The organism is Vibrio sp. SCSIO 43097 (assembly GCF_023650755.1).
GTDB lineage: Bacteria > Pseudomonadota > Gammaproteobacteria > Enterobacterales > Vibrionaceae > Vibrio > Vibrio alginolyticus.
This window is the reverse complement of the sequence record NZ_CP071840.1, coordinates 173,015-288,357: the sequence shown is the minus strand read 5'-3', so window position 1 is coordinate 288,357 and position 115,343 is coordinate 173,015. Positions and strand designations below refer to the sequence as shown.

Sequence of the window (115,343 nt, the reverse complement as noted above, 5' to 3'; positions counted from 1 at the left end):
CGTGGCATATTTGACAAGTCAACTCGAGCCACGACTCGAAAATGAGAGTGACTCTCGAAATATTAAGCAGTTTGACGTTTAACTGTGTAGATTGCTAACCGCATCTTCTAATAACAGTAGCTGCTCTAAGCCCTGCTCAGTTGCTAATGGCTTAACGACATTAAGCATCTGCAACATCCCTTGCTTCACCATTTGCTCGGTAATGTTGGTTTTTGAAGCCATCGCGGATTGATACGCCAACCAACTACACGCAATCAAGTGCAATGTACATACCAATGACTTCAACTGTTGTTGATCGACTTTCAACAGCTTCATCGTTACGAACTCTTGCATAATAGCAATGAGGTTCGCTTGCAGCTTCTCTTGCACATCGATGTACTGTTCGTGTAGCTGTTCATCTCGTGACAGGATTTCTGGTAAGTTTGCGTAGAAAAAGCGGTATTTCCACATCAAGGTAAAAATAGAGTCTAGGTAGCTCTTCAGCATAGTAAGGCTCTCTTGCGAACCTTGAATAGGGGTAAATCTTTCTAAAAGTTCTGCTGAATAAAGCGCAAAGATCTCACGAACGATTTCTTGCTTATTGCGGAAGTGGTAATACAGATTACCAGGGCTAATTTCGATGTGATCGGCAATGTGATTGGTGGTGATGTTGCGCTCACCATGTTGGTTGAACAACTCCAGTGCCGCGTAGACGATTTTGTCGCGCGTTTTCATTGTTATCGTGTTCCCTCTTCATTAACGAATCGAGTATAGCGACTTCACCAACCTAGGTCGATAGAGGCTCCAAATACGGTAACATAACAGACCAGTTAAGATGCCAGTTGAGTTGGCGACAAGGTCTAACCAAGAAGTTTGTCGCCCTACATACCCTTGCAACCACTCAATAACGGCGCTGAATAGCAAAATACTAATCGCCACCGCCCAACGTTGACGCCAACGCCACACACAAAAACAACCTAAAAACGCAAAGCCGCTATACGCCATAGCGTGCTGCATTTTGTCGAGATACGCGATATTGCCCCAGTCTTGCAGTTCACCTGAACTCAGAGATAAAAAAGCGATCAATATGGCGTAGCTAAAGATGACGAAACGTGCAGCCGTCAGGTTCATTGGACGTCCTTATGCAATTGGAAATGGAAAGGCCGTCACTTGATCAATGTGGTCACAGCCTAGCGCCAGCATGATCAAACGATCGATACCCAACGCGACCCCTGCACAATCTGGCAACCCTGCTTCCAGTGCAGAGATCAGATGATAATCGATCGGCTGTGGTTTTAAACCCATTTCGATACGCTTTGCGTTATCTTGTTCAAAGCGCGCTAATTGCTCTTTCGGGTTATCCAGTTCATGAAATCCGTTCGCCAGCTCTATCCCCTTAAAGTACACTTCAAAACGATCCGCGACGCGATGATCTTGAGGATTGATTTTCGCAAGCGCCGACTGTGATGCAGGGAAGTCGTACACAAAAGCCGGCACGTCCTGACCAATTTTGTTTTCTACTCCCACGCTAAATAGTAGTTGCAGCAGCGTATCGCGATCTTCTTCTGGCTCAGCAATGTCACTCAAACCCAGCTTGCTTGCCGCCGCTTTCAGCTCAGTCATCGAGCCTTCCAGTGGACACACACCCAACACATCAATGAAGGCTTGCTGATACGTCATGCGCTGCGCTGCGCCACACTTCAATACCAGCTGCAACAGGTCATCCATTTCATCCATCAATTTATGATGGTCAAAGCCAACGCGATACCACTCCAACATCGTGAATTCAGGGTTGTGGTAGCGACCATTCTCTTCATTACGAAATGCTTTGTTGATTTGATAAATACAACCGCTGCCCGCAGCCAAAAGGCGCTTCATATGGAATTCTGGGCTGGTCATAAAAAACAGCTTACTGCCATCGGCATAGCCTGGGCCAACAAACTCGGTTTGGAAAGTATGCAAATGGATGTCAGTCACGGTTGCGTGACTCATGGCTGGCGTATCGACTTCCATCACCTGTCGGTCAGCGAAGAATTGTCGAATCGACGCGATTAACGTCGCACGTTGACGAAGTTGGTCAATGGAAGCAGTAGGTTGCCAGTTGGTTTGCATAACAAGTCTCTCAAACTTTAATTCAGCGAGGAAAGTCTCATTCTACATGCTTTTTACTCTTCAAGAAGAGAGGAATATCCCTTCTTCTTTTTACTAATGTGCTCGCAAATTTGAGGCAAGCATTACTCGTGCCGCAGAACAAAAAACACTCAGTTAAAATCCTATTATCCATGCGGTTAATGTCACGCAACACGGGTTTAACATCCCTAATGTTAATGCTTGAGGGCCAAAACCTCGATGCCGTGATAGCAGTCACATAACCTATAAATTCTATGCCCTTAAGTGCATTACCGAAGCAAAAACCCAATTACATCAATTTTTCTGCCATGTGGCTCATCTACACTAACCCTACTACTTTTGGGGAGTTCTTTTTAAGGAGCGCCTCGTAATGACAATAACAAGCGGATTTCCGCAATCACACACTGGAGGATAACTGTGCAAATTATCACCACAGATATCGCAGTCATCGGCGCAGGCGGCGCTGGTCTTCGTACTGCTATTGCAGCGGCTGAAGCAAACCCAGACTTAGAAGTCGCTCTGATTTCTAAAGTTTATCCAATGCGCTCCCACACGGTCGCTGCAGAGGGTGGCTCAGCAGCAGTTATCAAGGATGAAGATAGCTTAGACAACCACTTCAACGACACTGTTGGCGGTGGTGACTGGCTATGTGAACAGGATGTTGTTGAATACTTTGTAGAGAACGCGACTCGCGAAATGATCCAAATGGAGCAATGGGGTTGCCCATGGAGTCGTAAAGAGAACGGTGAAGTCAACGTACGCCGCTTTGGTGGTATGAAGGTTGAACGTACTTGGTTCGCTGCAGACAAAACTGGCTTCCACATGCTTCATACGCTATTCCAGACATCAATGAAGTACAGCAACATCAAACGTTTTGATGAGTACTTTGTGGTGGATCTGCTTGTTGATGAAGGTGAAGTTCAAGGTCTGATTGCTATTCACATGTCTGAAGGCGAGCTTGTTACTATCAAAGCAAAATCTGTTGTTCTAGCAACAGGTGGCGCGGGCCGTGTTTACCACTGTAACACCAACGGCGGTATCGTAACGGGCGATGGTATGGCAATGGCTTACCGTCACGGCGTTCCTCTACGTGATATGGAATTCGTTCAATACCACCCAACCGGTCTTCCAGGCACAGGTATCCTGATGACGGAAGGTTGTCGTGGTGAAGGCGGTATCATCGTTAACAAGAATGGCTACCGTTACCTACAAGATTACGGCATGGGCCCTGAAACTCCAGTTGGCCAACCGAAGAACAAATACATGGAACTGGGTCCTCGTGACAAAGTTTCTCAAGCTTTCTGGCACGAACAACAGAAAGGCAACACCATCAAACACCCACTGGGTGACGTGGTGCACCTAGACCTTCGCCACCTTGGTGAAGAGTACCTACAAGAACGTCTACCGTTCATCTGTGAGCTAGCAAAAGCTTATGTAAACGTGGACCCTGCAAAAGAGCCAATTCCAATTCGTCCAACCGTTCACTACACGATGGGTGGTATTGAAACGGACGGCGGTTGTGAAACTCGCATTAAAGGCCTATTCGCGGTGGGTGAATGTGCGTCTGTTGGTCTTCACGGTGCAAACCGTCTAGGTTCTAACTCACTGGCTGAATTCGTAGTATTTGGCCGCGTAGCTGGTGAAAACGCAGTGAAACGTGCGGCAGAATTCAAAGGCTGGAACGACGCGGCAATTGACGCGCAAGTCAAAGCCGTTGAAGAACGCATCGCAAAACTGATGAACCAAGAAGGCGACGAAAACTGGGCAGAGATCCGCACAGAAATGGGTCACACCATGGAAGCGGGCTGTGGTATCTACCGCCAAGAAGATTTGATGCAAGCGACTATCGACAAAATCACTGAGTTGAAAGAACGCTACAAACGCATCAGCATCAAAGACAAAGGTAAAGTGTTCAACACAGACCTTCTATATGCAATCGAAGTGGGTTACGGCCTAGAAGTCGCAGAAGCGATGGTTCACTCTGCGATTCTACGTAAAGAATCTCGCGGCGCGCACCAACGTCTAGACGATGGTTGTACAGAGCGTGATGACGTGAACTTCCTAAAACACTCACTTGCTTTCTACAAGCCAGAGTCAGCACCAAGTATCGATTACAGCAATGTGACCATCACTAAGTCACAACCAAAAGCTCGTCTATACGGTGAAGCAGCAGAAAAAGCAGCGGCTGAAGAGAAGAACGCAGAGGAGCAAGCATAATGTCAGCAAATCGCATTCAAAAAGTAGACATCCTGCGTTACGACCCAGAAAAAGATGCAGAACCATACAAGCAAACATTCGAAGTACCATTCGATGAAACCATGTCTGTGCTTGACGCACTTGGCTACATCAAAGATCACCTAGACAAAGATCTGTCTTACCGTTGGTCTTGCCGTATGGCGATCTGTGGTTCTTGCGGCATCATGGTGAACAACGTACCGAAACTTGCTTGTAAGAGCTTCCTACGTGACTACCCAGACGGTGTGACTATCGAGCCTCTAGCGAACTTCCCAATCGAGAAAGACTTGATTGTTGATATGACGCCATTCATCGAGCGCCTAGAAGCAATCAAACCATACATCATTGGTAACGATCGTAAACCAGAAGACGGTACGAACTTGCAAACGCCAGAACAGATGGCGAAATACAAGCAATTCGCTGGCTGTATCAACTGTGGTCTGTGCTATGCAGCATGTCCTCAGTTTGGTCTTAACCCAGAGTTCATCGGTCCTGCTGCACTAACGCTAGCCCACCGCTACAACCTAGACAGCCGTGACAACGGTAAAGATGAGCGCATGAAGCTTATCAACGGTGAAAACGGTGCTTGGGGTTGTACGTTTGTTGGTTACTGTTCTGAAGTTTGTCCGAAGAACGTTGACCCAGCAGCGGCAGTAAACCAAGGCAAAGTGGAGTCTTCTATGGACTTCGTGATTGCTATGTTGAAACCTGATGGTTCACCAAAGAAAGTGGAGGCATAAGGATGAGCAATCGTAAACCTTACGTTCGTGAAGTAAAACGCACTTGGTGGAAGAACCATCCTTTCTACCGCTTCTACATGCTACGCGAAGCTACGGTGCTTCCGTTAATCCTATTCACTCTGTTCCTAACTTTCGGTTTAGGTTGCTTGGTGAAAGGTCCTGAAGCATGGCAAGGTTGGTTGGCATTCATGGCGAACCCAATCGTAGTCGCAATCAACATCGTTGCACTACTCGGTAGCCTATTCCACGCTCAAACTTTCTTCAGCATGATGCCACAAGTAATGCCAATTCGTTTGAAAGGCAAACCAGTGGACAAGAAGATCATCGTATTGACTCAGTGGGCCGCTGTTGCGTTTATCTCACTGATCGTTCTCATCGTGGTGTAAGGAGCTGAGCAATGAAACCGAATTATAGTGTAAACACATCACCAAAACGTTCTGATGAGCCAATCTGGTGGGGTCTGTTTGGCGCAGGTGGTACTTGGTTCGCGATGATCACGCCAATCACGGTATTGGTGCTGGGCATCTTGGTCCCACTAGGCGTGATTGATGCAGAAGCGATGAGCTACGAGCGTGTCTCCGCATTCGCAACCAGCATCATCGGTGCGCTATTCATCATTGGCACGCTAGCATTGCCAATGTGGCATGCAATGCACCGTGTACACCACGGCATGCACGACCTTAAGTTCCACACTGGTGTGATTGGTAAAATTGCATGCTATGCATTTGCAGGCCTCATCACTGCACTAGCAGTTATCTTTATCTTCATGATTTAAGAGACTGACCAAAAAAGAAAAAGCTGGCTAAATGCCAGCTTTTTTATTGCTTTGGGTTACCTATGATCTTTTTGCTTTTTAAGCTTTTGACCACCCATGATCTTATTGCTGTGTGACCTTCTTTGTCTGGTCCATAAGACCCAGAGCACCAAAGCCAGTAATCACATCTAGGTTTGTTTTCAAGCCCGTTTCGTCACTTCCACCAATGTAATTTTGTGGCATCTGAACTTGGAAGTTTTGCAAATTGTTGTACAGCGAGTTCGCTACGTCTCGATTCAATTCTGCCAAGTAAACTTCACGGTTTGCTCCTAACGCCGCATACTTACCTTTAAGGACTTCAGATTCTGCGCGACCTTTCGCTAATATCGCTTTCGCTTCAAACTCAGCAGAAAGTGCGTTCGCTTTTTGAATCGCTAAGTTAGCCTCTGCGATAGCTAGCTCTTTCTCCTTCTCGACTTCAGCAAGTCGTTTGGTTTTTTCCACTTCAACGATTTCACGCTCTGCAATCTGACGTGCAACTTCCACTTCTTTTTGCTGAGCAATAATTGCGAGTTCTTTACCACGCTGAGCGTCTTGCACCTCACGTGTTCGTTGAATCTCTTTGCGTAACTGCTCGGTCTCTGCCTGTGCTTTCGACGTTTCTTGTTCCTGAATCGCGCGAATACGATCCGCCACTAAACGCTTTTTATCTGCCAATAGCTGATCTAATTGCTTTTCTGGCTGCGGGTCACCAATGGTCACCTGCGTCACTTGAATACCGTATTGTTGTAACGGATTGTCTTGACGAATCGGTTGCCCGGTTTTGTCTACGACAGGTACGGTTTTCCAAACCAGTTGATTGGTGCGCTGTAATTGGTTCGGATTAGCTTGATTCGCCCCAACAGGCGCAAGATCCAACTCTTCCACTTCAACCTGACGTCGCTCTGTTAGATAAATCCCCTCTCGTAACTGATCGCCAAGTTTCGATTTGAACTGGTTCAAACCACCTTGGAAAAACTCTTCACCCGTGTATTGGGTTGCGGTAATCACCGTTACGTTACGTGCGTTCTTTACAAGCAGCGCATCGATCAAGTTACTGTTGTTGCGGAACTCTTTATGCATCTTCTTCACCGCTTCAGGGTCATTACTGAGCTTAAAGCGGAATGTTACGGGGATCTGACCAATATAGGTGTCGGCAAATCGAACCTGAATCGCATCAAGACGTTGATAAAAATCTTCGCCCTTGCTGTTACCGAATGACACGGTGATCACTTGGTCATACTTGGTGATTTTGGACAGAAATGGCATGCGAAAATGAATGCCAGGTTCAGTAAACACATCCAACTCACCAGTAATATTATTCTGATGCACGTAGCTGTAACCCGCATCGGTCATCAGCACCGAGCTATTAATCGTTAAGCCTATTGCCAACAGCGGTACGCCAAATACGGCTGCTTTTAATCCTTTATGTAGTAACTGACGTCTTTCTTCCACCTTTAAACCCCTTCCTAAACCTCTGCTTTCCATTTTGTTCTCCTTTTTGGATTGTTACTGAGTTAAATCGATAAAAATCAGATTGCTATGCAACTCAGCGACAAGTACTAATGTATCAAAATGTTACATTAAGGAATAATCGACAGATTCATGGAATAAATAAGATTTTTACGAATAATACAAAATCATCAAAAATTTGCGGAGGATATCGATGTTTTACGCAGAGGGATTAAAAGAGAAGAATCACAGGCAATAAAAAAGGCCGCCGAAGCGACCTTTCTAACAATCATATAAAGTGCTTACTTCACACGACCTACGTATTCAGCAGTACGAGTATCTACGCGAATCACTTCACCAATTGAGATGAACAGAGGAACACGAACAACAGCGCCAGTTGATAGCGTCGCTGGTTTACCGCCAGTACCTTGAGTATCACCTTTCAGGCCTGGGTCTGTGTCTACAACTTCTAGCTCAACGAAGTTTGGTGGAGTAACAGTAATTGGGTTACCGTTCCAAAGAGTGATCATACAAGTGTTGTTTTCTACCAACCACTTAGCGTTTTCACCTACCGCTTTTGCATCCGCTGCGATCTGTTCAAACGTTTCACTGTTCATAAAGTGGTAGAATTCGCCGTCTGAATATAGATAATCTAGGTCGATATCCATTACGTCTGCCACTTCACAAGTGTCACCAGACTTGAATGTTTTCTCTAGCACTTTACCAGAAAGAAGTTTACGAATTTTAACACGGTTGAACGCTTGGCCTTTACCTGGTTTAACGTATTCGTTTTCCAGAATTACACAAGGCTCGTTATCAAGCATTAACTTAAGACCGCCTTTAAATTCATTGGTGCTAACTGTAGCCATTTTTTCCTCTTACATTCTTAGAGCTAAATTCAATGCCGCACATAATAACCCGAAAAGTCGAATCTGTTGAGCAAAACTGGCTCAAACAGTTGGCGAATGGGATCTCTGATCCTGCAAAATTGCTCGAAATACTGGAAATTGATCCTTCACCGTGGCAAGACGGGTTTGCCGCGCGCAAGCTGTTTGCACAGCGTGTACCGCAAAGTTTTGTCGATAGGATGGAGAAAGGCAACCCTAAAGACCCTCTTTTACGTCAGGTTTTACCACTGAGCGACGAATTTGAGGTGCATCCGGGTTACTCCAATGATCCATTGGAAGAGCAGGACAATGAAGTCCCTGGCCTGCTACACAAGTATCGCAACCGCGCCCTGATGATTGTCAAAGGTGGCTGCGCGGTAAATTGCCGTTACTGTTTTCGTCGTCACTTCCCTTATCAAGAGAACAAAAGCGGGAAACAAGCCTGGACCAAGTGCTTAGAGTACATGGCACAACAACCAGAGTTGAACGAAGTCATCTTCTCAGGTGGTGATCCATTAATGGCAAAAGACGATGAGATTCATTGGCTTTTAGAGCACATTGCTCACATTCCTCACATCAAACGTCTGCGTATTCATAGCCGTTTACCTGTGGTGATTCCTGCTCGAGTCACTGATGAACTATGCCAACTTCTGCAAGCATCAAGGTTACAAATCATCCTCGTCACTCACATCAACCATGCCAACGAAATCAATGACGAATTTGCTGAACAGATGTTCAAGCTCAAAAGAGCGGGCGTTACGCTTCTAAACCAAGGCGTTCTGCTGAAAGGCGTGAATGATTCGGTAGAAGCTCAAGTGGCGTTAAGTGAGGCCTTATTTGACGCGGGTATCTTGCCTTATTACCTCCACGTTCTTGATAAGGTGCAAGGCGCAGCGCACTACTTTATTTCGGACGAAGAAGCGAAAGCTATTATGCGCGGACTCATCACGCGTGTATCGGGTTATCTGGTACCAAAACTCACACGAGAAATTGGTGGTAGGCCAAGTAAAACGCCGTTGGATTTGCATTTAGAATAAGCTCTGACGCTCAATTAAATTTGTCGTCTAGATTGATTATTTTTGTTCGCTTTGCACGGTAAGTCTATGCATACTCCGCACTTTTGGAGGTCAAGATGCATACAGCATTCGAACAAATTTTCGATCTTGGCCCATTCAGTTGGCCTGCCCTACTATGCTGCGCCATTAATGGGCTCATGATCGGTATAGAGCGCCAAACTCATGGTAAACCGGTTGGCATTCGCACAGCAATATTAATTATTTCAGGCACCTACCTGTTTATGTCGATGGCAGTGTCGTTATCGCCAAATACACTTGATCAAGCACGAGTGCTTGGTCAAATCATTACTGGCGTCGGCTTCTTAGGCGCTGGCGTTATGATGACACTTGATGGAAAAATCCATGGCGTAACATCCGCGGCTGTAATATGGGTGCTAGCAGGTTTAGGTTTGATGATAGGTTTGGGTTATTTAACGCAGTCGGTGGTTATTACTCTCCTGACATTAACCGTGTTGTTAGGTGTGGATAAAGCAGAAAACCACATCAAAGCATTACGCCGCGGTGTTCATCAAAGAATTCAACAACGCAAAACTTCATCACGATTAATTAAATAGTTAACGCTCCGAGAAACTCGCTTCATCTCATCAGCAATTAAAGAGCCCTCGACGAACATCGAGGGCTTTCTGTATATAAAGATTCTGACTTTCTCAGGGATTACTTAGCAAAGTTGATGAGTGGGAAACACTTGAAGAAACCGTTATCCGCACAGTTCAGAAGACCAATTTGCACACCATCGATTTGATCGGTCATGTTGAAGAAACCAAACTGGAAATTAGACTTCTTAGAGATACTCGCTAAGCCCACATCCGCCATGGTGTAGCCTTCAGAATAGTTCACCGCGCTCCAGTTCAAGCCTTTTACGTTGTTCGTAATGTTAACAGCACCCAAGTTAACACCCGTCGTCTGACCTTGGTTCCAGTTAACTAAGCCTAAAGACGCGCCTTTCATTTCTTGATTTACTTTTGCTGCGCCAAAAAACAGACCGAAGTTCACACCTGTCGTACGATCCGTTTCTGACATACCAAGCAGTGAAAAGTCGACACCTTTAACCTCATTTACCTGCCCATGCAACACAGCTAAACGAACGCCACCTACTGAAGAATTAGAGGGTGCGTTTGTGTTATCGATAGTAGAGAACATCACAGGTGTACTGTCGGCAAAAGCAACAGGTGATGCGATAGCGGCTGCAACCGCCAATGACGTCATAAGCTTTTTCATTTTCATCTCCATGATGGGAAGCAACAATTTACAACATAGTGTAATGTTCAGATTTTGCTCTGTCCCCGTTCAAAAAGTGTTAGCAATAGGTCAGATTTAACCATCTGACTCAAAAGAAAAAATATTTCTCTTCGATTTTTTGCTTCTGAAATGGCGCTTTTTACGCTCAGAAATCTCATGATAAGCCACTCCAGAACGTCATGTTTCTCAGGTGACACGCATAAAAAAAGTCGAGGCATCTGCCTCGACTTTTAAAGGTTTGGTCGGTTATCTTTCCGCTATAAGGGCTCCCTTAGAGCGATGAGATAAGCTGGCTTACATCATGCCGCCCATACCGCCCATGCCACCCATGCCGCCCATGTCAGGCATCGCTGGCGCGTCTTTTTGCGGTAGGTCAGTAACCATCGCTTCAGTTGTGATCATCAGACCTGCAACCGATGCTGCGAATTGTAGTGCAGAACGAGTAACTTTAGTTGGATCTAGGATACCCATTTCTAGCATGTCGCCGTATTCGCCTGTTGCCGCGTTGTAGCCGTAGCTACCTTCACCCGCTTTCACGTTGTTCGCAACAACTGAGTCTTCCTCACCTGCGTTCTTCGTGATTTGACGGATTGGCGCTTCCATTGCACGTAGTGCAACGCGGATACCAACGTTTTGTTCTTCGTTGTCACCCGTTAGGTGAGCAATCTTAGATGCCGCGCGGATAAGTGCAACACCACCACCAGCAACAACACCTTCTTCAACCGCTGCGCGAGTTGCGGCTAGCGCATCTTCTACACGGTCTTTCTTCTCTTTCATTTCAACTTCAGTCGCAGCACCAACTTTGATTACTGCAACACCGCCAGCCAGTTTAGCAACGCGCTCTTGTAGTTTCTCTTTGTCGTAGTCTGAAGTTGCGTCTTCGATTTGTTGACGAATCTGAGCAACACGGCCAGAAATCATCTCTTCTTCACCGATACCATCGATGATAGTCGTGTTTTCTTTCGTGATAGAAACACGCTTCGCTTGACCTAGGTCTTCTAGTGCAACTTTTTCTAGCTCTAGACCGATCTCTTCAGAAATCACAGTACCGCCAGTTAGGATAGCGATGTCTTGTAGCATTGCTTTACGGCGGTCACCGAAGCCAGGTGCTTTTACAGCTGCAACTTTTACGATGCCACGCATGTTGTTCACAACCAATGTTGCTAGCGCTTCGCCTTCTACATCTTCTGCAATGATAAGCAGTGGACGAGATGCTTTCGCAACAGCTTCTAGCGTTGGAAGAAGCTCACGAATGTTTGAGATCTTCTTATCAACAAGAAGAATGAATGGGTTTTCTAGATCAACACTGCCTGATTCTTGGTTGTTGATGAAGTAAGGAGACAGGTAACCGCGGTCGAACTGCATACCTTCTACTACGTCTAACTCGTCTTGTAGCGCCTGACCTTCTTCAACCGTGATAACGCCATCACGACCCACACGCTCCATTGCTTCTGCAATGATATTACCTACGCTTGCGTCTGAGTTTGCAGAGATAGTACCAACCTGCGCGATCGCTTTTGTGTCGTTACATTCAACAGAAAGCTCTTTTAGTTGCTCAACTGCCGCTGCAACAGCTTTGTCGATACCGCGCTTAAGATCCATTGGGTTCATGCCCGCTGCGACTGCTTTTAGACCTTCGTTAACGATAGATTGCGCTAGTACCGTTGCTGTTGTTGTACCGTCACCCGCTGCGTCGTTTGCTTTAGACGCAACTTCTTTAACCATTTGTGCGCCCATGTTCTGGAATTTATCTTCCAGCTCGATTTCACGCGCTACTGATACACCATCTTTAGTGATAGTTGGTGCACCAAAAGATTTGTCTAGAACGACATTACGTCCTTTAGGACCCAGTGTTACTTTTACTGCGTCAGCCAGAACGTTTACACCTTCCAGCATTTTAACTCGTGCGTCATTACCAAATTTAACGTCTTTAGCAGCCATCTTTGATTTCCTTTCTAAAATTCTTTGTGTGTAATTTCGTAATTGAATCTGAGCAAAAAATTACTCAATGATTGCTATTATTCAACGATCGCCATGATGTCGTTTTCAGACATGACAAGCACTTCTTTACCGTCGATTTTTTCAGTTTTTGTACCGTAACCTTCAGCGAAGATAACGGTATCACCGACTTTAACGTCTAGTGGCAGTACGGTGCCGTTTTCTAGGATGCGGCCTTTACCCACAGCTAGAACAACACCGCGAGTCGATTTTTCTGCAGCAGAACCAGTCAGAACGATGCCACCAGCAGACTTAGATTCAACTTCTTTACGTTCAACGATAACTCGGTCATGTAATGGACGAATGTTCATCGGTCGTCTCTCCTGAAAATTTCCATGTTTATTTGATAATTGTCCTTAGGGACTGTAGCCCCAGACACGTGATCCCTATATAAGGGGTCGAAGCAGCGATCCCAAGGGGGTGGCACAAAATTTTTGTGACTTAGTTAAAATAACGAACAACTAGGCAACGGTTTGCGTTAGAAATGCTCACTCGCTCGGCATCTCGCTTTCTTGTATCCTTGCATTTTGCTCACCAGATAGTTGTCACACATGCAGGAAAATAACAAGCTGGAACCCCAAGCGACCGATAAGCATGGTTTGTTGACCGCACCCATTCCTGAAACGCTGCGGAAAATGACCGTACCCATGACCATGGGCATGATCGCAATTTTGATGTTTAACTTGGTGGACACGTTTTTCATCTCGTTGCTTGGCACTCAAGCGCTAGCAGCTATCAGCTATACCTTCCCTGTCACCTTTGCGGTTAACTGCATTACGATGGGGATTGGGATGGGACTATCGACCAATATTGGTCGCTTGCTTGGGCAAGGTCATGCACCACAAGCTGCACGGTTCACCACCCACGGTTTGTTATTAGCCGTGTTACTTGTGGCTATCGCGTCTTCTATTGGCTTTACCACCATTTCGCCATTGTTTCGTTTTCTTGGTGCGTCTGATGATCTCATCCCTCTTATTGAGCAGTATATGCAGGTCTGGTATCTCACCATTCCTCTGCTAGTGATCCCAATGGCGGGCAACAGTGCTATCCGAGCTACTGGCGACACAAAAACACCAGCAAAAGTAATGATGTTGGCTGGTTTGATTAATGGCATGCTCGATCCATTGTTGATTTTCGGTTATGGCCCTTTTCCGGAACTTGGCATTCAAGGCGCAGCCATAGCAAGTGCCTTTAGCTGGTTAGGTGCTTTGTGTGGCTCATTCTATGTGCTAATTAAACGGGAAAAATTGCTTGCTCAACCCCAATGGGCTTTGCTGAAACAAGACTGGCAACAGACACTAAAAATTGGTACCCCTGCAGCGCTATCAAACGCGATGAATCCGTTGTCCGGTGCCATTCTGATGATGCTGTTATCCAACCACGGTACAGCGGCGGTTGCTGCTTACGGCGCAGCGCAGCGTATTGAGTCTATATTGATTTTAGTATTGATGTCGCTGACCTCTGCCCTCACACCGTTTATGGCACAAAATTTAGGAGCCAAACAACCGCAACGAGCCTTTTCCGGTTTATTTATTAGCATGCGTTTTGCAGTGGTATTCCAAGGGTTTATCTTCTTGATGATGGTGCCACTGAGCATTCCTCTGGCTGCGCTGTTTTCTCAGGAAGATGCGGTGAAAAACCTGCTTTGGCATTATTTACTGGTGGTGCCATTTAGTTATGGCTTCCAAGGCATAGTGATGATGTTAGTCAGTGGTTTGAATGCGATGCACAAGCCATTGCGTGCATTCCAGTGGAGCTTTATGCGGCTGTTCATTTTTACCTTGCCATCGGCGTGGATCGGGAGCCAAATCTACAGTATTGAAGGCTTGTTTATCGGTATCGCGGTTGGGAATACGTTGGGTGGGCTACTGGGCTACTTGTTTGCGCTGCGCGAGCGAAAATTAACGCTCATAGAGCAGAGCAGCGTGTCTTAACACTCGTCTATCGCTAGTTTCTTTTTGTTGATTCTCAAATACAAAAAAACCGCGGAAAGCCGCGGTTTTGTTTATCTATTTCAAACTTGCTTAGAACAACTCTTCAGCAACTTTGTATAGATCGTTGCGTACTGGACGCTTCATGTTCTCGATTGCATCGATGATATCGTGGTGAACAAGTTGCTCTTTCACGATACCTACACAACGACCACCATGACCTTCGATCAATAGGTGAACAGCGTAGTTACCCATACGAGATGCTAGTACGCGGTCAAATGCAGTTGGACGACCACCACGTTGGATGTGACCAAGTACTGTTGCACGAGTTTCACGACCTGTCGCGGCTTCGATGTCACGTGCTAGTTCATTAGCATCCATCATTAGCTCAGTAAGCGCGATGATCGCGTGTTTCTTACCTTTAGCGATACCATCTTGGATGTTGCTGATCAGCTTGTCTTTGTCTAGACCAGTTTCCGGAGTGATGATGTATTCACAACCGCCCGCAATTGCAGACATCAGAGTCAAATCACCACAGTGACGGCCCATGATTTCTACAATTGAAATGCGTTGGTGAGATGAAGAAGTATCACGTAAACGGTCGATTGCATCGATAACGGTGTTTAGTGCACTTAGGTAGCCCACAGTGTAATCCGTACCTGCGATATCGTTGTCGATTGTGCCCGGAAGACCGATACATGGGTAACCCATTTCAGTCAGTTTCTTCGCACCCATGTACGAACCATCACCACCGATTACCACTAGTGCATCGATACCATGTTTTTTCAGGTTCTCAATCGCTTTTTCACGAACTTCCACTTGTTTAAATTCAGGGAAACGTGCAGAACCTAGGAACGTACCACCTTTGTTGATCACATCTGAAACGCTAGAACGATCTAGCTTCTCGATGCGGCCTTCGTATAGGCCTAGGTAGCCGTCGTACACACCGAATACTTCCAATCCTTCGGATAGTGCTGTACGTACTACGCCGCGTATCGCAGCGTTCATACCAGGTGCGTCACCGCCACTTGTTAAAACACCGATCTTCTTAATCATGCTCACCCTCGATCTTTGGCAATCAATTATTTAATTTTCTTTTAGGCCCCTTGTTACCAAGCAACCTGCATAATCCAGAACTGTGCGTTATGTTACATTTCCTCTACAGGATTACCAATGAAAACGCACTTTTTTATGTAACTTTTCTACTTATGTAAGAGTATTACAGTTTCTCTATGAAACTTTGTTGATTCATATCAGGATCACGAATCTTAATAAGTATTGATGGAAAGATAGTCAATAAGTACCTTTTTGTCGTCGGGCACTGATGGATTTTTCAAGCCTACCAATCTTGCGCTTTCTGCTCTTTCTCAGGTCCGAAAACGACAGACAATGGATCTTGATGGATCAATACGTCCGCATCAGGAAACAGAGCCAATAAATTATCTTCCACTTTATCAGCGATGTAATGCGCCTCAATTAATCGTAAGTTATCGTCTAGCTCTAAATGCAACTGTATAAAGCGCGTCGGTCCGGACATTCGCGTGCGTAACTGATGCACGCCCAATACCCCTTTTACGCTCAAACAAGCTTGGTTAATTTGCTCAAGTTCTTCATCGGGCAACTTTCTATCAAGTAAGGTTTGAATCGCTTCGCTGACCATTTTGAAAGCGCTATAAAGAATGAAGACACCAATACCAATCGCAAACACAGCATCCGCTTGAGTCACTCCAAAATAACTGAGCCCCAGAGCAACCATGATCGCAGCATTCATATACAAGTCAGTCTGATAATGCAGAGAATCCGCCGCTATTGCTTGGCTCCCCGTCACGCGAACCACATGTTTTTGGAACATCACCAAGCCAAGTGTGACCACAATCGCAAACAGCGATACATACACACCTAACTCCGGTGCGTGTAAAGCATGCGGGCGGAAAAATCGGTCAATCCCGTTAAGAATCAAAAATACTGCCGAGCCCGAAATAAACATTGCTTGGGCTAGGGCCGCTAAGGACTCAGCTTTACCATGTCCAAACGCATGTTCGCGGTCTGCCGGTTGTAAGGCGTAACGAACCACCACAAGATTCACAACCGAAGCCGCGATATCTAACATGGAGTCAATCAATGACGCCAATAAGCTCACTGAGCCGGTTACCCACCACGTGATGACTTTTACTATCAGAAGAAGCGTCGCCACAATGGTTGCAGTCCAAGCGGCGGTCGTAACTAAACGTGCGTATTGCTGTTTCATAATCAAAGAGTTAACTAAAACCATACGTTGAGTATATTGAATGACCATGAAATAACCAGATCAAAAAGAGGCAACCAATGGCTGCCTCTTTATATAACATCAATTCATGACTTAATTATTGCGCGACTTTTCCATGCGCTTGTGCATTCTGTCGCCACACTCTTGCATACGTTCATTTTGTAGCTCAACAAATTTCGCTTTCTGCTCAGGTGTTAATACGCTAAGCATTTGGTGCTTTCTTTCTAGCATTTGCACGCGACGTTCCGTTTGGCGCTCAACCATCTCTTTTGCTAATTCGCTAGCTTGAGCTTCATCAAAGTTATCCGCCAGCAAAAGCGATTGTACTTTTGCGTGATGCGCTTGACGCTCAGCCATACGTGCTTCTTTGCCATCAGCGAATTTTGCTTTCATTTCTGCTTTGTTTGCTTCACGCATTTCTTTTAGCTGATCTTTTTGTGCATCAGTCAGGTCTAGTTGACGCATGACACCTCGGTCCATACCCATGCCGCATTCGTCACGAGGGCCTTTATGATGGTTTTTACCACCGTAAGCGAATGCGCTTGCGGCGCCAAGAGTAAGAGGTAGAACAACAGCAGCTAACACAAGTTTTTTTGCAGACTTCATAATACGATTCCTTACACAGGTGAGTGGTTCTTCTGAGCTGTTCTCACAGCGCTTGAGTATAGAATACGACCCGCTAGGTAAAGCGACGTATAGGGAGCGTAAAGAATCGTAAAGAGTGATTTTTCTCCTCTTCGTTGCGCATCATTCCAATGTAATATTAGGCTATCGGTAACTTACTATAGGTGCCCCCATGGCAAACATTCTTTTAATCGATGACGATATCGAGCTAACTAGCTTATTAAAAGAAGTACTCAGTTTCGAAGGGTTTGACGTCAGCGAAGCAAATGACGGTGAAGCCGGCTTAGCCGCGATCAATGATAAGATTGATTTGATTTTGTTGGATGTCATGATGCCAAAACTCAATGGCATGGAAACGCTGAAACGCTTACGTGAAAATTGGGAAACTCCCGTCTTGATGCTGACCGCTAAAGGGGAAGAAATTGATCGCGTGATCGGCTTGGAACTGGGCGCGGATGATTATTTACCAAAACCTTTTAGTGACCGAGAGCTGCTAGCGCGAATCCGCGCGATTTTACGCCGCACTAGCAGCACACAAAAAAATACCAAAAACAGCGATTGCATTGAGTATCAAGAAATCCGCCTCTATCCCGGTAAGCAAGAAGCGTATTGTGAGCAACAGTTACTCGATCTCACAGCAACCGAGTTTGCGCTACTCACCCACTTCGTACAAAACCCAGGACAAGTGCTGACCAAAGAGACACTGAGCTTAGATGTGCTTGGTAAACGACTCGCTGCTTTTGATCGCGCTATCGATATGCATGTCTCGAACTTACGTAAAAAATTACCAGATCAAAGCAATGGCAAGCCGCGAATTAAAACCCTGCGTGGTCGTGGCTACATGCTGCTTGAGGAGGATTAATGCACCTATCACGCATCAAACTGCCAAACATCAATAGCCTGTATGGACGCATCTTTGCCATTTTTTGGTTCACCATGTTATTAGTATTGATAGCCGTGCTATCACTGCCACATTTGGACCCACGCAAAGCTCGCGATATTCCAGAAGAACACTACAAACGTATGGTAGAAACGCGTGACTCAATCCAACAAAAATACAGCCAGCAAACTGATTTAGGCCGCATACTTTTTCGTATCGAGGGCAACCGCCACGGCAAGCACGACCCTCGCCCACGAGTCTTTTTTTCTGACTACAGCGGTAATGTTCTTACGACAGAAAAACGCAGCAATTTTCAATTGCGTGCCATGCAAAACTTTGTCACCAGTATCGAAGATTACAATAATCCAAAGCAGAAGCTGTATGGTCGATACATGATTGCGGGCCCAATTCCTATCACTTTGGCAGGTTCCGATATCTTGATGTACGTGGGCTTCAAGTGGAATGAGCCACCACCTCTACTCCTGCGTCTGTTTGATCACCCATTCCAGCTCTTGCTTGCGGTCATGCTGGTTAGTACACCATTGCTGTTATGGCTTGCTTGGGCTTTGAGTCAGCCTGCACGTCGTCTTGAAGCCGCTGCTCAACGTGTGGCGAAAGGTGAATTTGTCACAGACCCAAATTTAGAAAAAGGTACGGCGGAATTTCGTCAAGCAGGCAGCAGCTTCAACCAGATGGTCGAAGCGGTTAATCAAATGATTTCAGGACAACAACGTTTGCTATCCGATATCTCTCACGAGCTGCGCTCACCTTTAACTCGTCTGCGCATGGCAAGCGCATTAGCGACGCGTAAACAAGGCGAAAGCCCAGAACTGACTCGTATCGATACCGAAGCGCAGCGCTTGGAACAGATGATCAGCGAACTATTAGAGCTTTCTCGCATGCAGGCGAACAGTCATATGACTCGCGAAACACAGCCACTAGAAAGTTTATGGGAAGAAATCATTAAAGATGCGCAGTTTGAAGCAGAGCAAATGGGCAAACAGCTACACTATTCAGAATTACCTAAGCGCAATATTTCCGGTAACCCTAAACTGCTGATGAGTGCGGTGGAAAATATCGTTCGTAACGCCATTTACTACGGAAAAGATGAGGTACAAATCGACATCAAAGCCGATGACGATACGCTTCGTATCACGGTTGACGATAATGGAGAAGGTGTACCAGAAGAGGAACTGGCCGCGATTTTTCGCCCGTTCTATCGCGTTTCCACGGCACGCGATCGCCACTCTGGCGGCACAGGTCTCGGCCTAACCATTACCGAAAGTGCCATTCGCCAGCACAGTGGCACGATCGCAGCCAGCCGAAGTCCTTTAGGCGGATTGCGTATGAGTATCACCTTACCGATCAATTGTTAGTCTCAATTTGATGAACTAACAATAATTCGCACCATATTTCTAGAGTGAGTGATTCACAGCCCCACCCTCACTTTAGAAATTGGTGAGGCTTCTTAGAATACCCTTACAAAGATCAAAGTTGATAATAATTATCGTTAGCATTAAAGTAAATTTTCCAATTAAGGAGGATTTACTATGTCACATACATTTCCCGCTCTGCCTTACCCGTACGATTCACTAGAGCCGTACATCGACGCGAAAACCATGGAAGTGCATTACAGCAAACACCACAAGACGTACTTTGATAAGTTTGTAAATGCCGTTGAAGGGAGCGAGCTCGAAACTCAGTCATTAGACGAGATCTTTGACAATATCTCTAAGCTCAGTCCAGCAGTACGTAATAATGGTGGCGGCTATTACAACCACATCATTTATTGGAATTGCATGTCACCAAACGGTGGCGGAGAGCCTCAAGGCGCGCTTGCTCAAGCAATTAACGATAAATTTGGTAGCTTTGCGCAATTTAAAGAGGCGTTTGCCCAAGCTGCCATCAATACCTTTGGGTCTGGCTTTGCATGGCTGATCGTAAAAGATGGTGAGATTCACATTACGTCCACCAGTAATCAAGACAACCCTCTGATGGATGTAGTGGATGTGCGCGGTGAACCAATCCTCGCATTAGACGTGTGGGAGCACGCGTATTACATCAGCTACCAAAACCGTCGCCCAGAATATATTGATGCGTGGTGGAACGTCGTCAACTGGCGAGCAGTTGAAGAAAACTATGCTCACGCTCTCTTATAAAGAGCATCGCTACTTACGGTATTAACATCCGCGCTAATGCCTGCTTTCATACCCAGGTCAATCTTGCTGAATCTCGCATATTTCGGTGACTTGGGTATATACTGCCCCTCTCTTTGACCAACTCTATTTCAATACCATGTTTGATATCGCTTTATACGAACCAGAAATCGCGCCGAACACCGGCAACATCATTCGACTATGCGCCAACTGCGGTGCAAACCTTCACTTAATTGAACCTCTGGGTTTCGATCTTGAAGAGAAAAAAGTCCGCCGCGCTGGTTTGGATTACCATGATTTAGCTCGCGTAACGCGTCATAAAAACTATCAAGCGTTCTTAGAATATTTAGAGAAAGAGAAGCAAGGTAACTACCGATTGTTTGCCTGCACCACCAAAACCACAGGTCACCACGTTGATGCACAATACCAAACGGGTGATGTTTTGATGTTTGGTCCAGAAACTCGTGGTTTGCCTGCTGAAATCATCGATAGCTTGCCAATGGAGCAGCGTATTCGCATTCCAATGATGCCAGATGCGCGCAGCCTAAACCTTTCGAATGCCGTTGCGATCATTGCTTTTGAAGCATGGCGTCAAATGGGCTTTGAAGGCGCATTGTAAGCAGCACGAATTCCAAATACAGAAAAGGGCGCTTGGTGCACCCTTTTATTTTCTTTACTGTCTAACTCAATCAGTTGAGCTTGTTGCGATCATCATCGTCTTTACGCTCGTATTCCCCTTCGAAGGTATTGCCATTATCTGACTGGGAATCAAATGGGTCACGACGGAACGGGTCTTGCTCAAATGGCCCCTGGTTAGAGAAACCACCTTGGAAGCCACCGCCATGCATGGTTTTCACCACCATTTTGCTCATCAAGTATTTAGCTATCGCGGCGCGTGGCGCAGGAAGCAACACCAACATACCAAGGGCATCGGTCATAAAGCCCGGGGTTAACAGTAGCACGCCAGCCACCGCTAGCATTACGCCTTCAAAAATTTGCTGGGCTGAAATTTCACCTTGTTCAAGACGCCCCTGTACTGACATCAGTGTTTGTATACCTTGGCTACGAACCAACGATGCACCAACAAATGCCGTGATTAAGACTAGTGCAATGGTCGGCCATAAACCTAAAAAGCCGCCCACCTGAATAAATAAGCCGATTTCAATGATCGGAACAAAAATAAACGCTAATAATAAGATAGGAAACACACGCCCTCCTTTGTTTAATTCAGTGTAATGGTAAAAGCAGACTAAGCTCAAACGAATCGTTGTAAAAAAGCGTGTTCATACTGGTCTCCTTCTCTTTTAGACAAAGTAGCGGGAGCGCGTTTCATTCAATTGCATACCGATTTTTTCGTGCTTTTAAAGTGCTAATTTCGAACTCTAAAAACTCATGTTTGTCGAGGAAAATCGAGTACCCATAAAGGGTTATTAATAACCCGTTCATACTTTGCAAATTATTGACTCATGAAAAACGAAAAAGGTGATCTAGTTACTATTTTTATGCGCTAGGTGCAGTATCATGTGCCACATAAGTCAGGACGGATTTTCCAGCCAAAAATTCTGATGAATGGATTCTAGATTGCAGAAATGGCTAATAAATAACTTTATTATCAGAATTATCATCTAAGGATCCTGCTATGGCTACCCTATCTGATGCTCCAAAAACAGCAAACCCAGCCACTCGTATTGAAGAAGATCTATTAGGTCAACGTCATGTCCCTGCAGATGCGTACTACGGTATTCATACGCTACGTGCGATCGAGAACTTCAACATCTCCAATATGACCATCTCTGACGTACCAGAATTTGTACGCGGCATGGTAATGACCAAAAAAGCAGCAGCGTTAGCAAACAAAGAACTTGGCGCTATTCCAAAAGACGTTGCAAACTACATCATCGAAGCGTGTGATTTGATCCTAGAAACTGGCAAGTGTATGGATCAGTTCCCATCAGACGTATTCCAAGGCGGTGCAGGCACTTCAGTTAACATGAACACGAACGAAGTGATCGCAAACGTCGCGCTTGAGTTGATGGGTAAAGAGAAAGGCCAATACGAATTTGTTAACCCAAATGACCATGTAAACAAGAGCCAATCAACCAACTGTGCGTACCCAACAGGTTTCCGTATTGCGGTATACAACAGCGTACACAAGCTAATGGAAGCAATTGAGTACCTAAAAGGCGCATTCGAACTTAAAGCCGTTGAGTTTAAAGATGTACTGAAAATGGGCCGTACTCAGCTTCAAGACGCGGTACCAATGACAGTTGGTCAAGAGTTCCATGCGTGGGCGGTAACACTAAACGAAGAGATTCGTGCTCTAGATTACACATCTAAACTCCTCCTAGAAATCAACCTAGGCGCAACCGCAATCGGTACTGGTCTAAATACACCAACTGGCTACCAAGCGCTTGCAGTAAAACACCTAGCGGAAGTAACAGGCCTTGATGTTGTTGCAGCAGAAGACCTGATCGAAGCAACGTCTGACTGTGGCGCATACGTAATGACTCACGGCGCGCTAAAACGCCTAGCAGTGAAACTATCGAAGATCTGTAACGACCTTCGTCTACTTTCTTCTGGTCCTCGTGCGGGTCTAAATGAATTGAACCTACCTGAAATGCAAGCAGGCTCTTCAATCATGCCAGCTAAAGTAAACCCAGTTATCCCAGAAGTAGTAAACCAAGTTTGCTTCAAAGTTCTCGGTAACGACAACACGGTTTCTTTCGCAGCAGAAGGCGGTCAGCTACAGCTAAACGTAATGGAACCTGTGATCGCACAAAGTGTGTTTGAGTCTATCTCTCTACTACACAATGCGTGTGTGAACCTACGCGATAAATGTATCGACGGCATCACTGTGAACAAAGAAGTTTGCGAAAACTACGTTTACAACTCTATCGGTATCGTCACTTACCTAAACCCATACATCGGCCACCACGAAGGTGACATCGTAGGTAAGATTTGTGCAGAAACTGGCAAGAGTGTTCGTGAAGTCGTGCTAGAGCGCGGTCTGCTTACAGCAGAGGAGCTTGATGAAATCTTGTCAGTAGAAAACTTCATGCATCCTACTTACAAAGCAAAACGTTACGAGTAATAACGAATCCGAAGGGGGCCACTCAGGCCCCTTTTTTAGGCTCTCATACGGTTAACCACATTTTTTATATGCTTTTATTGCCGCTAAGCCACTAGGTTCTCATTCTCTGAGCATTTACTCCTGTTCCTGAGTGTTCAAAAAATCAGAATCAAATAAAAAACTAAAGAGGTATCAATATGGTCATGGTCGAACTCTTCGTGGTTCTGCTCTTCATCTATTTGGGGGCAAGAATCGGTGGTATCGGCATTGGTTTTGCCGGTGGTGCTGGGGTCATTGCGTTGTCTTTGATCTTGGGCGTACCAACAAGCCAAGCTTACATTCCCGTTGACGTAATTTTGATCATCATGTCTGTAATCACCGCTATCGCAGCAATGCAAGTAGCTGGTGGTTTAGACTGGATGGTGCAAGTTGCTGAAAACTTTTTGCGCAAGCATCCTGAGCGCATCACCTTTTATGCGCCTATCGTAACTTACCTAATGACATTAATGGCGGGTACTGGCCACACGGCATTCTCTACTTTGCCAGTGATTGCAGAAGTAGCGAAAGGCCAAGGCGTGCGCCCTTCTCGTCCACTGTCTATCGCGGTCGTGGCATCGCAAATCGCTATCACCGCATCACCAATCTCAGCGGCTGTTGTAGCGTTCGCGGCAATGCTGCACCCATTTGGCGTTGACTACCTAACACTACTAGCAATCTGTATCCCAACGACGTTCATCGCGTGCATGATCGGTGCGTTCGTGGCGAACTTCATGGGCTGTGAGCTAAAAGACGATGCTGAATACCAAGAGCGTCTAGAAAAAGGCTTAATCAAGCTAAATACAGAAGCAAAACGCGAAATCCTACCAACAGCGAAGAAAGCGACATTCATCTTCCTAGGCGCAATCGCATTTGTCGTGTGTTACGCAGCAGCAATTTCTGGCTCTGTTGGCCTTATCGAGAACCCTGCTCTAGGTCGTAACGAAGCTATCATGACGGTAATGCTAGCAGCTGCGGCAGCTATCGTAATGAGCTGTAAAATCGATGCTGGCAAAATCCCAGCCGCAGCAACATTCCGCTCTGGTATGACAGCGTGTGTGTGTGTTCTTGGTGTGGCATGGCTAGGTTCTACGTTCGTTAACGCGCACGTTGACGGCATCAAAGAAGTTGCGGGTGCGCTACTAGCAGACTACCCATGGATGCTAGCACTCGTTCTATTCTTCGCTTCAATGCTGCTTTACTCTCAAGGTGCAACCACGGTTGCGCTAATGCCAGCAGCACTTGCTATCGGTGTGGCACCACTTACCGCAGTTGCATCTTTCGCAGCAGTAAGTGCGCTATTCGTACTGCCAACTTACCCAACGCTACTTGCCGCGGTTGAGATGGACGACACGGGTTCAACTCGTATCGGTAAGTACGTATTCAACCACCCATTCTTTGTACCTGGTGTGGTAACCATCGCTTCTGCGGTAGCACTTGGCTTCGCATTCGGTGGTCTACTGATCTAGTAGAAACAGAGTCTTACTCGGGGAGCTTCGGCTCCCTTTTTTATTGCCTGTTGTCTTGATTTATGCTCAATAAATCTTCATTTTCATGAAACTTATTGACTCGCCTCCGGGTCTGATTGAGTTACACTAACGGCAATTATCTAAGATGAATTGACTCTTTTATGCGCGCATTACTTTCCGTTTTACTCTTAGGGCTCATTACCTTTTCCACTCCGTCTTTAGCTTTATTTGGCAAAGACCAGTTTAACAGTAGCCAGAACAACAGTTTTGGTAGCAGCAGCGACAGCTTTGTTCCGGTTGATCAGGCGTTTCCATTTAACTTCTACCAGCAAGATGACAAATTGATGCTCGATTGGCAGGTACGTGACGGGTACTACCTATATCAAGAGCGCTTGTCTGTAGCTGGTGAGAAAGTATCGCTAGGCGAACTGCAAATGGAAGACGGCACACCGCATAAAGATGAATTCTTTGGTGACGTGCATATCTATACTCAACCTCTCTTCGTTAATGTACCAATGCATGATTGGCAAGACGGTGCGCGCGTGGTGGTGCAATACCAAGGTTGTGCGAAAGCAGGCTTCTGTTACCCGCCAGAAACTCGCGTGATTCCTATCAACGCGTTTACTTCGTCGAACTCAGATTCAACAACGGCGACAACTGCATCAAAAGCAGAACAGGCACCAACAGCAACGCCACCAGCGGCGCAATCATCTACGTCTGGTGACACACCATCAGCGCCAGTAACACAGCAAGATAGCCTTGCAGCCAACCTTGCTGATAACTGGTGGACACCACTTCTGTTCTTGGCGCTTGGTGTGGGCTTGGCGTTTACACCTTGTGTGCTGCCGATGTACCCAATTCTGACCAGCATAGTGCTTGGCAGTGGCAAACTAAGCCAACGCCGCGCGCTAGGCTTGTCATTCGTCTACGTGCAAGGCATGGCGCTGACTTACACCCTACTCGGCCTTGTGGTGGCATCTGCAGGTATGCAGTTCCAAGCGGCAATGCAACACCCTTATGTGCTGATTGGTTTGAGCGTACTGTTCATCGCACTCGCTTTGTCTATGTTTGGTCTGTACTCATTGCAGCTACCAAGCAGCGTTCAAACGTGGTTAAACAACCTCAGCAACAAACAGCAAGGCGGCAGCAGTGCTGGCGTGTTTGCAATGGGGGCAATATCTGGCTTGGTGTGCTCACCATGTACCACGGCACCTCTATCTGGTGCGCTACTTTACGTGGCACAAAGCGGCGATTTGCTTACCGGTGGTATCGCGTTATACGCGCTGGCGATGGGCATGGGTATTCCGCTGATTCTTGTTGCGGTCTTCGGCAACAAACTGCTACCAAAAGCAGGTGGTTGGATGGACCGAGTGAAAACACTCTTCGGCTTTATTCTGCTTGCCGCACCTATCTTCTTACTAGAACGTATCATGCCAGAAATGTGGTCAACGATTCTGTGGTCAGCACTGGGTATTGCTGCTTTTGGTTGGCTATACCACATCAAAAACAGTCTAGAGTTTGGTGGCTGGAAACAAAGTGCCGTGGGCATAATCGCCGTCTTAGGTTTGCTAGCCTCAGCACAACCTATCTTAAATTACTGGTTTGGCAACAGCACAACACAAACTCAGCAAGCCACTGTTAGCTTTACTCGCATTGCTAACGTGGCGGAGCTTGAAGAACAACTGGCACTTGCGAAAGCGGCAGGTAAACCCGTCATGCTCGATTTCTACGCCGATTGGTGTGTAGCATGTAAAGAGTTTGAAAAGTACACCTTCCATGACCCAAGCGTCGAAGCCAAACTACAAGACTTCGTTCTTCTGCAAGCGGACGTGACCAAAAACCAAGTGCAAGACATCGAACTACTGAAGCACATGAGTGTGCTTGGTTTACCAACAATTGAGTTTTGGGATGCCAGTGGTGAACACGTTTCAAACGCTCGTTTGACGGGCTTTATGCAAGCCGAGCCTTTCTTAGAGCATATCAAGCAGTTCTGATAACCAGATATTCAAACGCCAGTGATGTCCACTGGCGTTTTTTATTGCTCAGATTTGAATAAGAACATTGCGTTTATATGCAATTTTCCTAATAAAAGTCGATTTGGTTCAGACTTTTAGCGAATAAATATTGTCCACTCTCTCAAAGCTGGACAATAATAAATTTAACGAAATAGTCAAAAGTGTTTAACGTCATGGATTCGACCTACACCATCATTATTGCAGATGATCACCCACTCTTCCGGAATGCCTTGTTTCAATCTATCCACATGGCTATTAGTGGTGCAAATTTGCTGGAAGCGGACTCACTCGACGCACTTCTGGCTTTGTTAGAACGAGAGGAAGAGCCAGATTTAGTGCTATTGGACCTCAAAATGCCAGGAGCAAATGGTATGTCTGGCTTGATTCATTTGCGAGCAGAGCATCCAGATTTACCTATCGTCGTCGTTTCAGCGAGTGAAGAGCCGGCGATCGTGACGCAGGTGAAAAGCCATGGTGCATTTGGTTTTATTCCCAAGTCCAGCGACATGCGCGAATTAGTGAACGCGCTCAATCAAGTGCTGAATGGCGACCCATACTTCCCTGAAGGGTTGATCACCAATAACGCGGCATGTAATGACTTAGCGGAAAAGATTGCTGCGCTAACACCGCAGCAATATAAAGTGTTGGGAATGTTGTCCGATGGCTTGCTGAACAAGCAAATCGCTTACGAATTGAATGTTTCAGAAGCCACCATAAAAGCGCACATGACAGCCATTTTCCGTAAGCTCGGTGTAAAGAACCGCACGCAAGCCGTGATTATGCTGACGGAAATGAGCGACTAGATTGACGTCTTATCGTCAGACTTACTTTTTTCGTTTGGCAATCGGATACCGACTTTAGTGACCTGCTGATCAACAACATCAGCGACGATCCAATGCAAACCTTGCCACTCGAAATGGTCTCCCAATACTGGCGTGCTACCTAATTGCTCTTCGACAAGGTTTCTCAAACTTTTATCCAGCGGTTCATCCCCCAGATTCAAACCATACATCACGGCAATATCGGCAAGCTTCACTTCAATATCGAGGAAGAAGTCACCGAAGAATCGCGCTAGCGACGCTTTCTCTGGGGCTTCACTAAACAGTAAGCTCAGTGCATCTAAATCCTTTTCTTGTGCTAATACACACAAGGTATCATCTTCCTCAAGACGCGTACTGCCGGATGGGTGCAATAGCTCTTTACTGCGAAATACAGCGGCGATACGCGTTCCTTCCGGCATCGAAAGACTACGTAATGGCTCACCAATGCACCATTTATCTGCTTTAAGTCTATAGATAAACAGCTCCCACTCACTGGTCGGGTAAATCTCTACACCCGTACGCGAAATTGGCTCAGGCTTAGAAGGTAGCTCGACCTTTGCAAGAGACATCGCCTTAGTCAACGTGCCCCCTTGTACTATCAAAGACACCATTACTACAAAGAATGCCAAATTGAAGTACAGTTGAGCATCTGGCAACCCTGCCATCATCGGAAATACCGCGAGGATGATAGGTACAGCGCCACGCAATCCTACCCAAGAGACAAACCACTTTTCACGTGGCGTGAAACTTTTGAATGGCAGTAAACCAATCCAAACTGAGATTGGTCGGGCAAACAAAATCATCCCGAAAGCAAGCGCAAGACCTGGCAACGCAATAGAGAGTAAATTGGATGGTGTAACCAACAAACCAAGCACCAAGAACATACCAATTTGAGCTAGCCACGTCATACCATCTAAAACATGAAGAATAGAATGGCGGCTGCGTGTTGGACGGTTACCTAATAAAAGACCAACAAGGTAAATCGACAAAATACCACTGCCACCCAAAGTGTTAGATAAAGCAAAAATAAGCAAGCCACCACTGACCGTTAAAATAGAATACAGCCCATCTGGTAATTGATTGCGATTGATAACTTTCCATAAGATCCAGCCACCAGCGAAGCCAAGTAACGCGCCGATACCAAACTGCTTAAGAAAACTGAACGCCAAAAAGCCCGCACTTAAATCTGCGCCAGGGTTCGCTAAAATAGCAATCAGAGTTACGGTCAGAAACACCGCCATTGGGTCATTGGTGCCGGATTCAATTTCCAGCGTTGAACCAACACGTTCGTTCAGGCTACGACCTTTGAGTAGAGAGAAGACCGCGGCAGCATCGGTGGAACCAACAATCGCACCAACCAATATGCCTTGCAATAAATCTAAGTCGAATAACCACGTTGCCATCAGCCCGGTCAAAATGGTGGTGATCGCAACGCCAAATGTCGCCAAAGAGACCGAGGGCCATAACGCAACCCTAAAGCTGGCGACCCGCGTTCTCATCCCACCATCAAGCAAAATGATGGCTAATGCGAGGTTACTAACCAAATAAGCGATGGAAAAGTTATCGAATAAAATGCCGCCTAAGCCGTCTTCCCCCGCCAGCATTCCAACGGCTAAAAATACCAAAAGAATTGGGATTCCCAACTTAGAAGACACTGGGCTTAAAAGAACGCTAAGTGCGATTAACAACGCACCTATTAGAAAAAAACTGTTAATGGTGTCTGCGTCCATTCTCACCCTCCCTTAATGAAAAACGATAATAATTGTGATGAGCAAGGCTACTTCGTTAATGAGGTAATGCCCTAATCTGCCTCCCCTTTACACCGTCTCAAAATGCGAGGTTGTACGAGAATGACTCAGTTATATTACTTTATTGTGCGTTAAAACGGTGATTTGATGCGAAAACTTTATGTAAATAAATTACTTGTGAGCTTTCTTATCTACGCCTTCTCTCATTAAGAGCCACAAGATCACCACCAATATTTACACAGCATCTCCAAGTTCAATGAAGAAAAGATTAATGGCCCGTCTTAATCATGCTTGTTTATCCAATCAACCTTTAGACCTTTGGCTAACTTAACAGTTTATTAACATAACATTTTACCCCTTTGTTCGCTGCAAGAGCCCATAATATGGGGATTCTTCATTTTTAACACCCCGACTAAAGTTGAAAAGAGTTATTGCCAACACCTTGCTAATGTACATATTGAAACATTTCATTAACAACAATACCAATCGTAAGGAGACGGCAATGGCATTTGAAAGCGAAGAAAGAGCCAAAGCCTATTGGGACAAAAACGTGAAGCTCATGATCGGCCTAATGGTCATCTGGTTCGTCGTGTCTTTCGGCTGCGGCATTTTATTTGTCGACGTACTAAATCAATTTCAACTGGGCGGTTACAAACTCGGTTTCTGGTTTGCTCAACAAGGCTCCATCTATGCCTTCCTAGGAATTATTTTCTATTACGCATGGAAGATGCGCCAAATTGACCGTGAATTCGGCGTGGACGAATAAGGAGTCACTCAGATGGATTTGAAAACTATTACCTACCTGGTCGTTGGCGCCACGTTCATCCTGTACATCGGGATTGCTATTTGGGCTCGCGCCGGGTCAACCAAAGAGTTTTATGTTGCTGGTGGCGGTGTAAACCCGATTGCAAATGGTATGGCAACCGCAGCCGATTGGATGTCCGCAGCGTCGTTTATCTCAATGGCAGGCTTAATTGCCTTCATGGGCTATGGCGGCTCAGTATTTCTCATGGGTTGGACTGGTGGTTACGTTCTGCTTGCGCTGTTGCTAGCACCTTACCTACGCAAATTTGGGAAGTTTACGGTGCCAGAGTTTGTTGGTGAACGCTTTTACTCCAATACCGCACGTATCGTAGCGGTTGTTTGTCTTATCATCGCATCAGTGACTTATGTTATCGGTCAGATGAAAGGCGTAGGTGTTGCGTTTGGTCGCTTCTTAGAAGTGGACTACTCCACTGGCCTATTAATTGGTATGTGTATCGTTTTCATGTACGCGGTTCTTGGCGGCATGAAAGGCATCACTTACACGCAGATTGCTCAATATTGCGTACTCATTCTTGCTTACACTATCCCTGCAATCTTTATCTCTCTGCAACTCACTGGTAACCCAATCCCACAAATTGGTCTGGGGAGTACCATGGCTGGTACCGATGTCTATCTACTCGATCGGCTTGACCAAGTGGTGACCGAACTCGGATTCAGTGAATACACGACCCAAGTACGTGGCGACACACTTAATATGTTTGTCTACACCATGTCACTGATGATTGGTACTGCCGGTCTACCACACGTAATTATCCGTTTCTTTACCGTGCCGAAGGTTCGCGACGCACGTACATCAGCAGGCTGGGCTCTGATCTTCATCGCAATCCTTTACACTACAGCACCAGCGGTATCAGCGATGGCTCGTCTCAACCTAATGAATACGGTAAATCCAGCTCCGGGTCAGCACCTAGCGTATGACGAGCGTCCTGCGTGGTTCAAAAACTGGGAAACAACTGGACTACTCGGTTTTGACGATAAAAATGGCGATGGCAATATCCAATACACTTCAGATGCGTCCACCAACGAACTGCGCGTTGATAACGACATCATGGTATTGGCTAACCCAGAGATCGCTAAACTACCAAACTGGGTGATTGCACTTGTGGCAGCAGGTGGTCTTGCAGCTGCACTATCTACCGCAGCAGGTTTACTACTCGCCATTTCTTCAGCTATTTCCCATGACTTAATCAAAGGGGTTATCAATCCGAACATATCCGAGAAAAAAGAGCTACTTGCTAGTCGAATATCAATGGCAGTAGCGATAGCAGCCGCAGGCTATCTCGGTTTAAATCCGCCTGGATTTGCCGCAGGTACGGTAGCACTCGCCTTTGGTCTTGCCGCTTCATCCATCTTCCCTGCATTGATGATGGGCATCTTCAGCAAGAGCATCAACAAAGAAGGCGCAATCGCCGGTATGATTGCGGGTATCAGTATTACGCTGTTCTACGTATTCCAACACAAAGGCATCCTTTTCGTTGCTGATTGGAAATATCTAGAAAGCTGGGGAACAAACTGGTTCCTAGGTATTGAGCCAAACGCGTTTGGTGCTATTGGCGCACTATTTAACTTCATCGTCGCATTCGCTGTATCCAAAGTAACAGCAGAAACGCCACAAGAAGTAAAAGACCTAGTCGAACACGTTCGCGTGCCAGTAGGTGCTGGTAGTGCAGTGGATCACTAAAAACTAATCAAAACCACAAAAGCCCCGTTTGGAACCAGCCGTCCGGGGCTTTTTTATTCTCACTTTTCAGTTACCATATTCGCAGTATGTCGTTGCAAGGAAGCCAAGATGTTCAAAAACAAGCACTTTATTCTCGCTCTACTGATTGCGCCAGTTCTCTCTTTGATCGCTTACTTCGGTACCGATATGGCCCTCAGCGAGAAACCCCACGCGGCGCAAGAAGGGGAAACTTACAAACTCGCGAGTAAGTCTAATTGTCGTTACACCAGTGGTCTGTGTGATATGGAAAATGGCGATTTTAAAGTGAAATTTCGCTCTGAAAAACTCACTAAAAATAACTTAGAATTGTCACTCAACGCCGCTTACCCACTAGAAGGGGTTAAAGTTTCTATTGTGAGTGACAAAGAGAAAAACGCTCAACCGATTGATATGAAGCCCGCCGATCAAGCAGGCCAAAGCTGGTACATCACCTTACCAAAGCCTGCATCTGCAGAAAGCTGGTTAAGAGTCGTCATTCAATCAGGCGGCACACTGTATTATGGTGAAACACAAACCGCATTTGTGAAGTACGAAACCTTATTTACTGAATAACGGCGACAAGCTAATTCACCGGTATTCAAACGACAGTGACTTAGTTTCACTCAGCATAAATGAATTCCTACTCAGCCGACGCCTTTGCGTCGGCTTTTGTTTCCGTAAGTCTTTCTTCAACAACCTCTTACTCTAAAAAGGGTTGCCAACTCACAAGTTAATTGATAATAATTATCATTACATTTAATGAGAGGTGGTTATGGACAACAAACGGGACATCTTTAACGCATTTTTTAAAGCCCAAGATAGATTCCTTCTCGCCGCACCACATGGCTTTGAGCCAGACGTGATTCATGACTATATTCATTGGGGAATGGTGTTGTCTTCCTGTTATGAACACGATGCCGATGAAGAAAATCTATTGTTGTGTGAGCTGTTTTTACGTCAGGTTTATTTCCATTTACTAGACGCAATTCAAGACTCAACTCGCAGTCGTATCTTCCGTCGTGTCTGTCTCGATTCTATCCATACGCCATTATTTTGCCTCAAACGCTATTACTACCAGTTTGAACAAGGCGACGTGAAATTTCTCGCACTACAACAACAATTACGCCTGATTCAAATCTCACTCGATTAACCAAAAGGATCCCTACCATGAGCACCGAATTCCGCATAGAAACTGACAGTATGGGCGAAGTAACGGTCCCTGCAGATGCTCTCTACCAAGCCCAGACTCAACGCGCCGTCGATAACTTCTCATTCAGTCAACATAAAATGCCATCTGGTTTTATCAAAGCGTTAGCACACATCAAGCAGACTGCGGCACTCACCAACGCACAGCTAGGGCTGCTTGAGGGAGATATTGCCAACGCGATTGCTGACGCAGCTCAAGCAATTATCGAAGGCAATCATATTGAGCAATTCCCAATTGACGTGTTCCAAACGGGATCAGGCACTAGCTCAAATATGAATGCGAATGAAGTGATTGCAACACTGGCCTCCCAGCATCTAGGCGGCACTGTCAGCCCTAATGATCACGTCAACATGGGGCAAAGCAGCAACGATGTGGTACCGACGGCCATTCAAGTTAGCGCAGCATTAGCCATTGAAAAACAGCTCTTCCCGGCACTGTCACACCTCAGCCAAACACTAGAGTCTAAACAGCAAGCATTGAAAGATGTTGTAAAAACCGGTCGCACCCACTTAATGGACGCGATGCCAATTACCTTTGCTCAAGAACTTGGCGGTTGGCAGTTCCAAATCGAGCACGCAAAACAAGCGATTGAACAAGCACTTCCTGCTGTAAAAGCCTTAGCCCAAGGTGGTACGGCGGTTGGAACGGGGATCAATGCCGATCCACGCTTTGCAGACTTATTCGCTAGCAACCTAACCCAGTCAACTCGTATTCAGTTCACGGCCAGTGATAACTTCTTTTTCAATTTAAGCAGTCAAGATGCGATCGTCGCTCTGTCGGGACAGCTCAAAACAGCAGCAGTTGCGATCATGAAGATCGCAAATGATCTTCGTTGGATGAATTCAGGCCCATTAGCTGGTTTAGGTGAGATTGAATTACAAGGCTTGCAACCGGGTTCTTCCATCATGCCTGGCAAAGTAAATCCTGTGATCCCAGAAGCCGCAGCTATGGCATCAGCGCAAGTCATTGGTAATGACACCACCATTACCGTCGCAGGCCAAACGGGCAACTTCCAGCTTAACGTCATGCTGCCAGTTATTGCTCATAACGTATTGGAGAGCATCGAGTTACTCTCTAACAGCGCAACCGCTTTAGCTGACAAAGCCATTGCGACGTTTGAAGTTCGCCAAGATAACTTGGATGTAGCACTCGCCAAAAACCCTATTTTGGTCACGGCTCTCAACCCTGTCATTGGTTACCTAAAAGCGGCAGAAGTCGCGAAAAAAGCCTACAAACAGGGACGCGCGATTATTGATGTCGCGGAAGAAGAAACTGATTTGGATAGAGCCACACTAGAGCGATTGCTTAATCCAGCCAAACTGACTCAAGGCGGCGTCGCAGAATAAGCGGCAAACTCAGCCTATCAACTAAGATTACAAACATCGAGACCTCCATTCGGAGGTCTCTTTTTATAGCGATTTTTCAAACACTCCAATCCTAAGCGACTCGATTGAGCACCGAACGCAGCTTAAGCGGCTTAACTGGCTTAGCAATAAAGCTGAACCCATTTGCTTTGATGCCATCAAGCATATCATCGGTACGATCTGCACTGATGATGACGCCTTCAAAGCTGTGGCCTAATCTCAGGCGGCATTGCTGTAGCACTTCTAAACCAGTACGACCATCATCAAGTCGGTAATCGGAGAAAATTACATCCGGAATCCAACCATCCTCAAGCGCTTGTAGACTTTCAACTAAATCAATCGCAACTCGTATATCGCAACCCCATCGGGAAAGTAAGTTTTCCATGCCGACTAGAATGTCAGGCTCATTATCGACACAAAGGATTCTCAGATGACCAAGTTCAGATTGCTTACTCATTGCCACGTGAACTGGATGAGGCTGAACATGATCAGCTTTATCTAGGGTGATGGAAAAAACACTGCCTTTTCCAACCCAAGAGCGCATCGAAATTTCATGCCCAAGTACCTGAGCAATTCCTTTCGAAATCGCCAAACCAAGTCCGAGACCTTGGTCGGAACGAACTTGAGTTCCGCGATTAAACTCTTCAAAAATCTCTTGCTGCTTCTCTTCTTCAATACCCACTCCATTATCCCATACATCAATACGCACTCGCCCTTTCACGCGGCGAACACCGAGTGCGACTTTGCCATTCGGGTTATAACGAAACGCATTGGTCAGGAAGTTTTGCACCACACGGCGCAGCAGTTTGGGATCCGACTTAACCATGAGTGAGGACGGAATCATGGTGAACTCTATGCCTTGCTGTTTGGCTAACGCACTAAACTCAGCATTCAAATTCGATAACACATCATTTAACGCAAAGCCATGCACGTTGACTTCCAACTTGCCCGATTCCAAACGCGAGATATCCAGCAAATCTCCAATTAAGTCTTCGGCAGCCTCTAAAGCACTTTCAATGTGTGCTGACAGCTTTTTGGCTTCGCTGTCTTTGGCGACTTCCGATAGTGAAGATGCAAATAGACGCGCCGCGTTGAGCGGTTGCATCAAGTCATGGCTTACTGCCGCCAAGAACCGTGATTTGGACTTCGATTCCAAATCCGAGCGCTGCGTCGCTTCCACCAGCTGCTTGTTAAGTTGTTCTAATTCTCGAGTCCGCAGACGTACCCTTTCTTCCAATGTCTCGTTGGCGTCTTTCAGTGCTTGCTCTGCATCACGGAATACGGTGATGTCGGTAAAGCTCATCACAAAGCCACCACCTGGCATTGGGTTACCTTGCACCTCTATCACGCGACCATCGGGACGAACCCGAGAAGAGGTGTGCCGAGTCCCTTGCTCAAGGTGATAAACACGGCGACGGACGTGGTCATCAGGGTCACCAGGGCCACACAACCCCTGCTCTGCATTGTGCCGAATCACATCCGCAATCGGTCGACCTACTTGAATCAGGCCTGGCGGAAATTCAAAGAGTTCTAAATAGCGTTGGTTCCACGCTACCAAGCGTAGTTGCTTATCGACGACCGCAATACCTTGTCCAATATGCTCAATCGCGCCTTGGAGTAAACCCCGACTAAAATCGTACAGTTCAGAGGCTTCATCGACGATAGTCGCCACCTCTTCAAGCTGCATGTTTCTTCCTTGCAGAGCGGAAGTAAGTACTAACTTAGCAGAAGATGCTCCAAATACCCCTGCTAGCACACGCTCCGTATGCCGAATCAGAGAAGATGGCGCTTGTTGATTCGGCATCAACTCTTCTCGTTGCTGGCTCCAGTAGGCTTGAAACGCCGCTTTAACTCGCGTTCGTCCTACAAATCTAGACGCTAGCATTTCCAGTTCTGCAACCGTAACGCGGCTCTGGTACAGACTCATATTTTCGCTTTCAGGCAGCGGTGTACCAACGAATGATGCCGATTGTAAGCGCTCACTTAGGCTTGGTCGGGTAGCCATAGAAACCACAACAAAACACACTGCATTAGCGACCACACTGAGGATCATCCCCCAATCTGAAATCGCGATATCAAAACTAGCCAATACCTCTGGTGGCGTAATCAACCAGATCAGGAAGTTATTACTGGCGTCTCCGGCAAGCATGTCTGTTTGGCTCATTAACGTAATCAACCAGGTAGCAAAACCCACCGCGAGGCCAACATACACACCTTTCTTATTCCCTTGACGCCAATACATACCGCCAACCAGCGCAGGAGCGAATTGCGTGATAGCCGCGAACGAGAGAAAGCCGATAGCAGACAGTGAATGAATAGTGTCCAACGCTTGATAGAAACACCACGCGCCAATCAACAAAACTAATATCAAACCACGGCGGATCCGCAGTAATAATTCAGAAAAATGGTGATGGTTACGCTGCGTCAGTCGCATGCGACGCAATAGCAATGGCATAACCAAGTCATTCGAGACCATGATCGCTAAGGCAATCGTCGATACGATAACCATGCCACTTGCCGCTGAAGTACCGCCTAGAAACGCAAGTAAGGCGATTTCACTCGCCCCTACCGACATCGGCACACTGATGACATAAGTATCAGGCGAAGCGCCACTCAAGAGACCTTGCCCTACCCACGCAATAGGTAAAACAAAAATCCCCATTAAGATCAGATAAATGGGGAACAACCAACGAGCCACGTGCAAATCTTGAGCACGTTCATTTTCCACAACCATCGTATGGAATTGTCGCGGAAGGCAAACGATCGCCAGCATCGTGAGTACAGTATGAATCAATATAGTCGGGATATTTGGTGACTGATACGTCTGTGCGGCAACATCAATTAAGCTCAAATTCTCGGTGTTCATCGCCAACCAAACAATGAAAACACCAACCACTAAAAAAGCCAGCAGTTTGATAATGGATTCGAAGGCAATTGCCATCATCATCCCACGATGGTGTTCCGTGTTATCAATGTGGCGGGTACCGAATAGCATCGTAAAAATCGCCAATGCGACCACAACAAACCACGACACGCTATCGTTTTGATAACCAAAATCAGTAGCCAGCTCCGGAGCAATGATTTCAAGCCCCATAGTGATACCACGCAGCTGTAAAGCGATGTACGGCAAAATTCCCGCAACCGCTATGAGCGTAACAACCACGGCCAAACCTTGGGATTTACCGTAGCGTGCTCCGATAAAGTCAGCAATCGACGTGATGTGTTCCCGTTTAGCAATCAAAATAAGCCGAGCTAAAACGCGCCATCCGATGGTAAACACTAAAATGGGAGCAATATAGATAGGCAAGAAAGACCAAGGATTACTGCTGGCCTGCCCGACCGTGCCGTAGAAGGTCCACGATGTACAGTACACCGCAATGGAAAGGCTATAAATCCAAGGCCGCCAGCGCGCTAGCCACCTTTTCTGAATGTCGCCGTACCACGCGATGATAAATAAAGCTCCCAAATACGCTAAAGAAACGGGAACCACCAGCCATCCTTGCATCCGATATCCTTTCTTGCCTTTCTTGCTACTTTTAAAGCAAGAGAATAAAAAAACCTCTCCATGAGGGAGAGGTTTCATTTAACACTGCTTTGATAACGGAGACAAAGCTTAGTTTTTAACCTTTGTTACATAAGTCTAATTCTGTGTTTCAAGTGGCTTGTCTGATACATCAACCACCTGATGTGGGTCTTGCGAATCAAGCTTGATGAACAGAGCCAATAACCCCATCGCGGCCATGCCCCAGAACACAAGCGATCCCCAGTGCTCATAACCCCAGCCACTCAATACGGTCATCAACGCGATAAATGCGCCCAACGGAATCGCGTTATACAACGCTTGCAACGCTACGATCTTATTTTCTTCGGAGTTTTGGATATATTGGATCGCGGCAATGTGTGCGGTAGCGAAAGTCACACCATGCAATAGTTGAACAACCACCAAAGCAATAATTGATGTTGTCGACGCCGTAATACCCCAACGCATCATTACACCAACGGCAGCAGCAATAAACAGCGCGCGTATTGACCAACCTACGAATAAGCGCTTACTCAATGCAAACACTGCCACTTCTGCGGCCACTCCTAAGCTCCACAAGTAGCCAATGACATCTTCCGAGTGACCAGCGGCCTTCCAGTGAATCGCACTAAAGCCGTAGTAAGCCGCATGACTGCCCTGAATTAGTGACACCAACACTAAGAATTTTAGTATCGGCTTGTCGGTCAAAAGAGCGGTCAGCTTTGGACGTTCTGCGCTTTGCCCACCGTGCGTTACAGGCATTGGGTTAGTCGGTCGCATAGCAAACAGCAACGAGATAAACACGCCGAACATCGCAGTGTACAAGATCATATCGGAGCCAAATTCAGCCACCAGGTAGCCCACTGCCGTCGAGCCTGCGATAAAGGCGATCGAACCCCATAGCCGCGTGCGGCCATAATCGAGCATTTTCAGGCGAGCGTAGTAATTTGCCATCGCGTCCGACAACGGAATAATCGGTCCACAACAAAGATTGAACAACACTGTCGCTAGTGCCATTAACCAAAAGCTACCACCCGTAAAAAAGTGAAATCCAACAAAAAGGAGGGCAGCGAAACTCAACCAACGTAAAGCAGGCATAAGATGTTCGACTTTGTGTACTCGTGGGGTGATCACGATATTGGCAACACAACGTGTCGCAAGGCCTAACCCGACCAGCAAACCGATATCTGTCGAAGATACGCCCTGATCCTTAAACCAAAGTGACCAAAATGGCAGATACACGCCATACGCAAAGAAGAATCCGAGAAAGTACTGGGAAATCCAGCCATACGGAGAAGGTTTCAACATTACTAATATCCTAAAACGGGAACACCAACGTTCGAGCCGGGAATTATGGATCGCCATGCGTATTATAAAAAGGGAAGAATAAGAAACTTATCGTTTCCTCGATGGAATACTAACTTTGCGACATTTGGCATCTTCAAGCGAAAACATCGTAATTTAGACCAAAGTCGTCTGGCTTCCGGTAAGAAATTTGTCAGACTTAGAGAGTGTTCCTTCCATCATTATTGGGTGTTCTCATGCCTGACAAATTTAACATGCAATCTCCACCGTTCGATCGCTTAACTGAAGCACAACAAACGCGACTGCGATCGTCTCTGGACGTCGCCTACTATCGAGCTCGAGATGTTATTTTATCCTGCGGACAGAAGAACCCCCACTTACATATTCTGATCAAAGGCGCGGTAGAAGAGCGCTCCAACGATCAACAGGAAGTGTTCGCACATTATGCCAACGACGATATGTTCGATGTACGCTCGTTACTTGAAGACAAGGTACGTCATCACTACATCGCGCTTGAGGACACGCTCTCTTACCTACTGCCGAAAGAAATTTTCCTTGCCCTTTACAACGAAAATGGCCAGTTTGCAGCCTATTTCGATAACAATTTATCGAAACGGCAAGAGCTCATCGAAGCGGCCCATCAACAGCAAAACTTAGCGGAGTTTATTCTCACTAAAGTTGACCGCAGCATTTATCACCCACCGATGATCCTTGAACCAAATACACCAATTAACGAGGTAACACGTTCCTTAAAAGAAAATGGGATTGACGCTGCATTGGTTCAACTCCATGGCGATGATCCACGATTGGAAAAATGGCCATCAGCCCACCCGTACGCAATAGTGACTCGTACTAATATGCTGCATTCTGTGATGATAGATGGTTGCGCGCTCGACACACCAGTGGGTGAGATCGCGAGCTTTCCTGTTTATCACGTTGATGATGGTGACTTTCTATTCAACGCCATGATCACAATGACCAGAAACAGAATGAAACGCCTCATGGTATGTGAAGGCAACAGAGCCGTTGGCATGCTGGATATGACCCAAATTCTTAGCGCGTTCTCAACCCACTCTCACGTGTTAACGCTCAGTATTGCTCGAGCAAGCAGCGTGGAAGAGCTCGCTTTGGCCTCAAACCGCCAACGTCAATTGGTCGAGAGCTTATTGAAAAACGGCATCCGCACTCGCTTCATCATGGAGCTGATCTCAGCCGTAAACGAGCAAATTATCGAGAAAGCGTTCGAGTTAGTAATACCACCAGCCTTGCACGACCATTGTTGCTTGATCGTACTCGGCTCTGAAGGCCGAGGAGAGCAAATTCTCAAAACCGATCAAGACAATGCCCTGATTATTCAAAATGGTCTGGAATGGCCTCATTGCGAACAAGTGATGCAATCCTTCACACACACCCTACAACAGCTCGGTTATCCACTTTGCCCTGGTAAAGTGATGGTTAACAACCCGAAATGGGTCAAAACACAGCAAGAATGGATAAGCACCCTAAACCACTGGATAGCTAAAGCCGAACCACAACAAATCATGGACTTAGCCATTTTCAGTGACGCCCATGCTGTTGCTGGGAATTGCGAGCTGCTGGCTCCAATTGCGGCGCATCTTCGTGACACAATGAAAGATCGCATGTTGATATTGTCTGACTTTACTCGCCCTGCCTTGCAGTTTTCGGTGCCCCTAACTCTATTTGGCAACGTAAAAAGTGCTAAAGACGGATTGGACATTAAACGCGGCGGTATTTTCCCAATTGTACACGGCATTCGCACCTTGTCTTTGGAATATGCCATTGAGGAGAAGAACACGTTTGAGCGCATTGAAGCTCTGAGAAATAAGCGCATCTTAGAATCTGAAACGGCAGATAATCTCAACGAAGCACTGAAATTGTTCTTTAAACTTCGTCTTAATCAGCAACTCAAAAAGCAAGAAGCGTTGAATAACATTGATATTAAACAACTGGATAGAACTGAGCGTGATTTGCTTCGCCACAGCTTACATGTGGTGAAGAAATTTAAGCAATTTTTAGGCTTCCATTATCAAATTCGTGATTAACCCTGATTTTCATAAATCACAGAGGCGTAGGCAATGAACTGGTTACAACGCAAATACTGGCACTACAAACTGAAAGGTTCGCCTTATCAGTCGCTGTTTTGCACGCCAGATAAAACAGAATACGTCTCTCTTGACTGCGAAACCACCAGCCTTGACCCAAATCGCGCCGAGCTGGTGACTATTGCAGCCACCAAGATCATCGACAACCGCATCATCACCAGTCAACCATTTGAAGCCCGCTTACGCGCGCCGCAATCGCTCGACTCAGGCTCGGTCAAGATCCATCGAATTCGCCACCAAGACTTAGTCGATGGCATCAGTGAAAAAGAGGCGCTGCTCGAGCTGCTCGACTTTATCGGCAACCGACCACTTGTGGGCTATCACATTCGTTACGATAAAAAGATCTTAGACCTTGCTTGTCTGCGGCAACTTGGCTTCCCACTTCCTAACCCACTTATCGAGGTCAGTCAGATTTATCACGATAAGTTGGAACGACATTTGCCGAATGCCTATTTCGACTTAAGTCTGGATGCCATTTGTAAACACCTCGAACTTCCTATCCAAGACAAACACGACGCCTTGCAAGACGCGATTTCTGCCGCTTTGGTCTTTGTCCGCTTAACGAAAGGCGATTTACCCAACCTAACCGCGCCGTATACATAAAAATCAGTTGACCTAGCTCCCAGAAATACTTTTGTTTCAGCGATTTCCCGGCGCTTCCATCACTCTCATCCTAAAGTCTAATTGTGGAAATACGCGCGGTGACTGACAGTTATAAGCACAACGTCGTCATTACCACGACCAAGTTATTTAGAACCAAAAAAACAGCCCTACAAAAATATATTCAAAATCTTATCTAGATTGGTGTAAGGCCGAGAAATAAGGCACAAGGAGAGAAGCCATGAGCGAAGCCCACGTTTATCCGGTAAAAGAAAATATTAAAACTCATACACACGCGGATAATGATACTTACTTAGCCATGTATCAGCAGTCGGTAACCGATCCAGAGGGCTTCTGGAGCGAGCACGGCAAAATCGTTGATTGGATCAAACCTTTCACCAAAGTAAAAAGCACTTCTTTCGACACTGGCCATGTTGATATTCGCTGGTTTGAAGATGGCACACTGAACGTCTCGGCTAACTGTATTGACCGTCATCTTGCAGAACACGGGGACGACGTCGCCATCATTTGGGAAGGCGATGATCCAGCCGACGACAAAACACTCACTTTCAACGAACTGCACAAAGAAGTGTGTAAATTCTCCAACGCATTGAAAGAGCAAGGCGTACGCAAGGGCGACGTGGTGTGTCTATACATGCCAATGGTGCCAGAAGCTGCAGTGGCTATGCTCGCTTGTACCCGTATTGGTGCGGTTCACACCGTAGTATTTGGCGGTTTCTCACCAGAAGCGCTATCCGGCCGTATCATCGACTCTGACGCTAAAGTCGTGATCACCGCAGACGAAGGCGTACGTGGCGGACGCGCTGTTCCACTGAAAAAGAACGTGGATGAAGCACTAACCAACCCAGACGTAAAAACCATCAATAAAGTCGTCGTGCTTAAACGTACAGGTGGTGATGTTGAATGGCATGAACACCGTGATGTTTGGTGGCACGAAGCAACAGCCAACGTTTCTGACGTTTGCCCACCAGAAGAGATGAAAGCCGAAGACCCGCTGTTCATCCTCTACACATCTGGCTCGACAGGTAAACCTAAAGGCGTACTACATACTACAGGCGGTTACCTCGTCTACGCGGCAATGACCTTTAAATATGTCTTCGATTATCAACCAGGAGAAACCTTCTGGTGTACCGCGGATGTGGGCTGGATTACAGGCCATACTTACCTAATTTATGGTCCACTAGCGAACGGGGCCAAAACCATTCTGTTTGAAGGTGTTCCAAACTACCCAAGCACGGCTCGTATGAGTGAAGTGGTTGATAAGCACCAAGTGAACATTCTCTACACTGCGCCAACCGCTATTCGTGCACTAATGGCAAAAGGTAACGAAGCGGTAGCAGGGACATCTCGTTCAAGCTTACGTGTGATGGGTTCAGTAGGTGAGCCTATCAACCCTGAAGCGTGGGAGTGGTACTACAAAACGATTGGTAACGAGAGCTCGCCTATCGTTGATACTTGGTGGCAAACAGAGACCGGCGGTATCTTAATTGCACCACTACCAGGCGCAACAGATTTAAAACCAGGCTCAGCAACTCGACCATTCTTCGGAGTCCAACCTGCACTGGTTGATAACATGGGCAACATCATTGAAGAAACCGCAGCAGAAGGTAACTTGGTGATCCTTGATTCATGGCCAGGTCAGATGCGTACTGTTTATGGCGACCACGAGCGCTTTGAACAGACCTACTTCTCAACCTTTAAGGGAATGTACTTTACTAGTGATGGGGCTCGTCGTGACGAAGACGGTTACTACTGGATCACGGGCCGTGTTGATGACGTACTAAACGTGTCGGGTCACCGCATGGGTACCGCTGAAATAGAATCGGCTCTTGTCGCACATCATAAAATTGCTGAGGCCGCTATTGTGGGCATTCCGCATGATATCAAAGGCCAAGCTATCTACGCTTACATTACCTTGAACGATGGTGAATTCCCGTCAGCAGAGCTACACAAAGAAGTGAAAGATTGGGTGCGTAAAGAAATTGGTCCAATTGCAACACCAGATGTACTGCACTGGACGGATTCCTTACCGAAGACTCGTTCTGGTAAGATCATGCGTCGAATCCTGCGTAAAATTGCAACGGGTGATACTAGCAACCTCGGAGACACATCAACGCTTGCCGATCCGAGCGTTGTAGATAAACTTATCGCAGAGAAAGCAGAATTGGCATAAATTCAACCAACTGTTTTAAAAGCACTTTAAAAACCGCCATCACTCATGGCGGTTTTTTGCTTTAGTGCACAAATTGGCCACACAAAAAATATGGCAATTATGTTGTTTTTGTTAACTTGGTTACAGAAACGAGAGTGGCTATTAGGAGATTAGACCAGTAAATTGCTGCTAATTGCTATGAATTAGCTATAATCTTGGTCGATTTTTTAAAATTTGCTCGGTTTTAACAAAAAAATCGTGCTGAACTATCGTATATTTGGGAATATAAACGTTCCACTCACGATAAGGGAAGATAGCAACACAATGTCTACAAAGTCACGGATTCTTGTTCTAAACGGACCAAATCTTAATCTATTGGGTCTGCGCGAACCGACACACTATGGTCACAGTACCTTAGCTCAAGTTGTGGATACTCTTACAGAGCAAGCCCATAACGCTGGGGTAGAACTGGAACACCTACAATCAAATCGTGAGTACGAACTGATTGAAGCCATTCACGCTGCCTATGGCAAGATTGACTTCATCATCATCAATCCAGCGGCTTTCACTCATACTAGTGTGGCGCTGCGAGATGCATTACTTGGCGTCGCCATCCCATTTATTGAGGTGCACTTATCAAATGTGCACGCACGTGAACCATTCCGTCATCACTCTTACCTGTCAGATAAAGCAGAGGGTGTGATTTGCGGTTTAGGCGCACAAGGTTATGAATTTGCTCTGTCTGCAGCGATCAATAAGCTACAGGCAAAGTAACCCTAACACTCTGCAACCCTACGAGGGTTGTCTTAATCACAAGATAAAAGAGAAAGAAAAGATGGATATTCGTAAAATCAAGAAGCTAATTGAGTTAGTTGAAGAGTCTGGCATTGCTGAGCTAGAGATCTCTGAAGGTGAAGAGTCAGTGCGCATCAGCCGTCATGGCACTGCTGCCCCTCAAGCACCAATTCACTACGCAGCAGCTCCAGCGGCGGCACCTGCTCCAGTAGCAGCGGCACCAGTAGCGGAAGCGCCAGCAGCAGAAGCTCCAGCAGCAACACCTGCAGGTCACCAAGTTCTTTCTCCAATGGTTGGTACTTTCTACCGCTCTCCAAGCCCAGACTCTAAAGCATTCGTAGAAGTGGGTCAGAAAGTAAATGCTGGCGATACTCTATGTATTGTTGAAGCAATGAAAATGATGAACCAAATCGAAGCGGACAAATCTGGCGTTGTTACAGCAATCCTAGCTGAAGACGGCCAACCAGTTGAATTCGACCAACCTCTTGTTGTAATCGAATAAGCGGGGCTTGCCTTATGCTAGACAAAGTAGTCATCGCGAACCGAGGTGAAATTGCACTTCGTATTCTTCGCGCTTGTAAAGAATTAGGTATTAAGACCGTCGCTGTTCACTCGACAGCTGACCGCGATCTTAAGCACGTACTGCTCGCAGACGAAACCGTATGTATCGGCCCTGCTCGTGGTATCGACAGCTACCTAAACATTCCACGCATCATTTCTGCAGCAGAAGTGACTGGTGCTGTTGCTATCCACCCAGGTTACGGCTTCCTGTCTGAGAACGCAGACTTCGCAGAGCAAGTTGAGCGCAGTGGCTTCATCTTCGTTGGTCCAAAGGCAGACACTATCCGCCTAATGGGCGATAAAGTATCTGCTATCAATGCAATGAAGAAAGCAGGCGTTCCTTGTGTACCGGGTTCTGACGGCCCTCTAGACAATGACGAAGAGAAAAACAAAGCATTTGCTAAGCGCATTGGTTACCCAGTAATCATCAAAGCATCTGGCGGCGGCGGCGGTCGTGGTATGCGTGTTGTTCGAGCAGAGAAAGACCTTATCCAAGCCATTGCAATGACACGTGCTGAAGCAAAAGCGGCGTTCAACAATGACATGGTTTACATGGAGAAATTCCTAGAAAACCCTCGTCACGTTGAAGTTCAGGTTATTGCTGACGGTCAAGGCGGCGCAATCCACCTTGGTGAGCGTGACTGTTCAATGCAACGCCGTCACCAAAAAGTAGTGGAAGAAGCTCCAGCACCTGGTATCACCGAAGAAATGCGTAAGTACATCGGTGAACGCTGTACTCGTGCATGTATCGAGATCGGTTACCGCGGCGCAGGTACGTTTGAATTCCTATACGAGAACGGTGAGTTCTACTTCATCGAAATGAACACTCGTATTCAGGTAGAGCACCCAGTAACAGAGATGGTTACTGGCATCGACCTAATCAAAGAACAGCTTCGTGTTGCAGCGGGTCAGCCTCTGTCATTCACTCAAGATGATATTAAGATCCGTGGCCATGCGATTGAGTGTCGTATCAACGCAGAAGACCCTGAGCGCTTCCTACCATCTCCGGGTAAGATCGAGCGTTTCCACGCTCCTGGCGGTATGGGTGTACGTTGGGAATCTCATATCTACACAGGCTACACAGTACCACCTCATTACGATTCAATGATTGGTAAACTGATCACTTACGGTGAGAACCGTGATGTAGCGATTGCACGTATGAAAAACGCACTGGGTGAGATGATCATCGAAGGCATCAAAACTAACGTGCCACTGCAATTCTCCATTATGAATGACGAAAACTTCCAACACGGTGGTGCAAACATCCACTACCTAGAGAAGAAGCTTGGCTTACAATAAGCCTAAGCAAACGTCTTAAAAAATGCCCACTCCCGTGGGCATTTTTGTTTTATATGTACGCAAAGGGCTCAACATATAAATCGGCTTATTTGGGTATATACTCAAACAAATCGTAGAGTTCTGGTAAACTCTGCGCCACTTCATTCACTTTAAGAGCAAAAACCAATGCCTTGGATTCAAATCAAACTCAACGCGACCAATGAAAACGCTGAGCAAATCGGCGATATGCTAATGGAAGAGACTGGCGCGCTGTCTGTTACATTCTTAGACGCGCAGGATACACCTGTATTCGAACCTCTACCTGGCGAAACTCGCTTATGGGGCGATACTGATATTCTGGCACTGTATGATGCAGAAGCAGACACTAACTTCATCATCGACCAAATTAAAGCGAGCAATATGCTGGCTGACAATTTTGCTTACAAAGTAGAACAGCTTGAAGATAAAGACTGGGAACGCGAATGGATGGAAAACTTCCACCCAATGAAATTTGGTGAACGCCTATGGATTTGCCCAAGCTGGCGCGACATTCCAGATCCTGACGCTGTTAATGTTATGTTGGATCCAGGCCTTGCATTCGGTACGGGTACTCACCCTACAACAGCACTTTGTCTTGAGTGGCTAGAAAGCATGGACTTAAGCGGTAAGACCGTTATCGACTTCGGTTGTGGCTCAGGTATTCTTGCGATCGCAGCGATCAAACTGGGCGCTGAAAAAGTGATAGGGATCGACATTGATCCTCAAGCCCTGCTTGCTTCAAAAGACAATGCTGAGCGTAATGGCGTTGCAGACAAACTAGAAGTTTACTTACCGCAAAATCAACCAGAAGGTCTCGTCGCTGACGTCGTTGTGGCCAACATCCTTGCGGGACCTTTACGTGAACTTGCACCTATCATCAAAGGACTAGTTAAGCCAAATGGCGACCTCGCTATGTCCGGCGTATTAGACACTCAAGCTGAAGATGTTGCGAACTATTACCGTGACGAGCTTCACATTGACCCGATTGTTGAGCAAAGTGAATGGTGTCGCATCTCTGGTCGTAAGCAAGGCTAGACAAGGTTTTCAGAGCTAATTGTTTGAAATTCATACAATTTACAAAAACAATTTGTAAATGCTCAAATATTAGTCTTTTCACGCAGTGAAAAAATGCGTAAAATGCGCGCCCTTGCTGGTACAGAACTGTGATGACGTTTTGAAAATCGGAAACTATCAACTTAAGAACAATCTAATCGTAGCCCCTATGGCTGGTGTAACGGATAGACCGTTTCGCGAGTTGTGTCTTCGCTATGGTGCGGGAATGGCCGTCAGTGAAATGATGTCTGCTAACCCAAAACTATGGGGAACGTCAAAGTCGAAACAGCGCATGGTACACGAGGGCGAATCGGGCATTCGCTCTGTACAGATTGCGGGTTCCGATCCACAGCTTATGGCGGACGCAGCTCAATTCAGTGTTGAGAACGGTGCACAAATCATCGACATCAACATGGGCTGCCCGGCAAAAAAAGTGAATAAGAAGCTAGCGGGCTCTGCTCTGCTTCAATACCCAAACATTATCGAAGAGATTTTGAAAGCGGTCGTGAATGCAGTGGACGTTCCTGTAACGTTAAAGACTCGAACTGGCTGGGATACAGACAACAAGAACTGTGTCCAGATCGCTAAATTAGCCGAAAACTGCGGCATACAAGCTCTTGCTCTGCATGGCAGAACGAAAGCATGTATGTACAAAGGTGAGGCCGAATATGACAGCATTAAAGCGGTAAAAGAGGCGATTTCAATTCCGGTTATCGCGAACGGTGATATCGATAGCCCGGAGAAAGCCAAATTTGTACTGGAGTACACCGGTGCGGACGCTTTAATGATTGGACGCCCTGCCCAGGGTCGTCCTTGGATTTTCCAGGAAATCCATCACTATTTGGAAAACGGCACCACAATGGAGGAACTTCCAACTGAGGAAGTGAAAACCATTATGCTTGGTCATGTAAATGCTCTGCATGAGTTTTATGGGGAGTTCTTAGGTCCACGTATCGCGCGCAAGCACGTTGGGTGGTACCTGAAAGAGCATGAACAGGCAAGTGAGTTTCGCCGTACCTTCAACGCTATCGACGCAGCTCCGCTGCAAATTGAGGCGTTAGAAGGTTATTTTGATAACGTTGCATCATAATTAAGAGAAGAGCTAGACCGAATATGTTCGAACAAAATCTGACTTCAGAAGCATTAACAGTAACTACAGTAACGTCACAAGACCAGATTACTCAGAAGCCTTTACGTGACTCTGTTAAAGCGTCTCTTAAAAACTACCTTGCTCAACTAAACGGCCAGGAAGTAACAGAACTATACGAATTAGTTCTAGCTGAAGTTGAACAGCCACTACTAGATACTATCATGCAGTACACTCGCGGTAACCAAACTCGCGCAGCAACTATGATGGGTATCAACCGCGGTACTCTTCGCAAGAAACTTAAGAAATACGGCATGAACTAAGACCGTTTTTCAAAAAGTATTTGGAACAAGCCGTTACCTTTTTAGGTAACGGCTTTTCTTTATCTACTAAAACACTACGAATAACGCTCACTTTGTTCAGTATTACCAACTGGCTTTAAGATAACTACTGCTGAGCCAAACAATAGGAAAGCCACGAAAGCGACCCATTCATTGCCTACAGAATACGCGAAGCCCGCCAAGGCAGACCAAATCGCGACACCAAAGTGCATCATACTCATTCCAAAAGACATTAACACACCTCGATATTCATCAGATAAGCTTGCGATATGTGCTTGTAATGCCGGAGAACCAACCCCTCCAGCAAGAGACCAGAGCACTAGAGCTGGAAGATAAGCGGTCACCGTACTCATCTCATTTGAGAACACCCATGCACTGCAAGGTATGCACACCATTAAAGCCACTCGCATAACGGCTCGAGAGCTACCAAGCCAGCGAGAAGCTCTCGCCACGCACATATTTCCAACCACACTCACGATCCCTAGAGCTGCATAAATAGCGCCCACCCAACCGAGCGCCAAATCGCTGGTATCTCGAATATGAAGGCCTATCAGGTTAAATACACCAATACCTCCCCCTAGACCTAAACACATCGCTAAAATCGCCCTCAACGCGCCAGGAACATGAATTACACCTGTTATAGGTGGCAGAGCATCTGACATTTTGGACTCATCATGCTGGTCATTCATGAACACTACGCTCATAGCACTGACAAGAAGAGCCGCAACGCCCAAAATAATAAAAGCGGCACGCCATGATAAAAGCTGGGTCAACAATGCTCCGATCGCAGGGCTAGTTATCATACCTAGCGTTAATCCCGCCTGAACCATCACAATTTTACGCATCGCTCTATTACCCTTCGCGTCTCCCGCTAACGCGAATGCAATTGGCAACATGCCTGCACTTGCAATACCAGTGATCACTCGAGTTGCAATAGCAAGTTCAAAATCATGAACTATGCCCGTCGTAATAGACGCAACCCCAAATACAAAGCAAGCAGGCACCATGATACGAATACGCCCAACTCGGTCTGATAAACGGCCCAAGTAAGGAGCGCAAATTGCTATGGCTAAACTATATGCCGTAATAAATAAGGTAACCTGACTCGGTTGAACACTTAAATCATTTCCGATGGGTTCAAGAATAGATCCAAGCATCAACTCATCAGCACCAACAAGAAAAGCAACGAGAAATAGGACCATGGACTGCATCATAGCTCCACCTCCTGTTCTGTTTCCGATTCAGCACAAGTGAGCAACGAAATATCTAACACTCTATCAGGCCAAGATTGCAAAAATGCCTTCTCATGAGATACCACAATCACGCTACCGGAAAAGCGCTGGAGAGCCTCTTTAAGCGCATTTTTACTGCTGCTATCCAAATGTGTTGTTGGTTCGTCCAACAGCAAAACATTGCATTTCTGAACCGATAAACAACACAGTTTCACCCGAGTTTGCTCACCACCGCTCAATGTATCTAAGTGGCGCTGCGTCTTATCCCCCGAGATCCCAAAGCGAGCTAATAGCTTGCGTGACTCTTTGCTTGAGATTGTTGGCGCACAAGAGCACAGCTCCTGTTCAGGCGTGTTCTGAGGATGGCGCCAAGACAAATCTTGAGAAAAATAACCAATCATTGCACCTTTTGCCAATACCACCTCACCAGAGAGTGGCTCGCTCTCCCCCATCAGGGTTTTAAGTAAGGTCGACTTACCCACGCCGTTAAAGCCAGCAACAACCAACTTTTCCCCGCGCGCTAACGTGATATCAAATACTGGAAGCAGAGGCTGCTGATAACCGATCATCAACGCTTTTGCCTCAACCACATTCGGTTGCTCAATGGGCTGGTAAGCAAAGTCAAACGTCGATACTTTCTCTACATTATTCAGTTGAATACGTTCGATTTTATCCAGTTTTTTCTTACGCCCTTTAGCAAGACTCGCGTTAACTCCTGCACCATTTTTGGCAATAAATTGCTCTAGCTTTCGAATTTCACTTTGCTGAGCCTTATATTGCTTTTCTAATAAAGCACCGTCGTGCTGCTTTTGCTGCATTGCTTTGACATAAGTACCGCTGTATTTTCGAACCGTTTGATAATCAATATCACAAACACTGGTCGCTACTTGATTAAGGAAATCAATATCATGAGAAACCAGTAAAACTGTGCCAATGTAATCATTGAGAAACGTGACTAGCCATTCAATGTGCGGAGCATCAAGATAGTTTGTCGGCTCATCAAGAATTAACACATCGGGGTTGCGAAGTAACAACCTGCCTAAAAGGACTTTGTGCCTTTGACCGCCACTTAGCGAGACAAGCGGTGTATCTAAGCCAAATTGATAAATACCAAGACCTACAGCAACTCGTTCAATTTTGGTATTAATTGCATAGAAGTCTTCATCTTCTAAATATGCCTGTAGCCGAGCGACTTGGCTTAAAAGAGATGTAGAGTGAGACTCGGTCATCGCCTGATACAAAGTCCAAAGCTTCTGCTCGGCAGCGTATAAGTTCTCAAAAGCACTCTTTAAGCATTCATAAACCGTCAGCGCATTATCCATCTTAAAATGTTGCTCTAAATACCCCACCTCAAGGTTTGGTAACCAGTCAATGCAGCCCTTATCTGCAGATAATTCACCAATAAGCAGTTTTAATAAGGTGCTTTTTCCAACGCCATTCGCTCCAGTGATACCTATTTTCTCTCCCACGTTAATTCGAAATGTCGCGTTGTTATATAAACTCTTATCAGCGATCTGATAAGACAAATTTTTAACTTGTAAAATACTCATGCTTTTAACCAAATAAAAAGGGCCGGTGATCAATACCGGCCCTTATTTCAATACTGGATAATGCTTTGTAGCTGCTTAACAGATACAAAAAGGCCGATGATGAAATATCACCGGCCATCTCTTCTCTTTTATCAGGTGTACAGACGCCTGCGTATAACTTCAGCGAAGTTACTCACGCATAAAACACCTGATGAAGATTAATTTAAGACTCCGGGCAACACTTCATCGCGTTTTTTGCACGGAGTTCAGCCTTCTTACAAAGCTTTTAAACAAGAGATATAACATGATTTACTGTCGAAAAAATATTCGATGTGAAGCGTACACCTTTAGAATAAAAAGTACCAGATAATTATTAAAACTATCGTGACTTACACGAAGGTCCACAGAAAGAAGACTTTTCCTCAGTCAATGTGCCAGGTGAACTGCTTACTCAGCAAACACAGCTATGAAAGCACCTATACCGCTCACGTTATACGTACGTAGTGGTGGCTTTGAAGGTTGGAGAGGGTTAGAGGGAAGAAGTAGCGAATATACTTTAAGACACTGGCTTAAATAGGTCGACAAAACAAAATCCATGTTTGGAAAGTTTTAAATGCGCTGAGTTTATATTAATAAGCGCCTATGGCTAAATCAAAACATCTAAAGCAGAGAAATCTCCCCCGAAAATAACATAACCTAGTGAATAAATTTTCCAGGTAATAATAAAGGAAGCTTTGGTAAGTAAGCACAAGGGCTGAGAACTAGCGCTCGATACTAGGACCCGGTTCAGTAGAAACCACACAAAACTGAGTTCCACTTCACTCATAACAGGGCTTAGAAAGCATCGCCAGAGGGAAGCCGGCCTCTCGATGCAAGGTTTCAATACGAAAGTGGGTTTAAGGTAAGTCGGGGGAACCAAAACGAAAAAAGCCTCAGTCTTTCGACTGAGGCTTAATATAAGTGGCGGAGTGGACGGGACTCGAACCCGCGACCCCCGGCGTGACAGGCCGGTATTCTAACCAACTGAACTACCACTCCGCAGTGGTATGACTCGCTTTAATAAGCAAGTGTCCGCTTTTGTCTTCACTTTTCGAAAAAGTGAAAATAAAACTAAAGCCTGGCGATGTCCTACTCTCACATGGGGAAACCCCACACTACCATCGGCGCTATTTCGTTTCACTTCTGAGTTCGGCATGGAAATCAGGTGGGTCCAAAACGCTATGGTCGCCAAGCAAATTCTTTAATCTGGAAAGCTGTTTTTTAATTCTCGTTCTTACACATTCAACGTTCTTTCATTGAGTCCATCAAAACTCCTTGGGTGTTGTATGGTTAAGCCTCACGGGCAATTAGTACAGGTTAGCTCAACGCCTCACAACGCTTACACACCCTGCCTATCAACGTCGTAGTCTACGACAACCCTTTAGGATACTTAAAGTATCAGGGAGAACTCATCTCAAGGCTCGCTTCCCGCTTAGATGCTTTCAGCGGTTATCGATCCCGAACTTAGCTACCGGGCAATGCGTCTGGCGACACAACCCGAACACCAGAGGTTCGTCCACTCCGGTCCTCTCGTACTAGGAGCAGCCCCTTTCAATTCTCCAACGCCCACGGCAGATAGGGACCGAACTGTCTCACGACGTTCTAAACCCAGCTCGCGTACCACTTTAAATGGCGAACAGCCATACCCTTGGGACCGACTTCAGCCCCAGGATGTGATGAGCCGACATCGAGGTGCCAAACACCGCCGTCGATATGAACTCTTGGGCGGTATCAGCCTGTTATCCCCGGAGTACCTTTTATCCGTTGAGCGATGGCCCTTCCATTCAGAACCACCGGATCACTATGACCTGCTTTCGCACCTGCTCGAATTGTCATTCTCGCAGTCAAGCGGGCTTATGCCATTGCACTAACCTCACGATGTCCAACCGTGATTAGCCCACCTTCGTGCTCCTCCGTTACGCTTTGGGAGGAGACCGCCCCAGTCAAACTACCCACCAGGCACTGTCCGCAACCCCGATAAGGGGTCGACGTTAGAACATCAACACTACAAGGGTGGTATTTCAAGGACGGCTCCACGCAATCTAGCGACTGCGCTTCAAAGCCTCCCACCTATCCTACACATGTAGGGTCAATGTTCAGTGCCAAGCTGTAGTAAAGGTTCACGGGGTCTTTCCGTCTAGCCGCGGGTACACTGCATCTTCACAGCGATTTCAATTTCACTGAGTCTCGGGTGGAGACAGCGTGGCCATCATTACGCCATTCGTGCAGGTCGGAACTTACCCGACAAGGAATTTCGCTACCTTAGGACCGTTATAGTTACGGCCGCCGTTTACCGGGGCTTCGATCAAGAGCTTCGACCGAAGTCTAACCCCATCAATTAACCTTCCGGCACCGGGCAGGCGTCACACCGTATACGTCATCTTGCGATTTTGCACAGTGCTGTGTTTTTAATAAACAGTTGCAGCCACCTGGTATCTGCGACTCTCAATAGCTCCATCCGCAAGGGACTTCACCGTCGAGAGCGTACCTTCTCCCGAAGTTACGGTACCATTTTGCCTAGTTCCTTCACCCGAGTTCTCTCAAGCGCCTTGGTATTCTCTACCCGACCACCTGTGTCGGTTTGGGGTACGATTCCTTACAATCTGAAGCTTAGAGGCTTTTCCTGGAAGCATGGCATCAATGACTTCACATCCGTAGATGCTCGACGTCGTGTCTCAGCCTTAAGAGAAACCGGATTTACCTAATTTCTCAGCCTACGCACTTGAACCTGGACAACCGTCGCCAGGCCCACCTAGCCTTCTCCGTCCCCCCATCGCAATTGTAAGAAGTACGGGAATATTAACCCGTTTCCCATCGACTACGCCTTTCGGCCTCGCCTTAGGGGTCGACTTACCCTGCCCCGATTAACGTTGGACAGGAACCCTTGGTCTTCCGGCGAGGAGGTTTTTCACCCCCTTTATCGTTACTCATGTCAGCATTCGCACTTCTGATACGTCCAGCATGCGTTACCACACACCTTCAACCGCTTACAGAACGCTCCCCTACCCAATGCACTAAAGTGCATTGCCGCAGCTTCGGTTTACTACTTAGCCCCGTTACATCTTCCGCGCAGGCCGACTCGACCAGTGAGCTATTACGCTTTCTTTAAATGATGGCTGCTTCTAAGCCAACATCCTGGCTGTCTGAGCCTTCCCACATCGTTTCCCACTTAGTAGTAATTTGGGACCTTAGCTGGCGGTCTGGGTTGTTTCCCTCTCCACGACGGACGTTAGCACCCGCCGTGTGTCTCCCGGATAGTACTTACTGGTATTCGGAGTTTGCAAAGGGTTGGTAAGTCGGGATGACCCCCTAGCCTTAACAGTGCTCTACCCCCAGTAGTATTCGTCCGAGGCGCTACCTAAATAGCTTTCGGGGAGAACCAGCTATCTCCAGGTTTGATTGGCCTTTCACCCCTAGCCACAAGTCATCCGCTAATTTTTCAACATTAGTCGGTTCGGTCCTCCAGTTGATGTTACTCAACCTTCAACCTGCCCATGGCTAGATCACCTGGTTTCGGGTCTATATCCAGAGACTGAACGCCCAGTTAAGACTCGGTTTCCCTACGGCTCCCCTAGATGGTTAACCTTGCCACTGAATATAAGTCGCTGACCCATTATACAAAAGGTACGCAGTCACAGGACAAGCCTGCTCCTACTGCTTGTACGTACACGGTTTCAGGTTCTATTTCACTCCCCTCACAGGGGTTCTTTTCGCCTTTCCCTCACGGTACTGGTTCACTATCGGTCAGTCAGTAGTATTTAGCCTTGGAGGATGGTCCCCCCATATTCAGACAGGATATCACGTGTCCCGCCCTACTCGATTTCACTGAACACACGTCGTCAACTACGGGACTATCACCCTGTATCGTCAGCCTTTCCAGGCTGTTCGTCTAACGCGTGTAAAGCTTAAGGGCTAGTCCAATTTCGCTCGCCGCTACTTTCGGAATCTCGGTTGATTTCTTTTCCTCGGGGTACTTAGATGTTTCAGTTCCCCCGGTTCGCCCTGTTGAGCTATGTATTCACTCAACAGTAATACCTTATGGTATTGGGTTTCCCCATTCGGAAATCCCAGACTCAAATGGTTTTTACTACCTAATCTGGGCTTATCGCAAGTTAATACGTCCTTCATCGCCTCTGACTGCCAAGGCATCCACCGTGTACGCTTAGTCACTTAACCATACAACCCGAAGGAGTTTCGAGTTGACGTTCAAATCACCAAAGTTGTCTCTCATTATTTGAATGAGCGAGAGACATTCGATTTTGCCGGACTCATCTTTTTACCTTCATTTTTAGAAAAAATGAAAACAAAAAGCCAAGAACACTTGAATGTGTTTTTTGGTGTTTGTCTTAAAGACAAACATTGAGAACTTTACAAACAATCTTAAAGATTGTTTTGTCAGCTTTCCAAATTGTTAAAGAGCTAATCACTTCTAATGAAGTAACCATTTTTAAAAACTCTCAAGAGAGAATGTTTAAAGATGGTGGGCGATACCGGGCTCGAACCAGTGACCCCCTGCTTGTAAGGCAGGTGCTCTCCCAACTGAGCTAATCGCCCACATTAGTTTTACTTCTTAGTGGAAGAAGTTCCTCGAATGGTGGAGCTATGCGGGATCGAACCGCAGACCTCCTGCGTGCAAGGCAGGCGCTCTCCCAGCTGAGCTATAGCCCCATCGAGAAATGGTGGGTCGTGCAGGATTCGAACCTGCGACCAATTGATTAAAAGTCAACTGCTCTACCAACTGAGCTAACGACCCAATGGTATCCCGTAGGGGAGTCGAACCCCTGTTACCGCCGTGAAAGGGCGGTGTCCTAGGCCTCTAGACGAACGGGACACTAAGTGAACATCTTGGGGGATGTTCTATCTCTTAAACTTCATAAACCGTATCAATCTGTGTGAACACTCATCGCAATAATCATCGTATAAGGAGGTGATCCAGCGCCAGGTTCCCCTAGCGCTACCTTGTTACGACTTCACCCCAGTCATGAACCACAAAGTGGTAAGCGTCCCCCCGAAGGTTAAACTACCTACTTCTTTTGCAGCCCACTCCCATGGTGTGACGGGCGGTGTGTACAAGGCCCGGGAACGTATTCACCGTGGCATTCTGATCCACGATTACTAGCGATTCCGACTTCATGGAGTCGAGTTGCAGACTCCAATCCGGACTACGACGCACTTTTTGGGATTCGCTCACTTTCGCAAGTTGGCCGCCCTCTGTATGCGCCATTGTAGCACGTGTGTAGCCCTACTCGTAAGGGCCATGATGACTTGACGTCGTCCCCACCTTCCTCCGGTTTATCACCGGCAGTCTCCCTGGAGTTCCCGACATTACTCGCTGGCAAACAAGGATAAGGGTTGCGCTCGTTGCGGGACTTAACCCAACATTTCACAACACGAGCTGACGACAGCCATGCAGCACCTGTCTCAGAGTTCCCGAAGGCACCAATCCATCTCTGGAAAGTTCTCTGGATGTCAAGAGTAGGTAAGGTTCTTCGCGTTGCATCGAATTAAACCACATGCTCCACCGCTTGTGCGGGCCCCCGTCAATTCATTTGAGTTTTAATCTTGCGACCGTACTCCCCAGGCGGTCTACTTAACGCGTTAGCTCCGAAAGCCACGGCTCAAGGCCACAACCTCCAAGTAGACATCGTTTACGGCGTGGACTACCAGGGTATCTAATCCTGTTTGCTCCCCACGCTTTCGCATCTGAGTGTCAGTATCTGTCCAGGGGGCCGCCTTCGCCACCGGTATTCCTTCAGATCTCTACGCATTTCACCGCTACACCTGAAATTCTACCCCCCTCTACAGTACTCTAGTCTGCCAGTTTCAAATGCTATTCCGAGGTTGAGCCCCGGGCTTTCACATCTGACTTAACAAACCACCTGCATGCGCTTTACGCCCAGTAATTCCGATTAACGCTCGCACCCTCCGTATTACCGCGGCTGCTGGCACGGAGTTAGCCGGTGCTTCTTCTGTCGCTAACGTCAAATAATGCAGCTATTAACTACGCTACCTTCCTCACGACTGAAAGTGCTTTACAACCCGAAGGCCTTCTTCACACACGCGGCATGGCTGCATCAGGCTTGCGCCCATTGTGCAATATTCCCCACTGCTGCCTCCCGTAGGAGTCTGGACCGTGTCTCAGTTCCAGTGTGGCTGATCATCCTCTCAGACCAGCTAGGGATCGTCGCCTTGGTGAGCCCTTACCTCACCAACTAGCTAATCCCACCTAGGCATATCCTGACGCGAGAGGCCCGAAGGTCCCCCTCTTTGGCCCGTAGGCATCATGCGGTATTAGCCATCGTTTCCAATGGTTATCCCCCACATCAGGGCAATTTCCTAGGCATTACTCACCCGTCCGCCGCTCGACGCCGTTATCGTCCCCCGAAGGTTCAGATAACTCGTTTCCGCTCGACTTGCATGTGTTAGGCCTGCCGCCAGCGTTCAATCTGAGCCATGATCAAACTCTTCAATTTAAGATTTTGTTCGGCTCAATGAATACTGAACATTACATAAGTAATGTTTGAATTGACTGTGCTGAATCTTTCGATTCAATGGTCACTTCGTTTCATTGAAACCTAATTTGATACCGCTTTCCGTTAAGAAAGAAACATCTAATTGGATTATCATCAACGAGTGCCCACACAGATTGATAGGTCTATATTGTTAAAGAGCTTGGCTTTCAGTGCCTTAGCACTCAAGCGAGGTGCGTATAATACGCTTTCCACTTTGAAAGTCAACATAAAATTCTAAACTTTTGTTTAAAACCTTATGTTGACTCGTCTGTATTCAGACAAGTCGGAAATAAAGCCTGGCGATGTCCTACTCTCACATGGGGAAGCCCCACACTACCATCGGCGCTATTTCGTTTCACTTCTGAGTTCGGCATGGAAATCAGGTGGGTCCAAAACGCTATGGTCGCCAAGCAAATTCTTTAATCTGGAAAGCTGTTTTTTAATTCTCGTTCTTACACATTCAACGTTCTTTCATTGAGTCCATCAAAACCCCTTGGGTGTTGTATGGTTAAGCCTCACGGGCAATTAGTACAGGTTAGCTCAACGCCTCACAACGCTTACACACCCTGCCTATCAACGTCGTAGTCTACGACAACCCTTTAGGATACTTAAAGTATCAGGGAGAACTCATCTCAAGGCTCGCTTCCCGCTTAGATGCTTTCAGCGGTTATCGATCCCGAACTTAGCTACCGGGCAATGCGTCTGGCGACACAACCCGAACACCAGAGGTTCGTCCACTCCGGTCCTCTCGTACTAGGAGCAGCCCCTTTCAATTCTCCAACGCCCACGGCAGATAGGGACCGAACTGTCTCACGACGTTCTAAACCCAGCTCGCGTACCACTTTAAATGGCGAACAGCCATACCCTTGGGACCGACTTCAGCCCCAGGATGTGATGAGCCGACATCGAGGTGCCAAACACCGCCGTCGATATGAACTCTTGGGCGGTATCAGCCTGTTATCCCCGGAGTACCTTTTATCCGTTGAGCGATGGCCCTTCCATTCAGAACCACCGGATCACTATGACCTGCTTTCGCACCTGCTCGAATTGTCATTCTCGCAGTCAAGCGGGCTTATGCCATTGCACTAACCTCACGATGTCCAACCGTGATTAGCCCACCTTCGTGCTCCTCCGTTACGCTTTGGGAGGAGACCGCCCCAGTCAAACTACCCACCAGGCACTGTCCGCAACCCCGATAAGGGGTCGACGTTAGAACATCAACACTACAAGGGTGGTATTTCAAGGACGGCTCCACGCAATCTAGCGACTGCGCTTCAAAGCCTCCCACCTATCCTACACATGTAGGGTCAATGTTCAGTGCCAAGCTGTAGTAAAGGTTCACGGGGTCTTTCCGTCTAGCCGCGGGTACACTGCATCTTCACAGCGATTTCAATTTCACTGAGTCTCGGGTGGAGACAGCGTGGCCATCATTACGCCATTCGTGCAGGTCGGAACTTACCCGACAAGGAATTTCGCTACCTTAGGACCGTTATAGTTACGGCCGCCGTTTACCGGGGCTTCGATCAAGAGCTTCGACCGAAGTCTAACCCCATCAATTAACCTTCCGGCACCGGGCAGGCGTCACACCGTATACGTCATCTTGCGATTTTGCACAGTGCTGTGTTTTTAATAAACAGTTGCAGCCACCTGGTATCTGCGACTCTCAATAGCTCCATCCGCGAGGGACTTCACCGTCGAGAGCGTACCTTCTCCCGAAGTTACGGTACCATTTTGCCTAGTTCCTTCACCCGAGTTCTCTCAAGCGCCTTGGTATTCTCTACCCGACCACCTGTGTCGGTTTGGGGTACGATTCCTTACAATCTGAAGCTTAGAGGCTTTTCCTGGAAGCATGGCATCAATGACTTCACATCCGTAGATGCTCGACGTCGTGTCTCAGCCTTAAAGAGAGCCGGATTTACCTAACTCTCAAGCCTACGCACTTGAACCTGGACAACCGTCGCCAGGCCCACCTAGCCTTCTCCGTCCCCCCATCGCAATTGTAAGAAGTACGGGAATATTAACCCGTTTCCCATCGACTACGCCTTTCGGCCTCGCCTTAGGGGTCGACTTACCCTGCCCCGATTAACGTTGGACAGGAACCCTTGGTCTTCCGGCGAGGAGGTTTTTCACCCCCTTTATCGTTACTCATGTCAGCATTCGCACTTCTGATACGTCCAGCATGCGTTACCACACACCTTCAACCGCTTACAGAACGCTCCCCTACCCAATGCACTAAAGTGCATTGCCGCAGCTTCGGTTTACTACTTAGCCCCGTTACATCTTCCGCGCAGGCCGACTCGACCAGTGAGCTATTACGCTTTCTTTAAATGATGGCTGCTTCTAAGCCAACATCCTGGCTGTCTGAGCCTTCCCACATCGTTTCCCACTTAGTAGTAATTTGGGACCTTAGCTGGCGGTCTGGGTTGTTTCCCTCTCCACGACGGACGTTAGCACCCGCCGTGTGTCTCCCGGATAGTACTTACTGGTATTCGGAGTTTGCAAAGGGTTGGTAAGTCGGGATGACCCCCTAGCCTTAACAGTGCTCTACCCCCAGTAGTATTCGTCCGAGGCGCTACCTAAATAGCTTTCGGGGAGAACCAGCTATCTCCAGGTTTGATTGGCCTTTCACCCCTAGCCACAAGTCATCCGCTAATTTTTCAACATTAGTCGGTTCGGTCCTCCAGTTGATGTTACTCAACCTTCAACCTGCCCATGGCTAGATCACCTGGTTTCGGGTCTATATCCAGAGACTGAACGCCCAGTTAAGACTCGGTTTCCCTACGGCTCCCCTAGATGGTTAACCTTGCCACTGAATATAAGTCGCTGACCCATTATACAAAAGGTACGCAGTCACAGGACAAGCCTGCTCCTACTGCTTGTACGTACACGGTTTCAGGTTCTATTTCACTCCCCTCACAGGGGTTCTTTTCGCCTTTCCCTCACGGTACTGGTTCACTATCGGTCAGTCAGTAGTATTTAGCCTTGGAGGATGGTCCCCCCATATTCAGACAGGATATCACGTGTCCCGCCCTACTCGATTTCACTGAACACACGTCGTCAACTACGGGACTATCACCCTGTATCGTCAGCCTTTCCAGGCTGTTCGTCTAACGCGTGTAAAGCTTAAGGGCTAGTCCAATTTCGCTCGCCGCTACTTTCGGAATCTCGGTTGATTTCTTTTCCTCGGGGTACTTAGATGTTTCAGTTCCCCCGGTTCGCCCTGTTGAGCTATGTATTCACTCAACAGTAATACCTTATGGTATTGGGTTTCCCCATTCGGAAATCCCAGACTCAAATGGTTTTTACTACCTAATCTGGGCTTATCGCAAGTTAATACGTCCTTCATCGCCTCTGACTGCCAAGGCATCCACCGTGTACGCTTAGTCACTTAACCATACAACCCGAAGGAGTTTCGAGTTGATGAACAAGTCACCAAAGTTGTCTGCAATTTTTATACATGATGCAGACTCGATTTTGCCGGACTCAAATTCCAAGAACACTTGAATGTGTTATTTTGGTGTTTGTCATAAAGACAAACATTGAGAACTTTACAAACAACAATAAATTGTTGTTTTGTCAGCTTTCCAAATTGTTAAAGAGCTATGTTAGCTACAAGCTTGCGCTTGTGAACTATCAATCTGTGTGGACACTCATCGTGAGTAATCATCGTATAAGGAGGTGATCCAGCGCCAGGTTCCCCTAGCGCTACCTTGTTACGACTTCACCCCAGTCATGAACCACAAAGTGGTAAGCGTCCCCCCGAAGGTTAAACTACCTACTTCTTTTGCAGCCCACTCCCATGGTGTGACGGGCGGTGTGTACAAGGCCCGGGAACGTATTCACCGTGGCATTCTGATCCACGATTACTAGCGATTCCGACTTCATGGAGTCGAGTTGCAGACTCCAATCCGGACTACGACGCACTTTTTGGGATTCGCTCACTTTCGCAAGTTGGCCGCCCTCTGTATGCGCCATTGTAGCACGTGTGTAGCCCTACTCGTAAGGGCCATGATGACTTGACGTCGTCCCCACCTTCCTCCGGTTTATCACCGGCAGTCTCCCTGGAGTTCCCGACATTACTCGCTGGCAAACAAGGATAAGGGTTGCGCTCGTTGCGGGACTTAACCCAACATTTCACAACACGAGCTGACGACAGCCATGCAGCACCTGTCTCAGAGTTCCCGAAGGCACCAATCCATCTCTGGAAAGTTCTCTGGATGTCAAGAGTAGGTAAGGTTCTTCGCGTTGCATCGAATTAAACCACATGCTCCACCGCTTGTGCGGGCCCCCGTCAATTCATTTGAGTTTTAATCTTGCGACCGTACTCCCCAGGCGGTCTACTTAACGCGTTAGCTCCGAAAGCCACGGCTCAAGGCCACAACCTCCAAGTAGACATCGTTTACGGCGTGGACTACCAGGGTATCTAATCCTGTTTGCTCCCCACGCTTTCGCATCTGAGTGTCAGTATCTGTCCAGGGGGCCGCCTTCGCCACCGGTATTCCTTCAGATCTCTACGCATTTCACCGCTACACCTGAAATTCTACCCCCCTCTACAGTACTCTAGTCTGCCAGTTTCAAATGCTATTCCGAGGTTGAGCCCCGGGCTTTCACATCTGACTTAACAAACCACCTGCATGCGCTTTACGCCCAGTAATTCCGATTAACGCTCGCACCCTCCGTATTACCGCGGCTGCTGGCACGGAGTTAGCCGGTGCTTCTTCTGTCGCTAACGTCAAATAATGCAGCTATTAACTACGCTACCTTCCTCACGACTGAAAGTGCTTTACAACCCGAAGGCCTTCTTCACACACGCGGCATGGCTGCATCAGGCTTGCGCCCATTGTGCAATATTCCCCACTGCTGCCTCCCGTAGGAGTCTGGACCGTGTCTCAGTTCCAGTGTGGCTGATCATCCTCTCAGACCAGCTAGGGATCGTCGCCTTGGTGAGCCCTTACCTCACCAACTAGCTAATCCCACCTAGGCATATCCTGACGCGAGAGGCCCGAAGGTCCCCCTCTTTGGCCCGTAGGCATCATGCGGTATTAGCCATCGTTTCCAATGGTTATCCCCCACATCAGGGCAATTTCCTAGGCATTACTCACCCGTCCGCCGCTCGACGCCGTTATCGTCCCCCGAAGGTTCAGATAACTCGTTTCCGCTCGACTTGCATGTGTTAGGCCTGCCGCCAGCGTTCAATCTGAGCCATGATCAAACTCTTCAATTTAAGATTTTGTTCGGCTCAATGAATACTGAACATTACATAAGTAATGTTTGAATTGACTGTGCTGAATCTTTCGATTCAATGGTCACTTCGTTTCATTGAAACCTAATTTGATACCGCTTTCCGTTAAGAAAGAAACATCTAATTGGATTATCATCAACGAGTGCCCACACAGATTGATAGGTTCTTATTTTTAAAGAGCTTTTCTAACACTTTCAGCAACTTAGTTGCTCGTCGTTAGGGGTGCGTATCTTACTTCACACCGTGAGAGAGTCAAGCATTTTTTTCAAATTCTTTTTTCTCTCTTCCCGACTCGCTGTGTGACTTTCGTCTCACTCCGTGTCGGTGGATGCGCAGTATAGGGGGTTGAGAAATTAGCACAAGCGTTTTTTGCAAAAAAACTTTCAACCGAACAAATAACAAGCATTCTGCATAGATACTCAACGATCTTGTCTAATATTTCGGGTTGCAGAGGATCTTTTCATGATGAAACACCTGACTTCTGCATTAAAAGATCGCCGATTTCTTTGTGATTTCGGTTGCTGATCTTATCTCTCTTGGTTCTTTTTTCTCTTTCTACCTATATAAAAGATGAAAAAAAGAGCAGAACGATGACGAACTGCTCTTTTGGTCTTTGCTTTTTATTTGGGGTACTTCAGGTGAAGTCTTGGAAAAGTGTTTCTTCTGTATATAGAAGAAAAGATCAGAGCATCCTTGCCCTTCTCTTTACGACAGATTAGTTAGGGGTATATCTAAATGTCGTTATTGTTCGATGACGCATTGAGCTCGTAAGAGTGGAGCATGCTTGCATTCCCAATGGCGTCATCTTCGAGAGGAACTTAGTTCTTCAATACTTTTACGGTGTAGCTACCATCTTTTTGTTGGTATAGGCCGTGGATGTCGGTTTCGAAACCTGGGTAATGCGCACCGATCTCACAAAGCATCTCTAGGAAGTCCAGCACAAGGCGAGACTCTTGAGTCACCATTTCACCAGGAAGTACTAGTGGCACACCTGGAGGGTAAGGAAGGATCATGTTCGCACTTACGCGACCAACCATTTCTTCCAGTTTGATTTCTTCTACGTTACCGCGAAGCTCTTCTTGCCATGCTGCGTGTGGTGTTACTTTCATTTCTGGAAGAACATCGAACGCTTTGTACATTAGCTCTGGTAGGTTGTATTTCTTAGTTAGGTCATGAATTGCTTGTGCTAGTTCTTGAACGCGCATGCCTTCATAAAAGCTTGGATCTTCGTTGTATAGCGAAGGTAGGAAGCTCTTGATGGTTAGGTTCAAGTCGTAGCCACGTTTAAATTCAGTTAGACCGCGTAGCAATTGCATTGCTTTTGATTTGTCGATACCGATTGAGAATAGGAACAACAAGTTGTATGGACCTGTTTTCTCTACCACGATGCCGCGCTCGTCTAGGAATTTAGCCACCAGCGAAGCAGGAATACCTGATTCTTCTAGTTCGCCTTCTTTATTCATCCCTGGAGTCAGTAGCGTTACTTTGATTGGGTCAAGATACATGTGGTTATCATCCATGTTCTTGAAGCCGTGCCATGTGTCGCTAGGGTCTAGTTTCCAACATTCTGTGGTATCGATGTTTTCTGGTTGCCATACATCGAAGAACCAGCTGTCGCTTTCTGCTTCTAGACGTTTGATCTCTTTACGGAAGCGGATTGCGCGATCGATAGAGTCTTGCATCAACTTCTTACCAGTGTTGCCGCGCATCATTGCCGCTGCAGTTTCAGTAGAAGCAACAATGCCGTACTGAGGTGAAGTTGAAGTGTGCATCATGAATGCTTCGTTGAAAGATTCTTTATCAAAGTCGCCTTTCACGTGAATCATTGAAGCTTGTGAGAACGCTGCCAACAGTTTGTGTGTTGATTGTGTTTCGTAGAACACTTTGCCTGGCATCGCTTCACCACTCATACCACATTTACCTTCGTAAATTGGGTTGAAGTTAGTGTAAGGCACCCAAGCACTGTCGAAGTGGATGTGTTTACAATCTAGCGACTCTTTGATGAATTGTGTGTTGTACAACAGACCATCGTAAGTTGAGTTAGTCACTACTGCGTAAGTTGGTGCTGTTGCACCTGGTGTTTTTGCAACTTTCTCTGCAATGACATCACGGCTGAATTCGCTTTGTGGAATACCACCAAGGATGCCGTATGCGTTACGAGTTGGGCGGAAGTAGATTGGTGTCACGTCGCTCATCATCATTAGGTGAGTCAGAGATTTGTGACAGTTACGGTCAATCAGCACTGTGCTGCCCGCAGGCGCTGAGTACATGCCAACAATTTTGTTCGATGTAGACGTACCGTTCGTTACGATGTAAGAGCTGTCCGCATTGAATGTACGTGCGATGTATTCTTCTGCATCTTTATGTGGACCTGAGTGATCTAGTAGAGAACCTAACTCAGGCATTGAGATTGATACGTCCGCTTTAAATGTATTTGGACCATAAAAATCGTAGAAGATGCTACCAGCAGGGCTTTTCTGGAATGCAGTACCACCCATGTGACCTGGAGTACAGAAGGTGTATTTACCTTCTTCTACGTATTTGAATAGCGCTTTAGTGAATGGAGGCATGATGGCATCTTTGTATGCCTCTGTCGCTTGGTTGATTTTGATAGCGATGTCGTCAGCCATACCTAAAGCATACTCGAAGAAGCTCACGTTTAGACGTAGGTCTGTTAGTGAAATATCGAGAGTAGACTGTTCGTTAGCAAATGCGTGAACAGGCAGTTTTTCGTTGATTTGGCTAATACGTTCACATAGCTCTAGTGAGTATTTATCCCAGTCGAACAGCACACCGCAAATGCGTGGGTTCATCTCAATCATTTTGATCAAGTCTTTATCATCTATTGGGTAAACCACTTCGTAGCCCGCTTTCTCAAGAGCAGCGTGAAGTTGACGAACTGGCTCTTCTTTAAAGAACACACCCATGTGGTTCAAGATAGCGAATATATTCATTTGGACATCTCCAAGGCGAATGAGGGCGCTCTTTGCCATTTACAGGCAATGAGTAAGGTGAGCGCCGCGTGAATTTGGGTTTTATAGGCTGGCACCTTAGTGCCAGCGTTTTGGGGATTAGTTGCTTGCTTGGGCAGGCATGTCGTCAGCGTGCATTTTCACGTACTGAGCAAGACCTGCTTTTTTGCTGTAGAACATCAAGATAACTAGAGACACGATGAAGGTTGCTGTTAGCGTACCGCCCTCTGCACCTGCTAGTGCGATGAAGCAGAACAGACAAGCCACACCAGAGAACAGCATTACGAAGCCGTTGCGTGTTGTCATACCTTCGAAGCGAATCAAGTTAATGCTTGAGTAGAAGTAAGGCAGCATTGTTAGTAGAACCGCGTCAGTTGTTAGCTGGTTGAATAGGTCTGATGCGTGTGCTGTTTTAGAGCTGAAGAACATCAGTACAACCATCAGCGCAGTCATCTTGATTGACGCAAGGATTAGACCTTTCTTAGGCACACCGTTTTTGTCAGTTTCGCCGTAGATTTTAGGGAAGTTGCCGTCGTTTGCTGCGCGTTTACCTGCTTCACCTACTAGCATCATCCAAGAACCTAGCGAAGTGAAACATGCTAGCGCTGTGAATGCTGATACGAATGGTGCTGTCCAGCTACCGAATAGCTCAGTGGTTGCTAGTGCAAATGGCGCACCTGATGCCGCAACTTCTGACGCTGGGAACATACCGCTGATCATTTGAGTTGATAGGATGTAAATCACACCTGCGATACCAGTACCCAACATAGTTGCTAGAGGTACAGTACGTTTAGGGTTTTCTACCATACCAGTCGATACCGCTGCTGATTCCACACCTACGAATGACCATAGACAGATAAGAACCGCTGTTACTACCGCGTGGCTGTCAGTGCCTGCTGATACGTTCCAGTTTTGGCTGTAAAGCGCAGTATCGAAGTGCGTCCAACCAAATGCAGCTGTACCAACAACTGGGATAAGGATAAGAACTAGACCAAGCGTACATAGACGGCTTACCCAGCTACCACCAAGTAGGTTGACGAAAGTGAAGATCCATACCGATGCAATCGTCGCAATACCTGCTGGGATTGGGTTATTAAGCACAGGGAAGAATACTGAAAGGTAAGAAACACCTGTAATGGCAATAGCCAGGTTACCAATCCAGTTCGCGTGGTAATAAAGAACGCCCGTTTGGAAACCAAATACCGGAGACACTTCGCCAGCATAAGCGATTGGACCACCTTCTTGTGGGTTTTTGGTTGCCAGACGAGCGTAAACAAACGCCAGACTCAGTGCACCGACCAAACAGATCAGCCAACTGAAGATTGAAACAGAGCCTACAGAGGCAAGACTAGAAGGTAATAGTGCGATACCACTACCCATCATGTTACCGGCTACGACACCCGTACAGGCAATAAGGCCGATTTTTTTCGCATTCGATGACATAACATCTCCAAATCTATTCTACTCGAGTCAACATGACTCAAACTGAATGGTTATTAGCGAGATGCTATGAGGAAGAACCTGCTCGACCTCGCTAAATTTCGAAGTGAAGACTACGCCCAAAAATCGGGAAAAAAATAAACTTGGTGTTATCAATAAAATGATTAGTTCATCAACATCAAGTTGAGATAAACATGATAAACACAAAAATATAAAACTATATTATTCATGCGGTTATAAGAAAAACATCAAACCTTCTACCGATAGATAAACTCTCATCAACTCGTTGGTCATCGCGATAAAAGTTATCAACCTCTATCAACTTCCCCATCCCGAAGGGTTAATTCCCTGAAGTGTTGATTCCATAAATCTCTCCCTGATCGCGCTTTTTGACCCACATCAATATTCATCTCGCCTGCAAGAAAGCATCAAAATCATTCTCGCCACATAACTCAGCCAGACACTTCATACAATCAATAGAGATAGAGAAGCGGGTATGTATTCCCGTTGCAAGCTTGCGTTGTTAGCTCCTTCGTAAGTCATTGCCCCACCGCCTCACCCTTTTCACTTTTCGACAGCGACAAAAAAGCCCCTCACCGAAATGAGGGGCTAGCATTAGACTGACGTTGAGTCCGAGAGAATTAAAGCATTCGAACGACAGAAGGGTGAACGGCGCGATACATGGCGTAATCAATCGCCTTCATGTTACTTGGGAAGACCAAGTTTTCGCACAGCAGGTACGTCTCAACCGACGTATCAATATAGAAAGCTTCACTGTAAGACTCACTGGCTAAATCCAGATCACCATCCAATTCGGCGTGCTTACCGCGAATCACATAGGAAAGCACTGAATCACGTAACCTCAATGCCTGTCCGAGATGCCGCTTGGCTAACGCCATGTCACCAATGATGGTTTCGTGCAGTGCTAAAGCTTCATAAATTCGCGGTTGAATTGGCCCCACCATCATTTTCACATTAGTCTCTAGTGCTTCACTGAGCTGCTGCATTCGCCCTTTCTTCAACTCCTGTGAGAAATCAAGTGCCTTTTGTACATGGTAAGCAATCAACAACTCAGCTTGAACGTAAGCATTATCCGGCTCGATTTCTAAAATGTTTTCCATCAAGTCGATACCTTGGCGGAATTGTTTAGTATCAGAGACATTAAGGTAATGGTTAGCCTGAACAAACAACTCCAACGCGTCGGGATTCATTGGCATTCCCGCCACCAGCATCGTAGATTTCAATTTGGCATCCGATACTTTCAGCACTTGCATCAAATCCAACGACGCTTGTTGAAGCACTGTCTTTAAATGACTACTGGTTAACGCGTATTGACGACTAAACAACACTTTCTCAGATGAGTTATTGCGATATTCCACCTCTAAAAAGCTGCCACCGTCATTCTCACGAACTCTCACCACAACCGATTTACCAGGCACAATGCCAGAAGTAAACGACGCCTTCTTTAGCATGACTCGGTAATCACTGACTTGAGCAATGTCGGACATCAACTTTTGGGCGAATCCGTCTGCCAAATCGTAGCTTAATCCTTCATTCGTAAAATTATCTTGAAACTTGAACTCAATCAGATGGGTATCGATGGCTTGGGTAATACGCACTTCCGATTGCTTGTAGGTAAACACGCCCATCACTACGACCAACATACTGATCCAGATGAAGTTCATAATTCCCAATCGCCAAGGGCTGATTTTGTTTTTGCTCTGAGGTGCTTTTTTCTCTTTTGACATCTCGCAGACTGCGCGAGTTAGAGGACCGGCAGGAAAGGTAACGGCTGGTGCTATAGGTAGACAATCCTCTTCCGATTCTTCAACAGAAGGTGGGATCTCTTCATTTTGCCGACTTGTGACAAACTCTTCATGCGTCATAGTAACCACGTTCGCTACCAGCTTATAGCCACGCTTGGGCACCGTGATAACGTAGTTGGTATTTTCCTCTCGACCGTCACGTAGTAGCTTACGCAACTCAAAGATGGATTGAGTCACCACTTGATCGGTCACAATCGCTCCAGCCCAAACGTACTGAATCAATTCCTCGCGGTTGAACACCTCATTCGCATGCTCCGCTAAGAAGTGCAAAAGATTAATTAAGCGTGGCTCAACAGTAACTTCCCTATCTTGTCGATACAGCTTATTTTCATCAACGCTCAAAACCCAGTCATTGATTTGAAAATAGACTCCAACCATGTATGAAAACTCTCGTATCTACAGACAGCGTTACGCTAGGAATCAGACAATGGTCGATTCCTACAAGTAACTAAAGGCAAGATTATAGGTGGGAAAGCAGCGTGTACCTAGAAAAGCAAATCGCCAAAAATGCAAACTTAAGTTAAGTGATGCAAGAATGAGACTACTCAAGTGCGGCAAGGATAGAGCAATGTGTGGCGTCATCGTCTGTATGACCACAACAAGCATCATTAATCTTCTTTAACGCTCGGCGAATTTTCGTCAGCTCGTTAATTTTCCCATCAATCAGCTCTAACTTGGCAGAAGTAATGGCTTTTACCTCTGCACAGCTGTGTTCTGTCGCTTCTAACTTAATTTCTAACAGGTCTTTAATTTCATCCAGACTCAAGCCAAGATCTTTACCTTTGAGGATAAAGTGCACCTGCTTTTGATTCTCTTCATCATACAAGCGATAGCCTGACTCACTTCGTCCTGCGGGTTTTATTAGCGCGTTTTTCTCGTAGAAACGCAATGTATCGGCAGTCACACCACAACGTTTTGCCAGTTCACCTATCTGAAACATAACTTTCCCTATTAACTATCTCGTTACTTTTAAAGCTAAAGAACGACTTTTTTGCAATTATTTTTGAGATGCCAAACGATTGCGCGAGCTTTTTTGTAATAAATTGGTTAGAATACGCGCCATCAAATGTGGAGACTGTTTTCTAACCAGAAAACAGCCTGCAAAGGTCTTTACCAAAACTGGCCAATATTTTACCCCAAGAGGTAAAAACAAGTTCATTTTTGGCAAACATCTTTAACTCCGTGAATTTGAGGAAAATGGAAGCATGAATAACGCTCGTCCTATTCGCCGTGCGCTTATCAGCGTATCAGACAAAACAGGTATTGTTGAGTTTGCGCAAGCTCTTGCTGAGCGCGGTGTCGATATCCTATCTACTGGTGGTACAGCTCGCCTACTTGCCGAACAAGGCATCGCCGTAACCGAAGTCTCTGACTACACTGGTTTCCCAGAAATGATGGACGGCCGCGTTAAAACGCTTCACCCAAAAGTTCACGGTGGTGTGCTTGGTCGTCGTGGCCAAGATGATGACGTGATGGAAAAGCACGGCATCAACCCTATCGATATGGTTGTCGTAAACCTATACCCATTCGCAGAAACCGTTGCCAAAGAAGGCTGTACACTAGCCGACGCTGTTGAAAACATCGATATCGGCGGCCCAACAATGGTTCGTTCTGCAGCGAAAAACCACAAAGACGTGACTATCGTTGTTAATGCAGGTGATTACGGCCGCGTAATTACAGAGATGGACGCAAACGACAAATCTCTCACTCTCGAAACTCGTTTCGACCTAGCTATCGCAGCATTCGAGCACACAGCATCTTACGACGGCATGATCGCAAACTACTTCGGCACTATGGTTCCATCTTACGGTGAGAACAAAGACGGTGATGAAGAGAGCAAATTCCCTCGTACGTTCAACCAACAGTTCGAGAAGAAGCAAGACATGCGCTACGGTGAGAACAGCCACCAAGCAGCCGCATTCTACGTTGAAGCAAACCCACAAGAAGCATCCGTTTCTACTGCTCGCCAAATCCAAGGTAAAGCCCTTTCTTACAACAACATCGCAGACACGGACGCAGCGCTTGAATGTGTGAAAGAGTTCAACGAGCCAGCATGTGTAATCGTAAAACACGCAAACCCATGCGGTGTTGCTCTAGGTAAAGACATCCTAGAAGCGTACAACCGTGCTTACCAAACTGACCCAACATCTGCATTCGGTGGCATCATTGCATTCAACCAAGAGCTAGATGCTGAAACAGCAACCGCTATTGTTGAACGTCAATTCGTTGAGGTCATCATCGCTCCTTCCGTTTCTGCTGAAGCGATTGAAGTGGTTGCAGCGAAGAAGAACGTGCGTCTACTTGAATGTGGCGAATGGACAACGAAGACAACTGGCTTTGACGTGAAACGCGTGAATGGCGGTCTACTGGTTCAAGACCGTGACCAAGGCATGGTAAGCCTAGACGATCTAAAAGTGGTTTCTAAGCGCCAGCCAACAGAAGAAGAGCTGAAAGATGCACTGTTCTGCTGGAAAGTAGCGAAATACGTGAAATCTAACGCGATCGTTTACTCGAAAGGCGATATGACTATCGGTGTAGGCGCTGGCCAAATGAGCCGCGTTTACTCTGCGAAGATTGCAGGCATTAAAGCTGCAGACGAAGGTCTACAGGTTGAAGGTTGTGTAATGGCTTCAGATGCATTCTTCCCATTCCGTGACGGTATCGACGCGGCTGCAGAAGCGGGCATCAAGTGTGTGATCCAACCAGGTGGTTCTATGCGTGATGACGAAGTTATCGCAGCGGCAGACGAACACGGCATGGCGATGATCTTTACCGGTATGCGTCACTTCCGCCACTAATCCTCTCGTCTTCACTGGGACGATAACTGCGTTGACGGCGTTCACTTATCCTAATCACATAGCATACTATGCTCATAGGAATAAGTTCACTTGTCGCCTTGTCCTCGTCCCACTGAATTAGAGAGGCCATACTCAGGTCTTTGCGAAATATCTGAGTTTGAGCAAACGGTATTTATAAGATTAAGGATTTTCATATGCGAGTTTTAATCATTGGTTCAGGCGGTCGTGAACATGCGCTAGGTTGGAAAGCGGCACAAAACCCAAATGTTGAGACTATCTTCGTTGCACCAGGCAACGCAGGTACAGCACTAGAGCCAAAACTAGAGAACGTAAACATCGATGTAGAAGACATCGCTGGCCTTGTTGCTTTCGCCAAAGAGAAGGCGATTGAACTGACTATCGTTGGCCCAGAAGCACCATTGGTTATTGGTGTGGTTGATGCGTTCCGCGAAGCGGGCTTACCAATCTTTGGTCCTACCCAAGCCGCAGCGCAACTTGAAGGCTCTAAAGCGTTTACTAAAGACTTCCTTGCTCGTCACCAAATCCCAACGGGTGCCTACGCGAACTTCACTGAAATCGAGCCTGCACTGGCTTACGTGCGTGAGCAAGGTGCGCCGATTGTGGTGAAAGCCGACGGCCTTGCGGCTGGTAAAGGCGTGATTGTGGCAATGACGCTAGAAGAAGCCGAAGACGCAATCAAAGACATGCTAGCTGGTAACGCATTTGGTGATGCTGGTAGCCGTGTAGTTATCGAAGAGTTCCTAGATGGTGAAGAAGCAAGCTTCATCGTGATGGTCGATGGCGAGAACGTTCTGCCAATGGCCACCAGCCAAGATCACAAACGCGTAGGTGACAAAGATACAGGTCCTAACACTGGTGGCATGGGAGCATACTCTCCAGCTCCAGTGGTAACACAGGAAATCCACAACCGCATCATGGAAGAAGTGATTTACCCAACAGTACGTGGCATGGCCTCTGAAGGTAACCCTTACACTGGTTTCCTATACGCGGGTCTGATGATCGACAAAGACGGCACTCCGAAAGTAATCGAGTACAACTGCCGCTTCGGTGATCCTGAGACACAACCTATCATGATGCGCATGGAATCGGATCTTGTTGATCTGTGCCTAGCGGCAATCGACGAGAAACTGGATCAAGCGGAATCGAAGTGGGATCCACGAGCATCGATTGGTATCGTGTTAGCAGCCGGTGGTTACCCAGCTGCATACAACAAAGGCGACGTAATTTCGGGTCTGCCACAAGTTGAAATTGAAGGCGAAAAAGTCTTCCATGCAGGTACAGATAACAAAGATGGCGACATCGTGACAAACGGTGGTCGCGTTCTTTGTGCAACGGCACTTGGCAACAGCGTATCAAAAGCGCAGCAGCGTGCTTACGAGCTTGCAAAACAGATCCGTTGGGATGGCATGTTCCATCGCAACGATATCGGCTACCGTGCAATTGCACGTGAGCAAGACAAATAAAAACAACATAAGTTGGCTAAAAAACAAAAGGCGCACTCAGCGCCTTTTTTTATTGTTCTTGTTCGACAGAATTCGAAGCAATGTTTATTCAGAGATCAACTTTGGCCGAGAAACACAATCAAAGTCATCGTCATTGAGCATCAACAGTTCATCGACCATTGCTTTGTTTCGTGACTGCTTGCCGACAAAAGCCACATAACTGTCTACCGATGAGAGACGCTCGATAATAAATTTTGGCAGCGTCTGATTAAACTCGAGTGTCGAGAACACCTTACCTTTGCAGGTTTCAAACGATTGACCATTCCAATAACCTTGAATAAGGCTCTGATTGTTACGAGACTGCGCCTTAACCGATGCCACTACGTCATTCGCTTCTGCTTTGTAGCGCTCTAATTGGTCATGCTGGAGTGGTAAGACTTTACGGTTAACACGATATTGTTGGTAAACCGCTTCGCCATCTTTATTGAAACGGATGTGGATTTGAAAAGGCACCAACTCTTGTTTGGTATCAACTTGCTCGCCTTTTCGAATCAACTCTCGCAACTCACCTTCATCCCAGCGATAATCACTCTTGAACCAACCATTGTCCCCCATAGTCACATAATCAGCCGCCGTACTCACACGAGTGAGTTTCTCTGTCATCCAGTACAAGCTGCTAGCATCTCCCGCAACTTTACCACCAGAAAAATGCGTGAATTGTTCTAAATTAGGAGTTTCAACCGATGAACAGCCAAAAAGGGTAAGGCTAGATAGGAGAAGTGAAGTGAGTAGATGTTTTTTCATGAAATTGCACCGAGGCAGGATACCTCGGTGCATTCTAACTTAGTTTACTGATTCTTTCAGCGCTTTACCTGCTACGAATGCTGGTACGTTAGCTGCTGCGATTTGAATCTCGTCACCAGTCTTAGGGTTACGACCAGTACGTGCAGCGCGGTGGTTTACTTTGAATGTACCAAAACCAATTAGTTGAACTTGGTCACCCTCTTTAAGTGCGCCAGTTACGCCATCAAGAGTCGCTTCAAGAGCAGCTTTTGCTTGTGCTTTTGATAGGTCTGCTTTCTCTGCGATAAAGTCGATTAATTGGGTCTTGTTCATTAGGTTTCCCTTCTCATAGGTTATCGAATTCGTCTCACTCTAAAACATAAATGCCCCATCTGGCAAAGGTTTGTAAGCGATCTTTCGATTTTCTGACGTACTTTTAGCCATAATATGAGTAATAACTCACAATTTGTTACCACATACCCCCTGAAAACCCTTGCTTTCCAAGGTATTTGGACCAATTTATAAGTCACTTTTGCGGTTATAATAGCTGCAAATAACCACTATCAAACTACATTCAAGGGCAACTATGCTGCTGTTATCCATTTATATCTCTATTGCAATCGGCATTTCGTTTATCTGTTCGGTGCTGGAGGCGGTACTGCTGAGTATCAGTCCGAGCTACATTGCGCAGCTCAATCAACAGGGGCATCCCGCAGCTGGGCAATTGGCTAAGCTGAAATCAGATATCGACCGACCACTGGCATCTATTCTGACTTTAAACACCATCGCTCACACTATCGGCGCGGCCACTGCTGGTGCACAAGCTGCAGTTGTATTTGGTAGCGAAGCATTAGGTATCTTTTCGGCAGTGCTGACATTGGCGATCTTAGTGCTTTCAGAAATCGTACCGAAGACGATTGGCGCGACCTACTGGCGTCAGTTGGCACCCACTGCCGCGGTCGCATTGCGTTGGATGGTATGGGCGCTTACACCCTTTGTTTGGTTCTCAGAGCAAATCACCAAGCGTCTTGCTCGTAACCACGAAGCTCCAAAGATGCGTGATGAGCTGTCTGCAATGGCGATTCTGGCACGTGAAAGCGGTGAATTTGCCGAGGGTGAATCAAAAATCTTAAGCAACTTGCTTGGCATCCAAGATGTACCCGTAACGCAGGTTATGACGCCACGACCAGTAGTATTCCGTGTCGATGCCACAATGACCATCAATGAGTTCCTAGAAAAACACAAAGATACGCCTTTCTCACGCCCATTGGTTTACAGCGAACAGAAAGATAACATCATTGGTTTTGTGCATCGCCTTGAGTTGTTCAAACTACAACAATCAGGTTGTGGACAAAAACAGTTGGGAGCAATCATGCGCCCAATTCAAGTGGTGCTAAACAATACTACTTTACCTAAAGTATTCGACCAGATGATGACTCATCGCTTACAGCTGGCACTTGTTGTTGATGAATACGGTACCGTGCTAGGTTTGGTAACGTTGGAAGATATTTTTGAACACCTCGTAGGCGAGGAGATCATCGACGAAGCAGATAAAAGCACTGACATGCAGGAGCTGGCTTACCAACGCTGGGAAAGCTGGAAAGAAATGCACGGCGTAATCGAAAGCCGCGATGACGATGAAGAAGATAATGAGCCGGAGAAGCAGGATAAAGAGCCAGAAGCTCAAGAGCCACCGAAACCCGACTCGAAAGAATCGTAATCAGCATTAGGTATAACAGCTTAAACGCACAAACAAAAAAGGCATCCAGTTAGGATGCCTTTTTCTATTTATTCAACGATTAAAGTGCAATACCGATGTTGCTCACACCTTCTTCACGTATCTCTTCACGCAAATCTTTAATCAAGCTGATGTCACGTTCTATCGCTTCACGCAGCGGACGGAAGATAGCCCACTGGACGTCCCACTCTTCACATACGGCTTCGTTTTCTTTCTGGTTGTCGTTAGTGATTGGCTCTGCGCCTTGTGCTTGCTCTAGATCAGCAACGGTTTGTACCGACTGTTGACTCACTTTAAGCATTGAATCAAAAAGGTAGTCGCGATCCAATAGACCATGCAGTAACGTAGACAAACCCTGACACGCGTCCATCGCTGGGTAAACGCCGTAAAAATCGAACTCATCCGCACTTGGGAACAACTCTTCTAACTTCTCCAATTGACGTTCGAAGTTAATTTTCGCGTTCTTAACTGTCAAAATTTCCCATACACTATCAAGAATCGCTCGGTAAGCACGCGGGTCAGCAAATTCTGTATTCTCACAAAACATCGCATAGTTTGGATACATGCGTTCACACAGACACGCCATAAAGGTAATTTGTTGCCAAGGTTCTAGTTTTTCTAAACGAACCTGAAGAGGATTCTTAAGCATAGTCACTCAATCATTGAAGAAAAAAACAGCGAAAGTGTACTTGATTCATCACAGGGAAAAAAGTTAATGCCGCATTCAAATCAGATTTTCCTGCTCTCAGAGCATCGCGACACCTACAAAACGTTACTGGCAGAGAAAAATCTGCCCGATCTTTGTCTCACCGACCAACCAGAAGCCGCTCAGATCGTACTAGCGGATCCACCCTTACTATCACAAAGCTTAGACGAGTTTTCACAGCTTGAATGGGTGCAATCCACGTTTGCTGGTGTCAACGCCTTAACATCCCCTAGCCTTCGTCAGGACTATACTCTAACTAACGTTCGAGGCATCTTTGGTCCACTGATTGCTGAATATGTTTTGGGTTACAGTATTGCCCATTACCGCCACTTTGCCCGATACCACCAGCAGCAACAAAACAAACAATGGCAGCCTCACCTGTACACGTCATTAAAAAGTAAAACCATGGTAATTCTTGGTACCGGTAGCATTGGGGGCTATCTGGGCAACGCCGCTAAAGCAATGGGGATAAAAACTATCGGTATTAACCGCACAGGTATCCCTACTCCAGGCGGCGAGTTTCATCAGACCTTTCATATCAATGAACTAAGTAAGGCATTTGAGCAAGCCGACATCGTTGTGAATACTCTACCAAGTACACCTGAGACGCGACAGTTACTTAATCGTCAAACGCTCAGCCAACTAAACCAGGCGTTATTGTTTAACGTAGGTCGTGGCGACGTACTGGATGAGGCAGGGTTGCTCTTCGCTCTGAAAAACCGTTGGGTAGAACACGCCTTCTTAGATGTGTTTGAGCAAGAACCGTTGTCGGTAGAGCATCCATTTTGGAAACTACCGCAAGTCACCATCACTCCACACATTGCTGCGCTGAGTTTTCCCGAGCAAGTCATCGAGATTTTTGCTGACAACTATCTACGCTGGCGCGATGGGTTTTCATTAAATTATCAAGTGGATTTCGAAAAGGGTTACTAAGAATGTCGTTAGACGAGCTATTGCAGCAAGTGAGGGCCTGCCAGATCTGCGCGGATAACTTACCTTTGGGTGCAAACCCTGTCGTGCAAGCAGCAAAAGGGGCACGCATCCTAATCATCGGCCAGGCCCCTGGCACACGTGTACACAAAACCTCGATACCTTGGAATGACCCAAGTGGTGATCGATTACGCCAATGGCTCGATATCGACAAAGACGTTTTCTACGACCCAAATAAAATTGCCATTGTCCCAATGGGATTCTGTTATCCAGGCAAAGGGAACTCTGGTGATTTACCGCCTCGTAAAGAATGTGCGCCCACTTGGCATAAAAAGATTCTTGAGCAACTGCCCAATATAGAGCTCACTCTACTAATTGGTCAGTACTCGCAGCAGTACTATCTCACCAACAAACCAAAGACGCTCACGCAAACTGTTCAGCAATGGCAAGATTGGGAACCGGACTTTATCCCGCTCCCTCACCCATCCCCACGCAATACATTGTGGTTAAAGAAGAATCCTTGGTTTGAATCTGACGTCGTGCCATACCTTAAAAAACGCGTTCACTCGATGCTTTAGGTTACCCATGATCTAATTGCTTGTTTATCTGTACAAGAAAATTAGAACATAAAACCAGAAATCATAAGTATTTGTTTATATTAAACTTTAATGTCTAGTGTACAGCTAGAGTAGTAATTAGATCATAGTAGGCCAAATACTACTAGAGCTGTACAGCCTTGAGTCTCAGATAGAAAAACTGAATTTTAGGTAAAAAAATACCGGCACTGAATGCCGGCATTTGATTTCAAAAAGTCGAAGTTACTTGTGGTACGGCTTAGATAGCTCGTGTACCGCTTCCACAAATACGCCCGCGTTTTCTGGCGGCACATCCAAATGGATACCGTGACCTAGGTTGAACACATGACCAGTACCTGCATCACCAAAACCTTCTAGAATACCCGCGACTTCTTCACGGATACGCTCTGGTGAAGCGTAAAGCATTGATGGGTCCATGTTACCTTGCAGAGCCACTTTATCACCGATACGTGCTTTCGCGTCTGCAATGTTGATTGTCCAGTCTAGACCAACCGCATCACAGCCCGTTGCAGCGATTTGCTCAAGCCACATGCCGCCATTCTTAGTAAACAGTGTGACTGGCACGCGACGACCGTCGTTTTCACGAATCAGACCATCTACAATCTTGTGCATGTATTGCAGTGAGAACAGATTGTAATCACGAGGCGTTAGTACGCCACCCCATGTGTCAAATACCATTACCGATTGCGCACCCGCTTTAATTTGCGCGTTTAAGTACTCGATAACGCTGTCTGCCAGCTTATCTAGAAGTAGGTGCAGAGTTTGTGGTTCCGCGTACATCATCTTCTTTATCTTGGTAAACGCTTTAGAGCTACCACCTTCGATCATATACGTCGCAAGAGTCCAAGGACTACCAGAAAAACCAATCAGCGGCACTTCACCCTTCAGGTCTTTACGGATCTGGCGTACTGCGTTCATTACGTATTGCAGTTCACCTTCAGGATCTGGCAAACCAATTTTTTCCACGTCGGCTTTGCATGTAATTGGGTTATCAAAAACAGGCCCTTCACCCGCAGCAAAACGCAAACCAAGCCCCATTGCATCTGGAATCGTTAAGATGTCCGAGAATAAGATCGCGGCATCAAGAGGAAAACGGCGTAATGGTTGAAGTGTCACTTCGGATGCTAATTCTGCATTTCGACACAAAGACATGAAATCACCCGCTTCTGCACGAGTCGCTTTGTATTCTGGTAGGTAACGACCTGCCTGGCGCATCATCCATACTGGCGTGTAATCTACCGGCTCTTTTAAAAGCGCACGCAGATAACGATCATTTTTTAATTCAGTCATTCCGTAATTCCAACTGTTAGGCTTTCTGTGAAAGGGGGTATTCTATCACTGATTTAAGTCCAATAGCTGTGTGCTTTGCAACCTGGATCAAGTTATTAACTTTTAAATCAATGCTTAATTTGCACCCAATCGGTATCAGTGTTAAAAATTTGTTCGCTAGCGAAAACTACAATTATAAACTGAGTACTTAGTACTCAGCATCTCATAACGACATCTTACTTACCCCCTCCCTCTCGGAGGGTTTTTTTTATCTATTTATCAGATAATTAGTGTCTATATCTTTCAGCGTCTGCTCGATAAGTGCTCTTGCAATCGTTCCTTTAGGCGCAACAGGCGGCATCTCGTCGATACCAAACCATTGTGCATCAGACAGCTCAGTGTAGTCTGGACTTAACTCTCCCGATTCATAGTCAGCTAAAAACCCCATCATCATACTGGATGGGAAAGCCCAAGGCTGGCTGCCAAAGTAACGAATATTTTTAACGAGAATTCCCGTTTCTTCATGAATTTCTCGAGCCACGCACTCTTCTAAGGTCTCACCGACTTCAAGAAAACCCGCAATAACCGTATACATACCATTTCGATGCCTTGGATGTTGGGCTAATAAGATCTGATTTTCTTTACGTACAGCAACGATAATACACGGAAATATTCTAGGATAATGAAGGGTGCGACATTCACCACACTGCATGGCTAACTGGTTATTATTAAGAAAGTTCCTTCCTCCGCACTGTGGACAAAAGCGCAAACTTTGCGTCATGTGCCCATATTGCACAGCTTTACTTAACAACATAAATAATGGCTCAGGAAAATGCAGGCAGTCACGCAGGGATACTAAGGGTAGATCATGCTCTAAATCGGCCAAGTTAAGCCACAAGACGGGCGAACCAGAATACTCACCAATGGGTCTTGCACTCGTTACTGGCAGTGATAACTGCTCTGCAGACCCGAAAGGCACAGCACCATCCACCAGCCAAATTTCACTTCCTGCAACAACACACCAGTATGCATTTATCGCGCGGTTAACATCACCTTTTCTTAACATTACACCATCCCTTTGCTTGAAGTTCGTTCATTTTACTGGCAATCTAATTTCATACTAGAGTTTATCGTTAAGTAAATGTGCACTCTAAATTCTAGTAAGGACAAGAGTTTGTAATAACTTTACTAACTTTGCTTTGCAAAGGATACGTTCGCCGATGGGCGATCAGATCATGAGGGCATGGTCATGCTAAGAAAATTCAAACAAACACAAGACCAGTGGGGTGGCTCAAGTGATGTCATTGATCACTGGTTAGAGACACGACAATCCCTGATTGTTGAATATTGTAAGCTTGCAGCGCTGCAACCTTGTTCTAAAACCAATGTTATTGAACTCCCATCTCCTTCCGAACTGCAGGATTTCTGTCAGCACCTCGTTGATTACATCTCCGAAGGCCACTTTAAAATTTATGACATGGTTATGGACCGTTGGAAAGCAACCGGCTTTGTCGTGACTAATGAGATCAATCAAACCTATGGTCAAATTGTTCTAACGACTGAACCATTATTGAACTTTAACGATAAGTACTCAGAAGTGACTGAAGATGATGAATTAAATGATTTCGATTCTGATATGTGTCTCATTGGGGAAATTCTTGAGACTCGCTTTGAAGTCGAGGACTATCTGATACAGCAAATCGCAGAAAGCCTGTCTATGCCACCTGGAGCTTAGTATTTGCAAACATTCAGAAATAGAGTGAGAGAAAAGACTGACGATCATCGTCGGTCTTTTTTGTTTCTAGCTTTATCGAAAATCCCACCGGAAGAACAAAGTAGTATAAAAACTAAAAAGGCACCCGAAGGTGCCTTTTTCTTAAGCTTTTAACGATTACTCGTTATATGACTTACTCTTCAGAAGAGAAACCAGCGTTTAGAAGTGCCGCTAGGTTATCCGTTGCTTGCTCAGCAGAAGGACCATCTTGCGCTTCAGAACGTTTAGCTTGACGCTCTTGGTGGTATGCGAAACCAGTACCAGCTGGGATCAGACGACCAACAATTACGTTCTCTTTCAGACCACGTAGGTCATCACGCTTACCAGAAACCGCAGCTTCTGTTAGTACGCGAGTTGTCTCCTGGAACGATGCCGCAGAGATGAACGACTCAGTCGCTAGAGATGCTTTAGTAATACCTAGTAGTTCACGTTCGAAACGTGCAGGCTCTTTGCCTTCAGCTTCTAGGTTACGGTTAGCAATCTTAACTTGTGAGTACTCAATCTGTTCACCAGGTAGGAACTCAGAGTCACCAGAGTGAGTAATAGTACACTTACGCAGCATCTGACGAACGATAGTTTCAATGTGCTTATCGTTAATCTTAACGCCTTGTAGACGGTAAACTTCCTGTACTTCGTTAGCAATGTACTGCGTTACCGCGTGTACGCCACGTAGACGTAGGATGTCATGTGGAGACTCTGGACCATCTGCGATCACGTCACCACGTTCAACTTTTTCACCTTCGAATACGTTCAACTGACGATGCTTAGGAATCATCTCTTCGTAAGCTTCACCGCTTTCACGTGTGATCACTAGGCGACGTTTACCTTTCGTCTCTTTACCAAAGCTCACAGTACCTGTGTGCTCAGCAAGGATTGCAGGCTCTTTCGGCTTACGTGCTTCAAATAGGTCAGCAACTCGTGGAAGACCACCGGTGATATCTTTGTTACCGCCAGACTTCTGAGGAATACGTGCTAGTGTTGCACCAACACCTACTGCTGCGCCATCTTCGATGTTCACAATCGCTTTACCAGGTAGGAAGTAGTGAGCTGGCATATCAGTACCAGGGATCATTACATCGTTACCTTGCTCGTCAACAAGTTTGATAGCTGGACGCATATCTTTACCTGCTGAAGGGCGAGCTGCTGGGTCAGTTACTTCGCTTGAAGATAGACCAGTTAGGTCATCCGTTTGACGAGATACTGTTACGCCGTCGATCATATCTACGAACTGGATGCGACCTGCTACCTCAGTAATGATAGGTAGTGTGTGCGCTTCCCAGTTTGCAACTGTTTCGCCAGCTTGAACTGTATCACCATCGCCTTTGCTTAGTAGCGTACCGTAAGGCAGTTTGTGTTTCTCTTTAGTACGACCAAACTCATCAACGATAGTTAACTCTGTCGCACGAGAAGTGATAACGATCTTACCGTCATCAGCCAATACAGATTTAGCGTTGTGTAGCTTGATAGAACCGTTGTTCTTAACTTGAACACTGTTCTCTGCCGCTGCTGTCGATGCCGCACCACCGATGTGGAACGTACGCATCGTTAGCTGTGTACCTGGCTCACCGATAGACTGAGCAGCAATAACACCCACTGCTTCACCTTGGTTCACTAGGTGACCACGTGCTAGGTCACGACCGTAACATTGTGCACAACAACCGAAGTCAGAATCACACGTTACTACAGAGCGCACTTTCATGCTGTCTACTGAGTTCTCTTCCATGATTTGACACCACTTCTCATCGATCAGGGTGTTACGTGGAATAAGAACGTCTTCAGTGCCAGGTTTTAGTACGTCTTCAGCAACAACACGACCAAGAGCAAGCTCAGAAAGTGCAACTTTAACATCACCACCCTCGATGTGAGGCATCATGTCGACACCTTCGTGAGTGCCACAGTCATGTTCAGTTACAACAACGTCTTGAGCAACGTCTACTAGACGACGAGTTAGGTAACCCGAGTTCGCTGTTTTCAGTGCCGTATCCGCAAGACCCTTACGAGCACCGTGCGTTGAGATAAAGTACTGAAGTACGTTTAGACCTTCTTTAAAGTTCGCTGTGATCGGCGTTTCGATGATTGAACCATCTGGACGCGCCATCAGACCACGCATACCCGCAAGCTGACGAATCTGTGCTGCAGAACCACGAGCGCCCGAGTCCGCCATCATATAGATGCTGTTGAATGACTCTTGCTGTTCCTCTTCACCGTCACGGTTAACTACCGTTTCAGATGAAAGGTTTTCCATCATTGCTTTCGCAACACGGTCGTTGGTCGATGCCCAGATATCGATAACTTTGTTGTAGCGTTCGCCCGCAGTAACAAGACCTGATTGGTACTGTTCCTGGATTTCACGTACTTCTTCTTCCGCTTCTGCGATTTCAGTGTACTTAGCTGCAGGTACAACCATATCGTCGATACCAACAGATACACCAGAAAGTGCCGCGTATGCGAAACCTGTGTACATGATTTGGTCAGCGAAGATTACTGTGTCTTTCAGACCTAGTTTACGGTACGCCTCGTTAAGTAGGTTAGAGATTTGCTTCTTACCTAGCTTTTGGTTAACGATGCTGTACGGTAGACCAGCTGGCACGATTTGCCATAGCATTGCACGACCAACAGTGGTGTCTACCATCTTGGTTTCTGTAGTGCTGTTGCCATCTTCGTCTACAACAGTTTCTGTAATACGTACTTTAACGCGTGCGTGAAGCTCAGCTTGTTTAGTGCGGTATGCTTTCTCAGCCTCTTCTGGGCCAGAAAGGTACATGCCTTCACCTTTCACGTTGATCTTTTCACGAGTCATGTAGTACAGACCCAATACAACGTCTTGAGAAGGTACGATGATCGGATCACCTGACGCTGGCGACAGAATGTTGTTTGTCGACATCATCAGAGTACGAGCTTCAAGCTGTGCCTCTAGAGTTAGAGGTACGTGAACCGCCATTTGGTCACCATCGAAGTCCGCGTTGTACGCTGCACAAACAAGTGGGTGTAGCTGAATCGCTTTACCTTCGATCAGTACTGGTTCGAACGCCTGGATACCTAGACGGTGAAGTGTCGGTGCACGGTTCAATAGTACTGGGTGTTCACGGATTACTTCGTCTAGGATATCCCAAACGACCGCTTCTTCACGCTCTACCATTTTCTTAGCAGCTTTGATTGTAGTCGCAAGACCACGAGTCTCTAGCTTGCTGTAGATAAATGGTTTGAATAGCTCAAGTGCCATCTTCTTAGGAAGACCACACTGGTGTAGACGAAGGTATGGACCTACTGTGATTACAGAACGGCCAGAGTAGTCTACACGTTTACCTAGAAGGTTCTGACGGAAACGACCTTGTTTACCCTTGATCATATCAGCAAGAGATTTCAGAGGACGCTTGTTAGAACCTGTGATCGCACGACCACGACGACCGTTATCTAGTAGCGCATCAACAGACTCTTGCAGCATACGTTTTTCGTTACGTACGATGATGTCCGGAGCAGCTAGCTCTAGAAGACGCTTCAAACGGTTGTTACGGTTGATCACACGACGGTATAGATCGTTAAGATCAGAAGTCGCAAAGCGACCGCCATCTAGAGGTACTAGAGGACGTAGATCTGGCGGAAGTACTGGAAGTACAGTTAGGATCATCCACTCAGGGTTGTTACCCGATGCGATGAACGCTTCTACCAGCTTAAGACGCTTAGTTACTTTCTTACGCTTAGTTTCAGAGTTTGTTGTCTCTAACTCTTCACGCATTTGTTCTGCTTCAGCGTGCATATCCATAGAACCTAGTAGGTCCTTGATAGCTTCCGCACCCATCTTAGCAGTGAACTCGTCGCCCCACTCTTCTAGACGATCTAGATACTCTTCTTCAGTAAGCATCTGACCTTTTTCTAGATCAGTCATACCAGGCTCTGTTACTACGTACATTTCGAAGTACAGAACGCGTTCGATATCACGTAGAGGGATATCCATTAGTAGACCGATACGAGACGGTAGCGATTTTAGGAACCAGATGTGAGCTACTGGTGAAGCCAGTTCAATGTGGCCCATACGGTCACGACGAACTTTAGTTTGTGTAACTTCTACACCACACTTCTCACAGATAACACCACGGTGCTTCAGGCGCTTGTACTTACCACAAAGACATTCGTAGTCTTTAACTGGACCAAAGATACGCGCACAGAACAGACCATCGCGTTCAGGTTTGAACGTACGATAGTTGATCGTTTCAGGTTTTTTAACTTCACCGAAAGACCATGAACGGATCATGTCTGGTGAAGATAGACCGATTTTGATTGCATCAAATTCTTCGGTCTTATGCTGTGCTTTTAGAAAGTTTAATAAGTCTTTCACAATCAGCTCCTGTAAGGAGTTAAAAGGAGCTCACTTGCTAAAGTGAGCACCTTCTTCCAAATAATCGCTTTGATTCTCTCGACTTTCATCAAGAGAGAAAAGGATTACTCTTCGTCTTCTAGCTCGATGTTGATACCTAGCGAGCGGATCTCTTTCAACAGTACGTTGAACGATTCTGGCATGCCAGGTTCCATGCTGTGGTTACCGTCTACGATGTTCTTGTACATCTTAGTACGGCCGTTAACGTCATCCGACTTAACCGTTAGCATTTCTTGTAGCGTGTAAGCAGCACCGTATGCTTCTAGTGCCCATACTTCCATCTCACCGAAACGCTGACCACCGAACTGAGCTTTACCACCTAGTGGCTGCTGAGTTACTAGGCTGTACGAACCAGTTGAACGAGCGTGCATCTTGTCATCAACAAGGTGGTTCAGTTTCAGCATGTACATGTAACCAACAGTTACAGGACGCTCAAACGCATCACCTGTGCGACCATCAAACAGTGTTAACTGACCTGATGTTGGTAGATCTGCTAGCTCAAGAAGTGCTTTGATTGACTCTTCTGGAGCGCCATCAAATACAGGAGTCGCGATTGGTAGACCGCCACGCAAGTTCTTGATCAGAGTACGTACTTCATCATCAGATAGAGAAGCAATGTCTACTTTCTGGCGAGTGTCGCCTAGATCGTAAACTTTTTGTAGGAACTCGCGGAATTTCGCTAGTTCTTGCTGCTCTTTAACCATCTGGTTGATCTTGTCACCGATACCTTTCGCTGCCAGACCTAAGTGTACTTCTAGGATCTGACCGATGTTCATACGCGAAGGTACACCCAGTGGGTTAAGTACGATGTCTACAGGCTGACCTTTCTCATCGTATGGCATGTCTTCAACAGGGTTGATCTTAGAGATTACACCCTTGTTACCGTGACGACCCGCCATCTTATCACCAGGCTGAATGCGACGTTTAACCGCTAGGTAAACCTTAACGATCTTCAGTACACCAGGTGCTAAATCATCACCTTGAGTGATCTTACGACGCTTAGTTTCGAACTTCTTATCGAAGTCGGCTTTTAGCTCATCCCACTGCTCAGCAAGTTGCTCAAGCTGAGTTTGTAGTGCGTCATCTTCTAGCGTTAGTTCTAGCCACTTCTTACGATCAGTTGTGTCTAGTTTCGCTTCAGAGTAACCGCCTTCAATCAATACAGCTTTAACACGGTTTAGAAGGCCGCCCTCAAGAATCTGGAATTCTTCAGTTAGGTCTTTCTTCGCTTCTTTAAGCTGCATCTGTTCGATTTCAAGCGCACGCTTGTCTTTCTCTACGCCATCGCGAGTAAAGACTTGAACGTCGATGATCGTACCTGATACAGAGTTAGGTACACGTAGTGAAGTATCTTTAACGTCAGATGCTTTTTCACCGAAGATTGCACGTAGTAGCTTCTCTTCAGGCGTTAGCTGAGTTTCACCTTTAGGTGTAACTTTACCAACTAGGATGTCGCCACCCTTAACTTCAGCACCGATGTAAACGATACCTGACTCGTCTAGTTTAGACAGAGCAGACTCACCTACGTTTGGAATATCCGCTGTGATCTCTTCAGAACCAAGCTTAGTATCACGCGCCACACAAGTCAGTTCTTGGATGTGGATAGTCGTGAAACGGTCTTCTTGAACTACGCGCTCAGATACTAAGATCGAGTCTTCGAAGTTGTAACCGTTCCAAGGCATGAACGCGATACGCATGTTTTGACCAAGCGCTAGTTCACCAAGGTCTGTTGAAGGACCATCAGCAAGAACGTCACCGCGTGATACAGGCTCACCTGGCATCACACATGGGCGCTGGTTAATACATGTGTTCTGGTTAGAACGTGTGTATTTAGTCAGGTTGTAGATGTCGATACCAGCTTCACCTGGTACTAGCTCTTCTTCGTTAACTTTAACAACGATACGAGAAGCATCTACTGACTGGATTACACCACCACGTTTAGCAACTGCAGTTACACCTGAGTCAACGGCTACGTTACGTTCAATACCAGTACCAACAAGCGGTTTGTCAGCTTTCAGTGTTGGAACTGCCTGACGTTGCATGTTCGCACCCATCAATGCACGGTTCGCATCATCGTGTTCTAGGAACGGGATAAGCGATGCAGCGATAGATACAACCTGGTTTGTCGCAACGTCCATGTACTGAGCGTGCTCACGAGGGTGTAGACCAGATTCACCTTTCTGACGAGCTGTGATCAGCTCATCTGCAAAAGTACCATCTTCGTTTAGCTTAGCGTTCGCCTGTGCGATAACGAATTGGCCTTCTTCGATTGCAGATAGGTAATCTACTTCGTCTGTTACTACGCCATCTACAACGCGACGGTATGGTGTCTCTAGGAAACCGTACTCGTTACAACGAGCAAACGCAGATAGAGAGTTGATCAGACCGATGTTTGGACCTTCAGGCGTTTCGATAGGACATAGACGACCGTAGTGAGTTACGTGTACGTCACGTACTTCGAAGCCAGCACGTTCACGAGTTAGACCGCCAGGACCCAATGCAGAAATACGACGCTTGTGCGTTACTTCTGATAGCGGGTTGTTTTGGTCCATGAACTGTGAAAGCTGTGAAGAGCCAAAGAATTCTTTAACTGCCGCAGAAATTGGCTTCGCGTTGATCAAGTCTTGAGGCATGATTGCGTCAAGATCGCCTAGGCTTAGACGCTCTTTAACTGCACGCTCAACACGTACTAGACCTACACGGAACTGGTTCTCAGCCATTTCGCCTACAGAACGGATACGACGGTTGCCTAGGTGGTCGATATCGTCCACTTCGCCCTTACCGTTACGGATCGCGATCAGCTTCTTCATCACTTCGATGATATCAGTTTCATCAAGTGTGCCTTGCTCTTGAGCATCTTCACGGCCGATAGAGCTGTTGAACTTCATACGACCAACAGTCGATAGATCGTAACGCTCTTCAGAGAAGAATAGGCTTTCGAATAGAGCTTCTGCAGCTTCTTTTGTTGGCGGCTCACCAGGGCGCATCATGCGGTAGATTTCTACCAATGCAGAAATACGATCAACCGTGCTGTCGATACGTAGTGTTTCTGACATGAATGGACCGTGGTCTAGATCGTTCGTGAATAGAACTTCTAGCGCTTTGTGGCCAGCCTGAGATAGGTTCGCTAGTGCTTCCAGGCTGATTTCCTGGTTAGCGTTAACAATGATCTCGCCTGTTGCTTCATTGATATAATCTTTTGATGCAACTTTACCTACGATGTACTCAACTGGTACTTCGATGTGATCAACACCATCTTTTTCTAGTTGGCGGATATGACGAGCTGTTACGCGACGACCTTGCTCAACGTAAACTTTACCATTTGCTTCGATGTCGAATGACGCAGTTTCACCACGTAGACGATCCGGAACCAACTCCATCAATAGAGTTTGGTCTTTCACTTCGAAGTTCACTTTCTCGAAGAAGATATCTAGGATTTCTTCTGTCGACTTACCTAGTGCTCGAAGGATGATCGATGCTGGTAGCTTACGACGGCGGTCGATACGAACGTATAAGTTATCCTTAGGATCAAACTCGAAATCAAGCCATGAACCACGGTAAGGAATAACACGTGCGTTGTATAAAACTTTACCTGAAGAGTGGGTCTTACCCTTATCGCTGTCGAAGAACACGCCTGGGCTTCGGTGCAGCTGGGATACGATAACCCTCTCGGTACCGTTGATTACGAAGGTACCATTGTCTGTCATGAGTGGAATTTCACCCATGTAGACTTCTTGTTCTTTAATGTCTTTTACAGTACCTGCTGGCGCGTCTTTATCAAAGATAACTAGGCGTAGTTTTACACGTAGTGGCTTTGAGTAAGTTACACCGCGGATTTGACATTCTTTAACGTCAAAAACTGGCTCACCAAGACGGTAGCTAACGTATTGCAGCTCAGAATTGCCGTTGTAGCTCTGAATCGGGAATACAGAACGGAAAGCGGCTTCAAGACCGTATTGACCTTCAGGATCCTGTTCGATAAATTTGTCGAACGAATCGAGCTGGATCGATAGCAGGTATGGAATGTCCAAAACTTGTGGACGAGTACCAAAGTCCTTACGGATGCGCTTTTTCTCGGTATAAGAGTAAACCATGGGGTTCCTCAGCTCGCTGATAAGTGACCCAAACTGTCCGCCCGCTCCTAGTTACTTAAGGGGGGTAAGGGACAGTGACTAATATAGCTGTTTACTGTAGTGACATTTCATTTCGTAAGAATGAAATGTTTTTTGCATGGATATCAGGCGCTTAAACAGCGGGAAAATTCGCCTATACCCTACAGCGCAAAAAGGCCGGTGGTTAAAAAACCACCAGCCAATTAGCCGTTAGGCTAAGAAACTATGCAATAATTACTTAACAGCAACAGTTGCACCAGCTTCTTCTAGCTGAGCTTTAAGAGCTTCAGCTTCTGCTTTCTCAACACCTTCTTTAAGAGGTGCTGGAGCGCCGTCTACTAGAGCTTTAGCTTCTTTAAGACCTAGGCCAGTTGCGCCACGTACTGCTTTGATTACAGCAACTTTGTTACCGCCAGCAGCTTCTAGGATTACGTCGAATTCAGTTTGCTCAGCAGCAGCTTCGCCTGCAGCAGCGCCGCCAGCTACAACAGCAGCAGCAGCAGAAACACCGAATTTCTCTTCCATTGCTTCGATTAGTTCAACAACTTGCATTACAGACATTTCTGCAACTGCGTCTAGGATTTGCTCGTTAGTAATAGACATAACAATTCTCTTTTAAGTCAACAATAAGTTTATTAAGCAACCAGTAAAAAGCAAGGCTTATGCCGCTGCTTCTTGTTTTTGATCGCGGATAGCTGCGATAGTACGCGCCAACTTGCCAGCCGAAGCTTCTTTCATGCACATCATTAGGCGTGCGATTGCTTCGTCGTAAGTTGGTAGTGTTGCTAGTACTTCAGCGTCAGTTAAAGCGCCTTCAAATGCAGCAGCTTTGATCTCGAAATCTTTGTTCTCTTTAGCGAAGTCTTTGAAAAGACGCGCTGCAGCACCTGGGTGCTCATTAGAGAATGCGATTAGAGTAGGACCAGTGAAAGTGTCAGTTAGACACTCGTACTCAGTACCTTCAACCGCACGACGAGCAAGAGTGTTACGAACAACTCTCATGTAAACGCCAGCTTCACGAGCTTGTTTACGTAGAGAAGTCATCGCGCCAACTTGAACGCCACGAGAATCAGCTACAACTGCAGAAAGTGCACCACTGGCAGCTTCGTTGACTTCAGCAACAATTGCTTTTTTGTCTTGAAGGTTTAAAGCCATCTTGGATTTACTCCTGGTTGTCGTTACACCACTCACTATCATCACGACAGTGAGAGCTATTGAGGTGCTTCCCCAGAAGAAAGTTAACTATATTACATAGAGCTTTCTGTCAGTTCGGGCACCATCTACGTAGGATAATTAAGTTTGCTTTTACACAAACACCTACGGTCTTGGACGGAGACTGGGTCTTAATTCATTTCGAACTAGGAGACAGTTCAAAGAACCAAAGTTCAGCCCCAACCACAAATATTAGGCGCAAAATTATACACTAATTTTGCGCCTAAGCAAATAAATTATGCTTGAGTGTTCAGGCTAGCCTGATCAACAGCAACACCAGCACCCATAGTAGTAGAGATGCTTACTTTCTTCAGGAAAGTACCTTTCGCTGAAGATGGCTTAGCTTTCTTCAGAGCAACTAGAAGTGCTTCTAGGTTCTCTTTGATCTGCTCAGCAGAGAAATTTGCTTTACCGATAGTAGTGTGGATGATGCCGTTTTTGTCGTTACGGTAACGAACCTGACCAGCTTTAGCGTTTTTAACTGCTTCAGCAACGTTAGGAGTTACAGTACCAACTTTAGGGTTTGGCATAAGACCGCGAGGACCTAGGATAGTACCTAGTTGACCTACAACGCGCATTGCATCTGGAGAAGCAACAACTACGTCAAAGTTCATTTCGCCTTTCTTAACTTGCTCAGCAAGATCTTCCATACCTACGATGTCTGCGCCAGCTTCTTTAGCTGCTTCAGCGTTAGCACCTTGAGTGAACACTGCAACGCGGATTTCGCGGCCAGTACCGTGAGGTAGTACAGTTGCACCACGTACGTTCTGGTCAGATTTACGAGCATCAATGCCTAGGTTAACAGCAACGTCTACAGACTCAACGAATTTAGCAGTCGCTAGTTCTTGAAGAAGAGCAACAGCTTCGTTGATTTCGTATTCTTTAGTTACGTCAACTTTTTCGCGGATTACGCGCATGCGCTTAGTTAGTTTTGCCATCTTATTAACCCTCTACCACTAGGCCCATTGAACGAGCAGTACCAGCGATAGAACGCTTCATCGCTTCGATGTCAGCACCAGTCATATCAGCAGCTTTAGTTTCTGCGATTTCTTGGATTTGAGCGTCAGTTACAGTACCAACTTTTTCAGTGTTTGGACGACCTGAACCAGACTTAACGCCAGCAGCTTTCTTAAGAAGAACAGCAGCAGGTGGAGTCTTAGTTACGAACGTGAAAGAACGGTCGCTGTATACTGTGATAACTACTGGAGTTGGTAGACCTTTCTCAATAGATTCTGTTTTTGCGTTGAACGCTTTACAGAATTCCATGATGTTCACACCGTGTTGACCTAGTGCAGGACCTACTGGTGGACTAGGGTTAGCCATACCAGCAGCAACTTGTAGCTTGATGTAAGCTTCAACTTTCTTAGCCATGATAATTCCTAAGTTTGGGTACAAACGCTAATCGCGGATCAGCTCCCCGTTTGTGTAAGAAACTTTTTACTTCACTTGAAGTAAAAAGGCGCGAAATTATAGTCATAATCCGCGCCTTATACAACCCTAAAAAGGTGATTTTTTATACTCTTTAACGAAGAGTCTTAGTCCAGCTTTTCAACCTGACCAAATTCAAGCTCAACTGGTGTCGCACGACCAAAGATCGATACAGACACTTTCAGGCGGCTCTTCTCGTAATCCACTTCTTCAACAGTACCGTTGAAGTCAGCAAATGGACCTTCGTTAACACGTACCACTTCACCCGCTTCGTACATTGTACGCGGACGAGGCGCTTCACTCGCTTTCTCAAGACGATTAAGAATCGCGTCAGCCTCTTTATCCGTGATAGGTGCCGGACGGTCTGAGGTACCACCAATGAAGCCCATGACACGCGGCACACTGCGTACTAGGTGCCATGATTCATCGTTCATAATCATCTGAACAAGGACGTAACCTGGGAAGAACTTACGCTCAGATTTGCGACGCTGACCCGCGCGCATTTCCACTACTTCTTCAGTAGGAACCAGTACTTCACCGAATAGCTCTTCCATGCCGTGCATTTTGATATGCTCGCGCAGAGATTGAGCTACACGACCTTCAAATCCAGAGAAGGCTTGAACCACATACCAGCGTTTTTTTGGAGCTTCACTCATGAATAAAAACCCTCTATACCCCAGTTGCTAGAGCTACTAGACGAACCATAATTCCGTCAATACCCCATAGCACTAGAGCCATTACAATACTTACAGCTAAAACGATCAGTGTTGTTTGCATGGTTTCTTGGCGAGTAGGCCAAACAACTTTACGTACTTCCATACGAGATTCTTTTGCAAAACTGATCGCTGCTTTACCTTTAGTCGTTGTTGCTGCAACGCCTAAGGCAGCTGCAATAAGAACAACAACGCCTGCAGCACGAACCACTACAGACATTTCACCATACAGGTAATTACCCACAACAGCGGCAGCTGCCAATACGAAAGCGGCTACCCACTTAAACGTATCTGCTGCGTTTGAGCTATCAGGAGTTTCAGCATTATTTGCTTTCATAAAACCAACCTGTTACAAGTCTTAATATAGACGACAACAACCCCGCTGTTGCAGGGCAAACTCCATATCGCTGAAAAAATCAGCGTACTCTTCTTAAGATTAAGCCTCTTTGCTTAATCTTGCTCTGCGCCCAACCCACTTCTGAACAAGAAAACAGCAAAAATAATGTTGAGTGCAGAAAAAGGGCATCAAATGATGCCCTTTTTGCTACTGGTTCGTCAAATCTAATTCAAGATTTTCCGAAAGCATCGCTAATTCGCTATGAATTAGTCGAAGATCTTAGCAACAACACCAGCACCTACTGTACGGCCACCTTCACGGATCGCGAAACGTAGACCTTCGTCCATTGCGATTGGTGCGATTAGCTCTACAGTCATCTGTACGTTGTCGCCTGGCATTACCATTTCTACGCCGTCTGGTAGCTGGATGTCACCAGTTACGTCAGTTGTACGGAAGTAGAACTGTGGACGGTAGCCTTTGAAGAATGGAGTGTGACGACCACCTTCATCTTTAGACAGTACGTATACTTCTGATTCGAACTTAGTGTGTGGAGTGATTGAACCAGGCTTAGCTAGTACTTGACCACGTTCAACTTCGTCACGCTTAGTACCACGTAGAAGTGCACCAACGTTCTCACCTGCACGGCCTTCGTCTAGAAGCTTACGGAACATCTCAACACCAGTACATGTAGTTGTAGTAGTGTCTTTGATACCTACGATAGCAACTTCGTCACCTACAGTTAGGATACCACGCTCGATACGGCCAGTTACTACTGTACCACGACCTTGGATTGAGAATACGTCTTCGATAGGCATTAGGAATGGCTGATCTACCGCACGCTCTGGCTCAGGGATGTAAGTATCTAGAGCTTCTGCTAGTTCAACGATTTTCGCTTCCCACTGCTCTTCGCCGTTTAGTGCGCCTAGTGCAGAACCTTGGATAACTGGTAGGTCATCACCTGGGAAATCGTATTCAGATAGAAGTTCACGAACTTCCATTTCTACTAGTTCTAGTAGCTCTTCATCGTCAACCATGTCACATTTGTTCATGAATACGATGATGTATGGGATACCAACCTGACGGCCTAGTAGGATGTGCTCACGAGTTTGTGGCATTGGGCCATCTGTCGCAGCAACAACTAGGATACCACCGTCCATCTGTGCAGCACCAGTGATCATGTTTTTAACATAGTCAGCGTGTCCTGGACAGTCAACGTGTGCGTAGTGGCGTGATGGAGTGTCGTACTCAACGTGAGAAGTTGCGATTGTGATACCGCGCTCACGCTCTTCTGGAGCGTTATCGATAGATGCGAAGTCTTTAGCTACACCGCCGTAAACTTTAGCAAGAGTAGTACAGATAGCTGCAGTTAGAGTTGTTTTACCGTGGTCAACGTGGCCGATAGTACCAACGTTAACGTGCGGTTTCGTACGTTCAAATTTTTCTTTAGACATGAGTGGTCCCTCTAGGTACGGATTTAGGTGGCCCAAATTGACCACGCAACCAAAAAAAGATAATTGGTAAATCTAATATCAAAAGGAAATAAACTTGAGAGCTGGTGCTGATAGGCAGACTCGAACTGCCGACCTCATCCTTACCAAGGATGCGCTCTACCACCTGAGCTATATCAGCACTCAAATTAGAGTGGAGCGGGCAGCGGGAATCGAACCCGCATCATCAGCTTGGAAGGCTGAGGTAATAGCCATTATACGATGCCCGCAACACGTAACTCTGAGAGCTATTTCCTAAAGAATATGGTGGAGGGGGACGGATTCGAACCATCGAAGGCAGTGCCGGCAGATTTACAGTCTGCTCCCTTTGGCCACTCGGGAACCCCTCCAAATTTTCAAGCCATTCAGACTACTAAAGGAAAGAATGGTGCCGACTACCGGAATCGAACTGGTGACCTACTGATTACAAGTCAGTTGCTCTACCTACTGAGCTAAGTCGGCATAAGTGGTGCGCATTCTATTGAATGATTTTCTAGGTTGCAATAGTAATTTGAAAAAAAATCATAAATTTCGATTTTTTAGATTCGTTTGCTGCAAATTCGTACAAACTTAGCTTTTTTAAAGCAAACTTCGACCTTTGTCGTTTGCTTTGAAGTTCGCTTGATGTATGTTCTTGCTTCTATTAAACCAAGGATAAAAGAGACCCATGAGTCCATTTTTGTCATTTGACCGTGCAAATTGGGCCGAGTTAAGAAACTCTGTACCGATGACACTTTCTGAAGACGACTTGACTGCGCTTCAGGGCATTAATGAAAACCTAACCATGGAGGAAGCGGTAGAGATCTACCTTCCTTTGTCTCGTCTTTTGAATCTGTATGTCCAAGCTCGTCAAAGCCGCAATTCCGTATTACAACAATTCTTAAATACAGAGGAACATGCTCCCCCTTTCGTAATTGGTATCGCTGGCAGTGTTGCTGTAGGCAAAAGTACGACTGCTCGTATTCTAACGGCATTGCTTTCTCGTTGGGAGAATCATCCCAAAGTCTCCTTGGTTACAACAGATGGCTTCCTATATCCGAAAAAAGTACTAGAAGAACGCGGTATCATGCATCGTAAAGGCTTCCCTGAATCCTATGATATCAAGCGTTTAGTCGAGTTCATGTCTGACGTAAAGGCAGGAAAGCCCGATCTTGAAGTACCCATCTACTCTCACATCACGTATGACATTACTGATGAACTAAGAAAAGTGGATAGACCGGATGTTCTTATTATTGAAGGTTTAAACGTTCTGCAAAGTGGAATGGACTATCCACATGACCCGCATCGTGTCTTCGTCTCTGACTTTTTAGATTTTTCAATTTATGTCGACGCAGAAACAGAGACCATTGAACATTGGTATGTAGAACGCTTTTTAAAGTTTCGCCAAGGGGCCTTTACGAAACCTGGATCTTATTTTAGCCACTACACACAACTCTCTGTCGATGACGCAAAGAAAAAAGCGAAGCAAATTTGGCATGATATTAATGGGCTCAATTTAGAATTGAATATTCTTCCAACTCGTGAGAGAGCCCACTTGATTCTACACAAAGGCGTTAACCACTTGGTTGATAAAGTCTCGTTGCGAAAGTAATCGAAGATTAGTCACTTTTACGCAACGAGATTTCACCACCAATATAAGTCTCTAGTCCTTGGGAGGTTTCAATTAATATTCCACCTTGATGATCGATGCCTCGAACGACGCCATATACCTCTCTAGGACCAATAAGCAGTTTGACCTGACGATTAAGGAAATTGTCTAACCGATTCCAACGTTCGATAAAGCCAGTAAGTCCTTTCATTTCATATTCGACAAGTGCGGAATTCCAATGCTTGATAAGTGTCATTGCTAGAACATTTCTATCGATCTTGAGACTCTGATTTACTTGGTTCAACGTGGTCCATGGCTGGTCAATCTCAGGCTGGTCGTCAGGCATTCCAATATTCAGGCCCATCCCAATCACTAGATGAGCAGCCCCACCGGCCTGACCCGACATTTCAACCAAGATTCCGGCCAGTTTTTTATCTTGATAATACAAGTCATTCGGCCACTTGAGTTTAACACCTTGCATGCCTACTTCTTCCAGAGCTTCCACTGCGGCAATCCCAATCACCAAGCTCAAGCCCATTGCCGCAGCCATTCCCGCATCCAGTCGCCAATACATAGAGAGATATAAGTTAGAGCCAAACGGTGAAACCCATTGTCTACCGCGGCGACCACGCCCTTGTGCTTGATATTCAGCAATACAAACACGGCCCTTTTCCGAATCCACGACTCTGTCGAGCAAATACTGGTTCGTTGAGTCAATCACAGGGACAAGTTCAACAAGTGACTCCGAGCTAGTGGTCAGGAGTGTCTCGTCTAACAACTGCAATGGTGAAGCTAATTGGTAACCACGCCCTTGCACTCGATAAATATCAATACCCCATTCACTAAGACCTTTAATGTGCTTAGCGATTGCCGCTCTGGAAACATTAAGATCGTCGCCCAACGCTTCTCCTGAATGAAACTCTCCATCACTTAATAACCTTAAAATATGAAGTTTCGTAGAGTGATCTTTTCTCATCTAGATGCCTCGATCTGAGTCAAATTCGTCTCCCCGGTACGATTGAGAAAGCGTACTTCATGCTCAAGTATGATTTGGTATTTATCCCATACCGTCTGCTTCACTAAAGAAGCAAGCGCGACAATGTCATCAGCACTACAATTATCCATGTTGGTCAAAACCAAAGCTTGCATAGGGTTGACCTGCGCACCGTGTACAGACTTCCCTTTTAATCCACACTGATCGATAAGCCAACCAGCAGCAATTTTCATTCCTCCAGAAGCTGGGTAGGCCACTACGTTAGGGTATTTTTTTGTGAGTCGATCATAGTGATCTTGCGTGATCACTGGGTTTTTAAAGAAACTACCTGCGTTACCTATCTTGGTTGGATCTGGCAGTTTTGCCTTTCGCACTTGGCATACTCGTTCGAAGATAGAAGCAGGGCTGAGTTGTTCTTCTGGGATACTTTGTAAAGGACCGTACTGGTTAATCGGCTGCCATTGCTTCGCCAACTTAAGCCCTAATGCGGTGATAAAGCACTTTCCGTGCAACGCATGTTTAAATATGGAATCCCTATAGGCAAACTCACAGTCTTGGGCGTGCATTCTTTTGTTTTCAAACGTAGTTAGATCAAGAACATCTACATAATCACAGATGTCTTTTAGCTCTAGGCCATACGCACCAATGTTCTGAATAGGAGCCGAGCCAGCACAACCTGGAATCAAAGCTAAGTTCTCGATCCCACCGATCCCCTGATTCACACACCAGGAAACCAATTCAGGCCAATCTTCACCACCGGCAATATGTAATAGGTAGTGCTCATCCGTTTCCGTGACTTCTTTACCCATGATTCGATTAACAATCACTAATCCCTCAAAATGTTCTGTAAAAAGAACATTACTTCCTTTACCTAAAAAAAGTTTCGGTAAATGGGTGAATCTTGGGTTTTGAAATAGCTCAATAACATCTTCAAGCGACTCAACGATAGCTAAATAGGAACACGATTGTTCAATTCCAAAAGTATGGTAAGCCTTTAGGCTCGCATTTGTTTTAATTTGCATAGTAGGTTTGCAACACCAGATAAGATTCTCTTAAACTGTCGACATTCTACATTAGTTATCTTTTAACCGCAGTGACAATACCAGACTCATTAATCATAGAAGTGTTAAATCCCATCAAGCTCCCCCTCATTAAGAAACTATACAAAGCGTATTACCCTGCGGGTCGAGCCAAAAAAGATGAATTGATCATTACAGCAAGCCATAAAGGTGAAATCATTGCGTTACTACGTTTAAAAAGTGTAGATAAAGTTCGTCTATTGACAGGAATGTTGGTCATTCCGAAAGTTAGGGGAACAGGGATTGGAAAAGAACTACTAACTCATTGTAAAAACAATGTTTTCACTGATGGCGATTATTGCTTCGCGTTTACACATCTCGAATCCTATTATTCCAAGCATGGATTCACAACAATTGATTGCTCTGAGCTACCACACCCGCTAAAAATGGCATTTCAACGTTATGTAGATAGCGGTAAAGATCTCATTCCAATGCAATTCATCTCTTCAACGACATCAAAACGCGTGCTTTTGTAGCCAGGTAAATCATATCTTTGATAAAATGGCAGGTTCGCAATATTGCACTAAACTAAGGTACTCATACCGATATGATAGTAAGTAGGAATCCATTCGAACAGTTGCCAAGTCTCGCTGTCAATCCGGAAGACTTTGATGTTCTGTATTCAGCAGAATCATTCAGAACCCGTCTTTTAGATGCTATCAGCAAAGCAACGTCGCGAATTTACCTAGTCGCTCTATATCTGGAAGATGATGAAGCTGGACGTGAAATTCTCACTGCGCTTTATGAAGCGAAACAGCGCAATCCTGGGTTGGACATCAATATCTGTGTCGACTGGCATCGAGCGCAGCGTGGCCTGATTGGTGCGGAGACATCTGAGGGTAATTCAGCGCTTTACAAAGCATATGCCAGCAAATACCAACACCCAATCCCTGTCTATGGCATACCAGTGCGTGGCAGAGAAGTTTTTGGGGTACTGCATTTAAAAGGCTTCATTGTCGATGATACTGTTATCTACAGTGGGGCGAGCTTAAATAACGTTTATCTCCATTATCATGAACGTTATCGATTTGATCGTTACCATGTGATTCGACATGAATCTTTAGCGAATTCAATGGTGCAATTCATTCAGGAAGAAATGATTGCTCACCCTGCCGTTAATGATCTTGCAGGAAAAGATAAGCCAGAAACCAAAGAAATTAAGTCGGCGATTCGCCAACTGAGGGCTTCTCTTGCTCAAGCCAATTATAAGTTTGAAGACCAAGCTGCAACAGAAGAAAGCGTAAAAGTCACTCCGTTAGTTGGGCTAGGCAAACGCCGTAATCTACTCAATCAACAGATTGTAAAGTTATTGGCAGCAGCCCAAGACGAAATTTTCATTTGTACGCCTTACTTTAACTTCCCTAAAGCACTTCATCGTGAAGTGAAACGAGCCATGAAGCGTGGTGTGAAAGTAACTATTGTTGTGGGTGATAAAACCGCCAACGACTTTTACATTGCACCTGAGGAAGACTTTAAAACCATTGGCGGACTTCCATATCTTTACGAAGTGAATTTGCGTCGCTTTGCGAAAGCCAATGAAGCGAATATCGCCGCACGTAAATTGTCAATTCACCTATGGAAGCATGACAATAACAGCTTCCACCTTAAGGGTATTTGGGTTGATAAACGCTATATGCTACTTACTGGGAATAACCTAAATCCACGTGCTTGGTCACTCGACCTAGAAAATGGGCTACTCATACAAGACAATTATGCGAAGCTCACTGAGAAGTTTGAAGACGAAGTTTCGCGTATTCTTGAGCATACTCACCTTATCTGTACTTATAAGCAATTAGAGAAAGTAGAAGACTATCCTATAGAGGTACAGCGACTGGTCAGAAAAATTACCCGCCTAAAGGCAGATGGTGTTTTAAAACGTATTCTTTAGACATCATTTCTCGCTCTAAAGTACGTCGAAATTTTTATACTAAGCCAACCGCTTTAGCAGTTGGCTTTTTCATATAATCCATTTGGAATACTTAACTATTTTCTAGTACCGCTAGTGAGCACATAACCACTTAGATCTAGAGCGACTCTCTTAATGGGTTTGAGCTTTGACGTTTGTGAGTATTCCGCATAGCTTACAGCCTCGAGCTAAGCTACCCCTCTCTGTTTTGGCGCTTCTTACCCCTTGGCGATATATTTTTTCTGAGACTCATCAAATGTTCAGCGTCGAAAATCATCACCTCGCTAATGAAGAGCTCCTTCAATCTTTCACCTTCCAATTTTTTTCAAGTCGTTTGATTTTTGAGCCAGGAGAGATTGGGGGTATATATGACGCTTTTCTGGATTATGCGCACAGTTCGTTTTTTCTTTCTCATCAAGATTCAAGCCGTTGAACGCCTTTGAATACCATAGATTACTTAGGTTTGTTTGTAGGTCATATTGTCTTTCCACAGCATCAACGGCCTATATTAATTAAAGCCTAGTGTGTAATCACGCAAAGTTCACTTAGTAGGGATTATGGGGAGTAGTCTAATTAGGTGTAAACACACTTCAGGGAAACGCCGCAGTAGAAACGAAAAAAGCCTCAGTCTTTCGACTGAGGCTTAATATAAGTGGCGGAGTGGACGGGACTCGAACCCGCGACCCCCGGCGTGACAGGCCGGTATTCTAACCAACTGAACTACCACTCCGCAGTGGTATCACTCGCTTTAATAAGCAAGCGTCCGCTTTTGTCTTCACTTTTCGAAAAAGTGAAAATAAAACTAAAGCCTGGCGATGTCCTACTCTCACATGGGGAAGCCCCACACTACCATCGGCGCTATTTCGTTTCACTTCTGAGTTCGGCATGGAAATCAGGTGGGTCCAAAACGCTATGGTCGCCAAGCAAATTCTTTAATCTGGAAAGCTGTTTTTTAATTCTCGTTCTTACACATTCAACGTTCTTTCATTGAGTCCATCAAAACCCCTTGGGTGTTGTATGGTTAAGCCTCACGGGCAATTAGTACAGGTTAGCTCAACGCCTCACAACGCTTACACACCCTGCCTATCAACGTCGTAGTCTACGACAACCCTTTAGGATACTTAAAGTATCAGGGAGAACTCATCTCAAGGCTCGCTTCCCGCTTAGATGCTTTCAGCGGTTATCGATCCCGAACTTAGCTACCGGGCAATGCGTCTGGCGACACAACCCGAACACCAGAGGTTCGTCCACTCCGGTCCTCTCGTACTAGGAGCAGCCCCTTTCAATTCTCCAACGCCCACGGCAGATAGGGACCGAACTGTCTCACGACGTTCTAAACCCAGCTCGCGTACCACTTTAAATGGCGAACAGCCATACCCTTGGGACCGACTTCAGCCCCAGGATGTGATGAGCCGACATCGAGGTGCCAAACACCGCCGTCGATATGAACTCTTGGGCGGTATCAGCCTGTTATCCCCGGAGTACCTTTTATCCGTTGAGCGATGGCCCTTCCATTCAGAACCACCGGATCACTATGACCTGCTTTCGCACCTGCTCGAATTGTCATTCTCGCAGTCAAGCGGGCTTATGCCATTGCACTAACCTCACGATGTCCAACCGTGATTAGCCCACCTTCGTGCTCCTCCGTTACGCTTTGGGAGGAGACCGCCCCAGTCAAACTACCCACCAGGCACTGTCCGCAACCCCGATGAGGGGTCGACGTTAGAACATCAACACTACAAGGGTGGTATTTCAAGGACGGCTCCACGCAATCTAGCGACTGCGCTTCAAAGCCTCCCACCTATCCTACACATGTAGGGTCAATGTTCAGTGCCAAGCTGTAGTAAAGGTTCACGGGGTCTTTCCGTCTAGCCGCGGGTACACTGCATCTTCACAGCGATTTCAATTTCACTGAGTCTCGGGTGGAGACAGCGTGGCCATCATTACGCCATTCGTGCAGGTCGGAACTTACCCGACAAGGAATTTCGCTACCTTAGGACCGTTATAGTTACGGCCGCCGTTTACCGGGGCTTCGATCAAGAGCTTCGACCGAAGTCTAACCCCATCAATTAACCTTCCGGCACCGGGCAGGCGTCACACCGTATACGTCATCTTGCGATTTTGCACAGTGCTGTGTTTTTAATAAACAGTTGCAGCCACCTGGTATCTGCGACTCTCAATAGCTCCATCCGCAAGGGACTTCACCGTCGAGAGCGTACCTTCTCCCGAAGTTACGGTACCATTTTGCCTAGTTCCTTCACCCGAGTTCTCTCAAGCGCCTTGGTATTCTCTACCCGACCACCTGTGTCGGTTTGGGGTACGATTCCTTACAATCTGAAGCTTAGAGGCTTTTCCTGGAAGCATGGCATCAATGACTTCACATCCGTAGATGCTCGACGTCGTGTCTCAGCTTTAAGAAGAGCCGGATTTACCTAACTCTTCAGCCTACGCACTTGAACCTGGACAACCGTCGCCAGGCCCACCTAGCCTTCTCCGTCCCCCCATCGCAATTGTAAGAAGTACGGGAATATTAACCCGTTTCCCATCGACTACGCCTTTCGGCCTCGCCTTAGGGGTCGACTTACCCTGCCCCGATTAACGTTGGACAGGAACCCTTGGTCTTCCGGCGAGGAGGTTTTTCACCCCCTTTATCGTTACTCATGTCAGCATTCGCACTTCTGATACGTCCAGCATGCGTTACCACACACCTTCAACCGCTTACAGAACGCTCCCCTACCCAATGCACTAAAGTGCATTGCCGCAGCTTCGGTTTACTACTTAGCCCCGTTACATCTTCCGCGCAGGCCGACTCGACCAGTGAGCTATTACGCTTTCTTTAAATGATGGCTGCTTCTAAGCCAACATCCTGGCTGTCTGAGCCTTCCCACATCGTTTCCCACTTAGTAGTAATTTGGGACCTTAGCTGGCGGTCTGGGTTGTTTCCCTCTCCACGACGGACGTTAGCACCCGCCGTGTGTCTCCCGGATAGTACTTACTGGTATTCGGAGTTTGCAAAGGGTTGGTAAGTCGGGATGACCCCCTAGCCTTAACAGTGCTCTACCCCCAGTAGTATTCGTCCGAGGCGCTACCTAAATAGCTTTCGGGGAGAACCAGCTATCTCCAGGTTTGATTGGCCTTTCACCCCTAGCCACAAGTCATCCGCTAATTTTTCAACATTAGTCGGTTCGGTCCTCCAGTTGATGTTACTCAACCTTCAACCTGCCCATGGCTAGATCACCTGGTTTCGGGTCTATATCCAGAGACTGAACGCCCAGTTAAGACTCGGTTTCCCTACGGCTCCCCTAGATGGTTAACCTTGCCACTGAATATAAGTCGCTGACCCATTATACAAAAGGTACGCAGTCACAGGACAAGCCTGCTCCTACTGCTTGTACGTACACGGTTTCAGGTTCTATTTCACTCCCCTCACAGGGGTTCTTTTCGCCTTTCCCTCACGGTACTGGTTCACTATCGGTCAGTCAGTAGTATTTAGCCTTGGAGGATGGTCCCCCCATATTCAGACAGGATATCACGTGTCCCGCCCTACTCGATTTCACTGAACACACGTCGTCAACTACGGGACTATCACCCTGTATCGTCAGCCTTTCCAGGCTGTTCGTCTAACGCGTGTAAAGCTTAAGGGCTAGTCCAATTTCGCTCGCCGCTACTTTCGGAATCTCGGTTGATTTCTTTTCCTCGGGGTACTTAGATGTTTCAGTTCCCCCGGTTCGCCCTGTTGAGCTATGTATTCACTCAACAGTAATACCTTATGGTATTGGGTTTCCCCATTCGGAAATCCCAGACTCAAATGGTTTTTACTACCTAATCTGGGCTTATCGCAAGTTAATACGTCCTTCATCGCCTCTGACTGCCAAGGCATCCACCGTGTACGCTTAGTCACTTAACCATACAACCCGAAGGAGTTTCGAGTTGATGTTCAAATCACCAAAGTTGTCTCTCATTATTTGAATGAGCGAGAGACATTCGATTTTGCCGGACTCATCTCTTTACCTTCATTTTTAGAAAAAATGAAAACAAAAAGCCAAGAACACTTGAATGTGTTTTTTGGTGTTTATCTTTCGATAAACATTGAGAACTTTACAAACAACAATAAATTGTTGTTTTGTCAGCTTTCCAAATTGTTAAAGAGCTAGATTTTCTTATGAAAACCATTTTTAAAGATTCTTTTTCAAGAACACTTAAAGATGGTGGAGCTATGCGGGATCGAACCGCAGACCTCCTGCGTGCAAGGCAGGCGCTCTCCCAGCTGAGCTATAGCCCCATCAAGGTGTCGATACTGTCGCCAATTCCTTGGGAAAGAAATTGGTGGGTCTGAGTGGACTCGAACCACCGACCTCTCGCTTATCAGGCGAACGCTCTAACCACCTGAGCTACAGACCCAGTATCGTCTCTTTACTTTATAAACCGTATCAATCTGTGTGAACACTCATCGCAATAATCATCGTATAAGGAGGTGATCCAGCGCCAGGTTCCCCTAGCGCTACCTTGTTACGACTTCACCCCAGTCATGAACCACAAAGTGGTAAGCGTCCCCCCGAAGGTTAAACTACCTACTTCTTTTGCAGCCCACTCCCATGGTGTGACGGGCGGTGTGTACAAGGCCCGGGAACGTATTCACCGTGGCATTCTGATCCACGATTACTAGCGATTCCGACTTCATGGAGTCGAGTTGCAGACTCCAATCCGGACTACGACGCACTTTTTGGGATTCGCTCACTTTCGCAAGTTGGCCGCCCTCTGTATGCGCCATTGTAGCACGTGTGTAGCCCTACTCGTAAGGGCCATGATGACTTGACGTCGTCCCCACCTTCCTCCGGTTTATCACCGGCAGTCTCCCTGGAGTTCCCGACATTACTCGCTGGCAAACAAGGATAAGGGTTGCGCTCGTTGCGGGACTTAACCCAACATTTCACAACACGAGCTGACGACAGCCATGCAGCACCTGTCTCAGAGTTCCCGAAGGCACCAATCCATCTCTGGAAAGTTCTCTGGATGTCAAGAGTAGGTAAGGTTCTTCGCGTTGCATCGAATTAAACCACATGCTCCACCGCTTGTGCGGGCCCCCGTCAATTCATTTGAGTTTTAATCTTGCGACCGTACTCCCCAGGCGGTCTACTTAACGCGTTAGCTCCGAAAGCCACGGCTCAAGGCCACAACCTCCAAGTAGACATCGTTTACGGCGTGGACTACCAGGGTATCTAATCCTGTTTGCTCCCCACGCTTTCGCATCTGAGTGTCAGTATCTGTCCAGGGGGCCGCCTTCGCCACCGGTATTCCTTCAGATCTCTACGCATTTCACCGCTACACCTGAAATTCTACCCCCCTCTACAGTACTCTAGTCTGCCAGTTTCAAATGCTATTCCGAGGTTGAGCCCCGGGCTTTCACATCTGACTTAACAAACCACCTGCATGCGCTTTACGCCCAGTAATTCCGATTAACGCTCGCACCCTCCGTATTACCGCGGCTGCTGGCACGGAGTTAGCCGGTGCTTCTTCTGTCGCTAACGTCAAACAACGCCGCTATTAACGACGCCGCCTTCCTCACGACTGAAAGTGCTTTACAACCCGAAGGCCTTCTTCACACACGCGGCATGGCTGCATCAGGCTTGCGCCCATTGTGCAATATTCCCCACTGCTGCCTCCCGTAGGAGTCTGGACCGTGTCTCAGTTCCAGTGTGGCTGATCATCCTCTCAGACCAGCTAGGGATCGTCGCCTTGGTGAGCCCTTACCTCACCAACTAGCTAATCCCACCTAGGCATATCCTGACGCGAGAGGCCCGAAGGTCCCCCTCTTTGGCCCGTAGGCATCATGCGGTATTAGCCATCGTTTCCAATGGTTATCCCCCACATCAGGGCAATTTCCTAGGCATTACTCACCCGTCCGCCGCTCGACGCCGTTATCGTTCCCCGAAGGTTCAGATAACTCGTTTCCGCTCGACTTGCATGTGTTAGGCCTGCCGCCAGCGTTCAATCTGAGCCATGATCAAACTCTTCAATTTAAGATTTTGTTCGGCTCAATGAATACTGAACATTACATAACGTAATGTTTGAATTGACTGTGCTGAATCTTTCGATTCAATGGTCACTTCGTATCATTGAAACCTAATTTGAAACCGAAGTTTCTAATTGGATTATCATCAACGAGTGCCCACACAGATTGATAGGTCTATATTGTTAAAGAGCTTGGCTTTCAGTGCCTTAGCACTCAAGCGAGGTGCGTATAATACGCTTTCCACTTTGAAAGTCAACATAAAATTCTAAACTTTTGTTTAAAACCTTATGTTGACTCGTCTGTATTCAGACAAGTCGGAAATAAAGCCTGGCGATGTCCTACTCTCACATGGGGAAGCCCCACACTACCATCGGCGCTATTTCGTTTCACTTCTGAGTTCGGCATGGAAATCAGGTGGGTCCAAAACGCTATGGTCGCCAAGCAAATTCTTTAATCTGGAAAGCTGTTTTTTAATTCTCGTTCTTACACATTCAACGTTCTTTCATTGAGTCCATCAAAACCCCTTGGGTGTTGTATGGTTAAGCCTCACGGGCAATTAGTACAGGTTAGCTCAACGCCTCACAACGCTTACACACCCTGCCTATCAACGTCGTAGTCTACGACAACCCTTTAGGATACTTAAAGTATCAGGGAGAACTCATCTCAAGGCTCGCTTCCCGCTTAGATGCTTTCAGCGGTTATCGATCCCGAACTTAGCTACCGGGCAATGCGTCTGGCGACACAACCCGAACACCAGAGGTTCGTCCACTCCGGTCCTCTCGTACTAGGAGCAGCCCCTTTCAATTCTCCAACGCCCACGGCAGATAGGGACCGAACTGTCTCACGACGTTCTAAACCCAGCTCGCGTACCACTTTAAATGGCGAACAGCCATACCCTTGGGACCGACTTCAGCCCCAGGATGTGATGAGCCGACATCGAGGTGCCAAACACCGCCGTCGATATGAACTCTTGGGCGGTATCAGCCTGTTATCCCCGGAGTACCTTTTATCCGTTGAGCGATGGCCCTTCCATTCAGAACCACCGGATCACTATGACCTGCTTTCGCACCTGCTCGAATTGTCATTCTCGCAGTCAAGCGGGCTTATGCCATTGCACTAACCTCACGATGTCCAACCGTGATTAGCCCACCTTCGTGCTCCTCCGTTACGCTTTGGGAGGAGACCGCCCCAGTCAAACTACCCACCAGGCACTGTCCGCAACCCCGATAAGGGGTCGACGTTAGAACATCAACACTACAAGGGTGGTATTTCAAGGACGGCTCCACGCAATCTAGCGACTGCGCTTCAAAGCCTCCCACCTATCCTACACATGTAGGGTCAATGTTCAGTGCCAAGCTGTAGTAAAGGTTCACGGGGTCTTTCCGTCTAGCCGCGGGTACACTGCATCTTCACAGCGATTTCAATTTCACTGAGTCTCGGGTGGAGACAGCGTGGCCATCATTACGCCATTCGTGCAGGTCGGAACTTACCCGACAAGGAATTTCGCTACCTTAGGACCGTTATAGTTACGGCCGCCGTTTACCGGGGCTTCGATCAAGAGCTTCGACCGAAGTCTAACCCCATCAATTAACCTTCCGGCACCGGGCAGGCGTCACACCGTATACGTCATCTTGCGATTTTGCACAGTGCTGTGTTTTTAATAAACAGTTGCAGCCACCTGGTATCTGCGACTCTCAATAGCTCCATCCGCGAGGGACTTCACCGTCGAGAGCGTACCTTCTCCCGAAGTTACGGTACCATTTTGCCTAGTTCCTTCACCCGAGTTCTCTCAAGCGCCTTGGTATTCTCTACCCGACCACCTGTGTCGGTTTGGGGTACGATTCCTTACAATCTGAAGCTTAGAGGCTTTTCCTGGAAGCATGGCATCAATGACTTCACATCCGTAGATGCTCGACGTCGTGTCTCAGCCTTAAAGAGAGCCGGATTTACCTAACTCTCAAGCCTACGCACTTGAACCTGGACAACCGTCGCCAGGCCCACCTAGCCTTCTCCGTCCCCCCATCGCAATTGTAAGAAGTACGGGAATATTAACCCGTTTCCCATCGACTACGCCTTTCGGCCTCGCCTTAGGGGTCGACTTACCCTGCCCCGATTAACGTTGGACAGGAACCCTTGGTCTTCCGGCGAGGAGGTTTTTCACCCCCTTTATCGTTACTCATGTCAGCATTCGCACTTCTGATACGTCCAGCATGCGTTACCACACACCTTCAACCGCTTACAGAACGCTCCCCTACCCAATATACAAAAGTATATTGCCGCAGCTTCGGTTTACTACTTAGCCCCGTTACATCTTCCGCGCAGGCCGACTCGACCAGTGAGCTATTACGCTTTCTTTAAATGATGGCTGCTTCTAAGCCAACATCCTGGCTGTCTGAGCCTTCCCACATCGTTTCCCACTTAGTAGTAATTTGGGACCTTAGCTGGCGGTCTGGGTTGTTTCCCTCTCCACGACGGACGTTAGCACCCGCCGTGTGTCTCCCGGATAGTACTTACTGGTATTCGGAGTTTGCAAAGGGTTGGTAAGTCGGGATGACCCCCTAGCCTTAACAGTGCTCTACCCCCAGTAGTATTCGTCCGAGGCGCTACCTAAATAGCTTTCGGGGAGAACCAGCTATCTCCAGGTTTGATTGGCCTTTCACCCCTAGCCACAAGTCATCCGCTAATTTTTCAACATTAGTCGGTTCGGTCCTCCAGTTGATGTTACTCAACCTTCAACCTGCCCATGGCTAGATCACCTGGTTTCGGGTCTATATCCAGAGACTGAACGCCCAGTTAAGACTCGGTTTCCCTACGGCTCCCCTAGATGGTTAACCTTGCCACTGAATATAAGTCGCTGACCCATTATACAAAAGGTACGCAGTCACAGGACAAGCCTGCTCCTACTGCTTGTACGTACACGGTTTCAGGTTCTATTTCACTCCCCTCACAGGGGTTCTTTTCGCCTTTCCCTCACGGTACTGGTTCACTATCGGTCAGTCAGTAGTATTTAGCCTTGGAGGATGGTCCCCCCATATTCAGACAGGATATCACGTGTCCCGCCCTACTCGATTTCACTGAACACACGTCGTCAACTACGGGACTATCACCCTGTATCGTCAGCCTTTCCAGGCTGTTCGTCTAACGCGTGTAAAGCTTAAGGGCTAGTCCAATTTCGCTCGCCGCTACTTTCGGAATCTCGGTTGATTTCTTTTCCTCGGGGTACTTAGATGTTTCAGTTCCCCCGGTTCGCCCTGTTGAGCTATGTATTCACTCAACAGTAATACCTTATGGTATTGGGTTTCCCCATTCGGAAATCCCAGACTCAAATGGTTTTTACTACCTAATCTGGGCTTATCGCAAGTTAATACGTCCTTCATCGCCTCTGACTGCCAAGGCATCCACCGTGTACGCTTAGTCACTTAACCATACAACCCGAAGGAGTTTCGAGTTGATAATCAAATCACCAAAGTTGTCTCTCATTATTTGAATGAGCGAGAGACATTTCGATTTTGCCGGACTCAAATTCCAAGAACACTTGAATGTGTTATTAGTTGTATTCATAAATGAATACTTTGAGAACTTTACAAACAACAATAAATTGTTGTTTTGTCAGCTTTCCAAATTGTTAAAGAGCTATGTTAGCTACAAGCTTTCGCTTGTGAACTATCAATCTGTGTGGACACTCATCGTGAATAATCATCGTATAAGGAGGTGATCCAGCGCCAGGTTCCCCTAGCGCTACCTTGTTACGACTTCACCCCAGTCATGAACCACAAAGTGGTAAGCGTCCCCCCGAAGGTTAAACTACCTACTTCTTTTGCAGCCCACTCCCATGGTGTGACGGGCGGTGTGTACAAGGCCCGGGAACGTATTCACCGTGGCATTCTGATCCACGATTACTAGCGATTCCGACTTCATGGAGTCGAGTTGCAGACTCCAATCCGGACTACGACGCACTTTTTGGGATTCGCTCACTTTCGCAAGTTGGCCGCCCTCTGTATGCGCCATTGTAGCACGTGTGTAGCCCTACTCGTAAGGGCCATGATGACTTGACGTCGTCCCCACCTTCCTCCGGTTTATCACCGGCAGTCTCCCTGGAGTTCCCGACATTACTCGCTGGCAAACAAGGATAAGGGTTGCGCTCGTTGCGGGACTTAACCCAACATTTCACAACACGAGCTGACGACAGCCATGCAGCACCTGTCTCAGAGTTCCCGAAGGCACCAATCCATCTCTGGAAAGTTCTCTGGATGTCAAGAGTAGGTAAGGTTCTTCGCGTTGCATCGAATTAAACCACATGCTCCACCGCTTGTGCGGGCCCCCGTCAATTCATTTGAGTTTTAATCTTGCGACCGTACTCCCCAGGCGGTCTACTTAACGCGTTAGCTCCGAAAGCCACGGCTCAAGGCCACAACCTCCAAGTAGACATCGTTTACGGCGTGGACTACCAGGGTATCTAATCCTGTTTGCTCCCCACGCTTTCGCATCTGAGTGTCAGTATCTGTCCAGGGGGCCGCCTTCGCCACCGGTATTCCTTCAGATCTCTACGCATTTCACCGCTACACCTGAAATTCTACCCCCCTCTACAGTACTCTAGTCTGCCAGTTTCAAATGCTATTCCGAGGTTGAGCCCCGGGCTTTCACATCTGACTTAACAAACCACCTGCATGCGCTTTACGCCCAGTAATTCCGATTAACGCTCGCACCCTCCGTATTACCGCGGCTGCTGGCACGGAGTTAGCCGGTGCTTCTTCTGTCGCTAACGTCAAATAATGCAGCTATTAACTACGCTACCTTCCTCACGACTGAAAGTGCTTTACAACCCGAAGGCCTTCTTCACACACGCGGCATGGCTGCATCAGGCTTGCGCCCATTGTGCAATATTCCCCACTGCTGCCTCCCGTAGGAGTCTGGACCGTGTCTCAGTTCCAGTGTGGCTGATCATCCTCTCAGACCAGCTAGGGATCGTCGCCTTGGTGAGCCCTTACCTCACCAACTAGCTAATCCCACCTAGGCATATCCTGACGCGAGAGGCCCGAAGGTCCCCCTCTTTGGCCCGTAGGCATCATGCGGTATTAGCCATCGTTTCCAATGGTTATCCCCCACATCAGGGCAATTTCCTAGGCATTACTCACCCGTCCGCCGCTCGACGCCGTTACCGTTCCCCGAAGGTTCAGATAACTCGTTTCCGCTCGACTTGCATGTGTTAGGCCTGCCGCCAGCGTTCAATCTGAGCCATGATCAAACTCTTCAATTTAAGATTTTGTTCGGCTCAATGAATACTGAACATTACATAAGTAATGTTTGAATTGACTGTGCTGAATCTTTCGATTCAATGGTCACTTCGTATCATTGAAACCTAAATTGTTTCCGAAGAAACTATTTGGATTATCATCAACGAGTGCCCACACAGATTGATAGGTTCTTATTTTTAAAGAGCTTTTCTAACATTTTCAGCAGCTTAGTTGCTCGTCGTTAGGGGTGCGTATCTTACTTCACACCGTGAGAGAGTCAAGCATTTTTTCAAATTCTTTTTTCTCTCTTCCCGACTCGCTGTGTGACTTTCGTCTCACTCCGTGTCGGTGGATGCGCAGTATAGGGAGTTGAGAAATTAGTACAAGTGTTTTTTGCAAATAAAAAACCAACCGGTCACAAATTAGCCAAAAGTGCGATATTTGCATATTTCTTCGTCACATTTGAGACATATCACAGCAATTGGTTGGAAAAACACCAACCATATACGTAAGATTCATGTGTCTATTCTGTTAATGGGCAATCGATCTCTTTATCACTATGTGTAGTAATTAAAATGACGTCTAAAAAAAATCTGATTTTATGTGTTGGGCTGGCCATCGTTGGGGGAATCATCTTCTCTCAATTCATCATCCCACCAGCCTTGAGCTTCCTCATTGGTGTTATCGCTACTGCTTTTCTTTTTTCATTTTCTAGCAAAACACCTGTTCTTCAATCTTCGGACCCTGATCCTTCAACTAAAACGCTGTATGTCGGCAACCTTCCTTATAAGGCCAATGAGAGTCATGTTCGCGATTTGTTTGCTGAATATGGACAGGTCTACGCGGTACGCTTAATGAAAGATAAGCGTACTGGAAAAAGAAGAGGGTTTGGTTTTGTAGTGATGGCTGCGGCAGATGCCAAGCCAGCTATCGCTAAACTTAATGAAAAGGAATATATGGAGAGAACGCTAAAAGTGAGAATTGCGAACGATCCTAAACATCCGGATGGTGGTAAACCTGAACAGGATTAAAACCTAGCTTCTTTAAACAAATGTTCAGTGCATCTTCCTGCCAAGGAGTTGCACTGGCATAAATCGACTTACTTCCCTCTTCTGTATCCTCAATTTCATCACTTAATAGCAATGCTTTTACTCGACGTGCAATCGCTGCGCCTGAATCAATTAAAGTAACGTCCCCACCCAAAGCTTGATGAATCTCCTCTTTGATTAAAGGGAAGTGAGTACAACCGAGCACCGCAACATCGACTTTATCGCGAAGGGGAAGCAGGATATTTGTCAGTTCGTCGAGAGAAACGCTGTTGCCTCGCAACTTCTCTTCGGCCATATCTACCAAGCGAGTTGATCCCACCAGCTCAACTGGTTTGCCTTGCGCAAAGTCCCGTATTAACTCGTGAGTATATTGGCGTGTTACTGTCGCCGGAGTGGCGATCAGCCCTACCCCTTTTGATGCTAAAAGCGATGCGGGTTTAATCGCAGGGACAACACCAACAACGGGAATCGATAAATTTTCGCGTAAGGAAGGAAGCACTATGGTGCTCGCCGTGTTGCAAGCAATGACGACAATGTCGACTTGGTGTTCTTCGACTAATGAAGAGACCAGTTGGTTAACTCGTGGAATGAGTACAGCCTGATCGAGTTCACCATAAGGGTAAGCCTGATTATCGAATAAGTATAAGTAGTCTAGCTGGGGCAATAGGCGATGTATCTCTTGGAATACAGAAAGGCCACCAACACCGGAGTCAAAAACTAGGACTTTTTTCTTACTTGCTACTCGCACGAGCCTTACCTAAAGAACAGAAACGTTGCGATCATACTGCGTAGATTTGTTTTGGCAATGCTTTAGCATGGTATCTTTGATGGCTGAATCTATCTCCAGATTCTACATCTCGCTTCGTCAACTCGATATGCCCTTGAAAAGACGGCGAAGACGTGACCAATGTGTGAAATTCACCATTTTCCCCACAGGGATCAATTTGACTTGGTAATGACTCTATTAGGGCTTTGTCATACCAGCGACCACACCATTCTGGAGGGAGAACTCTTCCGTCGATGGTGATTAACATAGTTTGAATACCACGCTCTATGATTTCCATCGCTAGTTTTTCGCTGCTCTCCCCTAATAGAGGAAAGACGCATTCCCAGCCAACAGGTTCAATATAGCTGCGTCGGTAATCGGCAATGCCATTACAAAACATATCACCAAATGCGACAGCTTCTATGTTCAGACCACTACTTTGTAATGCATTAACGATGGTCGATTGATAAATGTCGTTACTTGGAAAGATTTCAGGTAGCTCGATAGTAATGAGCGGAAGCGCAAGTAAGTCTGCTTGCATTTGTACGACTTCAAGCGGAGTTGCTTGGAAAGGGACTTCTTTCCCTACGTAAGTCGTGTACAAACCGACAACTTGATAATTTGGATTCTCGTTAAGGCGCTCAAGCGTTAATGTCGAATCTTTACCACTGGACCAGCTGATCACA

At 46.5% G+C, this 115,343-nt stretch carries 78 protein-coding genes, 12 tRNA genes and 12 rRNA genes (1 of these 102 cut by a window edge); 39 read left to right on the top strand and 63 right to left on the bottom strand.

What is annotated here, in order from left to right; translation table 11 throughout:
• Positions 1 to 78 precede the first annotated feature (78 nt).
• Genes J4N40_RS01365 through epmA form a run of 3 tightly spaced genes read right to left on the bottom strand, consistent with a single transcriptional unit; the run spans position 79 to position 2,091 of the window.
• On the bottom strand, positions 79 to 714 hold the full coding sequence (locus J4N40_RS01365; protein WP_042523716.1) for a TetR/AcrR family transcriptional regulator: 636 nt from the start codon (positions 712 to 714) through the stop codon (positions 79 to 81).
• A gap of 21 nt (positions 715 to 735) precedes the next feature.
• Positions 736 to 1,110 carry a VanZ family protein gene (locus J4N40_RS01360; protein WP_017635567.1) on the bottom strand — a complete coding sequence of 125 codons (375 nt, stop codon included), beginning with the start codon at positions 1,108 to 1,110 and terminating at the stop codon, positions 736 to 738.
• A gap of 9 nt (positions 1,111 to 1,119) precedes the next feature.
• A complete protein-coding gene (gene epmA, locus J4N40_RS01355; RefSeq protein ID WP_250654340.1) occupies positions 1,120 to 2,091 on the bottom strand; it encodes an elongation factor P--(R)-beta-lysine ligase in 972 nt (323 codons plus the stop codon).
• A 435-nt stretch (positions 2,092 to 2,526) separates the two neighbouring features.
• Here epmA and frdA point away from each other — a divergent pair, with 435 nt between their 5' ends.
• The 4 genes from frdA to frdD are packed head-to-tail and all read left to right on the top strand — an operon-like array spanning position 2,527 to position 5,859.
• Positions 2,527 to 4,326, top strand: coding sequence for a fumarate reductase (quinol) flavoprotein subunit (gene frdA, locus J4N40_RS01350; protein WP_005381487.1), 1,800 nt, complete (start codon positions 2,527 to 2,529; stop codon positions 4,324 to 4,326).
• Complete coding sequence (locus J4N40_RS01345) at positions 4,326 to 5,084, top strand: succinate dehydrogenase/fumarate reductase iron-sulfur subunit (RefSeq protein WP_005381489.1); 759 nt, start codon at positions 4,326 to 4,328, stop codon at positions 5,082 to 5,084. The genes frdA and J4N40_RS01345 overlap by 1 nt, the downstream gene beginning before the upstream one ends.
• A gap of 2 nt (positions 5,085 to 5,086) precedes the next feature.
• On the top strand, positions 5,087 to 5,470 hold the full coding sequence (gene frdC, locus J4N40_RS01340) for a fumarate reductase subunit FrdC (protein WP_005381491.1): 384 nt from the start codon (positions 5,087 to 5,089) through the stop codon (positions 5,468 to 5,470).
• A gap of 11 nt (positions 5,471 to 5,481) precedes the next feature.
• Positions 5,482 to 5,859 carry a fumarate reductase subunit FrdD gene (gene frdD / locus J4N40_RS01335; protein WP_005381493.1) on the top strand — a complete coding sequence of 126 codons (378 nt, stop codon included), beginning with the start codon at positions 5,482 to 5,484 and terminating at the stop codon, positions 5,857 to 5,859.
• Positions 5,860 to 5,961: 102 nt separating this feature from the next.
• Here frdD and J4N40_RS01330 read toward each other — a convergent pair whose 3' ends face one another.
• A complete protein-coding gene (locus tag J4N40_RS01330) occupies positions 5,962 to 7,365 on the bottom strand; it encodes an SPFH domain-containing protein (protein ID WP_005381498.1) in 1,404 nt (467 codons plus the stop codon).
• Positions 7,366 to 7,631: 266 nt separating this feature from the next.
• Positions 7,632 to 8,198: an elongation factor P gene (gene efp / locus J4N40_RS01325; RefSeq protein ID WP_005381500.1), complete on the bottom strand. Its 567-nt coding sequence runs from the start codon at positions 8,196 to 8,198 to the stop codon at positions 7,632 to 7,634.
• A 32-nt stretch (positions 8,199 to 8,230) separates the two neighbouring features.
• On the opposite strand from efp, the gene epmB reads away from it, so the two are divergent.
• On the top strand, positions 8,231 to 9,253 hold the full coding sequence (gene epmB / locus J4N40_RS01320; protein WP_005381502.1) for an EF-P beta-lysylation protein EpmB: 1,023 nt from the start codon (positions 8,231 to 8,233) through the stop codon (positions 9,251 to 9,253).
• 95 nt (positions 9,254 to 9,348) lie between these two features.
• Positions 9,349 to 9,846, top strand: coding sequence for an MgtC/SapB family protein (locus J4N40_RS01315; protein WP_250654339.1), 498 nt, complete (start codon positions 9,349 to 9,351; stop codon positions 9,844 to 9,846).
• Positions 9,847 to 9,946: 100 nt separating this feature from the next.
• Here the strand turns inward: J4N40_RS01315 and J4N40_RS01310 are convergent, their stop codons facing one another.
• From J4N40_RS01310 to J4N40_RS01300, 3 genes are all read right to left on the bottom strand, one after another.
• Complete coding sequence (locus J4N40_RS01310; RefSeq protein ID WP_005381507.1) at positions 9,947 to 10,510, bottom strand: VC2662 family protein; 564 nt, start codon at positions 10,508 to 10,510, stop codon at positions 9,947 to 9,949.
• Between the two features lie 315 nt (positions 10,511 to 10,825).
• A complete protein-coding gene (gene groL / locus J4N40_RS01305; protein WP_005381509.1) occupies positions 10,826 to 12,472 on the bottom strand; it encodes a chaperonin GroEL in 1,647 nt (548 codons plus the stop codon).
• 77 nt (positions 12,473 to 12,549) lie between these two features.
• On the bottom strand, positions 12,550 to 12,840 hold the full coding sequence (locus tag J4N40_RS01300) for a co-chaperone GroES (RefSeq protein WP_005381516.1): 291 nt from the start codon (positions 12,838 to 12,840) through the stop codon (positions 12,550 to 12,552).
• Positions 12,841 to 13,080: 240 nt separating this feature from the next.
• On the opposite strand from J4N40_RS01300, the gene J4N40_RS01295 reads away from it, so the two are divergent.
• Positions 13,081 to 14,463: an MATE family efflux transporter gene (locus J4N40_RS01295; RefSeq protein WP_115386349.1), complete on the top strand. Its 1,383-nt coding sequence runs from the start codon at positions 13,081 to 13,083 to the stop codon at positions 14,461 to 14,463.
• 90 nt (positions 14,464 to 14,553) lie between these two features.
• On the opposite strand, the gene pfkA is transcribed toward J4N40_RS01295, so the two are convergent.
• The 3 genes from pfkA to J4N40_RS01280 all read right to left on the bottom strand — a co-directional run bounded on the left by pfkA (position 14,554) and on the right by J4N40_RS01280 (position 17,332).
• Positions 14,554 to 15,516: a 6-phosphofructokinase gene (gene pfkA / locus J4N40_RS01290; RefSeq protein ID WP_005381521.1), complete on the bottom strand. Its 963-nt coding sequence runs from the start codon at positions 15,514 to 15,516 to the stop codon at positions 14,554 to 14,556.
• Between the two features lie 283 nt (positions 15,517 to 15,799).
• On the bottom strand, positions 15,800 to 16,708 hold the full coding sequence (gene fieF, locus J4N40_RS01285) for a CDF family cation-efflux transporter FieF (protein WP_053350704.1): 909 nt from the start codon (positions 16,706 to 16,708) through the stop codon (positions 15,800 to 15,802).
• 111 nt (positions 16,709 to 16,819) lie between these two features.
• Entirely contained in the window at positions 16,820 to 17,332 is a 513-nt protein-coding gene (locus J4N40_RS01280; RefSeq protein WP_005386388.1) for a CpxP family protein, read from the bottom strand.
• Between the two features lie 190 nt (positions 17,333 to 17,522).
• Between J4N40_RS01280 and J4N40_RS01275 the strand changes: the two genes are divergently transcribed.
• From J4N40_RS01275 to trmL, 4 genes are all read left to right on the top strand, one after another.
• Complete coding sequence (locus J4N40_RS01275) at positions 17,523 to 18,212, top strand: response regulator (RefSeq protein WP_005382384.1); 690 nt, start codon at positions 17,523 to 17,525, stop codon at positions 18,210 to 18,212.
• Positions 18,212 to 19,606, top strand: coding sequence for an envelope stress sensor histidine kinase CpxA (gene cpxA, locus J4N40_RS01270; RefSeq protein WP_054579327.1), 1,395 nt, complete (start codon positions 18,212 to 18,214; stop codon positions 19,604 to 19,606). The genes J4N40_RS01275 and cpxA overlap by 1 nt, the downstream gene beginning before the upstream one ends.
• Before the next feature lie 174 nt (positions 19,607 to 19,780).
• The gene (locus tag J4N40_RS01265; RefSeq protein ID WP_005382382.1) at positions 19,781 to 20,389 is read left to right on the top strand and encodes a superoxide dismutase; all 609 of its coding nucleotides are present in this window, start codon (positions 19,781 to 19,783) and stop codon (positions 20,387 to 20,389) included.
• A 136-nt stretch (positions 20,390 to 20,525) separates the two neighbouring features.
• Positions 20,526 to 21,005: a tRNA (uridine(34)/cytosine(34)/5-carboxymethylaminomethyluridine(34)-2'-O)-methyltransferase TrmL gene (trmL, locus tag J4N40_RS01260; protein ID WP_025768811.1), complete on the top strand. Its 480-nt coding sequence runs from the start codon at positions 20,526 to 20,528 to the stop codon at positions 21,003 to 21,005.
• 70 nt (positions 21,006 to 21,075) lie between these two features.
• On the opposite strand, the gene J4N40_RS01255 is transcribed toward trmL, so the two are convergent.
• Positions 21,076 to 21,594, bottom strand: a complete 519-nt coding sequence (locus tag J4N40_RS01255) for an FxsA family protein (protein ID WP_250654338.1) — start codon at positions 21,592 to 21,594, stop codon at positions 21,076 to 21,078.
• Between the two features lie 431 nt (positions 21,595 to 22,025).
• Here J4N40_RS01255 and aspA point away from each other — a divergent pair, with 431 nt between their 5' ends.
• From aspA to J4N40_RS01235, 4 genes are all read left to right on the top strand, one after another.
• A complete protein-coding gene (aspA, locus tag J4N40_RS01250; RefSeq protein WP_005382379.1) occupies positions 22,026 to 23,477 on the top strand; it encodes an aspartate ammonia-lyase in 1,452 nt (483 codons plus the stop codon).
• 176 nt (positions 23,478 to 23,653) lie between these two features.
• Positions 23,654 to 24,961, top strand: coding sequence for an anaerobic C4-dicarboxylate transporter (locus J4N40_RS01245; RefSeq protein WP_005382378.1), 1,308 nt, complete (start codon positions 23,654 to 23,656; stop codon positions 24,959 to 24,961).
• Positions 24,962 to 25,122: 161 nt separating this feature from the next.
• Positions 25,123 to 26,955 (top strand): protein-disulfide reductase DsbD, encoded by a 1,833-nt coding sequence (locus J4N40_RS01240; RefSeq protein ID WP_062730812.1) that lies wholly within the window; start codon positions 25,123 to 25,125, stop codon positions 26,953 to 26,955.
• Between the two features lie 194 nt (positions 26,956 to 27,149).
• Positions 27,150 to 27,779, top strand: coding sequence for a response regulator (locus J4N40_RS01235; RefSeq protein ID WP_005382375.1), 630 nt, complete (start codon positions 27,150 to 27,152; stop codon positions 27,777 to 27,779).
• Here the strand turns inward: J4N40_RS01235 and J4N40_RS01230 are convergent.
• Entirely contained in the window at positions 27,776 to 29,527 is a 1,752-nt protein-coding gene (locus tag J4N40_RS01230) for a potassium/proton antiporter (RefSeq protein WP_005382374.1), read from the bottom strand. The two genes, J4N40_RS01235 and J4N40_RS01230, sit on opposite strands and share 4 nt — an antisense overlap.
• A 520-nt stretch (positions 29,528 to 30,047) precedes the next feature.
• Here J4N40_RS01230 and J4N40_RS01225 point away from each other — a divergent pair.
• From J4N40_RS01225 to J4N40_RS01205, 5 genes are all read left to right on the top strand, one after another.
• On the top strand, positions 30,048 to 30,311 hold the full coding sequence (locus tag J4N40_RS01225) for a DUF4212 domain-containing protein (protein WP_005382373.1): 264 nt from the start codon (positions 30,048 to 30,050) through the stop codon (positions 30,309 to 30,311).
• A 12-nt stretch (positions 30,312 to 30,323) separates the two neighbouring features.
• Entirely contained in the window at positions 30,324 to 32,051 is a 1,728-nt protein-coding gene (locus J4N40_RS01220; RefSeq protein ID WP_005382372.1) for a sodium:solute symporter family protein, read from the top strand.
• A 108-nt stretch (positions 32,052 to 32,159) separates the two neighbouring features.
• Entirely contained in the window at positions 32,160 to 32,642 is a 483-nt protein-coding gene (locus J4N40_RS01215) for a hypothetical protein (RefSeq protein ID WP_005382371.1), read from the top strand.
• A 199-nt stretch (positions 32,643 to 32,841) separates the two neighbouring features.
• Positions 32,842 to 33,219 (top strand): hypothetical protein, encoded by a 378-nt coding sequence (locus tag J4N40_RS01210; RefSeq protein ID WP_005382370.1) that lies wholly within the window; start codon positions 32,842 to 32,844, stop codon positions 33,217 to 33,219.
• Between the two features lie 17 nt (positions 33,220 to 33,236).
• On the top strand, positions 33,237 to 34,622 hold the full coding sequence (locus J4N40_RS01205) for a class II fumarate hydratase (protein WP_005382369.1): 1,386 nt from the start codon (positions 33,237 to 33,239) through the stop codon (positions 34,620 to 34,622).
• Between the two features lie 91 nt (positions 34,623 to 34,713).
• Here the strand turns inward: J4N40_RS01205 and J4N40_RS01200 are convergent, their stop codons facing one another.
• Both J4N40_RS01200 and J4N40_RS01195 read right to left on the bottom strand, forming a co-directional pair.
• On the bottom strand, positions 34,714 to 38,145 hold the full coding sequence (locus J4N40_RS01200) for a hybrid sensor histidine kinase/response regulator (protein WP_042523702.1): 3,432 nt from the start codon (positions 38,143 to 38,145) through the stop codon (positions 34,714 to 34,716).
• A gap of 135 nt (positions 38,146 to 38,280) precedes the next feature.
• Complete coding sequence (locus tag J4N40_RS01195) at positions 38,281 to 39,468, bottom strand: 3-phenylpropionate MFS transporter (RefSeq protein ID WP_042523701.1); 1,188 nt, start codon at positions 39,466 to 39,468, stop codon at positions 38,281 to 38,283.
• 233 nt (positions 39,469 to 39,701) lie between these two features.
• On the opposite strand from J4N40_RS01195, the gene J4N40_RS01190 reads away from it, so the two are divergent.
• The 9 genes from J4N40_RS01190 (at position 39,702) to fis (ending at position 49,497) form a co-directional block, all read left to right on the top strand.
• Positions 39,702 to 41,528 (top strand): DUF294 nucleotidyltransferase-like domain-containing protein, encoded by a 1,827-nt coding sequence (locus J4N40_RS01190; protein ID WP_250654337.1) that lies wholly within the window; start codon positions 39,702 to 39,704, stop codon positions 41,526 to 41,528.
• A 33-nt stretch (positions 41,529 to 41,561) separates the two neighbouring features.
• Positions 41,562 to 42,191 carry a 3'-5' exonuclease gene (locus J4N40_RS01185; RefSeq protein WP_017635557.1) on the top strand — a complete coding sequence of 210 codons (630 nt, stop codon included), beginning with the start codon at positions 41,562 to 41,564 and terminating at the stop codon, positions 42,189 to 42,191.
• A 238-nt stretch (positions 42,192 to 42,429) separates the two neighbouring features.
• Entirely contained in the window at positions 42,430 to 44,382 is a 1,953-nt protein-coding gene (gene acs, locus J4N40_RS01180; protein WP_025768819.1) for an acetate--CoA ligase, read from the top strand.
• A 303-nt stretch (positions 44,383 to 44,685) separates the two neighbouring features.
• Entirely contained in the window at positions 44,686 to 45,135 is a 450-nt protein-coding gene (gene aroQ / locus J4N40_RS01175) for a type II 3-dehydroquinate dehydratase (protein WP_222716947.1), read from the top strand.
• A gap of 61 nt (positions 45,136 to 45,196) precedes the next feature.
• Positions 45,197 to 45,658, top strand: a complete 462-nt coding sequence (accB, locus tag J4N40_RS01170; RefSeq protein ID WP_005386355.1) for an acetyl-CoA carboxylase biotin carboxyl carrier protein — start codon at positions 45,197 to 45,199, stop codon at positions 45,656 to 45,658.
• Positions 45,659 to 45,672: 14 nt separating this feature from the next.
• On the top strand, positions 45,673 to 47,016 hold the full coding sequence (gene accC / locus J4N40_RS01165; protein ID WP_005382509.1) for an acetyl-CoA carboxylase biotin carboxylase subunit: 1,344 nt from the start codon (positions 45,673 to 45,675) through the stop codon (positions 47,014 to 47,016).
• A 165-nt stretch (positions 47,017 to 47,181) separates the two neighbouring features.
• Positions 47,182 to 48,069, top strand: coding sequence for a 50S ribosomal protein L11 methyltransferase (prmA, locus tag J4N40_RS01160; protein WP_005382507.1), 888 nt, complete (start codon positions 47,182 to 47,184; stop codon positions 48,067 to 48,069).
• 139 nt (positions 48,070 to 48,208) lie between these two features.
• The gene (dusB, locus tag J4N40_RS01155; protein ID WP_005382505.1) at positions 48,209 to 49,177 is read left to right on the top strand and encodes a tRNA dihydrouridine synthase DusB; all 969 of its coding nucleotides are present in this window, start codon (positions 48,209 to 48,211) and stop codon (positions 49,175 to 49,177) included.
• A gap of 23 nt (positions 49,178 to 49,200) precedes the next feature.
• Positions 49,201 to 49,497, top strand: coding sequence for a DNA-binding transcriptional regulator Fis (gene fis / locus J4N40_RS01150; protein WP_000462885.1), 297 nt, complete (start codon positions 49,201 to 49,203; stop codon positions 49,495 to 49,497).
• A gap of 74 nt (positions 49,498 to 49,571) precedes the next feature.
• Here fis and J4N40_RS01145 read toward each other — a convergent pair whose 3' ends face one another.
• The 17 genes from J4N40_RS01145 to zntR form a co-directional block, all read right to left on the bottom strand.
• Positions 49,572 to 50,729: an MFS transporter gene (locus J4N40_RS01145; protein WP_222716948.1), complete on the bottom strand. Its 1,158-nt coding sequence runs from the start codon at positions 50,727 to 50,729 to the stop codon at positions 49,572 to 49,574.
• On the bottom strand, positions 50,726 to 52,297 hold the full coding sequence (locus J4N40_RS01140; protein WP_250654336.1) for an ABC-F family ATP-binding cassette domain-containing protein: 1,572 nt from the start codon (positions 52,295 to 52,297) through the stop codon (positions 50,726 to 50,728). Before J4N40_RS01140 ends, J4N40_RS01145 begins: the two co-directional genes overlap by 4 nt.
• 940 nt (positions 52,298 to 53,237) lie before the next feature.
• Positions 53,238 to 53,314 (bottom strand) — tRNA-Asp (locus tag J4N40_RS01135).
• A gap of 77 nt (positions 53,315 to 53,391) precedes the next feature.
• Positions 53,392 to 53,508: ribosomal RNA gene (gene rrf, locus J4N40_RS01130) — 5S ribosomal RNA — on the bottom strand.
• Between the two features lie 93 nt (positions 53,509 to 53,601).
• A 23S ribosomal RNA gene (locus J4N40_RS01125) occupies positions 53,602 to 56,491 on the bottom strand.
• A gap of 302 nt (positions 56,492 to 56,793) precedes the next feature.
• Positions 56,794 to 56,869 (bottom strand) — tRNA-Val (locus J4N40_RS01120).
• Positions 56,870 to 56,907: 38 nt separating this feature from the next.
• Positions 56,908 to 56,983: transfer RNA gene (locus tag J4N40_RS01115), tRNA-Ala, on the bottom strand.
• 9 nt (positions 56,984 to 56,992) lie between these two features.
• Positions 56,993 to 57,068: transfer RNA gene (locus tag J4N40_RS01110), tRNA-Lys, on the bottom strand.
• Between the two features lie 2 nt (positions 57,069 to 57,070).
• A tRNA-Glu gene (locus tag J4N40_RS01105) sits at positions 57,071 to 57,146 on the bottom strand.
• Positions 57,147 to 57,235: 89 nt separating this feature from the next.
• A 16S ribosomal RNA gene (locus tag J4N40_RS01100) occupies positions 57,236 to 58,788 on the bottom strand.
• A gap of 333 nt (positions 58,789 to 59,121) precedes the next feature.
• A 5S ribosomal RNA gene (gene rrf / locus J4N40_RS01095) occupies positions 59,122 to 59,238 on the bottom strand.
• 93 nt (positions 59,239 to 59,331) lie between these two features.
• Positions 59,332 to 62,221 (bottom strand): 23S ribosomal RNA (locus J4N40_RS01090).
• A 277-nt stretch (positions 62,222 to 62,498) separates the two neighbouring features.
• Positions 62,499 to 64,051: ribosomal RNA gene (locus tag J4N40_RS01085) — 16S ribosomal RNA — on the bottom strand.
• Together the 16S, 23S and 5S rRNA genes with 5 tRNA genes alongside form the textbook arrangement of a ribosomal RNA operon.
• 836 nt (positions 64,052 to 64,887) lie before the next feature.
• Positions 64,888 to 67,023, bottom strand: coding sequence for a lysine decarboxylase CadA (locus J4N40_RS01080; protein ID WP_250654335.1), 2,136 nt, complete (start codon positions 67,021 to 67,023; stop codon positions 64,888 to 64,890).
• 117 nt (positions 67,024 to 67,140) lie between these two features.
• On the bottom strand, positions 67,141 to 68,484 hold the full coding sequence (gene cadB / locus J4N40_RS01075) for a cadaverine/lysine antiporter (RefSeq protein ID WP_005434864.1): 1,344 nt from the start codon (positions 68,482 to 68,484) through the stop codon (positions 67,141 to 67,143).
• A gap of 638 nt (positions 68,485 to 69,122) precedes the next feature.
• Complete coding sequence (gene cadC, locus J4N40_RS01070; RefSeq protein WP_005382530.1) at positions 69,123 to 70,685, bottom strand: lysine decarboxylation/transport transcriptional activator CadC; 1,563 nt, start codon at positions 70,683 to 70,685, stop codon at positions 69,123 to 69,125.
• 163 nt (positions 70,686 to 70,848) lie between these two features.
• The gene (gene zntR, locus J4N40_RS01065) at positions 70,849 to 71,247 is read right to left on the bottom strand and encodes a Zn(2+)-responsive transcriptional regulator (RefSeq protein ID WP_005382529.1); all 399 of its coding nucleotides are present in this window, start codon (positions 71,245 to 71,247) and stop codon (positions 70,849 to 70,851) included.
• 265 nt (positions 71,248 to 71,512) lie between these two features.
• Here zntR and purH point away from each other — a divergent pair, with 265 nt between their 5' ends.
• Entirely contained in the window at positions 71,513 to 73,105 is a 1,593-nt protein-coding gene (gene purH / locus J4N40_RS01060) for a bifunctional phosphoribosylaminoimidazolecarboxamide formyltransferase/IMP cyclohydrolase (RefSeq protein WP_115386355.1), read from the top strand.
• A gap of 194 nt (positions 73,106 to 73,299) precedes the next feature.
• The gene (gene purD, locus J4N40_RS01055) at positions 73,300 to 74,589 is read left to right on the top strand and encodes a phosphoribosylamine--glycine ligase (protein ID WP_115386356.1); all 1,290 of its coding nucleotides are present in this window, start codon (positions 73,300 to 73,302) and stop codon (positions 74,587 to 74,589) included.
• A gap of 84 nt (positions 74,590 to 74,673) precedes the next feature.
• On the opposite strand, the gene J4N40_RS01050 is transcribed toward purD, so the two are convergent.
• The gene (locus J4N40_RS01050; RefSeq protein ID WP_053307544.1) at positions 74,674 to 75,372 is read right to left on the bottom strand and encodes a DUF1481 domain-containing protein; all 699 of its coding nucleotides are present in this window, start codon (positions 75,370 to 75,372) and stop codon (positions 74,674 to 74,676) included.
• A gap of 39 nt (positions 75,373 to 75,411) precedes the next feature.
• The gene (hupA, locus tag J4N40_RS01045; RefSeq protein WP_005382524.1) at positions 75,412 to 75,684 is read right to left on the bottom strand and encodes a nucleoid-associated protein HU-alpha; all 273 of its coding nucleotides are present in this window, start codon (positions 75,682 to 75,684) and stop codon (positions 75,412 to 75,414) included.
• A gap of 253 nt (positions 75,685 to 75,937) precedes the next feature.
• Here hupA and J4N40_RS01040 point away from each other — a divergent pair, with 253 nt between their 5' ends.
• Positions 75,938 to 77,071: a hemolysin family protein gene (locus J4N40_RS01040; protein ID WP_005382522.1), complete on the top strand. Its 1,134-nt coding sequence runs from the start codon at positions 75,938 to 75,940 to the stop codon at positions 77,069 to 77,071.
• 79 nt (positions 77,072 to 77,150) lie between these two features.
• On the opposite strand, the gene J4N40_RS01035 is transcribed toward J4N40_RS01040, so the two are convergent.
• Positions 77,151 to 77,738 (bottom strand): YjaG family protein, encoded by a 588-nt coding sequence (locus J4N40_RS01035; RefSeq protein ID WP_064354395.1) that lies wholly within the window; start codon positions 77,736 to 77,738, stop codon positions 77,151 to 77,153.
• Positions 77,739 to 77,804: 66 nt separating this feature from the next.
• On the opposite strand from J4N40_RS01035, the gene J4N40_RS01030 reads away from it, so the two are divergent.
• Positions 77,805 to 78,728: a D-2-hydroxyacid dehydrogenase gene (locus tag J4N40_RS01030; protein ID WP_005382519.1), complete on the top strand. Its 924-nt coding sequence runs from the start codon at positions 77,805 to 77,807 to the stop codon at positions 78,726 to 78,728.
• A gap of 2 nt (positions 78,729 to 78,730) precedes the next feature.
• Positions 78,731 to 79,303: a uracil-DNA glycosylase family protein gene (locus J4N40_RS01025; protein ID WP_005382518.1), complete on the top strand. Its 573-nt coding sequence runs from the start codon at positions 78,731 to 78,733 to the stop codon at positions 79,301 to 79,303.
• 240 nt (positions 79,304 to 79,543) lie between these two features.
• On the opposite strand, the gene hemE is transcribed toward J4N40_RS01025, so the two are convergent.
• Both hemE and nudC read right to left on the bottom strand, forming a co-directional pair.
• Positions 79,544 to 80,611 carry a uroporphyrinogen decarboxylase gene (gene hemE, locus J4N40_RS01020; RefSeq protein WP_005384692.1) on the bottom strand — a complete coding sequence of 356 codons (1,068 nt, stop codon included), beginning with the start codon at positions 80,609 to 80,611 and terminating at the stop codon, positions 79,544 to 79,546.
• A 247-nt stretch (positions 80,612 to 80,858) separates the two neighbouring features.
• Positions 80,859 to 81,656: an NAD(+) diphosphatase gene (gene nudC, locus J4N40_RS01015; protein WP_053350803.1), complete on the bottom strand. Its 798-nt coding sequence runs from the start codon at positions 81,654 to 81,656 to the stop codon at positions 80,859 to 80,861.
• 177 nt (positions 81,657 to 81,833) lie between these two features.
• On the opposite strand from nudC, the gene J4N40_RS01010 reads away from it, so the two are divergent.
• The gene (locus J4N40_RS01010; protein WP_005382515.1) at positions 81,834 to 82,325 is read left to right on the top strand and encodes an Rsd/AlgQ family anti-sigma factor; all 492 of its coding nucleotides are present in this window, start codon (positions 81,834 to 81,836) and stop codon (positions 82,323 to 82,325) included.
• A 172-nt stretch (positions 82,326 to 82,497) separates the two neighbouring features.
• Here J4N40_RS01010 and rpoC read toward each other — a convergent pair whose 3' ends face one another.
• The 13 genes from rpoC to J4N40_RS00945 form a co-directional block, all read right to left on the bottom strand.
• The gene (rpoC, locus tag J4N40_RS01005; protein ID WP_005382514.1) at positions 82,498 to 86,700 is read right to left on the bottom strand and encodes a DNA-directed RNA polymerase subunit beta'; all 4,203 of its coding nucleotides are present in this window, start codon (positions 86,698 to 86,700) and stop codon (positions 82,498 to 82,500) included.
• 104 nt (positions 86,701 to 86,804) lie between these two features.
• Positions 86,805 to 90,833: a DNA-directed RNA polymerase subunit beta gene (gene rpoB / locus J4N40_RS01000; RefSeq protein ID WP_005384685.1), complete on the bottom strand. Its 4,029-nt coding sequence runs from the start codon at positions 90,831 to 90,833 to the stop codon at positions 86,805 to 86,807.
• A 252-nt stretch (positions 90,834 to 91,085) separates the two neighbouring features.
• On the bottom strand, positions 91,086 to 91,454 hold the full coding sequence (rplL, locus tag J4N40_RS00995) for a 50S ribosomal protein L7/L12 (protein WP_005382540.1): 369 nt from the start codon (positions 91,452 to 91,454) through the stop codon (positions 91,086 to 91,088).
• 57 nt (positions 91,455 to 91,511) lie between these two features.
• The gene (gene rplJ / locus J4N40_RS00990) at positions 91,512 to 92,006 is read right to left on the bottom strand and encodes a 50S ribosomal protein L10 (RefSeq protein WP_005382538.1); all 495 of its coding nucleotides are present in this window, start codon (positions 92,004 to 92,006) and stop codon (positions 91,512 to 91,514) included.
• A gap of 293 nt (positions 92,007 to 92,299) precedes the next feature.
• Positions 92,300 to 93,001, bottom strand: a complete 702-nt coding sequence (gene rplA, locus J4N40_RS00985) for a 50S ribosomal protein L1 (protein ID WP_005384683.1) — start codon at positions 92,999 to 93,001, stop codon at positions 92,300 to 92,302.
• 4 nt (positions 93,002 to 93,005) lie between these two features.
• Positions 93,006 to 93,434, bottom strand: a complete 429-nt coding sequence (gene rplK, locus J4N40_RS00980; RefSeq protein WP_005384682.1) for a 50S ribosomal protein L11 — start codon at positions 93,432 to 93,434, stop codon at positions 93,006 to 93,008.
• Positions 93,435 to 93,598: 164 nt separating this feature from the next.
• Positions 93,599 to 94,147 carry a transcription termination/antitermination protein NusG gene (gene nusG, locus J4N40_RS00975; RefSeq protein ID WP_005384681.1) on the bottom strand — a complete coding sequence of 183 codons (549 nt, stop codon included), beginning with the start codon at positions 94,145 to 94,147 and terminating at the stop codon, positions 93,599 to 93,601.
• Between the two features lie 13 nt (positions 94,148 to 94,160).
• Positions 94,161 to 94,541, bottom strand: a complete 381-nt coding sequence (gene secE, locus J4N40_RS00970; protein WP_005384680.1) for a preprotein translocase subunit SecE — start codon at positions 94,539 to 94,541, stop codon at positions 94,161 to 94,163.
• A gap of 266 nt (positions 94,542 to 94,807) precedes the next feature.
• Positions 94,808 to 95,992 carry an elongation factor Tu gene (gene tuf, locus J4N40_RS00965; RefSeq protein WP_005381361.1) on the bottom strand — a complete coding sequence of 395 codons (1,185 nt, stop codon included), beginning with the start codon at positions 95,990 to 95,992 and terminating at the stop codon, positions 94,808 to 94,810.
• A 102-nt stretch (positions 95,993 to 96,094) separates the two neighbouring features.
• Positions 96,095 to 96,170: transfer RNA gene (locus J4N40_RS00960), tRNA-Thr, on the bottom strand.
• A gap of 13 nt (positions 96,171 to 96,183) precedes the next feature.
• A tRNA-Gly gene (locus J4N40_RS00955) sits at positions 96,184 to 96,258 on the bottom strand.
• A 35-nt stretch (positions 96,259 to 96,293) separates the two neighbouring features.
• Positions 96,294 to 96,378 (bottom strand) — tRNA-Tyr (locus J4N40_RS00950).
• A gap of 36 nt (positions 96,379 to 96,414) precedes the next feature.
• A tRNA-Thr gene (locus tag J4N40_RS00945) sits at positions 96,415 to 96,490 on the bottom strand.
• A 205-nt stretch (positions 96,491 to 96,695) separates the two neighbouring features.
• Here J4N40_RS00945 and coaA point away from each other — a divergent pair.
• A complete protein-coding gene (gene coaA, locus J4N40_RS00940) occupies positions 96,696 to 97,619 on the top strand; it encodes a type I pantothenate kinase (RefSeq protein WP_005388683.1) in 924 nt (307 codons plus the stop codon).
• Between the two features lie 7 nt (positions 97,620 to 97,626).
• On the opposite strand, the gene birA is transcribed toward coaA, so the two are convergent.
• Positions 97,627 to 98,592, bottom strand: a complete 966-nt coding sequence (gene birA / locus J4N40_RS00935) for a bifunctional biotin--[acetyl-CoA-carboxylase] ligase/biotin operon repressor BirA (RefSeq protein ID WP_033907505.1) — start codon at positions 98,590 to 98,592, stop codon at positions 97,627 to 97,629.
• Positions 98,589 to 99,632, bottom strand: coding sequence for a UDP-N-acetylmuramate dehydrogenase (gene murB / locus J4N40_RS00930; protein ID WP_033907506.1), 1,044 nt, complete (start codon positions 99,630 to 99,632; stop codon positions 98,589 to 98,591). Before murB ends, birA begins: the two co-directional genes overlap by 4 nt.
• 101 nt (positions 99,633 to 99,733) lie before the next feature.
• On the opposite strand from murB, the gene J4N40_RS00925 reads away from it, so the two are divergent.
• Positions 99,734 to 100,165 carry a GNAT family N-acetyltransferase gene (locus J4N40_RS00925; protein WP_031781233.1) on the top strand — a complete coding sequence of 144 codons (432 nt, stop codon included), beginning with the start codon at positions 99,734 to 99,736 and terminating at the stop codon, positions 100,163 to 100,165.
• 71 nt (positions 100,166 to 100,236) lie between these two features.
• A complete protein-coding gene (pssA, locus tag J4N40_RS00920; RefSeq protein ID WP_025768993.1) occupies positions 100,237 to 101,577 on the top strand; it encodes a CDP-diacylglycerol--serine O-phosphatidyltransferase in 1,341 nt (446 codons plus the stop codon).
• Between the two features lie 671 nt (positions 101,578 to 102,248).
• On the opposite strand, the gene J4N40_RS00915 is transcribed toward pssA, so the two are convergent.
• The 9 genes from J4N40_RS00915 to J4N40_RS00875 all read right to left on the bottom strand — a co-directional run bounded on the left by J4N40_RS00915 (position 102,249) and on the right by J4N40_RS00875 (position 112,865).
• Positions 102,249 to 102,325, bottom strand: a tRNA-Asp gene (locus J4N40_RS00915).
• A gap of 77 nt (positions 102,326 to 102,402) precedes the next feature.
• Positions 102,403 to 102,519: ribosomal RNA gene (gene rrf, locus J4N40_RS00910) — 5S ribosomal RNA — on the bottom strand.
• Between the two features lie 93 nt (positions 102,520 to 102,612).
• Positions 102,613 to 105,502, bottom strand: a 23S ribosomal RNA gene (locus J4N40_RS00905).
• 299 nt (positions 105,503 to 105,801) lie between these two features.
• Positions 105,802 to 105,877 (bottom strand) — tRNA-Ala (locus tag J4N40_RS00900).
• 42 nt (positions 105,878 to 105,919) lie between these two features.
• Positions 105,920 to 105,996 (bottom strand) — tRNA-Ile (locus J4N40_RS00895).
• Positions 105,997 to 106,062: 66 nt separating this feature from the next.
• Positions 106,063 to 107,615, bottom strand: a 16S ribosomal RNA gene (locus tag J4N40_RS00890).
• A gap of 318 nt (positions 107,616 to 107,933) precedes the next feature.
• Positions 107,934 to 108,050: ribosomal RNA gene (gene rrf, locus J4N40_RS00885) — 5S ribosomal RNA — on the bottom strand.
• Positions 108,051 to 108,143: 93 nt separating this feature from the next.
• Positions 108,144 to 111,033: ribosomal RNA gene (locus tag J4N40_RS00880) — 23S ribosomal RNA — on the bottom strand.
• A gap of 279 nt (positions 111,034 to 111,312) precedes the next feature.
• Positions 111,313 to 112,865 (bottom strand): 16S ribosomal RNA (locus J4N40_RS00875).
• A gap of 552 nt (positions 112,866 to 113,417) precedes the next feature.
• On the opposite strand from J4N40_RS00875, the gene J4N40_RS00870 reads away from it, so the two are divergent.
• Complete coding sequence (locus J4N40_RS00870) at positions 113,418 to 113,873, top strand: RNA-binding protein (RefSeq protein WP_017636066.1); 456 nt, start codon at positions 113,418 to 113,420, stop codon at positions 113,871 to 113,873.
• Here the strand turns inward: J4N40_RS00870 and murI are convergent.
• A complete protein-coding gene (murI, locus tag J4N40_RS00865) occupies positions 113,836 to 114,639 on the bottom strand; it encodes a glutamate racemase (RefSeq protein WP_115386358.1) in 804 nt (267 codons plus the stop codon). The two genes, J4N40_RS00870 and murI, sit on opposite strands and share 38 nt — an antisense overlap.
• Before the next feature lie 31 nt (positions 114,640 to 114,670).
• Positions 114,671 to 115,343, bottom strand: the 3' portion of a protein-coding gene (locus tag J4N40_RS00860) for a Dph6-related ATP pyrophosphatase (RefSeq protein ID WP_005378675.1). 20 nt of this gene lie beyond the right edge of the window; 673 of the gene's 693 nt are visible here — the last part of the coding sequence; its start codon lies beyond the right edge, outside the window; its stop codon occupies positions 114,671 to 114,673.

Excerpts from the sequence above, each read along its gene's own strand:
- J4N40_RS01365 (WP_042523716.1), bottom strand. The coding sequence starts at position 714 with ATGAAAACGCGCGACAAAATCGTCTACGCGGCACTGGAGTTGTTCAAC.
- J4N40_RS01360 (WP_017635567.1), bottom strand. The coding sequence starts at position 1,110 with ATGAACCTGACGGCTGCACGTTTCGTCATCTTTAGCTACGCCATATTG.
- epmA (WP_250654340.1), bottom strand. The coding sequence starts at position 2,091 with ATGCAAACCAACTGGCAACCTACTGCTTCCATTGACCAACTTCGTCAA.
- J4N40_RS01345 (WP_005381489.1), top strand. The coding sequence starts at position 4,326 with ATGTCAGCAAATCGCATTCAAAAAGTAGACATCCTGCGTTACGACCCA.
- frdC (WP_005381491.1), top strand. The coding sequence starts at position 5,087 with ATGAGCAATCGTAAACCTTACGTTCGTGAAGTAAAACGCACTTGGTGG.
- frdD (WP_005381493.1), top strand. The coding sequence starts at position 5,482 with ATGAAACCGAATTATAGTGTAAACACATCACCAAAACGTTCTGATGAG.
- J4N40_RS01330 (WP_005381498.1), bottom strand. The coding sequence starts at position 7,365 with ATGGAAAGCAGAGGTTTAGGAAGGGGTTTAAAGGTGGAAGAAAGACGT.
- efp (WP_005381500.1), bottom strand. The coding sequence starts at position 8,198 with ATGGCTACAGTTAGCACCAATGAATTTAAAGGCGGTCTTAAGTTAATG.
- epmB (WP_005381502.1), top strand. The coding sequence starts at position 8,231 with ATGCCGCACATAATAACCCGAAAAGTCGAATCTGTTGAGCAAAACTGG.
- J4N40_RS01315 (WP_250654339.1), top strand. The coding sequence starts at position 9,349 with ATGCATACAGCATTCGAACAAATTTTCGATCTTGGCCCATTCAGTTGG.
- J4N40_RS01310 (WP_005381507.1), bottom strand. The coding sequence starts at position 10,510 with ATGAAAAAGCTTATGACGTCATTGGCGGTTGCAGCCGCTATCGCATCA.
- groL (WP_005381509.1), bottom strand. The coding sequence starts at position 12,472 with ATGGCTGCTAAAGACGTTAAATTTGGTAATGACGCACGAGTTAAAATG.
- J4N40_RS01300 (WP_005381516.1), bottom strand. The coding sequence starts at position 12,840 with ATGAACATTCGTCCATTACATGACCGAGTTATCGTTGAACGTAAAGAA.
- J4N40_RS01295 (WP_115386349.1), top strand. The coding sequence starts at position 13,081 with ATGCAGGAAAATAACAAGCTGGAACCCCAAGCGACCGATAAGCATGGT.
- pfkA (WP_005381521.1), bottom strand. The coding sequence starts at position 15,516 with ATGATTAAGAAGATCGGTGTTTTAACAAGTGGCGGTGACGCACCTGGT.
- fieF (WP_053350704.1), bottom strand. The coding sequence starts at position 16,708 with ATGAAACAGCAATACGCACGTTTAGTTACGACCGCCGCTTGGACTGCA.
- J4N40_RS01280 (WP_005386388.1), bottom strand. The coding sequence starts at position 17,332 with ATGAAGTCTGCAAAAAAACTTGTGTTAGCTGCTGTTGTTCTACCTCTT.
- J4N40_RS01275 (WP_005382384.1), top strand. The coding sequence starts at position 17,523 with ATGGCAAACATTCTTTTAATCGATGACGATATCGAGCTAACTAGCTTA.
- cpxA (WP_054579327.1), top strand. The coding sequence starts at position 18,212 with ATGCACCTATCACGCATCAAACTGCCAAACATCAATAGCCTGTATGGA.
- J4N40_RS01265 (WP_005382382.1), top strand. The coding sequence starts at position 19,781 with ATGTCACATACATTTCCCGCTCTGCCTTACCCGTACGATTCACTAGAG.
- trmL (WP_025768811.1), top strand. The coding sequence starts at position 20,526 with ATGTTTGATATCGCTTTATACGAACCAGAAATCGCGCCGAACACCGGC.
- aspA (WP_005382379.1), top strand. The coding sequence starts at position 22,026 with ATGGCTACCCTATCTGATGCTCCAAAAACAGCAAACCCAGCCACTCGT.
- J4N40_RS01245 (WP_005382378.1), top strand. The coding sequence starts at position 23,654 with ATGGTCATGGTCGAACTCTTCGTGGTTCTGCTCTTCATCTATTTGGGG.
- J4N40_RS01240 (WP_062730812.1), top strand. The coding sequence starts at position 25,123 with ATGCGCGCATTACTTTCCGTTTTACTCTTAGGGCTCATTACCTTTTCC.
- J4N40_RS01235 (WP_005382375.1), top strand. The coding sequence starts at position 27,150 with ATGGATTCGACCTACACCATCATTATTGCAGATGATCACCCACTCTTC.
- J4N40_RS01230 (WP_005382374.1), bottom strand. The coding sequence starts at position 29,527 with ATGGACGCAGACACCATTAACAGTTTTTTTCTAATAGGTGCGTTGTTA.
- J4N40_RS01225 (WP_005382373.1), top strand. The coding sequence starts at position 30,048 with ATGGCATTTGAAAGCGAAGAAAGAGCCAAAGCCTATTGGGACAAAAAC.
- J4N40_RS01220 (WP_005382372.1), top strand. The coding sequence starts at position 30,324 with ATGGATTTGAAAACTATTACCTACCTGGTCGTTGGCGCCACGTTCATC.
- J4N40_RS01215 (WP_005382371.1), top strand. The coding sequence starts at position 32,160 with ATGTTCAAAAACAAGCACTTTATTCTCGCTCTACTGATTGCGCCAGTT.
- J4N40_RS01210 (WP_005382370.1), top strand. The coding sequence starts at position 32,842 with ATGGACAACAAACGGGACATCTTTAACGCATTTTTTAAAGCCCAAGAT.
- J4N40_RS01205 (WP_005382369.1), top strand. The coding sequence starts at position 33,237 with ATGAGCACCGAATTCCGCATAGAAACTGACAGTATGGGCGAAGTAACG.
- J4N40_RS01200 (WP_042523702.1), bottom strand. The coding sequence starts at position 38,145 with ATGCAAGGATGGCTGGTGGTTCCCGTTTCTTTAGCGTATTTGGGAGCT.
- J4N40_RS01195 (WP_042523701.1), bottom strand. The coding sequence starts at position 39,468 with ATGTTGAAACCTTCTCCGTATGGCTGGATTTCCCAGTACTTTCTCGGA.
- J4N40_RS01190 (WP_250654337.1), top strand. The coding sequence starts at position 39,702 with ATGCCTGACAAATTTAACATGCAATCTCCACCGTTCGATCGCTTAACT.
- J4N40_RS01185 (WP_017635557.1), top strand. The coding sequence starts at position 41,562 with ATGAACTGGTTACAACGCAAATACTGGCACTACAAACTGAAAGGTTCG.
- acs (WP_025768819.1), top strand. The coding sequence starts at position 42,430 with ATGAGCGAAGCCCACGTTTATCCGGTAAAAGAAAATATTAAAACTCAT.
- aroQ (WP_222716947.1), top strand. The coding sequence starts at position 44,686 with ATGTCTACAAAGTCACGGATTCTTGTTCTAAACGGACCAAATCTTAAT.
- accB (WP_005386355.1), top strand. The coding sequence starts at position 45,197 with ATGGATATTCGTAAAATCAAGAAGCTAATTGAGTTAGTTGAAGAGTCT.
- accC (WP_005382509.1), top strand. The coding sequence starts at position 45,673 with ATGCTAGACAAAGTAGTCATCGCGAACCGAGGTGAAATTGCACTTCGT.
- prmA (WP_005382507.1), top strand. The coding sequence starts at position 47,182 with ATGCCTTGGATTCAAATCAAACTCAACGCGACCAATGAAAACGCTGAG.
- fis (WP_000462885.1), top strand. The coding sequence starts at position 49,201 with ATGTTCGAACAAAATCTGACTTCAGAAGCATTAACAGTAACTACAGTA.
- J4N40_RS01145 (WP_222716948.1), bottom strand. The coding sequence starts at position 50,729 with ATGATGCAGTCCATGGTCCTATTTCTCGTTGCTTTTCTTGTTGGTGCT.
- J4N40_RS01140 (WP_250654336.1), bottom strand. The coding sequence starts at position 52,297 with ATGAGTATTTTACAAGTTAAAAATTTGTCTTATCAGATCGCTGATAAG.
- J4N40_RS01080 (WP_250654335.1), bottom strand. The coding sequence starts at position 67,023 with ATGAATATATTCGCTATCTTGAACCACATGGGTGTGTTCTTTAAAGAA.
- cadB (WP_005434864.1), bottom strand. The coding sequence starts at position 68,484 with ATGTCATCGAATGCGAAAAAAATCGGCCTTATTGCCTGTACGGGTGTC.
- cadC (WP_005382530.1), bottom strand. The coding sequence starts at position 70,685 with ATGGTTGGAGTCTATTTTCAAATCAATGACTGGGTTTTGAGCGTTGAT.
- zntR (WP_005382529.1), bottom strand. The coding sequence starts at position 71,247 with ATGTTTCAGATAGGTGAACTGGCAAAACGTTGTGGTGTGACTGCCGAT.
- purH (WP_115386355.1), top strand. The coding sequence starts at position 71,513 with ATGAATAACGCTCGTCCTATTCGCCGTGCGCTTATCAGCGTATCAGAC.
- purD (WP_115386356.1), top strand. The coding sequence starts at position 73,300 with ATGCGAGTTTTAATCATTGGTTCAGGCGGTCGTGAACATGCGCTAGGT.
- J4N40_RS01050 (WP_053307544.1), bottom strand. The coding sequence starts at position 75,372 with ATGAAAAAACATCTACTCACTTCACTTCTCCTATCTAGCCTTACCCTT.
- hupA (WP_005382524.1), bottom strand. The coding sequence starts at position 75,684 with ATGAACAAGACCCAATTAATCGACTTTATCGCAGAGAAAGCAGACCTA.
- J4N40_RS01040 (WP_005382522.1), top strand. The coding sequence starts at position 75,938 with ATGCTGCTGTTATCCATTTATATCTCTATTGCAATCGGCATTTCGTTT.
- J4N40_RS01035 (WP_064354395.1), bottom strand. The coding sequence starts at position 77,738 with ATGCTTAAGAATCCTCTTCAGGTTCGTTTAGAAAAACTAGAACCTTGG.
- J4N40_RS01030 (WP_005382519.1), top strand. The coding sequence starts at position 77,805 with ATGCCGCATTCAAATCAGATTTTCCTGCTCTCAGAGCATCGCGACACC.
- J4N40_RS01025 (WP_005382518.1), top strand. The coding sequence starts at position 78,731 with ATGTCGTTAGACGAGCTATTGCAGCAAGTGAGGGCCTGCCAGATCTGC.
- hemE (WP_005384692.1), bottom strand. The coding sequence starts at position 80,611 with ATGACTGAATTAAAAAATGATCGTTATCTGCGTGCGCTTTTAAAAGAG.
- nudC (WP_053350803.1), bottom strand. The coding sequence starts at position 81,656 with ATGTTAAGAAAAGGTGATGTTAACCGCGCGATAAATGCATACTGGTGT.
- J4N40_RS01010 (WP_005382515.1), top strand. The coding sequence starts at position 81,834 with ATGGTCATGCTAAGAAAATTCAAACAAACACAAGACCAGTGGGGTGGC.
- rpoB (WP_005384685.1), bottom strand. The coding sequence starts at position 90,833 with ATGGTTTACTCTTATACCGAGAAAAAGCGCATCCGTAAGGACTTTGGT.
- rplL (WP_005382540.1), bottom strand. The coding sequence starts at position 91,454 with ATGTCTATTACTAACGAGCAAATCCTAGACGCAGTTGCAGAAATGTCT.
- rplJ (WP_005382538.1), bottom strand. The coding sequence starts at position 92,006 with ATGGCTTTAAACCTTCAAGACAAAAAAGCAATTGTTGCTGAAGTCAAC.
- rplA (WP_005384683.1), bottom strand. The coding sequence starts at position 93,001 with ATGGCAAAACTAACTAAGCGCATGCGCGTAATCCGCGAAAAAGTTGAC.
- rplK (WP_005384682.1), bottom strand. The coding sequence starts at position 93,434 with ATGGCTAAGAAAGTTGAAGCTTACATCAAGCTACAAGTTGCTGCTGGT.
- nusG (WP_005384681.1), bottom strand. The coding sequence starts at position 94,147 with ATGAGTGAAGCTCCAAAAAAACGCTGGTATGTGGTTCAAGCCTTCTCT.
- secE (WP_005384680.1), bottom strand. The coding sequence starts at position 94,541 with ATGAAAGCAAATAATGCTGAAACTCCTGATAGCTCAAACGCAGCAGAT.
- tuf (WP_005381361.1), bottom strand. The coding sequence starts at position 95,992 with ATGTCTAAAGAAAAATTTGAACGTACGAAACCGCACGTTAACGTTGGT.
- coaA (WP_005388683.1), top strand. The coding sequence starts at position 96,696 with ATGAGTCCATTTTTGTCATTTGACCGTGCAAATTGGGCCGAGTTAAGA.
- birA (WP_033907505.1), bottom strand. The coding sequence starts at position 98,592 with ATGAGAAAAGATCACTCTACGAAACTTCATATTTTAAGGTTATTAAGT.
- murB (WP_033907506.1), bottom strand. The coding sequence starts at position 99,632 with ATGCAAATTAAAACAAATGCGAGCCTAAAGGCTTACCATACTTTTGGA.
- pssA (WP_025768993.1), top strand. The coding sequence starts at position 100,237 with ATGATAGTAAGTAGGAATCCATTCGAACAGTTGCCAAGTCTCGCTGTC.
- J4N40_RS00870 (WP_017636066.1), top strand. The coding sequence starts at position 113,418 with ATGACGTCTAAAAAAAATCTGATTTTATGTGTTGGGCTGGCCATCGTT.